Origin of the sequence: Microbacterium sp. MYb72 (assembly GCF_002979415.1) — a bacterium.
Taxonomy (GTDB): Bacteria; Actinomycetota; Actinomycetes; order Actinomycetales; family Microbacteriaceae; genus Microbacterium; species Microbacterium natoriense.
In genome coordinates this window covers 1-82,369 of the sequence record NZ_PCOT01000018.1, presented here as the reverse complement: position 1 = coordinate 82,369, position 82,369 = coordinate 1, and the positions used below count along the sequence as shown (strand labels likewise).

The 82,369-nt window shown below is 68.8% G+C and carries 93 protein-coding genes and 1 tRNA gene; 54 read left to right on the top strand and 40 right to left on the bottom strand.

Annotated elements, in window-relative coordinates:
* Nucleotides 1-103: 103 nt before the first annotated feature.
* Nucleotides 104-1,108, bottom strand: a complete 1,005-nt coding sequence (gene trpS / locus CQ047_RS11625; protein ID WP_105675383.1) for a tryptophan--tRNA ligase — start codon at nt 1,106-1,108, stop codon at nt 104-106.
* 60 nt (nt 1,109-1,168) lie between these two features.
* On the opposite strand from trpS, the gene CQ047_RS11620 reads away from it, so the two are divergent.
* From CQ047_RS11620 to CQ047_RS11610, 3 genes are read left to right on the top strand one after another with little or no spacing between them, the layout of a single operon-like run.
* Entirely contained in the window at nt 1,169-1,804 is a 636-nt protein-coding gene (locus tag CQ047_RS11620; protein ID WP_105675381.1) for an SRPBCC family protein, read from the top strand.
* Nucleotides 1,801-2,484 carry a DUF4166 domain-containing protein gene (locus tag CQ047_RS11615; protein WP_105675379.1) on the top strand — a complete coding sequence of 228 codons (684 nt, stop codon included), beginning with the start codon at nt 1,801-1,803 and terminating at the stop codon, nt 2,482-2,484. The genes CQ047_RS11620 and CQ047_RS11615 overlap by 4 nt, the downstream gene beginning before the upstream one ends.
* A gap of 2 nt (nt 2,485-2,486) precedes the next feature.
* Nucleotides 2,487-3,161: a DUF4166 domain-containing protein gene (locus CQ047_RS11610; RefSeq protein ID WP_146114335.1), complete on the top strand. Its 675-nt coding sequence runs from the start codon at nt 2,487-2,489 to the stop codon at nt 3,159-3,161.
* Here the strand turns inward: CQ047_RS11610 and CQ047_RS11605 are convergent.
* Genes CQ047_RS11605 through sdhC form a run of 6 tightly spaced genes read right to left on the bottom strand, consistent with a single transcriptional unit; the run spans nt 3,155 to nt 8,763 of the window.
* Complete coding sequence (locus CQ047_RS11605; protein ID WP_181155919.1) at nt 3,155-3,994, bottom strand: exodeoxyribonuclease III; 840 nt, start codon at nt 3,992-3,994, stop codon at nt 3,155-3,157. The two genes, CQ047_RS11610 and CQ047_RS11605, sit on opposite strands and share 7 nt — an antisense overlap.
* Before the next feature lie 10 nt (nt 3,995-4,004).
* Nucleotides 4,005-5,219 carry a YihY/virulence factor BrkB family protein gene (locus CQ047_RS11600; protein ID WP_105675373.1) on the bottom strand — a complete coding sequence of 405 codons (1,215 nt, stop codon included), beginning with the start codon at nt 5,217-5,219 and terminating at the stop codon, nt 4,005-4,007.
* A gap of 49 nt (nt 5,220-5,268) precedes the next feature.
* Nucleotides 5,269-6,036: a succinate dehydrogenase iron-sulfur subunit gene (locus CQ047_RS11595; RefSeq protein ID WP_105675371.1), complete on the bottom strand. Its 768-nt coding sequence runs from the start codon at nt 6,034-6,036 to the stop codon at nt 5,269-5,271.
* A gap of 2 nt (nt 6,037-6,038) precedes the next feature.
* Complete coding sequence (gene sdhA / locus CQ047_RS11590; protein ID WP_105675369.1) at nt 6,039-7,865, bottom strand: succinate dehydrogenase flavoprotein subunit; 1,827 nt, start codon at nt 7,863-7,865, stop codon at nt 6,039-6,041.
* Between the two features lie 20 nt (nt 7,866-7,885).
* Nucleotides 7,886-8,329, bottom strand: coding sequence for a succinate dehydrogenase hydrophobic membrane anchor subunit (locus CQ047_RS11585; protein WP_105675367.1), 444 nt, complete (start codon nt 8,327-8,329; stop codon nt 7,886-7,888).
* Complete coding sequence (gene sdhC / locus CQ047_RS11580) at nt 8,329-8,763, bottom strand: succinate dehydrogenase, cytochrome b556 subunit (RefSeq protein WP_105675364.1); 435 nt, start codon at nt 8,761-8,763, stop codon at nt 8,329-8,331. The genes CQ047_RS11585 and sdhC overlap by 1 nt, the downstream gene beginning before the upstream one ends.
* 215 nt (nt 8,764-8,978) lie before the next feature.
* Here sdhC and CQ047_RS11575 point away from each other — a divergent pair, with 215 nt between their 5' ends.
* A complete protein-coding gene (locus CQ047_RS11575; RefSeq protein ID WP_105675399.1) occupies nt 8,979-10,094 on the top strand; it encodes a mannose-1-phosphate guanylyltransferase in 1,116 nt (371 codons plus the stop codon).
* A gap of 277 nt (nt 10,095-10,371) precedes the next feature.
* Here the strand turns inward: CQ047_RS11575 and CQ047_RS18720 are convergent, their stop codons facing one another.
* Nucleotides 10,372-10,629, bottom strand: a complete 258-nt coding sequence (locus CQ047_RS18720; RefSeq protein ID WP_146114334.1) for a hypothetical protein — start codon at nt 10,627-10,629, stop codon at nt 10,372-10,374.
* Nucleotides 10,630-10,860: 231 nt separating this feature from the next.
* Between CQ047_RS18720 and CQ047_RS11570 the strand changes: the two genes are divergently transcribed.
* The 9 genes from CQ047_RS11570 to CQ047_RS11530 all read left to right on the top strand — a co-directional run bounded on the left by CQ047_RS11570 (nt 10,861) and on the right by CQ047_RS11530 (nt 21,064).
* Nucleotides 10,861-11,982 carry a BMP family protein gene (locus CQ047_RS11570; RefSeq protein ID WP_105675362.1) on the top strand — a complete coding sequence of 374 codons (1,122 nt, stop codon included), beginning with the start codon at nt 10,861-10,863 and terminating at the stop codon, nt 11,980-11,982.
* Nucleotides 11,983-12,090: 108 nt separating this feature from the next.
* The gene (locus CQ047_RS11565) at nt 12,091-13,605 is read left to right on the top strand and encodes an ABC transporter ATP-binding protein (RefSeq protein WP_105675360.1); all 1,515 of its coding nucleotides are present in this window, start codon (nt 12,091-12,093) and stop codon (nt 13,603-13,605) included.
* Nucleotides 13,602-14,921, top strand: coding sequence for an ABC transporter permease (locus CQ047_RS11560; RefSeq protein ID WP_105675358.1), 1,320 nt, complete (start codon nt 13,602-13,604; stop codon nt 14,919-14,921). The genes CQ047_RS11565 and CQ047_RS11560 overlap by 4 nt, the downstream gene beginning before the upstream one ends.
* On the top strand, nt 14,921-16,204 hold the full coding sequence (locus tag CQ047_RS11555) for an ABC transporter permease (RefSeq protein ID WP_374197886.1): 1,284 nt from the start codon (nt 14,921-14,923) through the stop codon (nt 16,202-16,204). Before CQ047_RS11560 ends, CQ047_RS11555 begins: the two co-directional genes overlap by 1 nt.
* Before the next feature lie 7 nt (nt 16,205-16,211).
* On the top strand, nt 16,212-16,610 hold the full coding sequence (locus CQ047_RS11550) for a cytidine deaminase (RefSeq protein ID WP_105675354.1): 399 nt from the start codon (nt 16,212-16,214) through the stop codon (nt 16,608-16,610).
* Nucleotides 16,610-17,902, top strand: coding sequence for a thymidine phosphorylase (locus CQ047_RS11545; RefSeq protein WP_181155918.1), 1,293 nt, complete (start codon nt 16,610-16,612; stop codon nt 17,900-17,902). The genes CQ047_RS11550 and CQ047_RS11545 overlap by 1 nt, the downstream gene beginning before the upstream one ends.
* Before the next feature lie 51 nt (nt 17,903-17,953).
* Complete coding sequence (locus CQ047_RS11540; RefSeq protein ID WP_105675350.1) at nt 17,954-19,069, top strand: adenosine deaminase; 1,116 nt, start codon at nt 17,954-17,956, stop codon at nt 19,067-19,069.
* Nucleotides 19,070-19,075: 6 nt separating this feature from the next.
* A complete protein-coding gene (locus tag CQ047_RS11535; protein ID WP_105675348.1) occupies nt 19,076-20,179 on the top strand; it encodes a polysaccharide deacetylase family protein in 1,104 nt (367 codons plus the stop codon).
* Nucleotides 20,180-20,206: 27 nt separating this feature from the next.
* Nucleotides 20,207-21,064: a carbohydrate kinase family protein gene (locus CQ047_RS11530; protein WP_105675346.1), complete on the top strand. Its 858-nt coding sequence runs from the start codon at nt 20,207-20,209 to the stop codon at nt 21,062-21,064.
* Nucleotides 21,065-21,072: 8 nt separating this feature from the next.
* Here CQ047_RS11530 and CQ047_RS11525 read toward each other — a convergent pair whose 3' ends face one another.
* The 9 genes from CQ047_RS11525 to CQ047_RS11485 all read right to left on the bottom strand — a co-directional run bounded on the left by CQ047_RS11525 (nt 21,073) and on the right by CQ047_RS11485 (nt 29,872).
* Nucleotides 21,073-22,023 carry an SDR family oxidoreductase gene (locus CQ047_RS11525; protein ID WP_105675344.1) on the bottom strand — a complete coding sequence of 317 codons (951 nt, stop codon included), beginning with the start codon at nt 22,021-22,023 and terminating at the stop codon, nt 21,073-21,075.
* Nucleotides 22,020-22,961: a bile acid:sodium symporter family protein gene (locus CQ047_RS11520; RefSeq protein WP_105675342.1), complete on the bottom strand. Its 942-nt coding sequence runs from the start codon at nt 22,959-22,961 to the stop codon at nt 22,020-22,022. Before CQ047_RS11520 ends, CQ047_RS11525 begins: the two co-directional genes overlap by 4 nt.
* Complete coding sequence (locus CQ047_RS11515; protein ID WP_105675340.1) at nt 22,958-24,250, bottom strand: NAD(P)/FAD-dependent oxidoreductase; 1,293 nt, start codon at nt 24,248-24,250, stop codon at nt 22,958-22,960. Before CQ047_RS11515 ends, CQ047_RS11520 begins: the two co-directional genes overlap by 4 nt.
* A 93-nt stretch (nt 24,251-24,343) precedes the next feature.
* On the bottom strand, nt 24,344-25,501 hold the full coding sequence (locus tag CQ047_RS11510; protein ID WP_105675338.1) for a mannitol-1-phosphate 5-dehydrogenase: 1,158 nt from the start codon (nt 25,499-25,501) through the stop codon (nt 24,344-24,346).
* Nucleotides 25,501-25,932, bottom strand: coding sequence for a PTS sugar transporter subunit IIA (locus CQ047_RS11505; RefSeq protein WP_105675336.1), 432 nt, complete (start codon nt 25,930-25,932; stop codon nt 25,501-25,503). Before CQ047_RS11505 ends, CQ047_RS11510 begins: the two co-directional genes overlap by 1 nt.
* 61 nt (nt 25,933-25,993) lie before the next feature.
* On the bottom strand, nt 25,994-27,601 hold the full coding sequence (locus CQ047_RS11500; RefSeq protein WP_105675334.1) for a PTS mannitol transporter subunit IICB: 1,608 nt from the start codon (nt 27,599-27,601) through the stop codon (nt 25,994-25,996).
* An 11-nt stretch (nt 27,602-27,612) separates the two neighbouring features.
* Nucleotides 27,613-29,280, bottom strand: coding sequence for a phosphoenolpyruvate--protein phosphotransferase (ptsP, locus tag CQ047_RS11495; RefSeq protein WP_105675332.1), 1,668 nt, complete (start codon nt 29,278-29,280; stop codon nt 27,613-27,615).
* Nucleotides 29,277-29,558, bottom strand: a complete 282-nt coding sequence (locus CQ047_RS11490) for an HPr family phosphocarrier protein (protein ID WP_105675330.1) — start codon at nt 29,556-29,558, stop codon at nt 29,277-29,279. The genes ptsP and CQ047_RS11490 overlap by 4 nt, the downstream gene beginning before the upstream one ends.
* Nucleotides 29,555-29,872 (bottom strand): PTS sugar transporter subunit IIB, encoded by a 318-nt coding sequence (locus CQ047_RS11485; RefSeq protein WP_105675328.1) that lies wholly within the window; start codon nt 29,870-29,872, stop codon nt 29,555-29,557. The genes CQ047_RS11490 and CQ047_RS11485 overlap by 4 nt, the downstream gene beginning before the upstream one ends.
* A gap of 165 nt (nt 29,873-30,037) precedes the next feature.
* Here CQ047_RS11485 and CQ047_RS11480 point away from each other — a divergent pair, with 165 nt between their 5' ends.
* On the top strand, nt 30,038-31,960 hold the full coding sequence (locus CQ047_RS11480) for a transcription antiterminator (protein WP_105675326.1): 1,923 nt from the start codon (nt 30,038-30,040) through the stop codon (nt 31,958-31,960).
* A gap of 3 nt (nt 31,961-31,963) precedes the next feature.
* Here CQ047_RS11480 and CQ047_RS11475 read toward each other — a convergent pair whose 3' ends face one another.
* Genes CQ047_RS11475 through CQ047_RS11465 form a run of 3 tightly spaced genes read right to left on the bottom strand, consistent with a single transcriptional unit; the run spans nt 31,964 to nt 34,750 of the window.
* Nucleotides 31,964-32,230: an HPr family phosphocarrier protein gene (locus CQ047_RS11475; RefSeq protein ID WP_146114333.1), complete on the bottom strand. Its 267-nt coding sequence runs from the start codon at nt 32,228-32,230 to the stop codon at nt 31,964-31,966.
* A 19-nt stretch (nt 32,231-32,249) separates the two neighbouring features.
* Entirely contained in the window at nt 32,250-33,920 is a 1,671-nt protein-coding gene (locus tag CQ047_RS11470) for a phospho-sugar mutase (protein WP_105675322.1), read from the bottom strand.
* On the bottom strand, nt 33,917-34,750 hold the full coding sequence (locus CQ047_RS11465; protein ID WP_105675320.1) for a purine-nucleoside phosphorylase: 834 nt from the start codon (nt 34,748-34,750) through the stop codon (nt 33,917-33,919). The genes CQ047_RS11470 and CQ047_RS11465 overlap by 4 nt, the downstream gene beginning before the upstream one ends.
* Nucleotides 34,751-34,798: 48 nt before the next feature.
* Here CQ047_RS11465 and CQ047_RS11460 point away from each other — a divergent pair, with 48 nt between their 5' ends.
* Nucleotides 34,799-36,253: an NAD(P)H-quinone dehydrogenase gene (locus CQ047_RS11460; RefSeq protein ID WP_181155917.1), complete on the top strand. Its 1,455-nt coding sequence runs from the start codon at nt 34,799-34,801 to the stop codon at nt 36,251-36,253.
* Nucleotides 36,254-36,318: 65 nt separating this feature from the next.
* Here the strand turns inward: CQ047_RS11460 and CQ047_RS11455 are convergent, their stop codons facing one another.
* Together CQ047_RS11455 and CQ047_RS11450 are read right to left on the bottom strand one after the other, a co-directional pair.
* Nucleotides 36,319-38,085, bottom strand: coding sequence for a biotin carboxylase N-terminal domain-containing protein (locus CQ047_RS11455; RefSeq protein WP_105675316.1), 1,767 nt, complete (start codon nt 38,083-38,085; stop codon nt 36,319-36,321).
* A 77-nt stretch (nt 38,086-38,162) separates the two neighbouring features.
* Nucleotides 38,163-38,801 carry a nucleoside triphosphate pyrophosphatase gene (locus CQ047_RS11450; RefSeq protein WP_105675397.1) on the bottom strand — a complete coding sequence of 213 codons (639 nt, stop codon included), beginning with the start codon at nt 38,799-38,801 and terminating at the stop codon, nt 38,163-38,165.
* Nucleotides 38,802-38,824: 23 nt separating this feature from the next.
* Between CQ047_RS11450 and CQ047_RS11445 the strand changes: the two genes are divergently transcribed.
* From CQ047_RS11445 to CQ047_RS11425, 5 genes are all read left to right on the top strand, one after another.
* Entirely contained in the window at nt 38,825-40,051 is a 1,227-nt protein-coding gene (locus CQ047_RS11445; protein ID WP_105675314.1) for a class I SAM-dependent RNA methyltransferase, read from the top strand.
* A 44-nt stretch (nt 40,052-40,095) separates the two neighbouring features.
* Complete coding sequence (locus CQ047_RS11440) at nt 40,096-40,758, top strand: response regulator transcription factor (RefSeq protein ID WP_105675312.1); 663 nt, start codon at nt 40,096-40,098, stop codon at nt 40,756-40,758.
* Complete coding sequence (locus tag CQ047_RS11435) at nt 40,748-41,983, top strand: sensor histidine kinase (protein ID WP_105675309.1); 1,236 nt, start codon at nt 40,748-40,750, stop codon at nt 41,981-41,983. Before CQ047_RS11440 ends, CQ047_RS11435 begins: the two co-directional genes overlap by 11 nt.
* Nucleotides 41,980-42,990 (top strand): hypothetical protein, encoded by a 1,011-nt coding sequence (locus CQ047_RS11430; RefSeq protein WP_105675307.1) that lies wholly within the window; start codon nt 41,980-41,982, stop codon nt 42,988-42,990. The genes CQ047_RS11435 and CQ047_RS11430 overlap by 4 nt, the downstream gene beginning before the upstream one ends.
* A gap of 302 nt (nt 42,991-43,292) precedes the next feature.
* On the top strand, nt 43,293-44,492 hold the full coding sequence (locus tag CQ047_RS11425; protein WP_105675305.1) for an ROK family transcriptional regulator: 1,200 nt from the start codon (nt 43,293-43,295) through the stop codon (nt 44,490-44,492).
* Nucleotides 44,493-44,701: 209 nt separating this feature from the next.
* Here the strand turns inward: CQ047_RS11425 and CQ047_RS11420 are convergent, their stop codons facing one another.
* From CQ047_RS11420 to CQ047_RS11395, 6 genes are all read right to left on the bottom strand, one after another.
* The gene (locus tag CQ047_RS11420) at nt 44,702-44,923 is read right to left on the bottom strand and encodes an acyl-CoA carboxylase subunit epsilon (RefSeq protein ID WP_105675303.1); all 222 of its coding nucleotides are present in this window, start codon (nt 44,921-44,923) and stop codon (nt 44,702-44,704) included.
* Nucleotides 44,923-46,512: an acyl-CoA carboxylase subunit beta gene (locus CQ047_RS11415; protein ID WP_181155916.1), complete on the bottom strand. Its 1,590-nt coding sequence runs from the start codon at nt 46,510-46,512 to the stop codon at nt 44,923-44,925. Before CQ047_RS11415 ends, CQ047_RS11420 begins: the two co-directional genes overlap by 1 nt.
* A 94-nt stretch (nt 46,513-46,606) precedes the next feature.
* Nucleotides 46,607-47,995, bottom strand: coding sequence for a sugar porter family MFS transporter (locus tag CQ047_RS11410; RefSeq protein ID WP_105675299.1), 1,389 nt, complete (start codon nt 47,993-47,995; stop codon nt 46,607-46,609).
* Nucleotides 47,996-48,114: 119 nt separating this feature from the next.
* Nucleotides 48,115-48,417: a hypothetical protein gene (locus tag CQ047_RS11405; protein ID WP_105675297.1), complete on the bottom strand. Its 303-nt coding sequence runs from the start codon at nt 48,415-48,417 to the stop codon at nt 48,115-48,117.
* A 77-nt stretch (nt 48,418-48,494) separates the two neighbouring features.
* Nucleotides 48,495-49,484 carry a hypothetical protein gene (locus CQ047_RS11400; protein ID WP_258132608.1) on the bottom strand — a complete coding sequence of 330 codons (990 nt, stop codon included), beginning with the start codon at nt 49,482-49,484 and terminating at the stop codon, nt 48,495-48,497.
* An 84-nt stretch (nt 49,485-49,568) separates the two neighbouring features.
* Nucleotides 49,569-50,261 carry an NTP transferase domain-containing protein gene (locus CQ047_RS11395; protein WP_105675295.1) on the bottom strand — a complete coding sequence of 231 codons (693 nt, stop codon included), beginning with the start codon at nt 50,259-50,261 and terminating at the stop codon, nt 49,569-49,571.
* Between the two features lie 251 nt (nt 50,262-50,512).
* Here CQ047_RS11395 and CQ047_RS19115 point away from each other — a divergent pair, with 251 nt between their 5' ends.
* The 3 genes from CQ047_RS19115 to CQ047_RS11380 are packed head-to-tail and all read left to right on the top strand — an operon-like array spanning nt 50,513 to nt 53,959.
* Complete coding sequence (locus tag CQ047_RS19115) at nt 50,513-52,111, top strand: ABC transporter ATP-binding protein (RefSeq protein WP_258132607.1); 1,599 nt, start codon at nt 50,513-50,515, stop codon at nt 52,109-52,111.
* Complete coding sequence (locus CQ047_RS11385; RefSeq protein ID WP_105675293.1) at nt 52,087-53,652, top strand: hypothetical protein; 1,566 nt, start codon at nt 52,087-52,089, stop codon at nt 53,650-53,652. Before CQ047_RS19115 ends, CQ047_RS11385 begins: the two co-directional genes overlap by 25 nt.
* A gap of 40 nt (nt 53,653-53,692) precedes the next feature.
* Nucleotides 53,693-53,959: a DUF3039 domain-containing protein gene (locus CQ047_RS11380; RefSeq protein WP_028503536.1), complete on the top strand. Its 267-nt coding sequence runs from the start codon at nt 53,693-53,695 to the stop codon at nt 53,957-53,959.
* Between the two features lie 6 nt (nt 53,960-53,965).
* Here the strand turns inward: CQ047_RS11380 and CQ047_RS11375 are convergent, their stop codons facing one another.
* Nucleotides 53,966-55,291 (bottom strand): nicotinate phosphoribosyltransferase, encoded by a 1,326-nt coding sequence (locus tag CQ047_RS11375; RefSeq protein ID WP_105675291.1) that lies wholly within the window; start codon nt 55,289-55,291, stop codon nt 53,966-53,968.
* Nucleotides 55,292-55,354: 63 nt separating this feature from the next.
* Here CQ047_RS11375 and murI point away from each other — a divergent pair, with 63 nt between their 5' ends.
* From murI to CQ047_RS11355, 4 genes are all read left to right on the top strand, one after another.
* Nucleotides 55,355-56,191 carry a glutamate racemase gene (murI, locus tag CQ047_RS11370; RefSeq protein WP_105675289.1) on the top strand — a complete coding sequence of 279 codons (837 nt, stop codon included), beginning with the start codon at nt 55,355-55,357 and terminating at the stop codon, nt 56,189-56,191.
* Nucleotides 56,192-56,221: 30 nt separating this feature from the next.
* On the top strand, nt 56,222-56,956 hold the full coding sequence (gene rph, locus CQ047_RS11365; protein ID WP_105675287.1) for a ribonuclease PH: 735 nt from the start codon (nt 56,222-56,224) through the stop codon (nt 56,954-56,956).
* Nucleotides 56,956-57,549: an RdgB/HAM1 family non-canonical purine NTP pyrophosphatase gene (rdgB, locus tag CQ047_RS11360; protein ID WP_105675285.1), complete on the top strand. Its 594-nt coding sequence runs from the start codon at nt 56,956-56,958 to the stop codon at nt 57,547-57,549. The genes rph and rdgB overlap by 1 nt, the downstream gene beginning before the upstream one ends.
* Before the next feature lie 88 nt (nt 57,550-57,637).
* Entirely contained in the window at nt 57,638-58,558 is a 921-nt protein-coding gene (locus tag CQ047_RS11355; RefSeq protein WP_105675283.1) for a cation diffusion facilitator family transporter, read from the top strand.
* Here CQ047_RS11355 and CQ047_RS11350 read toward each other — a convergent pair.
* The gene (locus tag CQ047_RS11350; protein ID WP_105675281.1) at nt 58,555-58,911 is read right to left on the bottom strand and encodes a DUF805 domain-containing protein; all 357 of its coding nucleotides are present in this window, start codon (nt 58,909-58,911) and stop codon (nt 58,555-58,557) included. The genes CQ047_RS11355 and CQ047_RS11350 overlap by 4 nt on opposite strands.
* A gap of 60 nt (nt 58,912-58,971) precedes the next feature.
* A complete protein-coding gene (gene ligD, locus CQ047_RS11345) occupies nt 58,972-60,921 on the bottom strand; it encodes a non-homologous end-joining DNA ligase (protein ID WP_105675279.1) in 1,950 nt (649 codons plus the stop codon).
* A 58-nt stretch (nt 60,922-60,979) separates the two neighbouring features.
* Here ligD and CQ047_RS11340 point away from each other — a divergent pair, with 58 nt between their 5' ends.
* Complete coding sequence (locus CQ047_RS11340; protein WP_105675393.1) at nt 60,980-61,789, top strand: Ku protein; 810 nt, start codon at nt 60,980-60,982, stop codon at nt 61,787-61,789.
* Between the two features lie 6 nt (nt 61,790-61,795).
* Here the strand turns inward: CQ047_RS11340 and CQ047_RS11335 are convergent, their stop codons facing one another.
* Both CQ047_RS11335 and CQ047_RS11330 read right to left on the bottom strand, forming a co-directional pair.
* Nucleotides 61,796-62,542 carry a DedA family protein gene (locus tag CQ047_RS11335; protein WP_105675277.1) on the bottom strand — a complete coding sequence of 249 codons (747 nt, stop codon included), beginning with the start codon at nt 62,540-62,542 and terminating at the stop codon, nt 61,796-61,798.
* Nucleotides 62,543-62,608: 66 nt separating this feature from the next.
* Nucleotides 62,609-62,690: transfer RNA gene (locus tag CQ047_RS11330), tRNA-Leu, on the bottom strand.
* Nucleotides 62,691-62,800: 110 nt separating this feature from the next.
* On the opposite strand from CQ047_RS11330, the gene CQ047_RS11325 reads away from it, so the two are divergent.
* From CQ047_RS11325 to CQ047_RS11315, 3 genes are read left to right on the top strand one after another with little or no spacing between them, the layout of a single operon-like run.
* Entirely contained in the window at nt 62,801-63,994 is a 1,194-nt protein-coding gene (locus CQ047_RS11325; RefSeq protein ID WP_374197868.1) for a CpaF family protein, read from the top strand.
* Nucleotides 63,991-64,848: a type II secretion system F family protein gene (locus tag CQ047_RS11320; protein ID WP_105675275.1), complete on the top strand. Its 858-nt coding sequence runs from the start codon at nt 63,991-63,993 to the stop codon at nt 64,846-64,848. The genes CQ047_RS11325 and CQ047_RS11320 overlap by 4 nt, the downstream gene beginning before the upstream one ends.
* A complete protein-coding gene (locus CQ047_RS11315) occupies nt 64,845-65,783 on the top strand; it encodes a type II secretion system F family protein (protein ID WP_105675273.1) in 939 nt (312 codons plus the stop codon). The genes CQ047_RS11320 and CQ047_RS11315 overlap by 4 nt, the downstream gene beginning before the upstream one ends.
* Before the next feature lie 153 nt (nt 65,784-65,936).
* Here CQ047_RS11315 and CQ047_RS11310 read toward each other — a convergent pair whose 3' ends face one another.
* Genes CQ047_RS11310 through CQ047_RS11300 form a run of 3 tightly spaced genes read right to left on the bottom strand, consistent with a single transcriptional unit; the run spans nt 65,937 to nt 68,172 of the window.
* Complete coding sequence (locus tag CQ047_RS11310; protein ID WP_258132603.1) at nt 65,937-67,325, bottom strand: recombinase family protein; 1,389 nt, start codon at nt 67,323-67,325, stop codon at nt 65,937-65,939.
* A gap of 60 nt (nt 67,326-67,385) precedes the next feature.
* Nucleotides 67,386-67,823 carry an ImmA/IrrE family metallo-endopeptidase gene (locus CQ047_RS11305; protein ID WP_105675269.1) on the bottom strand — a complete coding sequence of 146 codons (438 nt, stop codon included), beginning with the start codon at nt 67,821-67,823 and terminating at the stop codon, nt 67,386-67,388.
* Between the two features lie 25 nt (nt 67,824-67,848).
* Nucleotides 67,849-68,172 (bottom strand): helix-turn-helix domain-containing protein, encoded by a 324-nt coding sequence (locus CQ047_RS11300; RefSeq protein ID WP_146114332.1) that lies wholly within the window; start codon nt 68,170-68,172, stop codon nt 67,849-67,851.
* A 120-nt stretch (nt 68,173-68,292) separates the two neighbouring features.
* On the opposite strand from CQ047_RS11300, the gene CQ047_RS11295 reads away from it, so the two are divergent.
* From CQ047_RS11295 to CQ047_RS11265, 7 genes are all read left to right on the top strand, one after another.
* Nucleotides 68,293-68,517, top strand: a complete 225-nt coding sequence (locus CQ047_RS11295) for a helix-turn-helix transcriptional regulator (protein ID WP_105675265.1) — start codon at nt 68,293-68,295, stop codon at nt 68,515-68,517.
* A gap of 264 nt (nt 68,518-68,781) precedes the next feature.
* Nucleotides 68,782-69,570: a BRO family protein gene (locus CQ047_RS11290; protein ID WP_105675263.1), complete on the top strand. Its 789-nt coding sequence runs from the start codon at nt 68,782-68,784 to the stop codon at nt 69,568-69,570.
* Between the two features lie 62 nt (nt 69,571-69,632).
* A complete protein-coding gene (locus tag CQ047_RS11285) occupies nt 69,633-69,917 on the top strand; it encodes a hypothetical protein (RefSeq protein ID WP_146114330.1) in 285 nt (94 codons plus the stop codon).
* Nucleotides 69,918-69,919: 2 nt separating this feature from the next.
* The gene (locus tag CQ047_RS11280; RefSeq protein WP_105675261.1) at nt 69,920-70,885 is read left to right on the top strand and encodes a YqaJ viral recombinase family protein; all 966 of its coding nucleotides are present in this window, start codon (nt 69,920-69,922) and stop codon (nt 70,883-70,885) included.
* Entirely contained in the window at nt 70,882-71,238 is a 357-nt protein-coding gene (locus CQ047_RS11275) for a DUF6085 family protein (RefSeq protein ID WP_105675259.1), read from the top strand. The genes CQ047_RS11280 and CQ047_RS11275 overlap by 4 nt, the downstream gene beginning before the upstream one ends.
* A complete protein-coding gene (locus CQ047_RS11270; protein WP_105675257.1) occupies nt 71,235-71,906 on the top strand; it encodes a hypothetical protein in 672 nt (223 codons plus the stop codon). The genes CQ047_RS11275 and CQ047_RS11270 overlap by 4 nt, the downstream gene beginning before the upstream one ends.
* Nucleotides 71,903-72,355: a hypothetical protein gene (locus CQ047_RS11265; protein ID WP_105675255.1), complete on the top strand. Its 453-nt coding sequence runs from the start codon at nt 71,903-71,905 to the stop codon at nt 72,353-72,355. The genes CQ047_RS11270 and CQ047_RS11265 overlap by 4 nt, the downstream gene beginning before the upstream one ends.
* Nucleotides 72,356-72,368: 13 nt before the next feature.
* Here CQ047_RS11265 and CQ047_RS11260 read toward each other — a convergent pair whose 3' ends face one another.
* Complete coding sequence (locus tag CQ047_RS11260) at nt 72,369-72,938, bottom strand: hypothetical protein (RefSeq protein ID WP_105675254.1); 570 nt, start codon at nt 72,936-72,938, stop codon at nt 72,369-72,371.
* A gap of 27 nt (nt 72,939-72,965) precedes the next feature.
* Here CQ047_RS11260 and CQ047_RS11255 point away from each other — a divergent pair, with 27 nt between their 5' ends.
* A complete protein-coding gene (locus CQ047_RS11255) occupies nt 72,966-73,298 on the top strand; it encodes a hypothetical protein (RefSeq protein ID WP_105675252.1) in 333 nt (110 codons plus the stop codon).
* Between the two features lie 10 nt (nt 73,299-73,308).
* On the opposite strand, the gene CQ047_RS11250 is transcribed toward CQ047_RS11255, so the two are convergent.
* Nucleotides 73,309-73,773, bottom strand: a complete 465-nt coding sequence (locus tag CQ047_RS11250) for a hypothetical protein (RefSeq protein WP_146114329.1) — start codon at nt 73,771-73,773, stop codon at nt 73,309-73,311.
* Nucleotides 73,774-73,911: 138 nt separating this feature from the next.
* Between CQ047_RS11250 and CQ047_RS11245 the strand changes: the two genes are divergently transcribed.
* The 14 genes from CQ047_RS11245 to CQ047_RS11185 all read left to right on the top strand — a co-directional run bounded on the left by CQ047_RS11245 (nt 73,912) and on the right by CQ047_RS11185 (nt 80,796).
* Entirely contained in the window at nt 73,912-74,202 is a 291-nt protein-coding gene (locus tag CQ047_RS11245) for a hypothetical protein (protein ID WP_105675248.1), read from the top strand.
* Nucleotides 74,203-74,249: 47 nt separating this feature from the next.
* Entirely contained in the window at nt 74,250-74,411 is a 162-nt protein-coding gene (locus CQ047_RS18875; protein WP_181155914.1) for a hypothetical protein, read from the top strand.
* Nucleotides 74,408-74,713: a hypothetical protein gene (locus CQ047_RS11240; protein ID WP_105675246.1), complete on the top strand. Its 306-nt coding sequence runs from the start codon at nt 74,408-74,410 to the stop codon at nt 74,711-74,713. The genes CQ047_RS18875 and CQ047_RS11240 overlap by 4 nt, the downstream gene beginning before the upstream one ends.
* Nucleotides 74,710-75,327, top strand: coding sequence for a hypothetical protein (locus CQ047_RS11235; protein WP_105675244.1), 618 nt, complete (start codon nt 74,710-74,712; stop codon nt 75,325-75,327). The genes CQ047_RS11240 and CQ047_RS11235 overlap by 4 nt, the downstream gene beginning before the upstream one ends.
* Nucleotides 75,324-75,593: a hypothetical protein gene (locus CQ047_RS11230; RefSeq protein WP_219844615.1), complete on the top strand. Its 270-nt coding sequence runs from the start codon at nt 75,324-75,326 to the stop codon at nt 75,591-75,593. The genes CQ047_RS11235 and CQ047_RS11230 overlap by 4 nt, the downstream gene beginning before the upstream one ends.
* Nucleotides 75,590-75,997, top strand: a complete 408-nt coding sequence (locus tag CQ047_RS11225; protein ID WP_105675241.1) for a hypothetical protein — start codon at nt 75,590-75,592, stop codon at nt 75,995-75,997. Before CQ047_RS11230 ends, CQ047_RS11225 begins: the two co-directional genes overlap by 4 nt.
* 351 nt (nt 75,998-76,348) lie before the next feature.
* Nucleotides 76,349-77,005 (top strand): hypothetical protein, encoded by a 657-nt coding sequence (locus tag CQ047_RS11220; protein ID WP_219844614.1) that lies wholly within the window; start codon nt 76,349-76,351, stop codon nt 77,003-77,005.
* A 10-nt stretch (nt 77,006-77,015) separates the two neighbouring features.
* Nucleotides 77,016-77,315 (top strand): hypothetical protein, encoded by a 300-nt coding sequence (locus CQ047_RS11215; RefSeq protein ID WP_105675239.1) that lies wholly within the window; start codon nt 77,016-77,018, stop codon nt 77,313-77,315.
* Nucleotides 77,312-77,512: a hypothetical protein gene (locus tag CQ047_RS11210; RefSeq protein WP_105675237.1), complete on the top strand. Its 201-nt coding sequence runs from the start codon at nt 77,312-77,314 to the stop codon at nt 77,510-77,512. Before CQ047_RS11215 ends, CQ047_RS11210 begins: the two co-directional genes overlap by 4 nt.
* Nucleotides 77,512-77,982: a single-stranded DNA-binding protein gene (locus CQ047_RS11205; protein ID WP_105675235.1), complete on the top strand. Its 471-nt coding sequence runs from the start codon at nt 77,512-77,514 to the stop codon at nt 77,980-77,982. The genes CQ047_RS11210 and CQ047_RS11205 overlap by 1 nt, the downstream gene beginning before the upstream one ends.
* Nucleotides 77,983-78,028: 46 nt before the next feature.
* A complete protein-coding gene (locus CQ047_RS11200; RefSeq protein ID WP_219844613.1) occupies nt 78,029-78,715 on the top strand; it encodes an XF1762 family protein in 687 nt (228 codons plus the stop codon).
* A 7-nt stretch (nt 78,716-78,722) separates the two neighbouring features.
* Nucleotides 78,723-79,055, top strand: a complete 333-nt coding sequence (locus CQ047_RS11195) for a hypothetical protein (RefSeq protein WP_105675233.1) — start codon at nt 78,723-78,725, stop codon at nt 79,053-79,055.
* Between the two features lie 145 nt (nt 79,056-79,200).
* A complete protein-coding gene (locus CQ047_RS11190; RefSeq protein ID WP_105675231.1) occupies nt 79,201-79,845 on the top strand; it encodes a hypothetical protein in 645 nt (214 codons plus the stop codon).
* A gap of 192 nt (nt 79,846-80,037) precedes the next feature.
* Nucleotides 80,038-80,796, top strand: coding sequence for a hypothetical protein (locus CQ047_RS11185; protein ID WP_146114327.1), 759 nt, complete (start codon nt 80,038-80,040; stop codon nt 80,794-80,796).
* Nucleotides 80,797-80,871: 75 nt separating this feature from the next.
* On the opposite strand, the gene CQ047_RS11180 is transcribed toward CQ047_RS11185, so the two are convergent.
* Together CQ047_RS11180 and CQ047_RS18870 are read right to left on the bottom strand one after the other, a co-directional pair.
* Nucleotides 80,872-81,261, bottom strand: coding sequence for a hypothetical protein (locus CQ047_RS11180; protein ID WP_105675227.1), 390 nt, complete (start codon nt 81,259-81,261; stop codon nt 80,872-80,874).
* Between the two features lie 281 nt (nt 81,262-81,542).
* On the bottom strand, nt 81,543-81,695 hold the full coding sequence (locus CQ047_RS18870) for a hypothetical protein (protein WP_181155913.1): 153 nt from the start codon (nt 81,693-81,695) through the stop codon (nt 81,543-81,545).
* Between the two features lie 243 nt (nt 81,696-81,938).
* On the opposite strand from CQ047_RS18870, the gene CQ047_RS11170 reads away from it, so the two are divergent.
* Nucleotides 81,939-82,328 (top strand): hypothetical protein, encoded by a 390-nt coding sequence (locus CQ047_RS11170; RefSeq protein WP_219844612.1) that lies wholly within the window; start codon nt 81,939-81,941, stop codon nt 82,326-82,328.
* The last annotated feature ends 41 nt before the right edge of the window (nt 82,329-82,369 follow it).

The following is an 82,369-nucleotide window of genomic DNA, read 5'->3' as shown; positions in this document are numbered from 1 at the left end:
CGGCGCAGCCTCCGGCATATCCGGCGCAGCCGCCGGCTTTCACGGCGCCGGAGGGCGGGGGCAGCTGCGGATCAGTCACGCCCCCATCCTAGGGCCGCCGCGATCAGATGCGCCGCAGCAGCCCGACGCGATCGTAGACGTCGCCCAGGGTGGCGTCGGCGACGGCATCCGCGCGCTGCGCATTGGCCGCGAGGATCCTGTCGAGCTCGGCGGGATCGTCCAGCAGCTCGAGCGCGCGGGTGCGGACGGGCTCGAACTCGTTCACGACGACCTCGGCCAGACCCTTCTTGAAGTCGCCGTAGCCACGGCCCGCGTACTCGTCTTCGATCGAGGCGACCTGACGGCCGGTGAGGGCCGCATAGATCGTCAGCAGGTTCGAGACCCCGGGCTTGGTCTCGCGGTCGAAGCGCACCGAGCCCTCGGTGTCGGTCACCGCGCGCATGATCTTCTTCGCCGACTTGGCGGGGTCGTCCAGCATCCACAGGACGCCGGCATCGCTCTCGGCCGACTTCGACATCTTCGATGTCGGGTTCTGCAGATCGTAGATGCGCGCCGTGTCCTTCTGGATCACGGGGCGCGGCACGACGAACGTCTCGCCGAAGCGCGAGTTGAAGCGCTCGGCGAGGTCACGGGTGAGCTCGACGTGCTGCTTCTGGTCGTCTCCCACCGGCACCACGTCGGTCTGATACAGCAGGATGTCCGCGGCCATCAGGACCGGATACGTGAACAGTCCCACGCTCGTCGCGTCGGCTCCGTAACGCGTCGACTTGTCCTTGAACTGCGTCATGCGCCCGGCCTCGCCGAAGCCCGTGATCGTGGAGAGGATCCAGGCGAGCTCGGCGTGCGCCCGCACGTGCGACTGCACGTAGAGAGTGGACTGCGAGGGCTCGATGCCGGCTGCGATGTACTGCGCCGCGGTGCGGCGCGTCTTCTCTCGGAGCTCCGCCGGGTCCTGCGCGACGGTGAGCGCGTGCAGATCGACGACGGAGAAGTACGCGTCGTAGGAGGTCTGCAGCTCTCGCCACTGCAGGAGCGCGCCGATGTAGTTGCCGATCTGGAGGGAGTCGGCGGAGGGCTGCATTCCGGAGTACAGGCGAGGTTTGTTCACCCGTCAATCCTATGCGCCGTGCGACGAGGCTCCGCGTTCCGCATCCTCTACCCTGTGGCTATGGGAGAACGACGCAGGAGGGAACGAGCGCTCTACGTCGAGATCCTCATCGACGCGCCGATCGAGCGCGTCTGGGAGTTGACGCAGACCCCGGAGCACCATGTGCGCTGGGATGGCCGGTTCACGACGATCCGGCCGACGCGTGTCCGTGACGACGGCGCGCAGGAGTTCGCGTACGAGCTGGACCTCGGCATCCACACCATCCGCGGTACCGGCGTCTCGCGAGGAGACAGGCGCGGTCGCGCGGGGGAGCGCACCTCCGCCCTCCTCTTCGACACCGCCGACCGGCTCTCGCCGCTCGGCGCCGGCCGCGGATACTGGCGGTACGTTCCCACCGACGACGGCGTCCGCTTCATCACCGGATACGACTACGCGCCGGGATGGGGACTGCTCGGACGCCTCCTCGATCCGCTCGTCACGCGCCCGTTCGTGTGGTGGCTCACCGCATGGAGCTTCGACAGGCTGCGGCTCTGGGCGGAGCAGGACGTGCCGCCGGAGGCCACCGGGTTCTGGCGTTCCGTCATGCCCGGTCGGCGACAGCGCGCCCACGCGAGGAGGTGCCTGTCACGTCCCGTCGCCGCAGGAGGCACGATCATGCAGCAGGCGCCGGATTCGCTGTCGGAGCTGCACGCATGAGCGCCGACGGGATCTTCGCCAGGGCGCTCGGCGCCGATTTCGCGCGCCTGCATCCGGAGATGCAGCGCCGCTTCGGCGTGGGGATCGCCGCAGGCTACGGCTGCGTCGGGCGAGGCGTGATGAACGAGGTGCGCCGAGGCCCGTGGTGGACACTGCCGTTCCTCGCCATCGGCACGCTGCGCAACATCCTGTTCCCCGACCGAGGGACCGATATCCCCTTCCAGATCGACAACCATGCGTACGTCGACAGCCTGGGGCGCGAGACCGTCACGTTCGTGCGGACCATGGAGATCCGGCCGGGTCTCCGACGCCGTTTCGATGCCACGATGATCTACAGCGACAGCAGGGGCCGGATCGTCGACTACCTGGGAACGCACCAGCACCTGGCAGTCGACCTCGACCTCGCCGTCACCGACGACGGCGGACTGCGGCTCACCTCGGGCTCCCAGCGTTTCTACGAGGGGCCGATCGCGTTCCGCTTCCCGATGCTGTTCAGCGGACGTGCTCACCTCACCGAGCGCTTCGATGACGAGCGGGGATGCTACGTCATCGATCTGGAGGTGCGCAACGACGTGCTGGGCTTCCTCTTCGGGTACCGGGGCACGTTCACCTGCGATTTCGTCGACGGACAGGACATGCCGGAGACCGTGAAGCCGTACCGCGAGGAACGGCGAGAGTGATCATGCCCGGCGATCGGGAGGGCGTTCCGGTCGGGAGCGGAGAGGCGTTCCTGCGGGCTTTGGGTGCCGACGCCGCGCTGCTGCACCCGGAGATCGCCGCCCAGATGCGCACACCAGCGTCGCGCGCCCGGGGCGAGGGCGTGTTCGCGCGCGCCGGGAGCCGGTACCGTCTGCTCAACGCCCTCGCGATGCCCTTGCTGGGGAGGGATGCCGTCGTGACGCGTATCGCCTCGGACGTGCCGTTCTCGGTGCTCACCGAGTCGGCCGTGACGACGGTGACGGTCGGAGACGCTGCGATCGAGAGGGTGACGCTCCGCACCACGCGGGAGTTCCGCTTCCCGAGCGGTGCGCAGCGCGTCTCCGATGTGATGACCACCAGCGTGCACCCCGGACTCGTGCGCACGCTGCTCGGCGAGCGCGGACGCGTCGAGCTCATCGAGGAGTGCGCGGTCGGAGACGGCGGGACCCTGCGCATGCGAACCCGCCGCGCGGCACTGCGTCTCGGCGGCCGCCGGATCGCCCTCCGCGGCATCCTCGCCGTGCACGTGGATGTCGAAGACGGATGGGACGACGACAACGCCCGACGCACGATCGCCGTCACCGTGCGGAATCCGCTCGCAGGAACCCTGCTCGAGTACCGGGGCTGGTATCGGTACTCGAGCGTCGAGGATCAGTAGCTGTAGTCGACGACCACCGGCGCGTGGTCGCTCCAGCGCTGGTCGTAGGCCGCGGCGCGTGCCACGTGATAGGCCGTGACGCGCTCGGCGAGGGCCGGAGTCGCGAGGTGGTAGTCGATCCGCCAGCCGGAGTCGTTGTCGAATGCCTGGCCGCGCATGGACCACCAGGTGTACGGGCCGTCGACCTCACCGTGGAACCGTCGCCCCACGTCGACCCAGCCGAGACCGGTGCCCACGGAGCCGTCGACCCCTTCGACATCCGCACCGGCTTCGCCGAGGAAACGGTCGAAGTAGGCGCGCTCACGGGGGAGGAAGCCCGCCTTCTTGCGGTTGCCGCGCCAGTTCTTGATGTCGAGCTCGCGGTGCCCGACGTTGAGGTCGCCGGTGACGAGCGCGAGCGCATCATCCTTCCCGAGCTCGGCGAGACGGGTCGAGAACGCGTCGAGGAACTTCCACTTCTCGTCCTGCTTCGGGGTGTCGGCCTCGCCCGTGTGGACGTACGCGCTCACCACGGTGAGCGGACGCCCGCCGATCTCGAAGTCGGCCTCGATCCAGCGACCCTTCGAGTCGAAGTCCTGGTCGCCGAAATCGGTGCGCGAGGCGATCGCGGGGGTGCGGCTGGCGATGGCGACCCCCGCGCGACCCTTGGCGCTCGCCTCGTCGTGCACGAAGGTCCAACCGGGGAGGGCCGCTTCCAGGTGCTCGTCCTGCCCGCGGACCTCCTGCAGCGTCAGGATGTCGACGTCTGCGGCGTCGAGCCATCCGCTCATCCCGTTGCGAGCCGCCGCGCGGATCCCGTTGACATTGACCGTGGCGATGCGCAGATGAGACATGGACACAAGCCTATGGGACGCCGCCGACATTCCGGGGCGACCGGGTCCGGTTCAGCTCGCTCAGGAGGCGCTGCGCGATCGGCGTGCTCGGCTCGGCGGGCGGGGGAGCGGCGGCCTCGAGAGCCTCGAGGTCGGCCTCGGCGGCGCGCAGGTCGCGCCCCGCCGCCCAGGCGCGGTGCCACGGAGCGGCGTCGAGCGCGGCCGTGGCCTCACGGACGCGGATTCGCGCCGCGGTCAGCAGCGCCTGGTACTCCGCCAGGCGCCTCTCCGCCTCGGACTGCTGCAGCAGCGGGACGTCGCGGTCGGACGCCGCCACCGCGATCCAGGAGGAGGCCACCAGCATCACCACGCCGTTGATGCGGAACCAGAGCAGGAGGCCGATGAAGATCGCGAACGTCGCCAGCAGCGGATTCGAGGGCGTGTAGCTCAGCAGGAAGCCGGCCCCGAACTGGAGGATCGTCATCGCGCCGCCGCCGAGAAGAGCACCGGGCCAGATGATGCGCCAGTGCAACGACGTTCCGGTGAGGAAGCGGACCATGGCGGCCAGAGCCGATGACAGCAGCACGAACGAGATGAGGACGGTGCCGATGTGGATGCTGAGGTTCAGTCCGCCGGAGCCCGTGTCCCAGCCCAGCAGGTCGAGGAGCCAGCTCAGGATCCCCGCGCTCGCCGAGCTGAGCAGCGAGCCGACGATCAGTGCGACGCCGAAGATCAGCGCGGCCAGCAGGTCTCTCGCCTTCAGCAGCACGTAGCTGCGGCGGTCCGGCGGCAGGCCGAAGATGTCCCTCGTCGCGCGTCGGGAGAAGGTGACCCACCCGATCGCCGTCCAGATCACGGTGCCGAGGGCGATCAGACCGGTGACGCTGAGGACCCCTGTCGTGTTCGCGGCGATCTCCTGCACCTGATCGGGGGTGACGAGGCCTCCCTCGGGGACGATGAGGTTGGGGATGTAGCTGTTGATGACCCCGATCATCCCCTCGACCGCCTCCGCGCTCCCGCCCAGCCACAGGCCGGCGATCGCGAACGCGAGGTAGATCGCCGCGAAGATCGCGAACAGCGCCTGATAGCTCACGCCTGCGGCGAGGAGGAACCCGTTGTGCTGCAGGAAGTGGCGCCAGACGCGCACGGGGAAGAGGCCGAGCGTGCGCCGGGTCAGCGCCGTGGCGCGTTCGACGGCCACATCGAGGCGACCGGCTTCGGGCGCGGCGCCACCGGAATCAGACACGCCTCCACCCTATCCAAGGGCGGAGGCGTGTCGAACAGCGCGAGAGAGGTCAGGGACGACCGCGGAGAACCGCCTGCTTGACCTCGGCGATGGCCTTGGTCACCTCGATGCCGCGGGGGCACGCCTCGGAGCAGTTGAAGGTCGTGCGGCAGCGCCACACACCCTCCTTGTCGTTGAGGATGTCGAGGCGCACGGCGGCGTTGTCGTCGCGCGAGTCGAAGATGAAGCGGTGCGCGTTGACGATCGCGGCCGGGCCGAAGTACTGCCCGTCGGTCCAGAACACGGGGCACGACGAGGTGCACGCGGCGCACAGGATGCACTTGGTGGTGTCGTCGAAGATCTCGCGGTCGGCGATGGTCTGGATGCGCTCCTTGCCCTTCTCGGGCACGGAGCTCGCCACCAGGAACGGCTGCACCTCGCGGTAGGAGGCGAAGAACGGCTCCATGTCGACGACGAGGTCCTTCTCCAGCGGCAGACCCTTGATCGCCTCGACGTAGATCGGCTTCGAGATGTCGAGGTCCTTGATCAGCGTCTTGCAGGCGAGGCGGTTGCGGCCGTTGATGCGCATCGCATCGGAGCCGCAGATGCCGTGGGCGCACGAGCGGCGGAAGGTCAGCGAGCCGTCGACCTCCCACTTGATCTTGTGCAGCGCGTCGAGCACGCGGTCGGTGGAGTAGAGCTCCACGTCGTAGTCGACCCAGTGCGGTTCCGCGTCGACCTCGGGGTCGAAGCGGCGGATGTTGAAGGTGACGATGAAGGACTGGATGACCTCGGATGCCGAGTCTGCTGCCGGTGCTTCTGCGACTGCGTTCGCCATGCTCAGTACTTCCTCTCCATCGGCGGGTAGTTCAACTCGCCCTGCTCGTTCTTCGTGAACACGACGGGCTTCCAGTCCAGCCGGATGTGGTCGCTCGGGTCGGCGGAGTGCGCGTCGCCCGTGAGGTACGCCATCGTGTGCTGCATGTACTTCTCGTCGTCGCGCTTCGGGAAGTCGTCGCGCATGTGGCCGCCGCGGCTCTCCTCGCGGTTCTGCGCCGCGTAGACGACGACCTCGGCGATGTCGAGCAGGAAGCCCAGCTCGACGGCCTCGAGCAGGTCGGTGTTGAACCGGTGGCCCTTGTCGTCGACGTGGACGTTCTTGTACCGCTCGCGCAGGTCGGCGATGACGCCGAGCACGTGCTGCAGGGACTCGTGGGTGCGGAACACCTGGGCGCCCTTGTCCATCTCGTCCTGCAGCGTCTTGCGGAGCACGGCGATGCGCTCGGTGCCCTGGTTGTTCCGCAGGCCCTCGAGCATGTCGGAGACGAACGCCGCCGGGTTCTCGGGCAGCGGGACGAACTCCGCGGTCTTGACGTACTCGACCGCGTTGCGGCCGCTGCGCTTGCCGAACACGTTGATGTCCAGCAGCGAGTTGGTGCCGAGGCGGTTGGCTCCGTGCACCGAGACGCACGCGCACTCGCCGGCGGCGTAGAGACCGGGGACGACGGTGTCGTTGTCCGCCAGCACCTCTCCGTTGTTGTTCGTGGGGATGCCGCCCATCGCGTAGTGCGCGGTCGGCATCACGGGGACCGGCTCGACGACGGGGTCGACGCCCAGGTACGTGCGGGCGAACTCGGTGATGTCGGGGAGCTTGGTCTCCAGGACCTCCGCGCCGAGGTGCGTGCAGTCCAGCAGCACGTAGTCCTTGTGGGGCCCGGCGCCGCGGCCGTCGAGGACCTCCTGCACCATGCAGCGGGCGACGATGTCACGCGGAGCGAGGTCCTTGATGGTCGGGGCGTAGCGCTCCATGAAGCGCTCACCCGAGGCGTTGCGCAGGATCGCGCCCTCTCCGCGGGCGCCCTCGGTGAGGAGGATGCCGAGGCCGGCGAGGCCGGTGGGGTGGAACTGGAAGAACTCCAGGTCCTCGAGGGGGAGGCCCTTGCGCCACACGATGCCGACGCCGTCTCCCGTGAGGGTGTGCGCGTTCGAGGTGGTCTTGAAGATCTTGCCGAAGCCGCCGGTCGCGAAGATCACGGCCTTGGCCTGGAAGACGTGCAGCTCGCCCGTGGAGAGGTCGTAGGCGACGACGCCCGAGACCTGGGTCTTGCCGTCGGCATCCTTCACCGTCAGCAGGTCGAGCACGTAGAACTCGTTGAAGAAGTTGATGCCGAGCTTGACGCAGTTCTGGAACAGCGTCTGCAGGATCATGTGCCCCGTGCGGTCTGCGGCGTAGCAGGCGCGGCGGACCGGGGTCTTGCCGTGCTCGGCGGTGTGACCGCCGAAGCGGCGCTGGTCGATCTTGCCCTCGGGGGTGCGGTTGAAGGGCAGGCCCATGTTCTCGAGGTCGATGACCGCGTCGATCGCCTCCTTGGCGAGGATCTCCGCCGCGTCCTGGTCGACGAGGTAGTCGCCGCCCTTGACCGTGTCGAAGGTGTGCCACTCCCAGCTGTCCTCCTCGACGTTCGCGAGGGCGGCGGCCATGCCACCCTGCGCCGCTCCCGTGTGGGAGCGCGTCGGGTAGAGCTTGGAGATCACCGCGGTCCTGGCCCCGGGACCCGCCTCGATGGCGGCGCGCATGCCGGCGCCGCCGGCGCCCACGATGACGATGTCGAACTGGTGGTAGTGCACGCCGTCGCGGACGACGGACTCCTGCGCCTCAGTAGTCACTTTTTCGTATGCCTTCTCTATCAGTTAGCCACGGCCTGGCAGGTGTCCCACAGGGTGCTCGACTCGGTCACTCCGAGGCACGGGTCGAACGTGAAGACCACGAGCGTGCCGAGGAGGATGAGGAGGCCGGCTGCGAGGCCCAGTGCCCAGATGAGCACCTTGCGTGCCGTGTTGTTCGTGACGTAGTCGTTGACGATGGTGCGCATGCCGTTGGCGCCGTGGATGAGCGCGAGCCACAGCATCAGCACGTCCCACCACTGCCAGAACGGCGTGGCGAACTTGCCGGCGATGAATGCGAAGTCGAGGGCGTGGATGCCCTCGCCGACCATCAGGTTGATGAAGAGGTGGCCGAAGATCAGCACCACGAGCACGATGCCGGAGCCGCGCATGAAGAGCCAGCCCCACTTCTCGAGGTTGAATCCGCGCTGACGGCGGATCGGGGCGGCGACGGTCTGAGCGGTCATCAGTGTCCTCCTCCGAAGCCGGCGAACGCGAGCGCGAGGTGGCGCGGCACGAAGCCGGCCATCAGCACGGCCCAGACGCCGATGACGACCCAGAACAGCTGACGCTGGTACTTGGCGCCCTTCGACCAGAAGTCGACCGCGATGATGCGCAGGCCGTTCATCGCGTGGAACACGATGCCGGCGACCAGCACGACCTCGCCGAGCGCCATGATCGGGTTCTTGTAGGTGCCGATCACCGCGTTGTACGCCTCCGGCGACACCCTGATGAGTGCAGTGTCGAGCACATGCACCAACAGGAAGAAGAAGATGGCGACTCCGGTGATGCGATGAAGCACCCACGACCACATGCCTTCGCGGCCCCGGTAGAGGGTGCCGCGCGGGGTCTTGGACGTGGTTTCCGAAATCGACGGTGTCAAGCGAGCGCTTGTGGACACGGTCGTCCTCCCTGGATCGAAGTGACTCGGTCGCGTGCAGTGCGTGGTCCAAGTGTGAGCCTGTCATCACATCAGGCACGGCCGATCGGTGTCCATCCTATTCCTGTCAGATCGCTGAGAGCGACGAAGGGCAACCTAAGTGTCTCGATGTCGAGAGGATTTCCGCATGGTGTCGAGAGCCTGTGCGCATGATGGGCGGCGGGTACTCTGGCCAGGTGACCCAACCGATCAAGGACTTCTACGCGGTGATCCCAGCTGGCGGCATCGGCAGCAGGCTGTGGCCGCTGTCGCGGGCGGACGCCCCCAAGTTCCTGCATGACCTCACCGGCTCTGGTCATTCCCTGCTGCGTGACACGTGGGACAGGCTGGAGCCGCTCGCCGGGCACGACAGGATCGCCGTGGTCACCGGCCGCGCGCACCGCGCCGCGGTGGAGGAGCAGCTCCCCGACATCCCCGATCTCAACGTCTTCCTCGAGTCGGAGCCGCGCGAGTCGGCGGCGGCGATCGGCCTGGCCGCCGCGATCCTGCACCGCCGCGACCCCGACGTGATCATCGGCTCGTTCAGCGCCGACCACGTGATCCGCGGCACTCGCGTGTTCGAGTTCGCCGTGCGGGATGCCGTCGAGGTCGCGCGCGAGGGGTACATCTGCACGATCGGCATCACTCCGACCGAGCCCGCCATCGGCTTCGGCTACATCAAGCAGGGGGAGGAGCTCGTCGTCGACGGCGCCCGCGAGGCGTCTCTCGTGGAGAGCTTCGTCGAGAAGCCCGACCTGGAGACCGCGAAGGCGTACATCGCCGACCGCAGCTATCTCTGGAACGCGGGCATGTTCATCGCCAAGGCGAGCGTGCTGCTCGACGAGCTGGCGATCAACGAGCCGGAGCTGCACGCGGGGCTGATCGAGCTCGCCGAGGCATGGGACGACCGGGACCGTCGCGGCCCCGCCGTCGACCGCATCTGGCCCCGCCTGAAGAAGATCGCCATCGACTACGCCGTCGCGGAGCCCGCGGCCCAGCGCGGACGCCTCGCCGTGGTGCCCGGTCACTTCGACTGGGATGACGTGGGGGACTTCGCCTCTCTGACCAAGCTCATCACCAACGGCCGCAAGAACGACCTCGCCGTGCTCGGCCCCAAGGCCAGGGTGCTGTCGGATGCGGCGAGCGGCATCCTCGTGAGTCAGACGAGCCGCGTGATCAGCCTCGTCGGGGTGAAGGACATCGTGGTGGTCGACACCCCGGACGCCCTGTTGGTTACCACGGTCGAGCACGCGCAGCGTGTCAAGGGCGTCGTGGAGTCGCTGAAGCTGACGGGGCGCGGCGACGTGCTCTGATGAGCACGCTCAAGTGTCTCGAGACGCGGACCCGGACGTCCGCGCGACGTGCACCTACGTGACGACCCCCTGGACTGCACGGTACAGGCGGCTCAATGAGTGCCATGCTGCCTGCACGCTCTCAGAGTCGGCGCTCCGTCCAGCAAGGACTCAACGGGCCGCATCGATGCCATCTTCAAACAAACTCTTGCAGGCAGACAGCTCCTCCAGTCCACAGACGTCGCTGCCGCTGGTGAGCCCGCCCCGGAGGCGGTCCGGAGCGGGCCCCAGTCCTGAATCAGGGGGTTCTGTAGGACACCTTGCCGAACCAAATTCCGGAGGCTTCTTTCACGCAACCCAATCCGGTCGCCTGATAGCCCTTCAACCTGAGTTCCTGTGCCTTCCACAGCACAGCGTTCTGGCACGACTGTTTGAGTTCGTATCCCGTCGAGGTCCATGTTTCTGGATATCCGGCCGCCTGCGCAGGCGATGCGGCCAGCAGCGACGCTCCAATTGCGAGGGCGGTGAGCCCTCCGTAGATCTTCTTTTTAAGCACTTTCTCTACCTTCTCCGGTCGTTCGTTTGTCGGTACCGACAGTGTCAGATCGGATTCCTAGCGTCAATCCACCTCTGCTCTGATGAGCACTTATCGATGCTCATTCGTGGAAAAGGTTTCGGCTTTGTAAAGATTCGCCAACGTCGGGCTTGTGAATCTGTGTTCACGTCGAAACAGTAGGTAACTTTGAGCGATCCGCGATGGCCGCGGGTTCGCTGAGGGAGGCATGAGTTGACCATCTCCACCACCAAGAAGCTGCTGAGCGCAGCCGTCGCCGCGGGCGTCATCTTCGCCCTCGCCGGCTGTGGCCAGGCTCCGACCGACAAGCCGGGCGGCTCTGACAAGCCCGCTGCATCCGACTTCCTTCCTTGCCTGGTCTCCGACGCCGGCGGATGGAACGACAAGTCGTTCAACCAGTCCGCCAAGGAAGGCATGGACGCCGCGGCCAAGGAACTCGGCATCAAGCCGCTCGAGTTCGAATCCGCGAACGACAACGACTACGCACCCAACCTTGAGACCGCGGTCTCCGAGGGCTGCTCTCTGATCATCTCCGTCGGCTTCAAGCTCTCGGCGGCCACGGTGGAGTCTGCGCTCGCCAACCCGAAGCTCAACTACGCGATCATCGACGACTGGGCCGACAACGACTTCGACGGCAAGGTCGACGCTCCGAACATCAAGCCCCTCGTCTTCGACACGGCCCAGGCCGCGTACCTCGGTGGCTACGCCGCCGCGGCATGGTCCGCGCAGAGCGGTGTGAACAAGGTCGGCACGTTCGGCGGAATGCAGATCCCGTCCGTTGCGGTGTTCATGGACGGCTACCAGCTGGGCGTCGAGAAGTACAACGAGGACAAGTCGGCGTCGGTCGAGGTCTTCGGCTGGGACCAGGCTACGCAGAAGGGCTCCTTCACGGGTGGCTTCGACGCGAACGACACCGCCAAGCAGACCGCACAGGGTGTGCTCGATCAGGGTGTCGACGTCATCCTCCCGGTCGGCGGCCCCGTTTACCAGAGCGCGGCCGCGGCGATCGCCGACAGCGGCAAGGACACTCTGATGCTCGGTGTCGACAGCGACCTCGCCGTCGCCGACCCGAGCGTCGCAGGCATCACGCTCGTCTCGATCATGAAGGCGATCGACGTCGCCGTGAAGGACGCGACCCTGGCCGCGGCTAAGGGTGAGTTCGACGCGGCCCCGTATGTGGGAACGCTCGAGAACGAAGGCGTCAAGCTCTCCGGATTCGGCGACTTCGAGTCGAAGCTCCCGGCCGGTCTGACCGACGAGCTGAAGGCTCTGCAGGAGAAGATCATCTCGGGCGACATCAAGGTGGAGTCCCCGAACTCCCCGACCTCCAAGTAATTCCGTCGCAGTTCCCGCACGGGGCGAGTGGTGAGCAAGCTGCCACTCGCCCCGTGTCGTGGACAGACGATGATTCTCCTGGATGACTCTTCTGGATAAGGTGCAGATATGAAGCTCGAACTTCGCGGCATCACCAAGCGATTCGGCACCCTCGTTGCCAACGACCACATCGATCTGGTGGTCGAGCCCGGTGAGATCCACGCGCTGCTCGGTGAGAACGGTGCAGGCAAGTCCACCCTCATGAACGTTCTCTACGGCCTGTATCAGGCTGACGAGGGCGAGATCCTCCTCGATGACGAGGTGCAGCGCTTCCGTGGTCCCGGTGACGCGATGGCTGCGGGGATCGGCATGGTCCACCAGCACTTCATGCTCGTCCCGGTGTTCACCGTGGCCGAGAACGTGATGCTCGGACATGAGCAGACCAAGGCTCTCGGCAGGCTCGACATCGCGAAGGCGCGTGAGCACGTGCGGTCGGTGGCGGCACGCTTCGGTTTCGACATCGACCCCGACGCTCTCGTCGGCGACCTTCCCGTCGGCGTTCAGCAACGTGTCGAGATCATCAAGGCGCTGTCGCGCGACGCGAAGGTGCTCGTGTTCGACGAGCCCACGGCGGTGCTCACCCCGCAGGAGACCGACGAGCTGATGAGCATCATGCGTCAGCTGCGCGACGAGGGCACGGCGATCGTGTTCATCACGCACAAGCTCCGCGAGGTCCGCGAGGTCGCCGACAAGATCACCATCGTCCGTCTCGGCCGCGTCGTCGGCGAGGCGTCCCCGACCGCGACCAACGCGGAGCTCGCTTCGCTCATGGTCGGCCGGGCCGTCGAGCTCACTGTTCACAAGGAGCCGCCGCGCCTGGGCGAAGGCGGGTTCGAGGTCAAGGCGCTGCGCGTGCTGACGTCCACGGGCGCGATCGTTGTCGACGGCGTCGACTTCGCCGTCCGACCGGGAGAGGTGCTCGCGATCGCGGGCGTCCAGGGCAATGGGCAGACCGAGCTCGTGGAGGCCATCGTCGGTCTCGCCGCCCGTGTAGAGGGAACCATCGAGCTCGACGGCAACGAGCTCGTCGGCAAGAGCGTGCGCGCGATCCTCGACGCCGGTGTCGGGTTCGTGCCGGAGGACCGGACGGAAGACGGCCTGGTGGCCGGGTTCTCCGTCGCGGAGAACCTGATCCTCGACCGTTCGGACGACCCGGCGTTCAGCCGCGCCGGGACGCTGCGGCGTGGGGCGCTCGACGAGTTCGCCCGCGCCCGCATCACCGAGTACGACATCCGCACGCAGGGTCCGGAGACCCCCGCGGGCACGCTGTCCGGCGGAAACCAGCAGAAGGTCGTCATCGCCAGGGAGATGAGCCGCGATCTGCGCCTTCTCGTCGCGGCGCAGCCCACCCGCGGAGTGGACGTCGGCTCGATCGAGTTCATCCACAAGCGCATCATCGAAACGCGCGACGCGGGCGTGCCCGTGATCGTCGTCTCCACGGAGCTCGACGAGGTCGCAGCTCTCGCCGATCGGATCGCCGTCATGTACCGCGGCACGATCGTCGGCATCGTCCCCGGGGACACGCCTCGGGAGACGCTCGGACTCATGATGGCCGGAGCGGTCGAAGGAGAGGTCGACGCATGAGCGGAGCGACACCCGGCGCAGGAGATGTGACCAAGCGGATCCCGCCGCAGGAACTCGGCACGAGCACCGGAACGGTCCCGCGCGACCCGTCCGATGTGCCGCCGCCCCCGCGCGGCAATGTCATCCTCAAGGAGATCCTCCGCGGCAGTGCCGTGACGACGATCCTCGCGATCATCCTGGCGCTCATCGTGGGCGGCATCCTGATCGCGGTGACGAACGAGGACGTGCAGGCGGCATCGGTCTACTTCTTCGCCCAGCCCGGTGACACGTTCGTCGCCGCCTGGAACGCTGTGTACAACGGGTACGAGGCGCTGTTCCGCGGGGCGATCTTCAACGCCCGCGGCGCGGACTTCGCGGCGCAGATCCGCCCCCTGACGAACACCCTCGGCTTCGCCGCGCCGCTCATCGCAGCCGGCCTCGGCGTCGCGCTGGCGTTCCGCGTCGGCCTGTTCAACATCGGCGCCCGTGGGCAGATGCTCATCGGTGTCGCTGTCGCGGCTCTGCTGACGTTCTCGCTCGACCTGCCGATCTGGCTGCACATCCCGGTGACGCTGATTGTCGGTATCGCGGGCGGCGCGCTCTGGGGCGCCATCGCGGGCCTGATCAAGGCACGCACGGGTGCACACGAGGTGATCCTCACGATCATGCTCAACTACATCGCGTATTACCTGCTGCTCTGGATGATCCGCACCCCCGGCCTGCTCCAGAAGCCGGGCACGAATCAGGCGCTCGGTTCGGCCACGCCGGAGAGCGCGCAGTTCCCGACGCTGCTGGGACCGCAGTTCCCGTTGCTCGACTTCGGTTTCGTCATCGTGATCGTAGCGACCCTGTTCGTCTGGTGGCTCATCGAGCGCTCGTCGCTCGGCATGCGCATGCGCGCGGTGGGTGAGAACCCGCACGCCGCGCGCGCCGCTGGCATCAGCGTGCAGCGCATCTACGTCTACGCGATGCTCTTCGCCGGTGGTCTCGCGGGTCTCGCAGGTATGAACCAGGTCCAGGGCGCGGTCACCACGGGTGTCACCGAGACCATCGACGCCGGCATCGGCTTCGACGCGATCACCGTCGCCCTGCTCGGACGCAGTCGCGCGTGGGGCACGTTCGCCGCCGGCATCCTGTTCGGCGCGCTCAAGGCAGGATCCTTCTCCATGCAGGCGCAGGACATCCCGGTCGACATCGTGCTCGTCGTGCAGTCGCTCGTTGTGCTGTTCATCGCTGCGCCGCCGCTGCTGCGCACGGTGTTCTTCCTCCCGAAGACCGATATCGAGAAGGCGGCGAGGCTCAGAGCCAAGGCCGCGAAGAAGGCGGTGGCGGCATGATGTCCCTCGTGCAGACCCAGGCCTCCGACGGCACTGTGCAGCTGGCGACCGTGAAAGAGCGGCACCTCAAGGCGCCGATCGTGCTGGCCGGAGCCACCGTGCTCCTCGCACTCCTGTTCCTGCTCGTGCCGCGTGACGGCATCAGCACGTTCCGCCTCTCCGACCAGTCCTCTGCGCTCGCGCTGCCGGACGTGGCTCTCCCGACCGCGTCGACGTTCTGGGTCGTCTTCGGCGTCCTTGTGGTGCTGACGGTCGGGGCGTTCCTGGGGGCGTGGACGTACCGCGATCCCTCGCTCTGGCTGGTGATCGCGTTCAGCGTGCTCGCGGTCTTCGCGTTCCTCGTCTGGGCAGCCGCCGGTGGCCTCGTGCCTGTCACGAGCCTGCTGTTCGGAGCGGTGTCGCTGTCGGTGCCGCTGGTGTTCGGTGCGCTCGGCGGAGTGATCGGCGAGCGTGCCGGGGTCGTGAACGTGGCGATCGAGGGGCAGCTGCTCCTCGGCGCGTTCTCCGCCGCGTTGCTCTCCAGCATCACCGGGAACCCGTTCGTCGGTCTGGTCGGCGCGATGATCGGCGGCGTCCTGGTGGCCAGCGTGCTCGCCGCGTTCGCCATCAAGTACCTCGTCGAGCAGGTCATCGTCGGCGTCGTGCTCAACGTTTTGGTCACGGGCCTCACCGGATTCCTCTACGGCGCGCTGCTCGCACCCAACGAGGCGGCGCTGAACACCCCGGTGCGCTTCCCGCGCATCGAGATCCCGTTGCTGAGCGACATCCCGATCATCGGGCCGGTGCTCTTCAATCAGACGTTCATCGGGTATCTGATGTTCATCACCGTCGCCGTCGTCGCGTGGGGCCTGTACCGCACCAGGTGGGGTCTGCGGCTGCGCGCCGTGGGTGAGCACCCGCAGGCGGCCGACACCGTGGGCATCAAGGTGAATCCGACCCGGTTCTGGAACGTGCTGCTGGCGGGTGCGATCGCCGGCATGGGTGGCGCGTACTTCACGCTCGTCTCCGTGCCGCAGTTCGGCAAGGACATGACCGCTGGCCTCGGATTCATCGCCCTCGCCGCGGTGATCTTCGGTCGGTGGGACCCGATCCGCGCGACGCTCGCTGCCCTGCTGTTCGGTTTCGCGACGAACCTCCAGAACCTGCTCTCGATCCTGAAGACGCCGATCCCCGGCGAGTTCATGCTGATGCTGCCCTACGTGGTGACGTTGCTCGCGGTCGCCGGGTTCGCCGGACAGATCAAGGCCCCTGCCGCCGACGGCAAGCCGTACATCAAGTCCTAGGAGAGACATGACCGACATCGACTGGGACGACCTGAGACAGGTCGCGACGGATGCCATGGCGAAGGCGTACGCGCCGTACTCGCGCTACCGGGTCGGCGCCGCCGCACTGGTCAGCGACGGCAGGGTCGTCGCCGGATGCAACGTCGAGAACGCCTCCTACGGAGTGACTCTGTGCGCGGAGTGCGCGCTGGTCGGCGACCTGCACATGTCGGGCGGCGGCAAGCTCGTCGCCTTCGTGTGCGTCAACAACGACGGCGAGACGATCATGCCGTGCGGCCGCTGCCGCCAGCTGCTGTTCGAGCACGCCATGCCCGGGATGCTCCTGGAGACCGTCTCCGGCATCCGCACCATCGATGAAGTACTGCCGGATGCATTCGGCCCCCGAGACCTTGAGGACGTTCGCTGATGTCTGTTGAGCCCTTCGACGCCGTCGACGTGATCCGCGCGAAGCGCGACGGCGGGGTCGTCCCCGAGCCGGCGCTGCGCTGGATGGTCGACGCCTACACCCGCGGCTACGTGTCCGACGCGCAGATGGCGTCGTTCGCGATGGCCGTGTTCCAGCGCGGCATGGAGCGCGACGAGATCCGGGTGCTGACCGACGCGATGATCGCCACGGGGGAGCGCATGAGCTTCGCGAGCCTGGGCAAGAAGACCGTCGACAAGCACTCCACCGGCGGCGTCGGCGACAAGATCACCCTTCCGCTCGCCCCTCTCGTCGCCGTGTTCGGCGTCGCGGTGCCGCAGCTCTCCGGACGCGGTCTCGGCCACACGGGCGGCACGCTCGACAAGCTCGAGTCGATCCCCGGCTGGCGCGCGGCGCTCAGCAACGAGGAGATGTTCGCGCAGATGCAGAGCGACGTCGGCGCCGTGATCTGCGCGGCGGGCTCCGGCCTCGCCCCCGCCGACAAGAAGCTCTACGCCCTGCGCGACGTCACCGGCACCGTCGAGGCGATCCCGCTGATCGCGTCGAGCATCATGTCGAAGAAGATCGCCGAGGGCACCGATGCTCTGGTGCTGGACGTGAAGTTCGGTTCCGGCGCCTTCATGCAGGACATCGACCGCGCCCGCGAGCTGGCCCGCACGATGGTCGCGCTGGGCACCGACTCCGGCGTGGCGACCACGGCGCTGCTGACCGACATGAATGTGCCCCTCGGACTCGCGATCGGCAACGCCAGCGAGGTGCGCGAATCGGTCGAGGTGCTCGCCGGCGGCGGCCCCTCCGACGTGCGTGAGCTCACCATCGCCCTGGCCAAGGAGATGCTCGCCCTCGCCGGACAGCCGGATGCCGATGTGGAGAAGGCGCTCGACGACGGACGTGCGATGGACAGCTGGAAGGCGATGATCCGCGCCCAGGACGGCGACCCGGATGCCGCGCTGCCGACCGCTCGCGAGACGCACGTCGTCACGGCGGACGCCGACGGCGTCGTGTCGCGCATGGATGCGCTCCCGTTCGGGATCGCCGCGTGGCGTCTCGGCGCCGGCCGTGCCAGGGCCGAGGACCCCGTGGTCTTCGAGGCGGGCATCGATCTGCACGCCAAGCCCGGTGACCGTGTCGTGGCGGGGCAGCCGCTGTTCACGCTGTCCGCGGCCGACGAGGCGCGGTTCCCCCGCGCGCTCGAGGCTCTTGCGGGCTCGTGGGAGATCGGCGACGAGGCTCCGGCCTCCGGCCCGATCGTGCGCGAGCGCATCACGGCCTGAGCGCCGACCGCTAGCCTGTACAGAGCGAACCTGCGACCGAGAGGAACTTCCATGTCGATCGACGCGAACGGCGACGTCTCCATTCAGGGAGCGTCACTGCGCAGCCTGCCGAAGGTGTCGCTGCACGACCACCTCGACGGCGCTCTGCGCCCGGCCACCATCATCGAGCTCGCGGATGCCATCGGGCTCGAGGTGCCGGAGAGCAGCCCCGTCGAACTCGGGAAGTGGTTCGCGACGAAGAGCGACTCCGGGTCGCTCGTCGAGTACCTGAAGACCTTCGACCTCACGACCGCCGTCATGCAGACGCAGGAGGGCCTGACCAGGGTCGCCCGCGAGTTCGTGCAGGACCTGGCGGCCGACGGCGTCATCTACGGCGAGGTCCGCTGGGCGCCGGAGCAGCATCTCGCGCGCGGCCTCACGCTGGAGCAGACCGTCGAGGCCGTGCAGCAGGGCATCGAGGAGGGCGAGGACGCCGTCGACCGCGCGGGTCGCAGCATCCGCGTCGGCCAGCTGATCACCGCGATGCGGCACACCGACCGTGCGCGTGAGATCGCAGAGCTCGCGGTGGACTTCCGCGGTCGCGGGGCCGTGGGCTTCGACATCGCCGGTCCGGAGGACGGCTTCCCGCCGTCCAACCACCGTGCGGCCTTCGACTACCTCGCCGAGAACTTCTTCCCGGTCACCGTGCATGCCGGAGAGGCGGCCGGTCTCGCGTCGATCCGCTCTGCGCTGCTCGACGGCCGCGCGCTGCGCCTCGGTCACGGCGTGCGCATCGCCGAGGACCTCGAGGTGATCACGGAGGAGGGTGACGAGGTGCAGGTGCAGTTCGGCGACCTCGCCCGCTGGGTGCGCGATCGCGAGATCCCGCTCGAGCTCTCGCCCTCGTCGAACCTGCAGACCGGCGCGATCGAGAAGTGGGGCAGGACGCTCGCCGACCACCCCTTCGATCTGCTCTACCAGCTCGGCTTCGCCGTGACGGTGAACGTCGACAACCGCACCATGAGCGCCACCTCGCTCACCCGTGAGCTGGCCCTGCTCGTCGAGGCCTTCGAGTACGACCTCGACGACCTGGAGACCTTCCAGTTCAACGCCGCTGCTGCGGCCTTCCTCCCGGTCGAGGAGCGGGAAGAGCTCGTCGAGATGATCGCCGAAGGCTTCGACATCTAGATCACGATGGCCGGGGGGAAGCGCAAGCGCAAGGTCGTCGTATTCATCATCACCGCGGTGGTGCTCCTGGGAGGGGGAGCGGCCGGGGCCTACGCCTGGATCGCTGGTCGCGCTCCCGAGGAGCCCGTTCCGCGCGCGGAGGCAGGGGTGATCGAGCATCCGCTCACCCCTGCCCAGCAGCTGGTCGCCGATGCCGACGATCCGCAGGCGTGCGCGGTGACGTTCTCGGGAGAGGGCGCGCCGGCCGATCCCCTGCTGCAGTCGCAGGCAGCGCTGTATCAGAACCTCCCGATCCCGGCGATCGAGGGGAAGGTGTTCGCCGGCTGGTACCCCACGGCGGCAGCAGCGGCGGCGTTCGACCCGGCGGCCCGCGTGAACGGCGCCGATCCCGTGGTCTGTACCGACCAGCAGGTCGAGCTGTTCGCCTCGTGGAAGACGCCGGAGGAGAACGTCGCGGAGAACGCGAAGATCCCGATCCTCATGTACCACCAGTTCACGGCGAACCCCGAGGGGGAGAAGGGCTGGCTGCGCGGCAACTACGCGTACATCGGCGACTTCGACGCGCAGATGAACCACATCGCGACGACCGGCTTCTACCTCCCCACGTGGGATGAGCTCAGCGCCTTCATCGACGGGAAGCTCTATCTGCCTGCGCGCTCCGTGATCATCACCGACGATGACGCCGACCAGACCTGGTTCGATCTGGCCGTCCCGGTGATCGACAAGTACAAGCTGCTGTCGACGTCGTTCATGATCACGGCCTATCGCCAGGACCCCGCTCCGTCGATCTACGTGCAGCGGCGCTCGCACACCCACGACATGCATCAGGCCGGCGACAACGGCAAGGGTCGCATGGTCAACTGGACGGCGGATCAGATCGCCGCCGATCTCAACACCTCGGGGGACATCCTCGGCGTGCGTCAGGTGATCGCCTATCCGTACGGGCACTACAACGACACGGCGAAGCAGGGCGTGACGCAGGCGGGCTACGAGATGGCCCGCACCATCGAGCCGGGACTCGTGGGGATCGGCACCGACAAGCTCGCGCTGCCGGTGGTGCGGATCGACTACGGGATGACGGTGGACTCGCTGATCAAGCGCATCGGCTGAGTGCGCCCGCTGCGGCAGGATGGGGGCATGTCCTCCGCCTCCGTCGTGATCGCCGGTCCCGCATCCTGGAACTCGATCGTGGTGCTCGACAGGCTCCCCGAACCGGTGCCGCACATGCAGTTCGCCGAGGCGAGCTGGGACACCGTCGGCGGCACCAGCGCGGGGAAGGCGCTGAGTCTCACCGGGCTCGGTCGCTCCGTGCTGCTCTGCGCGCAGGCGGGGGCTGACGAGCACGGAGACCGTGTGCGCGCCGCGCTGAACGCTGCCGGAGTACCGGTGCGCTGGGGGATCGGTACGACCGAACGCCACATCAACCTGATGACCCGAGCGGGCGCGCGGGTCTCGCTGTATCTCTCGACCCCCGCCGCCACCGAGGGCGACCATGACGACGAGCTGCGCGCCGCGATGGCCGCAGCCGATGCGATCGTGCTCGATCTCGCCGCCGAGCCGCTGCGGATGCTGCCCCTCGCCCGAGAGAGCGGACGACCGCTCTGGGTCGACGTGCACGACTACGACGGCGAGGCGGAGTTCCACCGGCCCTTCCTGGAGGCGGCGGATGCCGTCTTCTGCAATGCCGACAGGCTCGCCGATCCTGTCGCCTTCCTGCGCTCGTGCATCGATCGCGGCGCTGGACTCGCAGTGTGCACCCTCGGCGCTGACGGTGCGGTCGGGGTGGATGCCGATGGCGTCGAGCACCGTGTGGCGGCGGAGCCCGTTGACGTGGTCGACACGAACGGCGCGGGCGACGCGTTCCTCGCGGGCGTCCTCGACGCGCGGCTGTCGGGCGCTGCGGTTCCGGAGGCGCTGGCAGCCGGGGCGCGGTCGGCGGCGACGGTGCTCGGCACGAGACACCTGCATCCGCTCCTCGATGCCGTGCTCGGCTGATCCGCTCGTCAGCGGCGAGCGACCCCCGGATGCGTCGCGAGGTACTCCTCGAAAGCCTCGGCCGACGTGCGTGAGGGAGCGAACCCGAAGACATCCTTCAGCCGTGCGTTGGCCAGCACCGGACGGTAGCGGAGGAACGGCACCTTCTCCGGGCCGTGCTCGGTGAGCCGCAGCGTCCTTCCGATCCGCAGGGCGGCCGACAACGCCCAGGCGGGCAGCACCAGCAGGGGTTTGCCGAGTCGTGCGGCGATCTCGGGCACCGTCATCCGTCCGTCTCCGGCGACGTTGAAGATCCCGGCAGGGCCGTCCGTCGCCGCGCGCACCATCGCTGCGGCCACGTCGTCGACCCAGACGAACACGAAAGGGGAGTCGGAGCCGGCGATGCGCAGGAGGCGCCGGCCGTCCCAGAGCGCGGTGATCTGGTTGCGCACGGTCGGACCGAGGATGGTGCCGATGCGGAACACCACCTGCTCCAGCTCAGGGTGCGCGTCTCGGTAGGAGGCGAGCATCTCCTCGACCAGGCGCTTGTGCCGCGAGTACGGGAAGGCATCGTTGCCCCGCAGCGGCTGGTCCTCGTCGATCCAGTCCGGGTTGTCAGGGTGGTAGCCGTAGGCCGCCCCGGAGCTGGACACGACGATCCGGCGCACACCGGTCTCGACGCAGGCCGCGAGCACCTGGGCGGAGCCGGTCACGTCGACGCGGTACTCGAGCTCGACGTCGCGTCCGGGGTTGACGATGGCGGCGAGGTGCACCACCGTGTCGATCCGGTGCGCCCGCAGCACGGGCGCGATCGCGTCGGCATCCGTGACGTCCAGCACTTCGTCGACGATGCCGTCGCGCGGAGTTCCGGCGCGGACATCGGCGGAGACGACGAGCTCGACGTCCTCGCGAGCGGCGAGAGCCGCGGCCACGTGCGACCCGAGGAACCCGCCGCCCCCGGTGACGAGCACCCGGCTCATGACGCCGCCTTCAGCGTCGCGTCTCCGGTGGCGGAGCCGGTTCGACGCTTCGTGTGCCGGGCCCAGAGACCGGCGACCACGAGGCCGGCGATGATGTCCCATATGCCCCACCAGCCCGCGACGATCGCCATGCCGCCGAGACCGTCGAAGAACAGGAAAACGAGTCCGAGACCGAGACCGGCGTTGCGGATGCCGACCTCGAAGGTCATGGCCTTGCGCTCCCGGGTGCCGAGTCCGCCGACCACGGCCGTGCCGTAGCCGAGTGCCAGCGCCACCGCGTCGTGCACAGTGACGACGAGCAGGATGATCCCGAGCACCTGCACGAAGACCGCCCAGTTGCCCACGAGCGCCACGAGGATGAAGCCGAGCAGGGCGAGCAGGCTGAACCACTTCACGAAGGGCTGCACCCGTCGGGTGAGTGCGGGGAGCTTCGCGCGGATCAGGAGCCCGGCCGCGAACGGCAGACCGACGATCAGCAGGATCTCGACGAGCATCCGCCACGGGTCGAGTTCGACGGAGCGGAGCAGCGTGCGGGCCGTCGGGTGCAGAGACCCCCAGAACGTGATGCTCAGGGGCATGGCGACGATGTAGACGAGGTTGCCCACCGCGGTGAGTGACACCGACAGCGCGACGTTGCCCCCGGAGCGGTGCGTGAGCACTTGGGAGATGTTGCCCGGTGGGCAGCAGGCCACGAGCAGCATCCCCAGCGCCATCGACGGCGCCACGGGAAGCACGAGGGTGAGCAGGAAGGTCGCGATGGGAAGCAGGAGCAGCTGCGCGAGGATCGCGATGACGAACGGCTTCGGATGCTTGGCGACCACCCGGAAGTCCTCGGGGGAGGTGTCCAGCGCGATGCCCAGCATGATGAGGCCCAGGACGATGTTGAGGATGGTGAGGGACCCGGGGGAGAACGTCAGCACGACGTCGTCGACGTTCATGCTCCCGCCTCCAGCGCGTCCTTCTCGCGGCGGACGGCTCCGCGGTAGGCGTCCTTGTTGACGTAGTACGCCATGCGGTCCAGGCCCAGGTAGTGGTACCCGCCGGTGAGGTCCGGCCACGGTGTGCCAGTCACGCGGTCGCGGAACCGCGCGGCGCGCGCGGGGTCGGTCTCGACGGCATCCAGGTAGGCGGCGAGCAGATCGGCCTGCTCGTAGCGCCCCTGCCAGCCGATGCCCGACGCCTCGATCATGCCCATCACGTAGAGTCCGTTGAACGAGGCGGGGAACAGGTTCAGGAACAGACGCGGCGAGGCGCCGCGCCAGTGCAGGTGCGTCTTGTCGACGAACGGGTAGTCGAGCGTGTAGCCGGTCGCCAGCATCAGCAGGTCGTACTCTCCGGTGCTCCCGTCGCGGAAGCGCACGACCGGGCCGTCGAACCTCTCGATGTCGGCACGGACACGCAGATCGCCCTGCCCCAGGTGGTTGAGGATCAGCGTGTTCACGATCGGGTGCGACTCGTAGATGCGGTAGTCGGGCTTCGGGAATCCGAACCGTACGGGGTCTCCCGTGAACGCCCTCAGCACGCGGGTGTCGACGGCCTGCTTGATGCGCGCGGGGAGGGGGCGCCCCTGGTTCAGTGTGTCGCTGGGCCTGCCGAAGAGGTAGCGCGGGACGAAGTAGTAGCCGCGGCGGACGCTCATGTCGACGGATGCCGCGTGGTGCACGGCATCCACGGCGATGTCGCAGCCGGAGTTGCCCGCCCCGATCAGCAGCACGCGCTTGCCGGCGAGCTGTGCCGCGCTCTTGTACGCGCTCGTGTGCAGGATCTCCCCGGTGAACTCGCCGGGGAAGGCTGGCACGTTCGGCTCGGCGAGGGTGCCGTTCGCGAGGACGACTCCCGCGTACCAGCGGGTGCTCGTCCCGTCGGGACCTGTGGCGGTGAGATCCCAGCCGCCGTCACGCGGCTCGAGACGCGTGACCCTGGTCTCGAAGCGGAAGAGACCGGTGAGCCCGAAGTGCTCGGCGTACTCGCGGAAGTACTCGAGCAGCACCCGGTGGCCCGGGTAGTCGACGTCCGAGCGCATCGGGAACTCGGCGAACTCGGTCGTCGTCCGGGAGGAGATGAGGTGCGCCGACTCGTACATGGTGCTGCGCGGGTTCGAGATGTCCCAGAGGCCGCCGACCCCGTGCGAGGCCTCGTAGCCGTCGACCGGGATTCCACGGCTGGTCAGGGCTCTGGCGGCGGCGAGTCCGGAGGGCCCCGCGCCGATGACGGCGTACGTGTTCATGAGTCTCCCTGCACATCGCTGTGCTCCGGTCGGGTCCGGTGAATCGATCGTAACCGTATCGCACCGCCCCGGCTGGAGCACAGGAGGAAGTCTCTAGACGACGCCGAGCTGCCCCTGGCGGGCGATCACGGCATCCCGGATCGAGCGGAACAGCGGATGCTCGGGATCGAGTCCGGTGACCTCGGCGGTCAGCGCCGTGGCGTCCTCGTCATGCAGCCTCTGCTGCAGCTCCACAGCCTGCGGATCGGCCGGTTCGACGAACTCGAGTGCAGCCGACACCGCGGCGACGAGCCCCGCCGTGGAGAGGCCGCGCTCGCTCGCCATCGCGGCGGGGCCGATGAAGCGCTCGTGGCGGGAGAGCTTGCGCAGGGGCTGACGACCGACGCGGTCGACGCTGTCCTCCAGCTCGGGGTTGCGGAAGCGCTCCAGGATCTTCGCCCGGTACGCGGCGAGATCGGCCGGGTCGAGCCCGTGCTCGGCCGTCAGGACGGCAGAGGTCTCCTCCAGGGCGGCTTCGACGCTTCTCGCCACATCGGGATCCGCCAGCGCCGCGGCGATCGAGGTGGCGCCGACGCGGGCGCCGAAGTAGGCCGTCGCCGCGTGGCCGGTGTTGACCGTGAAGAGCTTGCGCTCGATGTACGGAGCGAGATTGTCGACGAAGTGCGCCCCGGGGATCGACGGACGGGAGTCGCCGAAGGGCCCCGCCTCGATCGCCCACTCGACGTACGGCTCCACCGTGACGTCGACGCCCTGCCCCGGCGCCTGAGCGGGCACGATGCGGTCGACGGCGGTGTTCGCGAACACGGCCTTCGCCAGGAGCTCCGCGGCATCCGTCCCCGCGGCCTTCTCGACCTCCGCGCGCAGCTGGTCGGTGGCGCCGATCGCGTTCTCGCAGGCCATGATCTGCAGCGGAGGAGCGTCCGCGTTGCGGCGACGGAGCCCCGCGACGATCGACGGAGCCACGAATCGCAGAACCGTGGGGCCGACGGCGGTGGTCGCGACGTCCGCCGTGGAGAGCTCGTCGGCGACGGCATCCGGGTCCAGACGGCTGTTGACCGCCCGGAAGCCGGTGACGATGTGATCCACTCCGCCGGGGCCGGCCTCGTGCACGGTGTACTCCGAGGCCGCGTTGATCGCGTCGACGAGCTCGTCGGCGACGTCGGAGAACACGATCTCGTATCCGCCGTCGTGCAGCAGCAGTCCGACGAATCCGCGGCCGATGTTGCCCGCGCCGAAGTGGACCGCCTTCATCAGGCGTTCACCGCCGAGAGGAGGGCGTACAGCTCGTCGGCCGTCTGCGCCGCCGCGAGCTTCGCGACCTCGTCGTCATCGGAGAACAGGATCGCGATCTGGGAGAGGATCTCGAGGTGCTCGTCGCCCTTGCCGGCGATGCCCACCACGAAGTTGGCCTGCTCTCCCGCCCAGTCGACTCCGCCGTCGTAGCGCACGACGGACAGGGCGGAGGCGAGGATCTCGTCCTTCGTCTCGTTGGTGCCGTGCGGGATCGCCAGGCCGTTGCCCATGAACGTGGACACGGTCTCCTCGCGCTGACGCATCGCATCGACGTAGGCGGGCGTCACCGCGCCGACGGAGACGAGGATGTCGGTGGCCTCCTGGAGAGCCGCCTCCTGCGAGACGGACCCCGCGTGGATGCGGACCTGTCCGGGGGTGAGAACGCTCATGGTGATTCCTTTCTGAGTGTGGTGGCGGGGCGGGTGCCGCAGCATCCGCCCCGCCGGTCTGTCACGCGTCGGAAGCGCGCTGTTCCTGGACCATCTCGACGACCTCTTCGTACTTCGGAGAGTTCATGAAGTTGTCGACGGAGACGTGCAGCGAGTTCGGGGACTGCGCCTTCGCGCGGTCGGTCAGCTGCTGCTGGGTGATGACCACATCGGCCGTGCCGTCGAGGTTCGCGATCGCCTGGTTGATGATCGTGAGGTCCTCGATGCCCGCCTTCTTGAACTTGTTGCGCAGCACGCTCGCGCCCATGGCGGAGGACCCCATGCCGGCGTCGCACGCGAACACGATCTTCGAGATCGGAGCGGTGAGCGTTGCGGTCGTCGAGGACTCGGACGTCGCGGAGGCGGCGGCACCGCGCAATGCGTCCATCGCCGCCGAGGACTTGCCCTTGTTCGCCTCGGTCTGCGCGATGGCTGCGCCGAAGTTGTCCTCGGCCTCGAGATCCCGCTTACGAGAGGCCCGAAGGATGACTGCGGTGAGCAGGAAGGTCACCGCAGCGGCGAGCAGCACGGACAGCAGCACGATGAGCACGTTGCCGACGCCGCCGGCGGCGGGATTGGATGCCGCGAAGAACACGGCGATGATGCTGCCGGGAGCCGCAGGGAACGAGAGCCCGCCACCGAGGACCATGTTGGTGGTGACACCAGTGGCTCCGCCGGCGATCAGCGCCAGGATCGTCATCGGCTTGCTGAGCGCGTACGGGAAGTAGATCTCGTGGATTCCGCCGAAGAACTGGATGATCGCCGCGCCCGGAGCAGAAGCCCTCGCCTCCCCGATGCCGAAGAAGGTGAATGCGAGCAGCAGTCCGATACCGGGCCCGGGGTTCGCCTCGATGAGGAAGAGGATGGACTTGCCCGTCTCTTCGGCCTGCTGCAGGGCGAGCGGGGTGAAGACGCCGTGGTTGATCGCGTTGTTCAGGAACAGGACCTTCGCCGGCTCGACGATGATCGAGAGCAGAGGAAGCAGGCTGTGGCCGACGAGCCAGTCCACGATGCCGCCGAGGAAGGAGCTGATCGCGATCATGATCGGCCCGAAGGCGAAGAACCCGGCGATCGCGAGCAGCATTCCGAGGATTCCGGCAGAGAAGTTGTTCACCAGCATCTCGAAGCCGGCCTTGATCTTGCCTTCCCAGATCTTGTCCATCTTCTTGGTGAGCCACCCGGCGAGGGGCCCCATGATCATCGCGCCGAGGAACATCGGGATGTTCGTGCCGACGATCACGCCCATCGTGGCGATCGTCGCCACGACGCCGCCGCGCTCGCCGTAGACCATGCGGCCGGCGGTGTTGGCGATGAGGAGCGGAAGCAGGTAGGTGATCATCGGGCCGACCAACCCGACGTACTGCGGGAAGGTCGTGCCGTCCTCGGTCGTCGCCAGCGCCGTCATCGCCCCCTGCCAGCCGATGAGGTCGGCGTTTCCAAAACCGCCGAGGATGTCGGACACCGGGTGCCAGTTGCCCAACCACCCGACTGCGATGAAGAGCATGGTGATGAAGCCCCAGGCGATGAATGCCGCGATGTTCGGCATGATCATGCCCGAGAGGAACGTGCCGAAGCGCTGCACGCCCGTTCGGAGGCTGCGCGTTGTGGCAGCCGGTGACGTCGTCGTCATGATGGTCTCTTTCAGTGTTGAGGGAGGGTAGCCGCGAGGGTGGTCACGGCGGTTCGGGCGGATGCCGCATCGTCTGCGGCGAGGGCGGCCTCGGCGAGGCTGCGCGCCTCGTCGAGGGTGCGTGTGGCGAGGATGCGACGGACGTCGGCCAGGGCAGACGGAGCCATGGAGAGACTCGTCGCTCCCAGGCCGATGAGCACGACGGCGAGCAGCGGATCGGCCGCGGCCTCTCCGCAGATCCCGACGGGCTTGCCCAGCCGGGCGCCGGCGGCGCCCACCTCGCGCACGAGGCGCAGCACGGCGGGGTGCCAGGGGTCCTGGAAGCCCGCCACCGAACCGAGCAGGCGGTCGGCGGCCATCGTGTACTGCGTGAGGTCGTTCGTGCCGATCGAGGCGAAGTCCGCGTGCGCCAGGACCCGATCGGCGAGCAGCGCGCTCGACGGCACCTCGACCATCACTCCCGCCGTCTTCAGCCCGTACTCACGCGCGAGGGTCGTGAAGTACACGGTCTCCTCGACGGTGGCGACCATCGGCGCCATGACCCAGAGGTCGGCGTCGGTCTCGGCATCCGCCTCCGCGAGTGCCGTGAGCTGCTCACGCAGGATGTCCTCGCTGGCGCGCAGAGCACGCAGGCCGCGAAGCCCCAGTGCGGGGTTCTCCTCGTGCGAGTCGTTGAGGAACGCCAGCGGCTTGTCGGCGCCCGCGTCGAGCATCCGCACGACCACCTTCTTGCCGGGGAACGCCGCGAGCAGCTCGCGATAGGACTCGCGCTGCTGCGCGATCGTCGGAGCCTGCGCCGAGGAGAGGAACAGGAACTCCGTGCGGAAGAGCCCGACGCCCTCGGCCCCGCGCGCGACGGCATCGGCCGCGTCTGCAGGCTTTCCCAGATTCGCCAGCAGCGCGATGCGCGTGCCGTCGGCGAGGGCGCCGGGAGTCAGTGGTGCCGCATCCGCCGAGAGGCGTGCGGCGGCGCGCTCGGCGGCGCGGTTCTTCTCTTCGTCGCTCGGGTCGGCCGTGACGATCCCGGCTGCGGCGTCGACGATGACCGTCTGGCCGGTGGCGAGGTCTGCGGCCGCTGCGGCGCCGACGATCGCGACGATGCCCTTCTCCCTGGCCAGGATCGCCGTGTGCGACGTCGGCCCGCCGTCGAACGTGACGAGGGCGAGCACCTTCTCCAGGTCGAGCAGAGCGGTGTCAGCGGGAGCGAGGTCGCGGGCGACCAGGACGAACGGGTGACCGGGGTCGGGCACGCCGGGGGCATCGACCCCGCGCAGCCGCGCGAGCACCCGCTGGGCGATGTCGTCGAGGTCTGCGGCGCGCTCGCCGAGGTAGCCGCCGACGGCCTCCAGAGTCGCTCTGAAGCCCGCGAAGGCGTCGTGCACAGCCCACTCCGCGGTGCCGCCGGCGTTCAGCCGCTCGTCGATCTCGTCCTGGAGGGTCGGGTCCTCGGCGATCATCGCCTGGGCCTCGAGCACCTCCTGCGCCGATCCTCCTGCGGTCGCGCCTCGGGCGGTCAGCTCCTGCGCCACGGCGGCGACGGCCTCGCGGGCGCGCGTCCGCTCGGCGTCCGCGCCGAGGGTGCTCGCGGTGTTCTGCGGCGCGGGCATGGCTTCCGTCATGCGCACCACGGGGCCCTGGGCGACGCCCAGGCCGATCCCGACTCCTCTGAGCTCGGTCATCCGGCGCTCTCCTGGTCGTGGTCGGTGGTCAGCAGCTCCGTGAGCGTGTCGAGCACGCCCTCGGCGTTCTCGCCGTCGGCGGTGAGGGTCACGTAGTCGCCGAACTCGATCGCCAGGGCGATCACCCCGAGGATGCTGGCGGCGTTGACGGCCTTGCCCGAGTCCTTCGCGATCGTGACGGCGATGCCCGAGTCCTTCGCCGCCTGGGCGAACAGCTTCGCGGGGCGGGCGTGCAGGCCGTGGGATGAGCCGATCCGTACGGTGCGTGTGGCGGTCATGATCTTCCTTCCGAAGAGGTGCGGTTGTCAGCGAGGAGGGCGCGGACGAGCGCGAGCGTGCGGCGCCCGTCGCGGTCGGAGAAGACGTCGTCGGGGAGCACGGCGACCGGCATCGGCAGGACCTCCTGCAGATCGGCGGCGCGGTCCTTCAGGTGCGGTCCGACCAGGATCAGGTCGGCGCTGGACTCGGTGACCGCCTGAGCGGTGCCCGCAGAGGTCTCCCAGTCGAGTCCCGCAGCCTCGGCCGCGCGGCGAAGACGCTGCGCGACGAAGGTGCTCGACGCGCCCGCACCGCAAATCACGAGGATCTTCATTGATTCCGCCTTCCTGAGAACAGTCTGTGAGCCGATGGGGGTGCGCGGCCAACACGAACCTTTCCGCCCCCGCGGAACGTCGCCTTCCGCCCCCGGCTCCCCGGATGCTGACATCATGGGATGCGCGGGACAGGGCCGTCACCCGCGAGTGAGGATCGGAGGAACATGTCGCGCCAGCGTCAGGACCAGCTCCTCACCACCCTGCTCCGTCATGACACCTGGGTCACGGCGGCGAGTCTCGCCGATCAGGTCGGCGTCACCCCGCGCAGCATCCGCTCCTACGTGGCGGCTCTCAACGCGAGAGTCGCCGGCGCGGACGCCGTCGAGTCGGGTCCCGCCGGATACCGGGCAGGGGCATCCGCACGCGATGCTCTCCGCACCCGCACGGGCGCCGAGAGCACCCCGCGGCATCGCCTGCACGCCGTGGTGCGCATGCTCCTGGACGACGCGGGTGGAATCGACGTCTTCCAGGCCGCAGACCGGCTGCACGTCAGCGAGGCGACGCTCGAGGCCGATCTCACCAGGGTGCGCGGCCTTCTCGACGGTTCAGGGCTCTCCCTGGAGCGGGACCGCGAGCAGGTGAGGCTCCGCGGCTCGGAGGAGGCGCGGCGCCGCCTGATCAGCAGGCTCGCCCACGACGAGTCGGATGCCGCGTCCTTCCACCCCGAGGTCTTCCGCACCGCGCTCGTCGGCAACGCGGTCGACGCGAGCGCCGTCGGGCCGTTCAAGTCCGCGCTGGTCGACGAACTGGGAGCGCTGGGCTACTTCGTCAACGAGCTCGCGATATCCGACGTGCTGCTGCACATCGCCATCGCGGCCGACCGCGTCGCGGCGGGGCATGCGCTCGCCGCGGAGGCGGAAGGGGTCCGCGACGAGATCCCCCAGGTTGGGAGAGTCCTCGCCCGCCTCGCCGAGGAGCACTTCGGCGTGCCGCTCGGCGACGGCGACAGCGCCCACCTGGCCTCGCTCGTGCTCACGCGCGTCGTCGCCCCCGGCGACACGGCCACCAGAGACGTCGCACGCAGCGGCGTCGAGCCGCGCGTCGAGCGGGCCGTGCGCGAGGAGCTGCAGCGGGCGGCATCCGAGTACCAGCTCGACCTCGTCGATGACACCTTCGTGCTCCGGCTCGCGCTGCACATCCAGAATCTGCTCCGCCGCGCCGAGACGCAGGCGCTGTCGCGGAACCCGCTCACGCGATCGCTCAAGTCGACGTATCCGATGATCTTCGAGGTCGCGGTCTCGATCGCGAGCGGGCTGCACGACCGGGTGGGATCGCCCATCCACGACGACGAGATCGCCTACATCGCCATGCACGTCGGCGGGCGACTGGAACGAAGCCGTGCGGCGGCGTCGATCCTCACCGCGACCATCGTCTGCCCCGGCTACTACGAGCTGCACGAGCTGCTCCGCTCCAGCGTCGACCGATCGCTGGGGTCCTCGATCGAGGTGACCAGCGTCGTGACCAGCGTCGACCCCGACTGGGCGTCCTTCGGGACCGACCTGGTCCTCAGCACGATCGAGCCGGGGATCGCGGGGGAGCGGTTCGTCCGCATCCACCCGTTCTTCTCCGACACCGACGCCGAACGCGTGCAGCAGGCGGCGGCGCGGCTGAGGAGAGCGAGGCGTCTCAACAGGCTCCGCGAGGAGCTGTCGCGCTACTTCGACGCCGAGGCGTTCGTGCACCCACTCCCCGACGAGGGCGAGGAGCAGATCATCCGCCGCCTCGGCGATCGGCTCGTGCGCAGCGGACTGATTGGCGAGGACTACGTCGAGAACACGATCGTGCGCGAGCGCATGTCGTCCACGGCGTTCACCGACGCGCTCGCCGTCCCGCACGCGCTGCAGATGACCGCGATCCGCACCGCGATCGCGATCGGTGTCGCCGACGGATCGGTGGCGTGGGGCGACGGCCGTGTGCAGGTGGTCGCCCTCGCCGCGTTCAGCGAGAGCGACCGCGCTGCATTCCAGACCGTGTTCGAGCAGCTCGTCGAGGTCTTCAGCGAACGCGAGAGCGTGCAGAGGATCGTCCGCAGGGGCACGACGTTCGAGTCGTTCCTCGACGAGCTCGTCTCCGTCATCGACGGCTGACGATCACCGATCTCGAGGGTCGAGCACGGCCGCCATCGAGTCGAGGAGGGCGGCGGATGCCGGGGCATCCGCCGTCTCCAGCTCGACGACGTCGCCCTCGCCGAGGGCGAGGTCCATCACCGCGAGCACGCTGCTCAGGTCGGCCTCCGCGCCCGCAGCCGTGCGGACGATCACAGGGTGCGCGGACGACATCGCCAGCCGCGCCAGCTCGGCCACAGGGCGCGCATGGATGCCGTTGTGGGCGCTGATCGTGATCCGTCTGGTCTGCATCGTCACCACCGCCGGCAGCTCAGGAGCGGTCTCCGAGCAGCGCGCGGACTCCCGTTTCGAGGTCGGCGACGGCCTGTGCTGCCGCGTCGGCGGTGTCGCCCTTCGCGTCGATGTACACCTTGAGCTTCGGCTCGGTGCCGCTCGGGCGCACGATGACGCGTGACCCGTCGGCGAGCCGGTAGCGCAGCACGTCTCCGGAGGGCGCCCCCGGTGCGGCACGGAGCAGGTCCTCGGCGGAGGCGATCGCGTGCGAGCCGATCTGGGTCGGCGGCAGCGTCCTCAGCGAGAGCATGACGTTGCCGATGACGGAGAGGTCGTCGACTCGCACCGACACCTGGCCGCTGGCGAAGTGCCCGTAGGTCTCGCCCAGCTCGGTGAGGAGCGTCGCGATGGTCGCACCCCGATCGCGCGCCTCCGCAGCCAGGCCGAGGATCGCGATCGCCGCGGAGATGCCGTCCTTGTCGCGGACGGTCTCCGGGTTCACGAGGTAGCCCAGCGCCTCCTCGAATCCGAAGGCGATCCCCGGTGCGCGGGAGATCCACTTGAACCCCGTGAGCGTCTCGTGGAAGTCCAGTCCGTGATGCGCCGCGATGGCGCCGAGGCCGGGGGAGGACACCAGCGAGCACGCGAGGGACGCGCCGGGCGTTCCGGCCGCCGCGCGTGCCGCACGGGCGCCGAGCAGCAGCCCCACCTCGTTGCCGGTGAGGCGACGCCAGCCGCCCTCGGCGGTCTCATCGGGGATCGCGACGGCGAGGCGATCGGCATCCGGATCGTTCGCCAGGATGAAGTCCGCCTGCACGCGACGTGCACGCGCGAACGCCAGATCCATCGCGCCCGGCTCCTCCGGGTTCGGGAAGGACACCGTGTGGAAGGTCGCGTCGGGGTCGAGCTGCTCGCCGACCACCATGGGCTGCGGGTAGCCGGCGACGCGGAGGATGCGCGAGAGCGTCTCCCATCCGACGCCGTGCATCGCGGTGTAGACCCAGCGCAGGCCGGTCGCCGTCGAGGGCGCCGGAGCGACAGCCGCGGTGGCCTCGACGTACGCCGTCACGACGTCCTCGCCGGCCGTCTCGTACGCCGACGACCGCGGAAGGGCCTTCACATCGCCGGCATCCGCGATCCGCTGGATGTGCGCGGCGATCTCCGCGTCGGCGGGGGCGACGATCTGCGATCCCTGATTCTCGCCGCCCAGGTAGACCTTGTAGCCGTTGTCGTTCGGCGGGTTGTGGCTCGCCGTGACCATGACCCCGGCGTCGGCGCCGAGGTGGCGCACCGCGAAGGCGAGCACGGGCGTCGGCAGCAGACGGGGGAGCAGGATCGCGCGCAGGCCGGCCCCGGCGAAGATCTCGGCGGAATCCGTCGCGAACACCCGGGAGTTGCGGCGGCCGTCGTAGCCGATCACGACGGTCGGCGTGCGGCCATCGGACTTCTCGCGCAGGTACGCGGCGAATCCCGCGGCGGCCTGGGCGACGAGCACCCGGTTCATCCGGTTGCTGCCCGCTCCGAGCTCGCCGCGGAGCCCTGCGGTGCCGAAGGCGAGCCGGGCGCCGAAGCGGTCGGCCAGGTCGGCGGCTGCCGCCTCGTCGCCGCTCGCGGCGCGGGTGACGATGCCGGCGAGCTCGTCGCGCGTCTGCGCATCGGGGTCCTGACGCAGCCAGGCACGGGCCGTGGCGAGAAGCTCCTCGCTCATAGCGCCTCGATGACGTCGGCGAGCAGCTTGGTGATCACCGGCTCGGCGAGCTGACCGGCTTCGATGACCTCGGCGTGGCTGAGCGGCGTCTTCTGGATGCCGGCGGCCAGGTTGGTGATGAGGGAGAACCCGAGGATCTCCATGCCGGCCTGGCGGGCGGCGATCGCCTCGAGGGCGGTGGACATGCCGACGATGTGGCCGCCCATGTGCTTCGCCATCTGCACCTCGGCGGGGGTCTCGTAGTGCGGACCGGTGAACTGCGTGTAGACGCCCTCGTCGAGGGTGGGGTCGATGGTCCTGGCGATGTCGCGCAGACGCGTCGAGTACAGGTCGGTGAGGTCGACGAAGGTCGCACCCTCGAGGGGGGAGTCGGCGGTGAGGTTGATGTGATCGCTGATGAGCACGGGCTGGCCGGGCTTCCAGGTCTCGCGGATGCCGCCGGCGCCGTTGGTGAGGACCATGATCTTCGCCCCCGTGGCCGCGGCGGTGCGGACGGAGTGGACGACGCGGCGGACGCCGTGCTTCTCGTAGTAATGGGTGCGGGCGCCGATGACGAGGACGTTCTTGCCGTCGGGAGTGCGGATGCTGCGCAGGGTGCCGACGTGGCCCTCGAGGGCGGGCTTGGAGAAGCCGGTGACCTCGGTGGCCGGGATGGTCGCGACCGTCTCGCCGATGATGTCGGCGGCCTTGCCCCATCCGGAGCCGAGGGTGAGGGCGATGTCGTGCTTCTCGACGCCGCTCAGCCGCGCGATGTCGGCGGCGGCGGTCGCCGCCACCTCGAACGGGTTCGCGGTGGGGTCGTCGAGGGGGTTGCTGTGAATCTCGGGCATGGATCCACTCTAGGAAGGTGGAGGGCTCCCCGCCAGGATTGCGGAAGAATGGATTCCATGTCTTCCACCACTTTCGAGCGCACTCAGCGCGTCGCCGTTCTCGGCGGCGGTCCCGGCGGCTACGAGGCGGCTCTCGCCGCCGCCCAGCTCGGAGCCGAGGTGACACTGGTCGAGCGCGTCGGCGTCGGAGGATCCGCCGTCCTCACGGACGTGGTCCCCTCGAAGAGCCTGATCGCGACGGCCGACGCCGCCGTCGCGATCTCCGAGGCCAGCGACCTCGGCGTGCAGTTCTACGCGAAGGGCGAGCACGGCAAGCCGCTCAAGCCCGAGATCGCGATCAACCTCGCCGCCGTCAACAAACGGCTCATCGCCCTCGCGGGCCAGCAGTCCGAGGACATGCGCTCCACCCTGCTGGAGGCGGGTGTCCGCATCCTCTCCGGCCACGGCCGCATCGAGGGGGCGAACGCGATCGTCGTCTCCACCGGTCAGGGCGGAACCGACTTCGACCGCGTCGAGGCCGACACCATCGTGGTGGCGGTCGGCGCCTCTCCCCGCGAGCTGGACTCGGCGAAGCCCGACGGCAAGCGGATCCTCACGTGGACTCAGCTGTACGACATGAAGGCGCTCCCCGAGCACCTCATCGTGGTCGGCTCCGGTGTGACCGGGGCGGAGTTCGCCTCGGCATACATGAACCTCGGCGCGAAGGTGACGCTCGTCTCCAGCCGCGAGCAGGTGCTCCCCGGTGAGGACCAGGATGCGGCGCGCGTCCTGGAGAAGGTCTTCAAGCGCGGGGGGATGCAGGTGCTCTCCAAGGCGCGTGCCGACCGCGTCGAGGTCACGAAGGACGGCGTGACGGTCACGCTCTCCGACGGTCGCACGGTCGACGGCAGCCACTGCCTGATGGCGGTCGGCTCGATCCCCAACACCGCGGGCATCGGGCTGGAGGACGCGGGGGTCGAGCTCACCGAGTCCGGTCACGTCCGGGTCAACAAGGTGGCACGCACGTCCGTGCCCAACATCTACGCGGTCGGCGACTGCACGAACTTCTTCCCGTTGGCATCCGTCGCCTCCATGCAGGGCCGCACGGCGGTGTTCCACGCGCTCGGAGACATCGTCATCCCGCTCGAGCAGATCAAGATCACCTCGAACATCTTCACGGCGCCGGAGATCGCGACGGTCGGGTTCTCGGAGAAAGACGTGGAGGACGGCGTCGCGGACGGCCTCGTCTACAAGCTGCCGCTCGCCGCGAACCCGCGCGCGAAGATGATGGGCATCAAGGACGGCTTCGTCAAGCTGATCGCGCGCAAGGGATCCGGCACCGTCATCGGCGGCGTGATCGTCGCGCCGAAGGCCTCGGAGCTGATCTACCCGATCGCTGTCGCCGTCGAGCGTCGCCTGACGGTCGACCAGGTCTCGCGCGTCTTCGCGGCCTACCCCTCGCTGTCCAGCAGCATCACCGACGCGAGCCGCGCGATGCACCTGGTCAACGCGAACATCACCTGAGCGGACCGACGCCGGTACGGAAAAGGCGCCCCGCCGGAGCGGGGCGCCTTTTCCGTACCGGTGGCTCAGCTGATCGTGAGCAGCTGGTGCCCTGCGGAGACCGTGGCGCCGGCATCCGCGTTGATGTTGCCGACGACGCCGTCCTTGTGGGCCTGCAGGGGCTGCTCCATCTTCATCGCCTCGAGGACGACGACGAGATCGCCCTTGACGACCTGCTGCCCCTCCTCGACCGCGATCTTGACCACTGTGGCCTGCATCGGGGACTTCACCGCGTCGCCGGAGGCGCCCGCGTTGACGGTCGTGGAGTGGCTGCGGCGCGACGGCGGAACAGCCGCGGGGCGCCCTGCCGTGCCCACGGCGGCGGCGACGCGGTCGGGGAGGCTGACTTCGAGGCGCTTGCCCCCGACCTCGACGACGACCGTGTGGCGCCCGCTGGTCTCGGCCAGCGGCTCCAGCTCGCCGTCCCAGGCGGGGATGTCGTTCACGAACTCGGTCTCGATCCAGCGCGTGTACACGCCGAAGACGCCGTCCTCCGCGGTGAAGGCCGGGTCGTTCACGACCTTGCGGTGGAACGGGAGGACCGTGGGAAGGCCAGCGACCTCGAACTCGTCGAGAGCACGGCGCGAGCGCTCGAGCGCCTCGGCGCGGTCCTTGCCGGTGACGATGATCTTCGCGAGGAGCGAGTCGAAGGCGCCGGAGACCGAGTCTCCGGCGGTGACGCCGGAGTCGAGGCGGATGCCGGGGCCGCCGAACGTCTTGAAGACGTGGATCGGGCCCGGCTGGGGCAGGAACCCGCGACCGGGGTCCTCGCCGTTGATGCGGAACTCGATCGAGTGGCCCTGGGGCTCGGGGTCGTCGTAGTCGATGGTGCCGCCGGCGGCGATGCGGAACTGCTCGCGCACCAGGTCGATGCCGGTGACCTCCTCGGACACGGGGTGCTCGACCTGCAGGCGCGTGTTCACCTCGAGGAACGACACGGTGCCGTCGGCGCCGATGAGGAACTCGCACGTGCCGGCGCCGACGTAGCCGACCTCCTTGAGGATCGCCTTCGACGACGCGTACAGCTGGCGGTTCTGCTCCTCGGTGAGGAACGGGGCCGGCGCCTCCTCGACGAGCTTCTGGTGGCGGCGCTGCAGCGAGCAGTCGCGAGTCGAGATGACCACGACGTTGCCCTCGGCATCCGCGAGGCACTGGGTCTCGACGTGACGCGGCTTGTCGAGGTACTTCTCGACGAAGCACTCGCCGCGGCCGAAGGCGGTGACCGCCTCGCGCGTCGCGGACTCGAAGAGCTCGGCGACCTCGTCGAGCTCACGGGCGACCTTGAGGCCGCGTCCGCCGCCTCCGTAGGCCGCCTTGATGGCGATGGGAAGACCGAACTCCTGCGCGAACGCGATGACCTCGTCGGCGCCGGACACCGGACCGGGCGTGCCGGGGGCGAGCGGCGCGCCCACCTTCTCGGCGACGTGACGTGCGGTGACCTTGTCGCCGAGCGCCTCGATGGCCTCGGGGGACGGGCCGATCCAGGTCATACCAGCGCCGATGACGGCGCGCGCGAACTCGGCGTTCTCGGCGAGGAAGCCGTAGCCGGGGTGCACGGCATCCGCTCCGGCACGGCGCGCGATCGACAGGATCTTCTCGATCTGCAGGTACGTCTCGGCGCTGGTGGCTCCGCCGAGGGCATAGGCCTCGTCGGCGAGCCGCGTGTGCAGAGCATCCCGATCCTGGTCGGCGTAGACGGCGACCGAGGCGATACCGGAGTCGCGTGCGGCGCGGATGATGCGTACGGCGATCTCGCCGCGGTTGGCGATGAGAACCTTGGCGATATCAGGCATGCTTGCCAGCCTAGCGAGAAGCCCGCCGATCTATTTGACGACTCTCCACAAGAAAAGACGAGAAACGTGTCGGGGTGCTACGACCACAGCGAGGTCCACGGCACGCCCAGCTCGGCGGCGAGGCGTCGCACCGTCGACAGCGACATGCCGACCACGGTCGACGGGTCGCCGTCGACGCGGGTGATGAACGCACCGCCCAGGCTGTCGACGGTGAACGCGCCGGCGACGTGGAGGGGCTCTCCCGTCGTCACATAGTCCGCGATCTCGGCATCGCTGATGTCGTCGGCGAAGGTCACGGACGCCTCGGCGACCGCCGTCGCCTCCGTCGGCGCCACGCCGGGAGAGACCCGGTACACGGAGTGACCGGAGTGCAGGATGCCGGTGGCGCCGCGCATCTCCCGCCAGCGCCTGGTCGCCTCCTCCGCCGTGTAGGGCTTGCCGTAGACGCGCCCCCCGAGCGCGAACATCGAGTCCCCGCCGATCACGAGCCCGTCGAACCCGCCCTCAGCGGTGAGCCGGTGCGCGACGTCCGCGGCCTTCGCCCTGGCGAGGAGGAGCACGAGCTCGGCCGGAGGCAGCTCCGCACCGCGCTCGGCGGCTGCCGCTGCCGCGACCGCGTCCTCGTCCACGTCGGGAGACAGGGTGAGCGGCTCGATACCCGCCTGACGCAGCAGCATGAGGCGGGCGGGGGAGGTGGAAGCGAGGCAGACGCGCATGTCCACCACCGTATCCTCGAAGAATGACTTCTTCCGCAGGACCGCTGCTCGATCTCGACATCACGGGGATCGCTCACGGCGGCACCTTCATCGCCCGCCACGAGGGCCGCGTCGTGTTCGTCTCCGATGCGATCCCCGGCGAGCGGGTGCGGGCGCGGCTCGACCCCTCGTCGACCGATGAGTCGCGCAGCTTCTGGCGCGCGGAGACGGTCGAGGTTCTGGAGCCGTCGGAGCATCGCCGACCGCACGTGTGGGCGGAGGCCGACGTCTCGCGCGACCCCGACGACCGTGCAGGCGGCGCGGACCTCGGCCACATCGCCCTGCCGCACCAGCGGACCCTGAAGAAGCAGGTTCTCGCCGAGGCGCTCGACCGGTTCGCGGGCGGTGGCATCGAGGCGCCCGAGATCGAGGCCGTCGACTCCGGCGACGGCACCGGATGGCGCACGCGGGTGAGCCTGCACGTCGACGACGACGGCATCGTCGGCCCCTACGCCGCGCGCAGTCACCGTGTGATCCCCGTGTCATCCCACCCCCTCGCGCGGCCGGCGGTCGCCCAGGCCGCTCTCGCGCTCCAGGGTGGCAAGCCCGGCCGCATCGATCTCGTCGAGCCCGGCGACGGGCGGGTGCGGATCATCCGGCACGAGGACTCGGGGCGGATGCCGCAGCGCGGCCGCCGCCGCGACCCGGAGGTCGTCTACGAGACGGTCGGCGACCGTCGCTTCCAGGTCGACGCAGGCGGCTTCTGGCAGGTGCATCCGCGTGCCGCATCCGTGCTCGACGCTGCCGTCTACGGAGTGCTCGACGGACACGTCGACGAGGCATCCACGCACTACGACCTCTACGGGGGCGTCGGGCTGTTCGGGGCGACGCTGGGCGATCTCGGCGCCACCGACGTCGTCACCGTCGAATCGAGCAAGAGGGCCACCGCCCATGCCAGCGAGAACCTCTCGAGCATCGACGCCACCGCCGTCACCGCCCGTGTCGACCGCTACCTGGCGTCGCTCCCCTCCAACGCGAACGCGGGCGCCGTCGTGCTCGACCCGCCGCGCGCTGGTGCGGGCAGGGCGGTCGTCGACGCGCTGCACGCGCTGGCGCCCGACGCCATCGCCTACGTCGCATGCGATCCGGTCGCCCTCTCGCGGGATCTCGGCACGTTCCGGGGTCACGGATGGACCGTCTCCACGCTGCGGGCCTTCGATCTCTTCCCCCATTCCCACCACTTCGAGGTGGTCGCTCTTCTCACTCGGTGACACGAGACCGTAAAGCATCTGGACGAACTCAGTAGGCTGGACGGATGAGCAGGGTCGCACTCATCGATGATCACGAGTCCGTCCGCCTCGGACTCGAGGCGGCGTGCGCGCGTGACGGCGAGCAGACGGTGGTCTTCTCCGGCAGCACGGTCGCCTCGTACCTCGACTGGCGTGCGGCCTCAGGAGAGGCGCCGGCGGATGTCGTCGTGCTCGATCTCACCCTCGGAGACGGCACGACCGTGACCGAGAACGTCATGGCTGTGGTCAACGACGGCGCGAGCGTGGTCATCCACAGCGTCGCCGATCGGCCCGCGGCTGTGCGGGAAGCGCTCTCCGCCGGAGCTGCGGGAGTGGTGAGCAAGTCCTCCGCGCTCGACGACGTCCTCGACGCGATCCGCACGGTGGCGCAGGGCGAAGCGCTCAACAACGTCGAGTGGGCGAGTGCGGTCGACGGGGACAGGGACTTCGCCGACGCGCAGCTCTCCTCCAGAGAGCGCGAGGTGCTGCGCCTGTACGCCACCGGTCTGCCGCTCAAGGCGGTCGCCGAACGGCTGGGGGTCGCGTACTCCACCGCGAAGGAGAACATCTCGCGCATCCGCGTGAAGTACGTCAGCGTCGGGCGCCCGGCTTCGACGAAGGTCGATCTGCTCCGGCGCGCGATGGAGGACGGAATCGTGGCCGCCGGCGGTGCGCCGAGTGCCGGCTGACACGCTCAGCATCCGCGAAGCCTGGAGCAAGATCCCTTCTCCCGGCGGGGCCGAGACCGGCTTCGAGAGGTTCACGGGCAAGCGCATGGAGCGCATCCTCGCGACCGTGGCCGCGATCGGCTCCGCCGCATTGGGCGTACAGGCATTGATCGCCGCGGTCGCATCGCTGTCCCTTCCGGACGCTCCGCAGGTGGCGATGCTGCTGGTGGTCTTCGTGCCGCTCATCGCGATGCTGATCGCCTGTCTGATCGGACGCGGGGTCCGCACGACATCGGGCATCTTCGCGGTCGCCTACGTGCTCGCGCTCGCCGTCTGGCCCGTGGTCGTCGATCAGCGGATCAAGGTCGCCGCGGAGCAGCCGTGGATCTTCTTCCTCGTCAACGTCGGAGTGGTGGCGGCGATGCTCGCGTTCCCGCTCTGGCTCCAGTTCACCTGGGCCGCGGGGATGCCGTTCGTCTACGGCTACGTGCGCCTCGTGCAGGGCGAGTTCTCGCGGGAGTTCTGGGTGACCACCGCGTTCGACGTGTCGTTCACGCTGATCCTCGGCATCGTGATCATCTCCCTCGGCTGGATGTTCCGCTCGGTGGCCTCCGGCGTCGACGACGTCCGGGGGCGGGCGGTGTCGGCCTATGCCGCAGCCGCCGCGGCAGCCGCGGCGGAGGAGGAGCGCGTGGCGATGTCCGCGCTCATGCACGACAGCGTGCTGGCCGCACTGATCGCCGCTGAGCGTGCGGAGGGGGAGCGCGCCAAGGATCTCGCCGTCGCCATGGCGCGGGAGGCGCTCACGAGGCTCGCCAACACCGAGGCGGCCGTCGCCCAGGAGGGCAGTGACGAACCGGTCGCCGTCGCGCAGATCGTCGCGGAGCTGCGCAGAGCCCTCTCCGAGCTCGGCGCCGATGCGATCGTCGAGGAGCGCGGCGGCATCGGGCTCCTTCCAGGGCGCGTCGCACGGGCGCTCGTCCTCGCCGCGAGGCAGGCGCTCGGCAACTCCGTCACGCACGCGGGCGGCAGGGGGCTGCACATCATCGCCGAGGGGCGCGGGGACGAGGGGATCCGGGTCACGATCAGCGACAGCGGCCCGGGGTTCGACATCGAGGCGATCGGGGCCGACAGGCTCGGCATCCGCGCGTCGATCCTCGCGCGCATGGCCGGCGTCGCCGGAACCGCGTCGATCGACTCCGGCGAGGCCGGCACGGTCGTCACTCTCGGCTGGGAACGCTCATGAACCGCACCGTGCGCAGTGTGGCGACACTGCTCGCCGTCGGCTTCGCGATGTACTTCGCTGCCAGGGGAGTGTGGTGGATCGAACAGCCCAGCGCGCCCCTGCTGATGGTCGCCGCGATCGCGGTGTACCTCGTCGTCGTGAACATCGCGATCCTCTGGGGTTCGGCCACGACCGTGCGGATGCCGCTCTGGGCGGGTGTCTCCGCGGCGGTGTCGAGCTTCCTGATCCCGAGCCTCGCCACCCATTCGCTGGACGCCGCCTACCGCACGGCCCCGTTCGCGACGTGGTACATCGGCGGCATCGGGCTGCTCGGCGTCGTCTGCATCGTCCGTCGACGCTTCCTCATCGGATGGATCACGCTGCTGGGGCTCGTCGTGGTCTCGTCGATCCATCTGGGTCTGCTCGTCTCGCTCTCCCTGGGGCTCGTCGGGTCGATCATGTGGGTCGTCGTGGCGCGGCTCCTCGTGCTGTTCTGGGATCGGGCGATCCGCGACACCGAGAGACTGGCCGACATCCAGCAGGCCGTTTCCGCATGGCATGCGACCCAGCAGGTCCGTCAGCGCGAACGGCGGCTTCGCACCCAGTTCGCTCTGGCCGTCGCCGGTCCCGTGCTCAGCCGCACGGTGGCCGCGCACGGCGACCTCACGGAGGAGGAACGCCTCGAGGCGAGGCTGGCCGAAGGGCGGCTCAGGGATGAGCTCCGCGGGGCGGATCTGCTGAACGACGCGGTGCGCGACGCGATCGCCGACGCTCGGCGCCGGGGCGTCGCGGTGACGGTGTTCGACGAGGGCGGTCTCGACGAGATCGGGGAGGAGCGTCGCGCCGAGATCCGCGATGAGCTCGCCAGGGTGCTCGCGGATGCTCATGCCGATCGCGTCATCGTCCGCGCCGCACACGACGAGAGAGTCGCGGTGACGGTCGTGGGCCGTGCCAGCGCCGGCTCGTCGAGCGACGACGACTCCGTAGATCTCTGGCACGAGATTCCGCGAGACCCGGCGGCGCGATAACGGCGCCCCCATCTCGGCTCTGATCGGGGGAGGGGGTCAGAGCCGAGAGAGAAGAGAGTGGGCGAGGGGCGGCGAAGCCGCCCGCCCCTCGCCGTTGCGGCCCAGTTACCCGAAAACTGTCCGCTGGTGGCCGATCATCGTCTGTCTACCCTGGGACAGAGAGACCAGCCGAACGCGAAGCGTCCCCCTAAGTCTCTCCCTTCGGGGAAACGTTGTCTGTAGGTATTTTGGGGGACACGAATCGGCGGCGGATGCGGAAGGATAGGACGATGGGCATACGCCGAGGTACGAATCTCCCCCGCATGGGTGACTTCAATCAGTCCGTGATCCTGGAGGCGATTCGTCGTTCCGGTGAGGGGCTCAGCAGGATCGAGCTCGCCGACGCCACGGGCCTGTCGGCGCAGACGGTGACGAACATCACGCGGCGACTGCTCGAGGATGGTCTGATCACCGAGGCAGGGCGCACGATCAACGGGCCAGGAAAGCCCCGGATCACCCTGCGACTGGTCGCGGACAGCCGCTTCTCGATCGGCATCCACCTGGATCCGGCCGTGATCACCTTCGTGCTCCTCGATCTCACCGGATCGGTCGTGCGCCGCCGGGTCGTCCGGACGCCCGCGAAGGATCCGCGACGGATCGTCGATGTCATGGCGCAGGCCGTGGACATTCTGATCGCGGATGCCGGTGTGGCTCGCGATGATGTCGCAGGAATCGGCGTGGCGGCGCCTGGGCCGCTGAATGCCGCCAAGGGCACCGTCATCGATCCTCCGAAACTGCACGGATGGCACCGGGTCCCGCTGCGAGCCGTCCTGGCGGAGGCGACCGGATTCGACGTGACTCTGGAAAAGGACACGACGGCGGCCGCGGTGGGGGAGCTGTGGACCGGCCACGGGCCCGCTGACGACTCGTTCCTCTTCGTGTACCTCGGAACGGGGATCGGAGCGGCCCTGGTGCGCGACGGGGACCCCGCGCGCGGCTCGACACGGAACTTCGGCGAGATCGGACACATCATCGTCGACCCCGACGGACCGTCCTGCCTGTGCGGGATGCGCGGGTGCGTCGAGGTGGTGTGCACCCCGCAGGCGATCGTCGAGCAGGCCGAGCGCGCCGGAGTCTTCGTCGACGACCGGGAGGGCAGCGATGTCGAGGCCGTCGAGGCGCGCTTCACGCTGCTGTGCGAGCGGGCTGCCTCCGGTGACGAGCCCGCTCTGCAGGTGCTGCGTCGTGCAGCCGAGCATCTGACGGTGCTGATCGCGGCCCTGACCAATGTCCTCGACGTCGACAGGGTCGTGCTGGGAGGCCCGTTCTGGTCTCGCCTGGCCGAGGTGTACCTGGCCGAGATCCCGACGCTCCTGGACAGGCTCAGCGCCACGAAGGCCGTGCACACGCTCCCCGTGGACGGCACGGTGGTCGGCGATGACGTCGGCGCGGTCGGTGCGGCATGCGTCGTGCTCGACTCGGTGCTCACCCCGCGGGCATCCGACCTCTACCTGGAGGAGTGACCTCCGGCGCGGGGATTTCGGCGCGCCCTCTTGACATCAATAACTCTAATCGATGTATTATTGCGTGTGCGCCGATCTGGGGAGACCGCGGTATCTGATTCCGCTGTCGATTCGGCGAAAGTGTGTCTGCGCGATCCGTGGGCTGGGGGGCCCGCGGATCCGCAGACTCTCTCACGCGGCCGCGGTGTACCGCGCACGGAATCGCGGGATCACCCCGAGAAGCGCCCCCACGGGATGTCGCGGCGCAACGGCGTGCGCAGCGATCGCTGGGTGCGCGCCCAGGCGGAGACGCGGGTCTCCGCCGCGACCGCGGCTTCCTCTTCGCGTGCGTAGGCGTCGCTGACGACCGCGATCAGGGCGGCGAGCTCTTCCTCGGTCGCCGTGCCGTGTGTGATCTCGACGGTCGGCGGCAGGGACTCTGACGGGTCCATCACAGCGGGATGTTCCCGTGCTTCTTCGGGGGTAGCTCCGCACGCTTGCCCCGAAGCGCTCGCAGGGCCTTAGCGATCGAGACGCGCGTGTTCGCGGGCTCGATGATGCCGTCGATCTCTCCGCGTTCCGCGGCGAGGAACGGACTCGTGACGCTGTACGTGTACTCGTTGGCGAGGCGCGTGCGCACGGCTGCGACGTCTTCGCCGGCCTCTTCGGCCTTCTTGATCTCGCCGCGGTACAGGATGTTCACGGCGCCCTGTCCGCCCATGACCGCGATCTCGGCCGTCGGCCAGGCGAGGTTCACATCGGCGCCGAGCTGCTTCGAGCCCATCACGATGTACGCGCCACCGTAGGCCTTGCGCAGGATCACGGTGACCAGCGGCACCGTCGCCTCGGCGTAGGCGTAGATGAGCTTGGCACCGCGGCGGATGACGCCCGTCCACTCCTGATCGGTGCCCGGCAGGTAGCCGGGCACGTCGACGAGCGTCACGATCGGGATCGAGAACGCATCGCAGAAGCGGACGAACCGGCTGGCCTTCTCGCCAGCCTCGATGTTCAGCGTTCCGGCCATCTGCGACGGCTGGTTGGCGATGATGCCGACGGAGCGGCCCTCCACGCGGCCGAAGCCGATCACGATGTTCGGGGCGAACAGCGGCTGGACCTCGATGAAGTCGCCGTTGTCGACGACGTGCTCGATGACGGTGTGGATGTCGTAGGGCTGGTTCGCGGAGTCGGGGATGATCGTGTTCAGCGTGCGGTCGGCATCCGTGGTCTCCCACTCGAAGCCGCTCTCATATCCCGGGATCTCCGCCATGTTGTTGTCGGGAAGGAAGCCGAGCAGCGTGCGCGCGTAGTCGATCGCGTCGTCTTCGTCCTCTGCGAGGTAGTGCGCGACGCCGGAGCGGGTGTTGTGCGTCAGTGCACCACCGAGCTCCTCCATGCCCACGTCCTCGCCGGTGACGGTCTTGATGACGTCGGGGCCGGTCACGAACATCTGGCTGGTCTTGTCGACCATGATGACGAAGTCGGTGAGCGCGGGTCCGTACACCGCGCCGCCGGCCGCCGGCCCCATGATGATCGAGATCTGCGGGATGACACCGGAGGAGCGGGTGTTCAGGCGGAAGATCTCGCCGTACTTGCTGAGGGCGAGCACGCCCTCCTGGATGCGCGCGCCGCCGGAGTCGAGGATGCCGATGATGGGCATGCCTCCGGTGAGGGCGAACTCCATGATCTTGATGATCTTGTCGCCGGAGACCTCGCCGAGCGATCCGCCGAAGGTCGTGAAGTCCTGCGAGTAGACCGCGACGGTGCGTCCGTGGATCGTGCCGACGCCGGTGACGACGGAATCGCCGTACGGGCGGTTGCGGTCCATGCCGAACGCGGTCGTGCGGTGGCGCACGTACTCATCGAATTCGACGAAGCTGCCGGGGTCGACGAGGAGCTCGATGCGCTCGCGGGCGGTCATCTTGCCCTTCGCGTGCTGCTTCTCCTGCGCGACCTTCTCGGCGTCGACAACGGCTTCGTTGTAGCGCGCGCGGAGGTCTGCGATGCGGCCGGCGGTGGTCAAGAGTTCGGGCTTTTCCGTCACGATTTCCACCCTAGCGTCGGGGCGGGCATGACCGTTGGATGCTCGCCACAACGGGGCGCCGGATCCTTTGGCGACTCTCGTCGAAGGATCCGGCTCATCCCTTCGCCGTCCAGGACCCGCCGTTCTCCCAGAACCGGCCGATGTCCTCCAGCGGGCGTCCCTTGGTCTCCGGTGCCAGCCAGGTGACGAAACCGAAGGCGAGCACCGCGATCACGCCGAAGATCGCGAAGGTGCCCGCGCCGCCCGCCGACTGGAGGAGAGAGGGGAAGACGAGCCCCACGATGACGTTCGCGACGAGGTCGGCCGTGAGCATGACGGTCGCGCCGAGAGCACGCAGATGCGCGGGCATGGCCTCTCCGGCGTACACCCACACGAGGGATCCGAAGCCGAAGGTGAAACCGGCGGTGAAGAGGATCAGCCCGATGAAGCCCAGCACGGTGAGCGCTCCGTCGAACGCCCCGCCGCCGACGAGGAACACGCCGACGAGGAGGGCGTTCGCCGCGATCATCGTTCCGATGCCGATGAGGAGCACGGGGCGGCGCCCCATGCGGTCGATCACGAGCAGAGCGATGAAGACCGCGATGAGACCGGCGACCTGGACGAGGGCACTGAACCCGAGCTGGGTCACGTGGTCGGTGTAGCCCATCGACTTGAAGATGCTCGGGCTGTAATAGACGATCGCGTTGATGCCGGTCGCCTGAACGAAGAACCCGAGTCCGACCACGAAGAGCGTGGCGCGAAGGAAGGGCGGTCGCAGCAGGTCGAGCCAGCCGGAGGTGTGGGCGGTCGCGAATCCCGCGGTGATGGTCTCGATCTCGGCATCGATGTCGATGGCGTCGCCCTCGATCTGGGTGAGGGCCTTTCTCGCCTCGGCCGTGCGCCCCTTCATGATGTACCAGCGCGCCGTGTCGGGGAGGCGCAGGAGCAGCACGGTGATGATGATTCCCGGAACGGCGGCGAGCCCCAGCATCCATCGCCAGCTCCCGGTCGGCGCGAGCGCCATGGCGATGAGGTAGCCGAGGACGATGCCCGACACCGTCGCCACCTGATACAGCACGAGGAAGGCGCCTCGTGAGCGGGTCGGTGCGGACTCCGCAACGAACACCGGGACGACGACGACCGAGACCCCGATCGTGAGTCCGAGGAGGAAGCGAGCCGCGATCAGGAACTCCAGGCTCGGAGCGATGCCGCTCAGCAGCGAGAAGAGGGTGAAGGTCGATGCGACGAGGACCATCGTCGGCTTCCGGCCGATGCGGTTCGCCAGTGCGCCGCCGAAGAGCGCGCCTGCGATCTCTCCCACGACCACCGTGGTGGCCAGAAGGCCCTGTCCTGCGGCGTCGAGTCTGAACTCCTCGGTGAGATAGATGAGCGCTCCGCCGATGTTCGACGAGTCGTAGCCGTAGATGATCCCGACGGTTGCGGCCGCGACGCCGATCATGATCGCGAGACGCGTCAACCTCGGCGTCTCCGTGAGTGCGTGCATCTCGCTGCCTTCCTTCGGCCGATGCACCAGATGCGGCCTGTGTGGTGAGAACGGCCCTCGCGACGGTTTCGTGTCAACTCGGACCGATGCCGACGGATCGGATGCGTGGTCGATCGTCGTCATGCGACGAACCTCCACACGTACTCCAACCCGTCTGCCTGACGGAACCAGGCTACGGTCACGATCACCTCGTCGAGGTCAGCCGCGCACAGGCACACCTCGATCTGCTCGGCGGGGAGGACCTGCCCCCACAGTTGCGTGCGATCCCGACCGCCGTCATCCCGGAACACTCGCACGAAGTCGGCGGGTTCTGCCGCGTGGTTGATCACGAGGGGGTGGGCGGGATCCGCACGCGAGACGTGCCAGGGAACGCGGTACGCGGAGGGGAACGGAACGAAGGAAGGGACAGCGGGTCTCGGCATGCGGGTCACGCTAGGAGCGGCCGCCGACCTTCTGTCCCCGCGTCGGACTCGAGCCCGAAGGATCTGTGGAGAACGGATCAGCGATCGGTCGCTGTGGACGATGAATCGGCTCCGAGGTCATCGGGCAGGGCGTGTGAACCGAGGCTCTCCACCTCCGCCGTGTCCGACTTCGGGCGTCGACCGACGGAGAGCGCCTTGCGGCCAGCCCAGGTCACTCCGCGTGCGGCCGTGCCGGCCGCGCTCGCCACAGCGCCGCCGACGAACTGCGCGCCGTGCAGCATCCGCAGCTCGAGCTTCTCCGCGCCGTCCACCGGTTCCAACTCGAGCGGCAGTCCGACAGGAGCGGCGCCGAAAGCGCGGTGCGAAGTGGTCAGCACCCTCCTGCCGAGAATGTGGTTGCCGGTGCCGCCGATGACCGCACCGACACCGAACGGCAGTGCCTTTCCGATGAACGACGCCCCGCCCTTCGCTGCGAACTGCTTCACGAACATGCTCTTGAGCTGATCGACCATGGGCCCGACGGCGGCGCGGGGGAGCGATTTCGTCACGAGCTCGCCCCAATAGGCCGTTCTGGTGCCTCCGCGCCCGGCTGCCTGTCCGGCGAGCTGGCCGACCAGCGCGACGCCCTCCTTGCCGAGCATCAGAGTCATGACCAGAGCTCGCGCACGATCGGGATTCGAGACGGCGATGCCGTGCACCTCCGCGACGGACTGAGCGAAGAGTGCGGTCGACTCGACGAAGCCCAACGTCTCGACCCCGGAGAGCGCGAGCGTGACGCCTGTTCCGATGCCGGGGATCACCGCCGTCGCCCCCACGGCGGCGCCGCCGGTCGTCACGGCGGCGAGGTATCGCATCTCGAGGATGCGGATGATCTCCGCCGGCGTCGCGTGCGGGTGCCGAAGACGGATGCTCCGGATGTGCGCGAGCACGAGAGGCCGCTGGATCGACAGCACGCGATCGAGACCGCGGATCGCGAACGGATGCTCGTCCGAACCGGTCGGCGGTACTCCCTTGTCCCACGGCGAGCCGTCAGGGAGGGAATGGATCTTCTGCACCTTCGTCCCCATGACTCAGATACTAGGGAGCGCACCCGCGAAAACGCCGAATGCCCGCCCCCGGAGGGGCGGGCATTCGGACGAAGCAGCAGCGGATCAGACGAAGAGGTTCGCCCGCTCGAGGTCTTCTGCGAAGTCGACCTCGACCGCGTACAGGTCGGAGACGTCCATCGGCTCGAGCAGGATGCCGTCTTCGGCGATCGCGAGTTCGAGGCCGCGCTCGAAGTAGTCCTGGTCCTCGACACGCTGCAGCTGGCGCATGAAGGCCTTCTTGTGAGCGGAGGAGATGTAGTTGATGCCGACGGCCTCGCCGAGACCGCCCTTGACGGTCTTGGACAGCTCCTTGATGAAGCCCTCGGCGGTGACCGTGTACTTCACCTCTTCGTCGCTGACCTTGGAGGTGTTGACCGTGACGAACGACTGGTCGCGCTCGATGTACGCGGCGGCGCGGCCGAGGATCATCGGGTCGAAGACGACGTCGCCGTTCATCCACAGCACGCCGGACTTGCCCGTCGCTCCGAGCGCGCGCAGCAGGCTCTTCGACGTGTTGGTCTCGTCGTAGCGCTCGTTGTGGACGTAGTTGACGTGGGGGAACGCCTCGATGACGGTCTCGGCGCGATAGCCCACCACCGTGGTGATGCGAGCGTCGGAACCGAAGGCTGCACGGATGTTGTCGTGCTGCTGGCGCATGATCGTGCGGCCGTCGCTCAGTTCGGTGAGCGGCTTCGGCAGTGCACGGCCGAGGCGTGAGCCCATGCCTGCGGCGAGGATGACGGTCTGAAGAGTCACGAGTGCTCCTAAAGGAAAGTGTGTTCACGGTCGGTTCACCGACCAGACACTTCTTCGTGCCGAGTTCATGGTAGCGATTCGGGCTGGGAAGCCCCGGGGCTTTGGGGCCCCGTTGCCATTTCGTGATCGAGTACACACGGAACACTCAGATTCGAGCGACATCCGTCAGGACTCAGGATATACGGCTGATTCGGAGGGCGAAATGTTGCGTCGGACCGGATATGGCGGGACCCCGTTGATACCCTCGAACAGTGACTGCTTCCCCCGACGACCGCACCGAAGAGGTGGGCGACGCCGCGAGCACGCCTGCGAAGAAGACACCGGCGCGAAAGGAGCCGGCGAAGAAGCCTCCGGTGAAGCGCGCTCCCGCGAAGTCAGCGGCCTCGAAGGCCGCCACCACCGTCGAGGCGATCGCCGAGCCGGCTCGCACGGAGGACGCGGAGACGCCGCGCACGCCGAAGAGGACGACGGCTGCCGCGGCGCGCACCGCTGCCGCGAAGAATTCGGCCGCGCGAGCGACCGCTCCGCGTGGCACCTCGTCGACGGCTCGAGCCGCGGCCGCGAAGGCCGGAACCGCCGCGGCGAAGAGCCCGGCTCCCCGGACCACGCCCGCGAAGACCGCCGCGGCGAAGGCCGCAGCCGAACGCACGGCGGCGGCGAAGACCTCCGCGCGCACGGCCACGGCGAAGACCAACTCCGCCAGGACCGCAGCTGCGAAGACCGCAGCTGCGAAGCGCGCCGAGGCGAAGGCCGCCGAGGAGGCGAAGGCGGCTGAGGCGAAGGCTGCCGAGGAAGCGAAGGCCGCTGAGGCTCCCGTCGCGGTGGAGTCGACGTCGGACCTGATCGAGGAGATCGTCGTCGAAGAGCACGAACCTGTCGAGCACGCATCGGCGCCGGGGGAGTCTCCGACGCAGGAGGACCTCCCTGTGGCCGAGCACGTTCCGGCCGACGAGGTCGTGATCGAGGAGGTGGACAGCCCCGAGACGGACAGCCCCGAGGTGGACAGCGTCGAGGAGATCACTCCCGGTGCGGCGGCATCCGATCCTGCCGAGACCTCCGAGCCTGCGCGCGACGTGCCCGCGGATTCCGGGACCGAGGCGATCCGCATCCGCGGCCTCGTGAAGAGCTTCGGCGACCACACCGCGGTCAACGGCATCGACCTCACCGTCCCGGCCGGATCCTTCTACGGCATCGTCGGACCGAACGGCGCGGGCAAGACGACCACGCTGTCGATCGTCGCCGGGCTGCTCCGGTCCGATGCCGGCAGCGTGGTGATCTGCGGCATCGACCAGGCCGCCCAGCCCCTCGCCGCCAAGCGGGTGATGGGCGTGCTTCCCGACCGGCTCCGCACGTTCGACCGGCTCACCGGTCGTCAGCTCCTCTTCTACTACGGGCTGCTCCGGGGGCTTGCCTCCGACGTCATCGAGAAGCGCGTCGGAGACCTGGCCAGAGCGTTCGATCTCGGCGACGCACTCAGCCGTGTCGTCTCCGACTACTCCGCGGGCATGACGAAGAAGATCATGCTCGCCGGCGCGATGATCCACTCGCCGCGCGTCCTCGTCCTCGACGAGCCGTTCGAGGCCGTCGACCCTGTCTCGTCCGCTGTCATCCTCGACATCCTGCGGGCCTACGTGTCGCACGGCGGAACCGTCATCCTTTCCAGCCACGGCATGGACCTCGTGGAGCGCGTCTGCTCGCGGGTCGCGATCATCGTCGGCGGCGACGTGCTCGCCGAGGGGACGATCGAGGACGTGCGCGCCGGACAGACGCTGGAAGCGCGGTTCGTCGAGCTCTCCGGCGGTATCGGCGAAGTGGAGGGGCTCGAGTGGCTGCACACGTTCTCCGACTGAGGGCTGCGCTCCTGATCGGGGCGCTGCGCGGCGAACGACGGGGACGCACCCTCGTCATGCTCGTCGTCGTCGTGGCGATCACGGCGGTCGTCTGCGCCGCGGTCCTGAGCCTCGACGACGTGCCTGTCGCCGTCGCGCGCACCGTGATCGTGCTCGGCAGCGCCGCGATCCTCCTGGGCTTCCTGGTCGGTCCGATCCTCGTCGGAGCCGTCGACCAGCTCGATCCCCGTCGGTTCGCCGTGTTCGGCGTCGATGAGAAGCAGATGCCGTGGATACTGGTGCTGGCCGCCTTCGTCAGCGTGCCGAGTGTCGCTCTCCTCGCGGTGAACGTCTGCGTGTGCGTCGTCGCGGTGCAGCTCGGCGCCCCCTGGCCCGCCGCCGTCCTGATGACCCTGCTCGGGGTGCTGACCACGCTGCTGGCCTCGCGCATCGGCATGGCCGTGAACGCGCTGGTGCTCCCGGAGCGGCGCTCCCGCGAGCTCACGGCGCTGTTCGCCCTCGCCCTCGTCGTCATCGCGTTCCCCGTCGCCGTCTTCCTCGCCTCCCTTCGCTGGGACGGGCATGTGCCGGGCGCCGTGGCGTCGATCACCGACACCGTCGGCCTCACACCGCTCGCAGCGAGCCCCGGCTTCCTCTTCGCCGTGGCCGTCGACGACACGGCAGGATCCTGGGTCGCCGGCATCATCGCCGTGCTCACGGCCGCGGTGCTCTGGGTCGTCTGGAGTTGGCTGGTCAGACGGCTGCTCACCACGACCGAACGGCCGGTGACCTCTCGGGAGCGCACCGGACTCGGCTGGTTCGGTCTCCTGCCCTCCAACGCGTTCGGCGCGATCGCGGCCCGCAGCCTGGTCTACTGGCTCCGCGATCGCCGCTACATCATGAACCTCATCGTGGTGCCCGTCGCCGGCGTCCTCACGGTGTTCCCGCTGCTGGTCGCGGGCGTCCCGCTCGAGATCGCCGCGCTCGTCCCCGTGCCGGTGATGGCCCTGTTCTTCGGCTGGCTCCCGCACAACGACGTCGCCTACGACTCGACCGCCCTGTGGACGCACATCGCGAGCGGGGTTCGCGGCATCCCGGATCGGCTGGGGCGCCTTGTGCCCGTCGTGCTCGTCGCCGTGCCCGTGCTCGCGATCGCGGTGCCGCTGACGCTGCTCTGGATCTCCGACTGGCGGCTGCTCCTGCCCCTGACGGGCCTCGCCGCGAGCCTGCTCTTCTCGGCGCTCGGCATCTCCAGCATCGTCTCCGTCGTCGCGCCCTACGCGGTGTCGCGCCCCGGCGACAGCCCGTTCCAGCAGCCGCAGCGGCCGACCTCGCGCGGAGCGTTCGGTCCGGCGGCCGCGTTCCTCGGCGCCATCGTCCTGAGCATCCCGACGATCTGGCTGTTCGTGCTCACGATCGTCGAGGGCTCGGAGTTCGCCCCCGCCACGCTGTGGGCAGGGATCGCGACAGGCGCCGGTGCGCTGGTGATCGGGGTCGCCGTCGGCGGTCGCGTGTTCGAGCGCGGAGGCGAACGTCTCATGGAGTTCGTCGAGACCGCGTGAGACCCGCCCGCTGAGCTCCTCGCGCGACTAGACTCGCGGGATGAGTACTCCGCTGGACAGCCCCGATCAGGGCGGCGTGGCAACGCTTGATCGCGAACTGGAAGAGCTCCTCCGAGAGGAGAACCTCGAACCGGGCGACCACGAGCGTTTCTCGCATTACGTGAAGAAGGACAAGATCCTCGAGTCCGCGATCACCGGCAAGCCGGTGCGCGCGCTGTGCGGCAAGAAGTGGACGCCGGGTCGCGACCCGGAGAAGTTCCCGATCTGCCCCACCTGCAAGGAGATCTACGAGTCGATGGTCGGCTGACCGACGTCAGTCGGCGTCGACGAACACCGTCGGGATCGCCGGGTCGGACTTGCTGAGCGCGAGGGCGCGAACGGGCAGTTCCTCGCGCACTCGAAGATGGTGCGCGCGAGCGGATGCCGTGCCTTCGACGCCCTCGTAAGAGGTGTCGATGTCTCCCGCTTCGACGAATGTCACCTGCAGCGGGCGGCCCTGCGGATGCTCCGACGGGGTGTCGAGCTTCTCGAAACCGTCGGAGACGACCACGGTCTCCTCCGACGCCACGCCGTCGGTCAGCGTGCGGAACGCCGCCTTCCTGCCTCCGTGTGACGCCTTGTCGGCCGAGGCCTTGGCGACGCCGATCCAGGCGCCGTCGGAGTCCTGCCGGGCGACGAGCTTGTAGACCATGCTCGCCGTCGGGTAGCCGGAGCCGGTGACGACGGAGGTTCCCACGCCGTAGGCATCGACGGGTGAGGCGGCGAGTGCCGCGATCGCGTACTCGTCGAGGTCGCTGGTGACGGTGATCCTGGTGCCCGTGGCTCCGAGCTCGTCGAGCTGCGCCCTGACCTCCGCCGCGACGATCGGCAGGTCGCCGGAGTCGATGCGCACTCCGCCGAGTCCGGTGCCGGCGACGCGGATCGCGGTCTCGACGCCGGTGCGGATGTCGTAGGTGTCGACGAGCAGCGTGGTGCCGGTGCCGAGGCTGTCGATCTGCGCGCGGAAGGCGTCCTCCTCGCTGTCGTGCAGAAGCGTCCAGGAGTGGGCGGCCGTGCCCATGGTGGGCAGGCCCCATCGGCGACCGGCCTCGAGGTTGCTCGTGGCGCCGAAGCCGGCGATGTACGCGGCACGGGCGGCGGCCACGGCGGAGTGCTCGGCGGCCCGTCGCGATCCCATCTCCGCCAGCGGGCGCTCGCCCGCGGCGATGCTCATGCGCGATGCCGCGGTCGCGACGGCGGAGTCGTGGTTGAGGACGCTGAGGGCCAGAGTCTCAAGCACGACGGCGTCCGCGAAGGTCCCCTCCACGGTGAGGATGGGGGAGCCGGGGAAGTACAGCTCGCCCTCGCGGTAGCCGCGGATCGATCCGGTGAAGCGGTAGTTCTCGAGGTAGGTCAGCGAGTCGGCATTGACCACGTCGTTGTCGCGCAGGAATCGCAGCTCGTCGTCGCCGAAGCGGAAGTCCCGCAGGAGGGTCAGCAGGCGCCCTGTACCGGCGACCACGCCGAACCGGCGTCCACCCGACAGGCGGCGGGAGAACAGCTCGAACACGCTCGGGCGCGACGCGGTGCCGTCGCGGAGCGCGGCGGCGAGCATGGTCAGTTCGTAGCGGTCGGTCAGAAGCGCCGTCGACGTCGTCATGGGCTTCAGCTTAGTGAGCGCGGCGGAGAGCGCGTCGTGTGCGCGCGGGTAGGCTGGGGAGTCATGAATGACGCCCCGATCGGAATCTTCGACTCCGGTGTCGGCGGGCTCACGGTGGCGAGGGCCATCAGGGCCCAGCTGCCCCGTGAATCGTTCGTGTATATCGGCGACACGGCGCACTCGCCGTACGGTCCCAAGCCGATCGCAGACGTGCGACGCTACTCGCTCGAGGTCCTCGACACCCTGGTCGACCAGGGCGTGAAGATGCTGGTGATCGCCTGCAACACCGCCTCTGCCGCGATGCTCCGCGACGCCAGAGAGCGCTACGACGTCCCCGTGGTCGAGGTGATCGGTCCGGCCGTGCGCCGCGCCGTCTCGACCACGCGCAACGGACGCGTCGGCGTGATCGGCACGGTCGGAACGATCGGCTCCCGCGCCTACCAGGACATGCTCGAGGTGAACGAGACGCTCGAGGTCTTCACGGCCGCGTGCCCGCGATTCGTCGAGTTCGTGGAGGCCGGCATCACCGGCACCCCCGAGGTCCTCGCGGTGGCGGAGGAGTACCTGGCTCCGCTGAGGGATGCCGGCGTCGACACGCTCGTCCTCGGCTGCACCCACTACCCCTTCCTGCGCGGAGCGATCAGCTACGTGATGGGGGAGGGCGTGACGCTCGTGTCGAGCGATGACGAGACCGCCGGAGACGTCTACCGCCAGCTCGTGCGCGGTGACCTGCTCGCACCGCCGGACGCCACGGCGACCTACGTCTACGAGGCCACCGGGGACTCGACGGTCGAGTTCACCGCACTCGCGAACCGGTTGATGGGTCGCGAGGTCCGCGACGTCCAGCTCGTGCAGACCGGGGTCATCGACCTTCCGGCGTCCGTCATCGAATCGCTCTGAACCACCGAATCCCCTGACCGAAGGAAGTCCATGTCATCCATCGTCCGCGCCGACGGCCGCTCCACCGACCAGCTCCGCGAGATCACCATCGAACGGGGTTGGAGCGCTCAGGCCGAGGGCTCTGCCCTGATCAGCTTCGGCGGGACCAAGGTGCTGTGCACCGCATCCTTCACGAACGGCGTGCCCCGCTGGCTCACCGGCAAGGGCAAGGGCTGGGTCACCGCCGAGTACGCCATGCTCCCGCGGGCGACGAACAGCCGCAACGACCGCGAGAGCGTGAAGGGTCGCATCGGCGGCCGCACCCACGAGATCTCCCGTCTGATCGGCCGGGCGCTGCGCGCCGTCGTCGACACCAAGGCCCTGGGCGAGAACACGATCGTGATCGACTGCGACGTGCTGCAGGCTGACGGCGGCACCCGCACCGCCGCGATCACCGGCGCCTACGTCGCGCTGGCCGATGCGATCGAGTGGGGCCGGGAGAAGAAGTTCATCGGCCGGAACTCCACGCCGCTGCTCGACTCCGTCGCCGCGGTGTCCGTCGGCATCATCGACGGAGAGCCCATGCTCGATCTGGCATACGTCGAGGACGTGCGCGCCGAGACCGACATGAACATCGTCGTCACCGGTCGGGGCCTGTTCGTCGAGGTGCAGGGCACCGCCGAGGGCGCGCCCTTCGACAAGCGCGAGCTCGACGCCCTCCTCGACCTCGGCGTCGCCGGCTGCGCAGACCTCAAGGAGCTCCAGTTGAAGGCGCTCGCGGGCTGATGCAGATCGTCCTCGCCACGCACAATCCGCACAAGGTGGCGGAGTTCCAGCAGATCACGGCGTCGACCCGCCCCGACCTGGAGATCATCGGCTACGACGGCCCTGAGCCGGTCGAGGACGGCGTGACGTTCGCCGAGAACGCGCTGCTGAAGGCGCGTGCTGCTGCTGCTCACACGGGGCTCGTGGCGCTGGCCGACGACTCCGGCATCTGCGTCGACGTGCTCGGCGGATCGCCCGGCGTGTTCTCGGCGTACTGGGCGGGGCAGAAGAAGGATGCCGTGGCGAACCTCGAGCTGCTGCTCGACCAGCTGCGCGACATCGCCGACCCGCACCGCGCGGCGCACTTCACCTCCGCGATCGCGCTGGTGACCCCGGAGGGCGCCGAGCACGTCGTAGTGGGGGAGTGGCCGGGGCGGCTCGCGCACACGGCGACCGGCGGGGGCGGCTTCGGCTACGACCCGATCTTCATCCCGGACGGTCAGCCGGCGGGCGAGGAGCGCACGGTGGGCGACTTCACCGCGGAGGAGAAGCAGGCGCAGTCGCACCGCGCCCGCGCCTTCATGGAGCTCGGACCGCTGCTCGCGCAGCTGTGACGGACGACCGGGCGAACTGAGAATCATCACCATTCCCGACTAGCCGGAACCACGTCCTCGGGGCGTGGGCCCGGTCTAGCCTGGTCGTATGCACGATCACGCACCCGCAGCAGGCGGCATCCGCTCGGCAGGCCATCGACGTCTGCTGACGATCTCGCTGTGCCTCACGGCGACGATCATGGTCGTGCAGGTCATCGGCGCCATCCTCACGGGTTCTCTCGCGCTCCTCGCCGATGCGGCCCACATGTTCACGGATGCCTCGGCGCTCCTGATCGCCCTCATCGCCGCGGCCGTCGCCGCGCGGCCCGCCGATGACAGGCGCACCTTCGGATATCAGCGCGCCGAGGTCTTCGGCGCCCTGATCAACGCGGTCATCCTCATCGCGCTGGCCGGATGGGTCGGCGTCGAGGCGATCGGACGACTGATCGACCCAGGGGAGGTCGAGGTCGCCGGCGGCCTGATGCTCGTCGTCGCGGCCGTCGGACTCATCGCCAACGCGATCTCGATGTGGCTCCTCAGCCGGGCGCAGCGCACCAGCATCAACGTGCGCGGGGCATACCTCGAGGTCATGGGCGACCTGATCGGATCGGCCATGGTCATCGTCGCCGCGATCGTGATCGTCACCACCGGATGGATGCCGGCCGACGCGATCGCCTCGATGTTCATCGCCGTGATGATCATCCCGCGCGCGATCTCCCTGCTGCGAGAGGTCTTCTCCGTGCTGGCCGAGTCAGCACCCAAGGGCACGGCGGTGAGCGAGATCCGCACGCACCTGCTCGGCTACGAGGGCGTCGTCGGCGTGCACGACGTGCACGTGTGGCAGCTCACGCGAGGTGCACCGGTCTTCACCGCGCACGTCACCGTCGCTCCGGAGATGTTCGCGGACGGCCGTTCAGCGGCACTGCTGAACGAGATGCAGGCGTGCCTCGCCGAGCACTTCGACGTCGAGCACTCGACGTTCCAGATCGAGCCGGCCGAGCAGTCCGACTGCGAACCGCACCACGCCTAGGCGGTCACGGCGCCCGTGTCGGGGATGCCCGGCCGGGACAGCATGATCGCGAGCACGATGATCCCCGCGATCGGCACGAGCAGCCAGAACGCGTGGCCCCAGCCCTGGCCCGTGTCGCGCAGGCGGCGCACGAGCACGGCCAGCGTCGGCAGCAGCACCGCGATGCCCCACAGGCTCGACAGGATGGCGCCGAGGCTCGAGCCGTCGCCGACCGGCAGCACCTCGAAGACGCCGAGAGCGGCGGCGACGAGGGCGGAGAAGAGGATCCACCACCAGAACTCGGGGCGGGCGGCTCTGCCGGTGAAGTCCGCGTACTTGCGCAGCACGGTCGTGATCGCTTCGCCGAATGACATGGGCGTCCTCCTCCTGGTGGTCGCGCCCATCCTAGAGCGCGCCGCCGCTCGCGTGGAGGATCACGCGTCGACGACGACCTCGGCGGGCGTCTTGTCCGGGCGCAGGCCGCGCCACCGCGCATGGCGGAGGATGCCGTCGGGCGTCCAGTTCGCGAACTCCACCTCGCCCACGAGCTCCGGACGCACCCAGAGCGCGTCCGAGGCGTCGAGGGCTGGCACGCCGTCCAGAGGCGCAGCAGCGACGCGCAGCGGGGTGAGCTGCGAGAGCAGATCTCGCAGCATCCGCTCGGTGAATCCGGTGCCGACCCGGCCGACGTAGCGCAGCGCGATCGGATCGGGCACGGCGAGCAGCAGCGAGCCGATCGTGCCCTCCCTGTCGCCCTTGCCGGGGCGGATGCCGACGATCACCGCCTCCTGCATCCGCGTGTGCTTGAGCTTGAGCCACGACGGCGACCGTTGCCCCGGACGGTAGCGGGAGGAGGGATCCTTCACGACGACGCCCTCCAGCCCGAACTCGCGACTGGCGGCGAGGGCCGCGTCGATGTCGTCGAAGACCGGAGGGGCCTGCACCGGGGCGTCGAGATCGGCGACGACGTCCTCCAGGAGCGTGCGTCGCTGGGCGAGCGGCATCGAGGTGAGGTCGTGCCCGTCGAGGCGCAGGAGGTCGAACGCGAGGTAGAGCACCGGCGTCCGCACCACCTCCCGCTCGATCTCCCGCGGCCTGGTCAGGTGCATCCGATTCTGCAGCAGGGAGAAGCTGGGGCGCCCTGTGCCGTCGAAGGCGACGATCTCGCCGTCGAGCACGGCGTCGGCGACGGGCAGGAAGGGGGCGCCGTCGGCGGTGAGCTCGGGGTAGCGGGCCGTGATGTCGGTGCCGCTGCGGGCGTGCAGCAGCATCCGTCCGCCGGACCACGTGCCCAGGGCGCGGATGCCGTCCCACTTCACCTCCACCCACGGCTGCGGGCTCAGCCCCCTCGCGATGGCGGGGGTGCCGTTCTCGGCCAGCATGGGGGCGACGGGCGCCGGAGTGCCCGGCTCTGCGGGGCGCGGGATGCGCGCGTGCGCGCGGCGTGAGGCGGGGGCGGGCATCGGAGCCGAGACCACACCCGCGGGGCCCGCACCCGCGGGGCGGAACCCGGAGAACGGATCGAGGCCGTCTGCCGCGCGCTCCAGGACCTGGTGGAGGTCGAGCTGGGCGAGAGCCGGATCGTCGAGCTCGTCCCAGGTGCGGGGCGCCGCGACCCACGGCTGCGCCCGGCCGCGCAGCGAGTAGGGGGAGATCGTCGTCTTCTTGCCGTTGTTCTGACTCCAGTCGAGGAACACCTTGCCGCCGCGGGCGGCCTTCGCCATGACGCTCGTCGCCAGCTCGGGGTGCTCGTTCTCGATCATCCTGGCCAGCTCCTTCACGACCTCGGAGATCTCCGCGCTCGTCTGCGCTCCGGGGAGTGCCGCATAGAGGTGGAGGCCCTTGCTGCCGCTCGTGACGGGGACGGTGTCGAGGCCCATGTCCGACAGGATGCCGCGCGCGATCCGGGCGACCTCGGCGCACTGCGCGAGCTCGACGCCGGGACCGGGGTCGAGGTCGAGGACGAGACGGTCGGGGCGACCGGGGAGTCCGTCGGGAGTGAAGCGCCACTGCGGGACGTGCAGCTCGATTGCGGCCACCTGCGCGAGCCACACGAGAGTCGCCACCTCATCCACGAGCGGGTACTCCTTGGGGCCGTCCGAGTGACGGATCTCCTGCCGGGGGATCCACGACGGCGCTCCCCGCTCCAGCTGTTTGGTGAAGAAGGCGTCGGCGGGCTGTGCGGCGGTGCCCACGCCCTCGACCCAGCGCTTGCGGGTGACAGGACGGCCCGCGAGCTGGGGGAGCAGGAGCGGTGCGATCCGCGTGTAGTAGGCGATGACCTCGCCCTTGGTGGTGCCCGTCTCGGGGTAGACGACCTTGTCGAGGTTGGTGACGCGCAGGCGGCGGCCGTCGACCTGCACCATCTGAGCATCCGCGACCATGACGCCAGCGTAGTCAAGGGACTGGTCGTGACGGGTGTGACTGGTGTCTACTGGTGTGATGAGGACGATCTGGAAGGGCGCACTGACCTTCGGTCTCGTGAACGTGCCGGTCAAGGTGTACTCCGCGACCGAGGACCACGATGTGCCGCTGCATCAGGTGCATGAGAAGGACGGCGGACGCATCCGCTACCAGCGGACGTGCGAGGTGTGCGGTGAGACCGTCGCGTACGCCGACATCGATCGGGCGTACGTCGACGAGGGGCAGACCGTCGTGCTCACGAAGGACGACCTCGCCGCGCTCCCCGCCGAGAAGAGCAGGGAGATCGACGTCGTCGAGTTCGTCCCCTCCGACCAGGTCGACCTGCTCACCCTCGACAAGCCGTACTACCTCGAGCCCGACTCGAAGTCGCCGAAGGCGTACGTGCTGCTGCGCAAGACGCTCGAGCAGACCGATCGCACCGCGATCGTGCGGTTCACGCTGCGGCAGAAGACCCGGCTGGCGGCGCTGCGCGTGCGCGGGAAGGTGCTGGTGCTGCAGACGCTGCTGTGGGCGGACGAGGTCAGAGAGGCCGAGTTCCCGGTCCTCGACGAGGACGTGACGATCTCGAAGAAGGAGCTGGAGCTCTCGTCGTCCCTCGTGGAGAGCTACTCGGCCGACTTCGACCCCGAGGCGTTCGTCGACGAGTACCAGAAGGAGCTGCGCACCCTCATCGACGCCAAGATCGAGGCGGGCGACACGTTCGACGCAGCGGTGACGTTCGGAGAATCGGATGCTGAGGCGGCAGGCGGCGAGGTCATCGACCTGATGGAGGCGCTGCGCGCCAGCGTCGCGCGGTCGAAGGAGCAGAAGGCGAAGAACGCCGGCTGAGCCGGGTCAGTTCTTGTCGTCGCCGTCCAGGTCGAGCGCGAGCGCCTCGGCCTCAGCGGCATCCGTCACGACGTCCTCACCGGCGGCCGCGGCCTTCTTCGCCTTGTAGCGCTCGGAGAGGTAGTGCCAGAGCGTGACCAGCGCGGTGCCGCCGACAGCGGCGAGCAGGATCAGGTCGATGTAGCTCTCCACGAAGTGGGCGACCGGCGGGATGAACCCGATCAGGTAGCCGAACATCGTCAGGCCGAAGCCCCAGAGGATCGCGCCGATGAGGTTGTAGAGCGTGTACCGGCGCCACGGCATGTGCCCCACGCCCGCGGCGACAGGCGCGAACGTGCGCACGATCGGCACGAACCGGGCGAGGATGACGGTGATGCCGCCGAAGCGCTCGAAGAACGCGTTCGTGCGCTCGACGTTCTTCTTGCTGAACAGGCCCGATTCCTTGCGTTCGAAGACCGCGGGGCCACCCTTGTGTCCGATGAGGTATCCGACCTCGCCGCCGACGAAGGCGGAGAGCCCGATCAGGAGCGCGACGATCCACACGTTGATGCCGAACACGCCGTGCGGCAGCGCCGCGGAGGTGTGCGACAGGAGTCCCGAGATCACGAGGAGGGTGTCGCCGGGCAGGAGGAATCCGATGAGGAGCCCCGTCTCGGCGAACACGATGAAGCACACCACGAGGAGAGCCCAGGGGCCGGCGTTGCCGATGATGGTGGCGGGGTCGAGCCAGGGAATGAGAGCGGCGTGATGCATGGGGGTCCCGTCGGAGAAAGATGTGCGGCGGTCGAGTGTCTGATCGCACAGAGTGCGATCGAACAGTGCGGAAGGTGGGACTTGAACCCACACGCCCTAGGGCACAGGAACCTAAATCCTGCGTGTCTGCCAATTTCACCACTCCCGCGCGGTGGAATCAGTCTACTGACCGGTGAAACCGGAAATCTGGGGATCAGCCCGGACCCGGGCTGTGGATAACTTCCGCGGTCGTTCCGTGAATCTTGCGAGGATGCTCGGGTGCTCCCACCCTCTGTCCTCGTCGCCGAGCGCCTTCGCATGCGGCTGCGCGCCGAGGGCACCGATCCGTCGATCGATCCCGATGCGGCTCGTCGCGTGGCACTCGCGGAGGTCCGCCGCTTCAACGATGCCGCGCTGTCACGCGGCGAGGCGATGATCGACGACGAGCCGGGGTGCGTGCGCGAGGTGCTCGCCGCCGTCAGCGGCTTCGGGGCTCTGCAGCCGTTGCTCGACGACCCCGAGATCGAGGAGATCTGGTGCAACGGCCCCGAACGGATCCACGTCGCACGCGGCGGCGTCGCCGAGCGCGTCGATCTGCGCTTGACGGAGACGGCGCTGCGCGATCTCGTGGAGCGGATGCTGCAGTCGACGGGGCGCCGGGTCGACATCGGCCAGCCGTTCGTCGACGCCTCCCTCCCCGACGGCTCGCGGCTGCACGTCGCGATCGCCGACGTGGTGCGCGGATCATGGGCACTTAACATCCGCAAGTTCCTCCCCGGTCACCGCACGCTGGAGTCGCTGACCGCGCAGGGAGCGCTTCCGGAAGGGCTCGCGACGACGCTGAGGCGGGCGATGCGCGAGGGACGCAGCGTCATCGTGTCCGGGGCGACCCACGCGGGCAAGACGACTCTCCTCGCGGCCCTGCTCGCCTCCTGCGCAGACCGGCAGCGCATCATCACCGTGGAGGAGACCTTCGAGCTCGCGGTGGACGGCCCCGATCTCGTCGCGCTGCAGGGGCGTCAGGCCAGTCTCGAAGGAACGGGCGAGATCACCCTGAGGCGACTGGTGAAGGAGGCGCTGCGGATGCGCCCCGATCGGCTCGTCGTGGGCGAAGTGCGCGACGCCGAAGCGCTCGATCTCGTCCTCGCCCTCAACACCGGCGTGCCCGGAGCGGCCACCGTGCACGCGAACTCGGCCGCCGACGCTCTCGACAAGCTGACCCTGCTGCCGCTGCTCGCCGGACGCAACATCGATCGGTCGTTCATCGCGCCGGCGCTGGCGATGGCCGTCGATCTCGTGGTCCACTGCGGTCGTGACCTCGATGGCACACGAAGGGTGCGGGAGGTGATCGCGCCGACGGGGGAGATCGTCGACGGTCGGATCGTTTCGAGGACCCTGTACGAGCATGGTGCGGACGCGACCCGGCATACCCGCACCCGCGGGGAGCTGCGACGCGTGGAGGTCGGTGCATGACCGTGCTGTTCGGGGCCGTCCTGGCCGCCGGGGTGCTGCTCTGCGCCTCGCCGTGGTTGTGGCCTCGCCGCACAGAGGCGCCCCGACCGGAAGGACGGGGGAGGCTCGCTCGCCTCGCGGGCGAAGCGGGGTTCGCGTCGCTGGGCACGCGGGCGATCGTCGCGGCGACGGTGGCCACGGCATTGACGGCGGCGTCGGTCGCCTGGCTGCTCACCGGGCTCTCCGCGCTCTCCGCTCTCGCCGGCGCGGCCGGTGCGGGAGTCCCGGTCGCGTTCCTGCGTTCGCGACGTCTTCGCCTGCGCAAAGCTCGACGGCTGCTCTGGCCCGATGTCTGTGACCTGCTGATCGGTTCGATCAGGGTGGGGCTGTCGCTGCCTGACGCCGTGGCGAACCTCGCCGAGTCGGCGCCGTCCATGCTGCGTCCGGCCTTCATCGTGTTCGAGAGGGATCTTCGCGCGACCGGGCGTTTCGAGAGCAGCCTCGACCGGCTGAAGGACTCGCTCGCCGATCCGATCGCCGACCGCATCGTCGAGACGCTGCGGATGGCGAGGCAGGTCGGAGGAACGGAGCTCACCGGCGTGCTGCGAGCTCTCTCCTCATCCGTGCGGGCGGACGCGGCCCTCCGTGGCGAGGTGGAGGCTCGTCAGTCGTGGATCCGTGGAGCCGCCGTCCTCGGCTCCGTCGCTCCGTGGATCATCCTCGGGCTTCTCGTGATGAGGCCGGAGGGCGCATCGGCGTACGGCACCCCGGAGGGCATGCTGGTGATCTGCGTCGGAGCCGCGGTGTCGGTGGCCGCCTACCGCATCATGGTCCGAATCGGACGGCTGCCGGAGCCGGGGCGGTGGTTCGGATGAGCGGGTTCTCCGCGATCGCGGTCGCGATCCTCGCCGGCGGCGGCTTCGCGATCGGAGCGCTCTGCATCCTCGCGACCCTTCCGAGATGGCGCGCGGCCTCCTTGACGGTGCGGATCGCGCCCTACGTGAGAGACGTCGTCGTCGATGACGCCCTGCCCTCCGCGGTCCTTCCGCGGGTCGGCGTGCTGCCCGCGACGCGACGCACGGCCTGGCAGTGGATGCTGGTGGCGTTCGAACGGGTTCTCGGAGGCGGGGAGTCGCTGCGCCAGCGCATCGCCCAGGCGGGCCTGAGCACGGATCCGGCGGCCTTCCGCGGTCGGCAACTGGGCTGGATGCTGGCGGGGATCGGCGCGGGTGCGATGGCGTTGATCGCGCTGGTCCTCCTCGGGCGGATGACCGTGCCCGTGGCGATGCTGCCTCTGCTCGGCGGCGGTGCTGCCGCTCTCGGATACGACATGCAGCTGACCGCGCGGGCGAAGGCCAGACGAGTGCGGCTCGCCGACGAGCTGCCGACCACGTTGGAGTTCCTCGCACTGTGCCTCTCCGCGGGGGAGGGACTGCTCGACTCGCTCCGTCGCGTCGCAGCGATCGGCTCCGGTGAGCTGACCGCCGAACTGCGACAGGTCGTACTGGTCGTGGGGACGGGTTCGCCTCTGGCCGATGCGCTCGGCGAGATGGCGTCCCGGCTCCAGCTGCCCGGGCTCACGAGAGCCGTCGACCAGGTCGTGTCCGCGTTGGAGCACGGCGCGCCCCTCACCGCGGTGCTGCACGCCCAGGCCGGCGATGCGCGCGAAGACGCGAAGCGCACGCTCATCGAGCAGGCGGGGCGCAAGGAGATCCTGATGCTCCTCCCACTGGTGTTCCTCATCCTCCCGCTGAGCGTTCTCTTCGCGATCTACCCCGGCCTCTTCATCCTCCGCCTCGGCATCGGCTGAGCGCTCCACGAAAGGACGACAATGACGACTCTTCGACGATGGTGGCGACGCCCTGGTGAGTGGGCGAACGAGGTCGCAGCTGACGAGACCGGCGACGTGCCCGGCTGGGTGCTCGTGACGCTCGTGACTGTGGTCTGATCCCGGCGCGGGAATTCAGGCGTCGTGAGGGATGATCTCGATCCGTGCGTGGGGTCGGCCTGGGACGACTTCGATGCGGGCGATGAGCGCGCGGAGGTACTCCCGGCGCTCTTCGACTGTGAGGTCGTCCCACCGTTCGAGGAGGACAGGGAGCACGCGCAGCGGTGCGGATTGCTGAACCTCGGTCGTGCGGAGCTCCTGCTCAAGGGCGGTGGCCTGCGCAGCGTAGCGGTCCCGCAAGGTCTCGTAGGCGGCCTGTGGCATGCCCATGCTGAGGCGTTGCTCGACGAGCATCACCTGCCGGTTGGCGAGGTCGGAGAGCTGGCGCTTCAGGTCGGCCGTGGGGTCCGTTGAGATGCGTCGTGGGCGACGGTCGATGCCCGCTTCGACCTCTGCGCGGACGCGTCCTTCATGCTCTTGCAGCCACTCGCGTACCGCGTCGTCGATGAGCGTCTGAGCGACGTAACCGCCGTCGTGAGTGCCTTTCTCCTTGCCGTCTTTGCATCGGTAAGACCTGGCGCGATCAGAGCCGTGGGCACCGCCGTGCATCTTGGATCCGCACGCGCACCAGACCATGCCCGAGTAGGCGTAGGTGGAGCGCTCAGATCGGCGGTAGACGCGGCGTCGGCCGCGAGCCTCAAGATACGCGTCCCACTCTTCGTCGGTGATGAGGGGTTGGTGGATGCCGCGCTTCTGGTCGCCCTGGTAGGTGATGAGTCCGGCGGCGAATCCGGAGTCGAGCACGCGGCGGAGGGTGCGTTCCGACCAGAGCCCGTCGCCTTTGCCGCCGTAGCCGCCGACGGGTCGTGTGGGGCCGTCGTTCAGCCATCGCACGAGTGCGTAGACGCTTTCGCCGGCGATGTATCGACGGTAGGTGTCCGCAAGCACGGCGCCGGAGACCGGGTCGGGGGTGAAGCCGTCCGCGGGGGAGTAGGCGTAACCGAATCGGGGCTTGCCGTTGATCGGCTTGCCCTCGCGGAATCGTCGCGCGTGCGCTTCGCGCCATGTGTCGCCGATGAGATCCGCCTGATAGGCGTTGAACTCGCCGACCATGCCGCGAGCGAGGCGCCCATGGGAGGTGCGGTCGTCGATGGGTTCGGTGGCGGAGAGCAGGCCGCCGCCGAGCGAGTCGACTCGGTCGAGGGCGACCGCCCAGCGGAGGCGGTGCCGCGCAGTGCGCGAGAACTTCCAGACAACGATGACTTCGAACTCGCCAGCCTCGAGGCGTTCGATCGACTGGTCGAGTCGGGGCCACCATGCTGAGCGTGCGCGCGACCCTGTCTCATCGATGCCTTCGACCCAGTCGATGATGTCGATTCCGTTCGAGGCTGCGTAGGACTCGATCGCGTGGCGTTGCACCTCGGGGGAGGTCATGCCGTCGCGCTCGCGCGAGACTCGGATCATGCCGAGCGCGCGCCGCCTGGTTAGCGCTGCTGCTACTAGATGCCTGCGTGCGTTCGCCATCTACCCGACCTCGATGCGGTGGGCGAACTGTCCGGTGCCCATCCGTGGGTCGACGTACACGGCGTTGTCGGTACGGAGGAGCGTGCCGCGGTAGATGATGACGAGCTCGTCGGGCACGTTGAGGTCGATCGCCATGGAGGTGATGTGACCGTTGCGGTGGTGCTCGGCGTCGGCGTACGCCTGCGGGGTGATGAGCGTCTGCGCGGCCCAGACGTTGGCGGCCTGCTCTTGGCGCTTGCGGATGAGTCCGAAATCGGTGGGGCGGTGGCCGAGGACGTGGTGTCCGATCTCGTGGCACATCACGCCTCGAAGGACGCGGCCTCGCATGCCGGGCGTGAGGTCGATGTGGTCGGCGCCGGGCGCGTAGCCGCTGCGGTGTGTGCCGCGGCGTTCTCGGACCGTGAGGCCGAGGTCGTCGGCGAGCTTCCAGACATCCATGCGGTACCCCCTCGGTAGTGCGCGCTCAGGCGTGGTCGTAGTCGGCATCGTCCCCGTCGGGGAACTCGTTGATCGTCTCGTTGGAGACCAGGTCGTAATCATCTCGGCGGGGTGCGACATTCTCGGCGGCGAGGATGATCTCGCTCGCTGTGGCGCCGAAACATCCGGCGATGAGGCCAACCTCGCCGACGGTCGCGGGGGGTGGCTCCTTCCGGAGGATGATCCCGAGTCGATTGATTGACATCCCAGTCGCGGACGCAATCTGTCGATAGGTCAACCCGGCGGCTCTGACTCCTTCGATCAGTTGATCGGCGATCAGAGCGTCAATAGGGAGTAGGTGCTTGGCCACATCCGAGAGTGTACCCATTTCGGTTCACTTTCCACAAGGCGTTTGACTTTGAACCGAACTCGGTTCAATATGACTCCCATGGACATGAACCGAACTGGGTACACAGCTCTCGATGAAGCTGTGGCTGAGGAGGTGCGCGCGCTCATCGCTCGCACCAAGGGCGTGAGCGTCAAGAGCATCGCGGAAGACCTCGACATCCGTCGCGCGACGCTGTCGTCCCGCGTGAATGGGCCGGCGGCGTTCTCGCCGTCGCTGCTTTCCGCTGTCGCTGCCCGGCTGGGCACGACGGCGTCCGACCTCGTCGCGCGCGCCGAGCGAGCTCTCGGATTGGCGGCGGCATCGTGAGCGGAGCTCAGGTTGTGCCCCGTGCGGAGCCGTCGGACGCTGCATGGCGACGCTCTGGCGATATCGCTGCTCGCATCCTCGAGAACCTCGCGCAGCGGGATGCGCGCGCGGTGGCTGTGTCGGCGACGAATGAGCGTCTGGCGGTGGCGTCATGATCCGTCGGGCATGGCGTCGCATCATCGCCGCGCTGTTCGCCGAGGTGGGCGACGACAGCCCGGCCGGAATCTCCCGCCTGGATCGTCTTGACGGTGTCGGGAGCGGGCGATGAGCGCGCTCGAGGTGTTCGGCTTCGACGGCGCCAACGTGCGGGTCGTCGTGATCGATGGCATGCCGCGGTTCGTAGCTCGCGACGTCGCCACCGCGCTCGGCTACGCGGACACGACGAACGCGATCAAGCAGCACTGTCGTGGGGTGGCGGTTCACCACCCCATCGAAGACAGCATGGGGCGCGCGCAGCTGGCCCGTGTCATCGGCGAGCCGGATCTGCTGCGCATGATCGCGGGCAGTCGTCTCCCGTCGGCGGAGCGGTTCGAGCGGTGGGCGTTCGAGGAGGTGCTCCCGCAGGTGGTCCGCACGGGCTCGTACGCGCCGGCGCTGACCGAGGACGAGATCGTGCATCAGGCGCTCGCGATCACCGCACGCCGCGTCGAGGTGCTCGAGACACGCGTCGCCGAGCTCGAGCCCGTCGCCGCGCACGCCGAGACGTTCCGCCAGGCTGACGGCCTCCGCACGATCGCCGACGTCGCGAACGACTTCAAGGCGCACTGCGCCGAGCGCTTCCCCGGCGTGAAGGTGCGGCACGCGGACGTGTACGACCACGCCGGACGCCTCGGGATCATCATCCGCGGCGCGTCGGTGCGGCACAACCAGCCGACCGCGCAGGCGATCGAGGCGGGATGGGCGCGCGCCCACCGCACGACCTTCGGCACGAACACTCGCGGCACGCAGACCGCCGTGTCGACACGACTCACGCCGAAGGGTGAGGCGCGCCTCTGGGACGGGCTCGCCGCCTGGCTCGGCGCGCACGGTGACCTCACCATCCCGAAGCACTGACCACACAACGAGAAGAGGGGCGCCCGTTGCACCGGACGCCCCATCAAGAGAAAGGCACTGACTTGCCTACTGCACAGGATACCGACGACACCGCCGTCATGGTGGGCGACTTCGCGCCCCGCCCGGCGACGACTCATCTCAACGCGACCAGCGACATCCCCGTCGTCCCCGAGCGACGCAGCCTCCTGCCGCTCGCGCCGTGGCGCTGGGTGCTGCTGCTCACCGGCCTCGCCCTGGCCGCGACCTGCGGCATCCCCGCCGCCGCCCCCGTCTGGAACGGCGCTGACCTCGGCGTCCTCATCAGCCTGGCGATCTTCGTCGCCGCGTTCACCCCCGGGAGGGACTGACCATGACCACCGTCACCACGCAGCTGCTGCGCATCATCGCGGAGGACTCCCTCGGCACCGTCGAGGGGCGTGCCGCGCGCGACGCCGGCGTCACCGCCTCCGAGGCCCACACGATCGCGCACGCCGGACGCGGCGCGCAGCTGCGGATCCTCACGGACAAGCTGAACGGCTCGTCCTTCACGGGGAACCAGCACACGCGCCGCGGTCACGAGCGCGAAGACTTCCTCATCGACTGGGCCTCCGAGAACGTCGCCCCGTGCGCCACGAACATCGCCCTTCTCGGGCACTGGGAGATCCCGTGGCTGCTCGCCACGCCGGACGGGCTCGGCTTCGACAAGGAGCACGGTGAGTTCGGCGTCGAGGTGAAGTCCCACGATCACAAGTGGGGGGACCGCGACGACATCCCGGCCGAGCACTACGACCAGATGCAGGTCGGCATGGCGGTCACCGGGTACCGCTCGTGGCTGTACGTGTGGGAGGTCATGGGGGAGGACGGAACTCCGACCCTCGACGACCCGAGGTACGTCTGGGTGCCCCGCGACGACGACCGGATCGCAGTCCTCATCGCCGAGCTGCAGAAGTTCATGGACTGGCGCGACGCCGGAGCCCCCGCCACCGACGACCTCCCCGCCGACATCGACGACGCGCTCGCCGACTTCGCCCGCGCCCGCGCGATGAAGAACGCCGCCGCGGCCGCCGAGAGCGCCGCCGACAAGATCATCCGCGCGTACGCGCTCGCTGAGGCCGACGACACCGGCGCGAAGGGAGCAGGCACGCGCGCCACCTTCGCCCTCTCGAAGTCGACCGAACTCGACGAAGCCGCCTGGGCGGATGCCGAACCGGAGTCCTACGCCGAGATGGTGCAGCTGCGCACCCGCGTCAAGGCTGGCGAGGCCGCCGCCGCTGTGCTCTACAACAAGCCGAAGGTGCGCCTCACGATCACCCCGACGAAGGCCAAGGCGTCGTGAGCAAGCTCGACGTCATCGAGGCGCTGCTCGCCGAGGGCATGCGGAAGAACCTCACCGCGAACCGGAAGTACATCTCCACCGCCGAGCGCACCGCGATCGCGAAGGACTCCGCCGCCATCGCGATCGCCGTGCTCATCGACCTCACCGACGGCCACGACCACATCGTCCGCGCCGAGGGCGACACGTTCACCCTGCAGCACCCGCTGATCGAACGCCTCAACGGCGACGACCTCTTCTCCTGCGACGTGCACGCGCACCTCGCCTCCGGTGAACCGCTCGAGCGCGGCCGCTACCGCGTCGTCGCCACCGACTCCCACGACTTCGAACTCATCCCCGTGAAGGACCAGCCATGACCAACATCGACGACGTCGCACAGACTCTCGCCGAGTACGAACGCCTCGCGATCACGTCCGGCGCGCGGGTGCAGATCGACCCGCCCGAGTTCTCTGCCGACGGCACGAACTGGGTGCCGGTCTGGCTCGCGCCCGAGCCCCCTCTCGCTGGCCGCGCCACCGTCCACCGCGACGGCATCCCCACGACCGTCTACGCCACTTGGGGCGAGTCGCTGCCCGTGGACACCTCGCTCACCGAGGACGGCCGCCGCTGGTGCGACATCTGGGACGCGAAGCCGATGCAGCGCTTCGGGTCGTTCCTCGTCCGCTCCGCCCTGCGCCGCGCGTTCCGCGAGGTCATCGGCGACCGCGTCGAGCCCGACGAGGACGCGCCGCGCGCCACCGCCGACGCCGCGCCTGGGCAGGACTGGGACAAGGCGATCGCCGACGCACGAACCGTCGAGGCGGTTCACACGCTCCACCAGGAGATGAAGACGGCCCGTGCGGTGACGGTGCCGCGCGAGCGTGCGCTGCGCGCCAAGATCAACGAACTCACCGCGGACTGGACACCGCTCGACGAGCACGCCGCGGACGCCGCATCCGAGCGCCCGGCCGTGCAGGACCACCTGCCGCCGGCGAACCGTGCTGCGCGCCGCAAGGCCGCCCGCAAGAAGGGTGCCCGCCGATGACCGTCGACACGCAGTCGGAGGTCGACGAGGTCGCCGAGCGCATGGAGCTCGTGCCGCTGGAACTGGCCGGTCTCGACGAGGCCGACCTGCTCGCGATGTTCCCGACGCCGGTGCAGGCTGCCGGAGCTCTGGTCTGGGCGCGCGCGACGAACGCGAACGCCCCGAGGGCGCTGAACGAGTACCGCAAGAAGCTGCGGAAGGCGCAGCGCGACAAGAAGATCGCTGTCGGCCGAGCGGTGAAGGAGCTCCGCGCCGAGCTGCCCCGCGCCACCCTCACCGAACTCCGAGAGCTCGCCTACGGCGCCGACGACCGCGTGATCGCCGCACTCGACGCCGAGGATGACGCCTGGTTGGCGTACGAGTACGCGAAGGACTACGCCGCCGCGATCAAGGAGGACATCGAGATCCTCCGTTCCATCAATGCCAACTTCCGAGGAGAGCACCGATGAGCGCACTCACGGGTCATGCGTCGTCGCGTAGGCGCTCGTCTTCGTTTCTGATCCAGTCTTCGATCGGCCACCGCTGTACTTCACCGTCGTCAACCCACCGCTCGGCGTACAGCTGCAGCATCGCCGTCGTATGCATCGCCACGTCGATGCGACGTTCGACAGCGACAGCGTCGACTGCCGCGCGGGCGCGCTTGGCGGCTTGCATCAGTTCGACGGCTCCCTCCGAGTCGATGACTCGTGCGCGTGCGTTGAGGCCGTGTCCGGCCTCAACCCATTCGCGATCATGTAGGGCTGCGTCAGAGCCCAGAACCATCAACGCGGTGCTTCGTTCGAACCAAACGATCAGATCCCTTGCCAACTCGCTTCGACGGAGTCGCTTCTCCGCGTCCGCTGCACGAGTCGACGCGGCCTCCAAGCCCTCGACAGCGGTCGCTGTGCGCGTAGATTCTTCCAGCGCCTTGGCCGCGTCCTCCGCAGCTGCCGTCCTTGACTTTCGCGCGTCGACGCCAGCGAGAACCGAGACGAGGGTGGCTAGTGCCGTCACAACAAACAGGCCGAAGTTGATGGCATTCGCATCGCTCATGCCCCGCACTCTATCGGGGGCGACCCGATGAGCGGCGTTCAGGCGTACCGTCGCCGCGCTGCCGAGACAGAGCGCTCGGTCGACGCCGCGGTCGCCGCGGTGAAGGCAGAGCGCGCCGCAGAGTTCGAGAAGTCGAAGCGTGAGCACGCCGCGAGGGAAGCCGCCCGCCGGATCTACACCCGCGAGGACATCGTCGGCGCCGGGTTCGTCCACGACGGCCACTCGTGGCGGAAGGTCGTGCGCGTGAACAAGGAGACCGTGTCGGTCGAGACGGGCTACTCGTGGGTCGACCGCATCCCGTTCGCGAAGGTCCGCGGTGTTCAGCAGCCCATCGAGGGAACGACAGGAGAGCACCGATGAATTTGTCGCATCATTCCGGTGCAGGGCTCGTGATCGCAGCGCGGCTGTCGCAGTATCTCGCCCACACATCCGGGCCGGAGAAGATGCCGCTGTGCCATCCGGTGAGGAGGAGCGGCACAGTGCTTCGGGCGAGTGCTCTGAGGCGCTCGTCGTCGCCGGTGGCATCACGTGACGCCTGGTCAAGCATGACGCCGACAGGCTGCGATCGGCCGCCAAGCAGGAGTTCGAACTCGGTGAGCGTGTCTTGGAGCCCGACCTCGATCTTTGCGCGGTCGGGTGTCGACAGTGGGCGTTCGAAGGACGCTGTGGTCACCGTATGGATGACCCTTCGGATACTCGCCTCGAGGGCGCTCTTCCTAGCGATCCGATCGGCCCGTCTTGCTGCGACAGCGTCGCGAATCCAGGGCAGCACGGCGCTGCTGACGAGAGCGATGATCGCGCCGAGTATGACGGCCCAGCCACTGTCCATTTCCACGTCTCGCACTCTATCGGGGGTGGCGTGATGGCTGCGCCGTCGAAGGAGACCCGGGAGACGGTGTACGCCCGTGACGGGCACCGGTGTGTTGCGTGCGGGTCGTACCTGCTGACGTTTCAGCATCGCCGTGCTGTGGGGATGGGCGGGTCGAAGAACCTGCCCGCCCCGGTCGACGGTCTGGCCCTGTGCGCGATCTGCAACGCCGGATGCGAAGGGGGCATGCAGGCGCAGGCGCTCCGCTACGGGTGGAAGGTCCGCGCCTGGGTGACGAACCCCGAGCGCGTGCCCGTGTTCTACCCGCGCGAGATGCGCTGGTGCCGCCTCGAGGGCACCTACCGAGTGCCGATCACGTACTCCGTCGCGATGGAGATGGGTTGCAGCGTCTACGGCCGCGAGTGGCTCGACTGGCATGAGGCGGTGATCGTATGAGCCGCCGCGAACTCTTGCCCCCGCGGCCGGGTGACTCCCGACTGGGGATGACGAGGGTCGGCTCGCTGCGCGACGAGTACAACGCGGTCGTCGAAGGTCGCCCCACGCGCTGGGTGAAGACCCTCCTCGGCTACGCGCCGAACCCGGCGTACCTCGAGTGGGCGGCGCGCGCTGACGCCTGGGCAGTGAGACAGGAGGGGATCGCATGAGCATCGTCAGCGACGCCTTCAATGCCTGGCGGGAGTGTCGCGCCGCGTACGACGACACCCTGTACCAGCAGTACATGGCCGCCGAGGAGGCCACCAACGGGGCGATGCTGAACGCCCGCGGCCGGGAGAAGGGCATCGAGCCGTTCTCCCTGTTCATGGGTAACCAGGCCCGGGCGTTCGCGTATGCCTCGGAGGAGCTCGTCGAGCACTGGGGCACGCATCCGCGGATCACGTACGCGATGTTCGAGCAGCAGTGGCAGCGCGACCGCGATGACGAGCTCGCCGCGGGGGTGGCAGCATGAGGCTCGCGATCGCGGACCCGCCCTACCCGCCGCTGTTTCGTGAGCGGTTCGATCTCGCCGGCGGCGGATCACGGGTGACGGCTCGCTCCCGCGCGACGCGCTGGTACGGCGAGGGACCGCGGTCGAAGACGGACGCCCCGCGGGCGGACGTGCACCCGGAGGCCGCGAAGTGGGACGACCTGTCCGCGCACCGTGAACTGCTTCTGCACCTGGTGGAGAACTTCGACGGGTGGGCGATCGCCACCACACCAGACGGACTCGGCGCCTATCACCCCCTTCCGATGAACGCGCAGATCATGGCCTGGGAGCGCCCCACCGCGATGCCTGGGGGAGGCCGGCTGATTGAGCGGTGGGAGCCGGTGATTGTCTACATCCCCGTGGAGCGGCGCACCCGCGCCGGAATGCGGGTGTCGAACGTGCTCGTCGCCAACGCGCCGTCCGCGCGCGGCGGCCGCCGCAGCTTCGTCGGCGCGAAGCCGGCCGAGTGGACACGCTGGGTGCTGGACGCCCTCGGCTATGACCCGGCGACCGATGAGCTCGTCGACCTGTTCCCGGGATCGGGTGCCGTGTCCGCGGCCGCGGACGGGATGCTGTCGCTGGGCGGTGCCGAATGAGCGCCGCGACGATGCATGACGGCGGATGGTCGACCACCGACAAGGGGTGGGTGCTGCACCCCTCGCAGGTCGAACGCAACCGCCGGGAGGTCGCCGAGGCGCTCGCCGTCATCGACATGAAGCAGGAGCGCGCGAAGACGTGCGCGCTCTGCGGTCAGCGCACCTGGGCGCTGGACCGGTTCGGGCTCTGCTCGAAAGGCACCGAGGCACACAAGACCTGGCGGGCCGAATCGCTCGCCGATATCAAGAACGGAGTGAGGGCATGAAGGCCAATGGAGCACACGCCGACGTCATCCTCGAATGCGTCCGCCAGGATCTCAGATGGGGCGAGCAGAACCACCCTGACGGCACCGGGCCCGACACGATGCCGCTGTTCGCGGACACCGCGACCGGCATCGCCGACGACGACGAGGCGTCGCTCATCCGCTACATGATGCAGGGTCGCACATCGTGGCGATTCACCGACCCCGAGACGCGCGACCGCCCCGGCACCTGGGCCGACATCCTGCTCGAAGAGGTCTTCGAGGCGATGGCCGAAGACGACCCCGAGCGGCTGCATGCCGAGCTCGTTCAGACCGCGGCAGTTGCGATCCAGTGGGCAAACGCGATTGCACGCCGTGCAGGCGTACCGCTGCACCGTACGCATGAGCGAGGCGGTCAGGAGTCATGAGCGCCATGCCGAAGTTCGCGATGACGTACGTCGTCGTCTGGGCGGATGAGCGCGGCGAGGGTCGTCACGTGCTGAAGGTCGGCCGCGCCTGGCGGTTCTCCCGGGTGCAGGAGATGACCATCTCGGGCGGTCAGGTGGTCGTGCTCGCTCGGGGCACGGATGCGTCGTGGGAGACGGAGGCGTTGCGGATTCTGCGGCGCTGGTTCCCGCTGGCGTTCCGCTCCGAGCTTGAGGCCCGCCGGTTGCTGTTTCAGGGCCGTGGGTGGACGGAGTGTTTCGAGGTCGACGACGAGCACCTGCGGCTCGCGATCGATCTGGTGTTCGAGGGATTCGCGAAGGGAAGCGATCAGGGTGTCAACGAGGAGCGTGCAGCGGCGGATCAGCGCGGAGGACATGCGGTGGCCGGGGTACCTGCGCGCCCCGCACGAGTCGAAACCGACCGCGATCGGGTTGTGGACGACGGCGACGGACCCGCTGGGCCGGTGCGAGCTCGTGCCGGAGCTCATCGCGGCGGCGATCTACCCGGGGCAGGCGGCGACGGATCTAGTGATCGATCACCTGCTGATGCTCGCCGACTCCGGGTTCCTGACGATCTACGAGGAGCAGGGCTCGGAGTGGATCGCGCTACGGCGCCCGCTCCGCGTCGACGCGCGGCTCGCGTCGTCGGATGCTCCGGAGCCACCGCGCGAACCTTCGCGAACGTTCGCGGCTGTGGGGGGAGCGGGCGCGCGGGCGCGGGAGAGGGTGCAGGTCGAGAGCGCCGAGCGGGAGAGCGAGTGGGCGCGCTGGCGGGCCGAGCAGGAGCGCGGCCCCCGGCGTCCGAAACGGCCGTTGCTGCTGGATGCTCCGCCCATCGGATGCCCCGATCACCCGCACGGTCGCTTCGAGGACTGCGGACCCTGCGGGACTGCGCGCCGCCAGCACGACAAGTTCATCGCGCAGGAGCGCTACACGCAGCAGATGACCGAGTACGAGCAGGGCGCCGAGTGGCCCGACGAGACGTTCTGAGGAGAACGAGATGAAGGTCGAACTGAACATCCCGGATGCCGACTGGGCGCGGCTCGTCGGCGTCGCCGAGCAGCAGGGTGTGCGCATTCCGCAGCTGATCCTCGCGGCGACGCTCGAGCTCATGCCGTGGAAGGACACCGCGACATCACGCGTCGAGCACCTCGTGCGCGCCGGCTTGCAAGACGCCGTCATCGCTGAGCGTCTCGGCATGCCGAACTGGCGCATCGCCGCCATCCGCCGAGAGCTCGGGCTCCCGGCGAACCCGTTCCATCGCGGCGAGGGCCGCCACGTCGAGAGGACAGCATCATGAGCAGGAAGACGGTGTATCTGCACCTGAGGAAGAGCGGGTATGACCGGTTCGCGGTCGTGAAGCTCGCCAGGACCCGGGACGCGGTGACCCGAGACGGTGACGTGGTCATGCCGCTCGAGATCGAGTTGCCGACCGACTTCTTCGAGCGTGCCGCGATCCGCGTTCACGTCGAGCCGATGGCGGGGGAGGAGCGCTGATGGCCGGCGAGACCGTGATCACCGTCGTCGGCAACCTGACCGCTGACCCCGAGCTCCGCTACACGCAGAACGGTCTCCCGGTGGCGAACTTCACGATCGCGAGCACGCCTCGCACGCTGAAGGACGGCGAGTGGAAGGACGGCGAAGCGCTGTTCCTCCGCGCGTCCGTGTGGCGTGAGTTCGCCGAGCACGTCGCCGGGTCGCTCATGAAGGGCATGCGGGTCATCGCGACCGGCCGACTTCGTCAGCGTGCCTACCAGGACCGTGAGGGCGTCCAGCGCACGGCGATCGAGCTGGAGGTCGACGAGATCGGCCCCTCTCTGCGCTACGTAACAGCTCAGGTGACGCGCGCGGCGTCGACCGGTGGTCCACAGCGGCCGACGGCATCCGCCCCGGTCGAGGAGCAGTGGGCGACGTCTGAGCCGCCTGCAGGGGAGTGGGGGAGCTTCGGTGATGACACGCCTTTCTGAGCCGCGCCCGAACTGTGTGCACTGCAAGGGGTCAGGGATCATCTCGGTGTCGAAGGATCCCGACGAGGTCGACGACTGCGTGTGCGTGGGGCCGGTACCGATCCAGGTGCACGTCGTGGGCCATGACATCGAGGCGGGCACAACCGCGGTGCAGGTGGAGTTCCTGCCCCGGCCGCTCGCGTCCTGGCGTACAGATGATGTCGCGGCAGCGCTCGAGGCACCGCTCTTGCCGTGGCAGAGGGAGGTCATGGACCGCTTGGCGACTGACCGGCCCGCCCTGAAGGTGGGGCCGATCGGCCTGAAGGAGGCGAACGCGTTCGTCATCGATCATCACCGACACCACAAGGCGAGTCGCGGGCACAAGTTCAGCGTCTCGGTCGTCGACGAGGCGCAGCGCATCCGCGGCGTCGGCATCGCGGGGCGGCCGGTCTCGCGTGTGCTCGACCGTGAGGGATACCTCGAGGTCGTGCGCGTGTGCACTGATGGGACGCGCAACGCGTGCTCGATGATCTACGGCGCACTGCGCCGCGCGGGCATCGCCCTCGGATACGAGCCGCACAAGATCATCACGTACACGCTGGCGACTGAGTCGGGTGCATCACTGCGCGCGGCCGGCTGGCACGAGGACGGCCTCGCGGGTGGCGGCAGCTGGGACACCCCGAGCCGACGGCGCGAGGACCAGGCACCGACCGAGCAGAAGCGTCGGTGGCGGGCGGGGGTGTGCGATGTGTGAGGCGTGCATGCAGGGCCGATGCTCCGCCCACGGTCGCCGCGCGCTCGACGGCGTCCCGATCATCGAGTCCCAGTTCATCAAGCGTGGTGTGTTCGTGACGTCGAAGGCCGGAGCGTTCCTTGACGCACCCTGGCTTGGCGCGATCATCATGCACCCGGTCACCGCATGTCAGGTGTACGCCTCGATCGACCTGGGGCGACCGCTCAGCGACGTCGACGTGCAGTTCGAAGGTCTCCGCCGTTACTTGGATCGGAAGATCCGCAACTCGGCGGCAGCCGCCCTGCGCCGCCTCGACCGGATGTACCCCAGGTGGGAGCAGGAAGGGGAGAGCGATGTCTGAGCGCACCTGCATCCGTGGATGCACGCAGCGGGGAGTGCACTATGCGTCGTGCGACGGCACCGCGCCGGACGGTGGCGCGTGCTGGGGTTGTGCTGAGCGTGAGTGCCGTGAGGGGTCTCTGATCTGTGATCGGTGCTTCGGGCGGATGCGGGCGCTGCTCGCCGATGGCCCGGACCTGCTGGGCCGGATCTGCTCGCTGGCGGATCCGATGAAGGCGACGCCGACGGATAAGGCGCCGGGCGGCCGGTCGTCGTCGGTGGAGGCGCCGGCGCCGGTCGATGCGGACCTTCTGGACGCGATCGCCGCGCTCGAGCAGCTGTCCCCGTGGTGGCATGTGACCCTGTCGGACTACTCGAACGACCTCACGGTCATCACGTGGCTGGGTGAGGTCGTGCTCGACGTCCACCCCGAGGTCGCGGGGGAGCGGCCGGCGTGGTCTGTCGCAGATGCGATGGCGAAGTGGGGCGTCGAGCGACGCACGAAGGGCGAACCCGCATGGTCGCCGGCCGAGGAGATCGATCCCGCTCGCGACGCCGCGGTGCCGATCCCTGAGTGGGGCGACCCGATCGTCGGGTGGGCGGATGCCGTCAGGATCGCGGGCAGCGACTCGACGCTCCGGCGATGGATCAAGCGGGAGGAAATCGACGTCGCGGGAACGTTCGTGATCGCGGGTATCCCGGTGCGGCAGTTCCGGCGTGAAGAGCTCATCGCTACGCGCGAGCGGCTGAGCGAGAAGAAGGCAGCAGGGCTGGTCCAGAACCAGACCACAGAACACGATGCGCACGGATGACGCACGTCAACCCGCAGTGGCCGGAGGAGGGCTGGGACGAGTCGGATGCGTACTCGCTCGAATGCGGGTGCGACAGCGATCAGCAAGACCACACGTGCGGCACGTCCGCCGACGAGTGGAATCACGAGGATGGGAGGGAGCGGCGATGATTCCGAGACACGCGCCGAGCGGCCCGTCCGACATACTGGCCTGATGGATCCTGTCGTCGTGACCACCATCGTCGAGTTGCTCGGCAAAGGAGCGCTGCTGCTCCTCGAGTACTTGAAGGTCGTGGCGTGGCCGCTCGTCGTCATTGTGCTCGCGTTCGCGTACAAGCGGACGATCGTGGACGTTCTCTCTCGGATCCGCGAGGCATCGGGTTTCGGAGGCAAGGTCGTGCTGACACAGCGACTAGAACACGATGCTCGCGAACTCAACGAGAAGCCCGTACCCGAGTTGGAGCAAGACGCGGCGGATCCGAGCGCACAGGGAGAAGACGACCCCGGGACAGTTCGTGACGACAGCGACGACATCCCAGCGGCGAGCAACGTGCCCGCATCGGCGACTGCGCCGTCGCGAAAGCTGAGGATCTATCACGTGAATGCGTCGGGTGATGCGTCCGGCTCCGCGGCTGGTGAAGCGGTGAACTACTGGAACATGATGAACGCATGGAGCCGGCTTGAGCGGACAGCTGCGCGTTTGGGGCAACGCCTCGGATTCAGCCCTGGGCCGGCTCAGAATCTCGGGTTCCTTGGGGGCCAGCTACTTGAGCGTGGGCTGATCAGCTCCGAGGCATTCGAGCTTGGGGTGCGGTTGCAGGAGCTCCGGAATCGCATGGTGCATGACTTGGATCGGTTCGTGCTCACGGACTGGTTGGCGCAGGATTTCGCAGACACGGCCGGCAAGCTGATTCGGATCTATGAAGACGTCATCGACACCCTGGAACCCGATGCCGTCATTGGCCCCGTGTGACGATCGGAACGTGTTAAGCTGTGCTTGCACTTGAATTGTGACCGAAGCCCTGCCGATCCGGCGGGGCTTTCGTCGTTAGCCAGCCGAGGTCGCGACGTCGATTGCGACGAGAATCACGCCGGCGGTAGATGTGACGAGCAGAACCCACTGGCGCCGGAGGTCAACTGAGCGCGGCGGTTGAGGTTTCCCGGACGCGTTGAGCGCCTTGCGTGTGCCCATGTACGGATCAAGACCGTTCTTCCGCATGAGGTTGCGTCGGGTTTCGCCGAGTGCCGTCGTCTGTCGTTCGTATTCGGCGGCGCCGAGCTCCTCCATGCTGATTGCCGCGCGATCTGTGTTGTACCGCTGCTCGATGCGTTCGAACACGCGCGCGGTATGAGCGGCCCGCGTGTACTCGATCAGCATCGACCAGGCAACATAGAGTCCGCCGACCGTGGGAACTGCGGCGGCGATGAATGAGAGCATGTCGAGAGCGTAGCGGGGTGGTCGAATCGGCGATCGTCGAGGAGCTCTCGACTACATGGATCCGGACATGCTCGCGGCCTTCGGCGATGCGGCCCGACGGGGCTTCCGACCTGCGCCTGCACCGCGTCCGGGGCGTGCTGCATGCCAGGCGTCGATGGTCCTGGGGAGCCATCCTCGGACGTCGCCGATCATCGCGTCGGGCTCGGGGAGCTTGTACCGTCCGAGCGATGACGGGTTCACGCCGATGCGTTCGGCGACTTGGGTGCGTGACAGGTACGTGATCACTCCGGCTGTCCCTTCAGCAGTAGGGCTGTGATGGTGGCGACGCCGGCGGCCACGGCGAGGATGCCGGCGAACGTCGCCCCCGCGGTGAATGCGAAGACGGCGGCGGCGAATGCGAGCGCTGAGCCCGCGTAGGTGAGTGGTCGGTTCATGGTGGTTTGGATGGATACTGGAAGGCGGGGATCGGAGCTACTTGTTCTAGCTCCGATCCCCTTTCCTCACTTCCTGCGTTTCCGCTTCTTCCGGGGCTTGAGTGCTTCGATCAGTCCGGCCGTTGCGGCGACCAGGGCGGCGATCGAGGCGATCAGCTCGGGAAGCCTGTCCATCCTTCCTCCTCTCTGTTGTTGTACCTTAATCATACATCGTGACGATGCATGAATGCAAGAGGGGGCGGAATGACCACGCCTGCCGTCAACGCGAACGGTGCACGGCGTCGCTCGCTGGTGAAGCGGGTGAAGGCCGACGAGCACGACTGCGCACTGTGCGACAACCCGGTCGACAAGACGCTCACCTTCATCCTCGGAGAGCATGGAAAGCGATGCCCGCACCGTGACTGCATAGGCTGCATCCCGCACCCGATGCGCGGTGAAGTGGACGAGGACATCCCTCGCTCCCGAGGCGGCTCACCTTACGAGCGATCCAACTGCCACCTCATGCACCGCAAGTGCAACCAGTTCAAGAGCGACATGACGCTCGCCGAGGCGCGCGCCAAGCTCCGCGGACAGTCCGCGACCGAGGCTCCCGCCGACACAGACCGCACGGTCGTCGCCTCACCCATCTGGTAGTCGATCCTCACACTGCGCGCGCACGCCATCAGTCGGCACCT

Excerpts from the sequence above, each read along its gene's own strand:
- CQ047_RS11420 (WP_105675303.1), bottom strand. The coding sequence starts at position 44,923 with ATGGACCCGTCAGAGTCCCTGCCGCCGACCGTCGAGATCACACACGGC.
- CQ047_RS11180 (WP_105675227.1), bottom strand. The coding sequence starts at position 81,261 with ATGCTCTCATTCATCGCCGCCGCAGTTCCCACGGTCGGCGGACTCTAT.
- CQ047_RS11255 (WP_105675252.1), top strand. The coding sequence starts at position 72,966 with ATGAGCGGCGTTCAGGCGTACCGTCGCCGCGCTGCCGAGACAGAGCGC.
- CQ047_RS11410 (WP_105675299.1), bottom strand. The coding sequence starts at position 47,995 with ATGCACGCACTCACGGAGACGCCGAGGTTGACGCGTCTCGCGATCATG.
- CQ047_RS11240 (WP_105675246.1), top strand. The coding sequence starts at position 74,408 with ATGAGCATCGTCAGCGACGCCTTCAATGCCTGGCGGGAGTGTCGCGCC.
- CQ047_RS11585 (WP_105675367.1), bottom strand. The coding sequence starts at position 8,329 with ATGACCGCTCAGACCGTCGCCGCCCCGATCCGCCGTCAGCGCGGATTC.
- CQ047_RS11375 (WP_105675291.1), bottom strand. The coding sequence starts at position 55,291 with ATGACGACGTCGACGGCGCTTCTGACCGACCGCTACGAACTGACCATG.
- ptsP (WP_105675332.1), bottom strand. The coding sequence starts at position 29,280 with ATGACCGAGCTCAGAGGAGTCGGGATCGGCCTGGGCGTCGCCCAGGGC.
- CQ047_RS11335 (WP_105675277.1), bottom strand. The coding sequence starts at position 62,542 with ATGCATCACGCCGCTCTCATTCCCTGGCTCGACCCCGCCACCATCATC.
- CQ047_RS11620 (WP_105675381.1), top strand. The coding sequence starts at position 1,169 with ATGGGAGAACGACGCAGGAGGGAACGAGCGCTCTACGTCGAGATCCTC.
- CQ047_RS11225 (WP_105675241.1), top strand. The coding sequence starts at position 75,590 with ATGAAGGCCAATGGAGCACACGCCGACGTCATCCTCGAATGCGTCCGC.
- CQ047_RS11350 (WP_105675281.1), bottom strand. The coding sequence starts at position 58,911 with ATGTCATTCGGCGAAGCGATCACGACCGTGCTGCGCAAGTACGCGGAC.
- CQ047_RS11400 (WP_258132608.1), bottom strand. The coding sequence starts at position 49,484 with ATGGGGACGAAGGTGCAGAAGATCCATTCCCTCCCTGACGGCTCGCCG.
- CQ047_RS11215 (WP_105675239.1), top strand. The coding sequence starts at position 77,016 with ATGAAGGTCGAACTGAACATCCCGGATGCCGACTGGGCGCGGCTCGTC.
- CQ047_RS11305 (WP_105675269.1), bottom strand. The coding sequence starts at position 67,823 with ATGGATGTCTGGAAGCTCGCCGACGACCTCGGCCTCACGGTCCGAGAA.
- CQ047_RS11265 (WP_105675255.1), top strand. The coding sequence starts at position 71,903 with ATGACCGTCGACACGCAGTCGGAGGTCGACGAGGTCGCCGAGCGCATG.
- CQ047_RS18870 (WP_181155913.1), bottom strand. The coding sequence starts at position 81,695 with ATGAACCGACCACTCACCTACGCGGGCTCAGCGCTCGCATTCGCCGCC.
- CQ047_RS18875 (WP_181155914.1), top strand. The coding sequence starts at position 74,250 with ATGACGAGGGTCGGCTCGCTGCGCGACGAGTACAACGCGGTCGTCGAA.
- CQ047_RS11380 (WP_028503536.1), top strand. The coding sequence starts at position 53,693 with ATGAGTACTCCGCTGGACAGCCCCGATCAGGGCGGCGTGGCAACGCTT.
- CQ047_RS11195 (WP_105675233.1), top strand. The coding sequence starts at position 78,723 with ATGCAGGGCCGATGCTCCGCCCACGGTCGCCGCGCGCTCGACGGCGTC.
- CQ047_RS11465 (WP_105675320.1), bottom strand. The coding sequence starts at position 34,750 with ATGCCCGAGATTCACAGCAACCCCCTCGACGACCCCACCGCGAACCCG.
- CQ047_RS11565 (WP_105675360.1), top strand. The coding sequence starts at position 12,091 with ATGAAGCTCGAACTTCGCGGCATCACCAAGCGATTCGGCACCCTCGTT.
- CQ047_RS11430 (WP_105675307.1), top strand. The coding sequence starts at position 41,980 with ATGAACCGCACCGTGCGCAGTGTGGCGACACTGCTCGCCGTCGGCTTC.
- CQ047_RS11450 (WP_105675397.1), bottom strand. The coding sequence starts at position 38,801 with ATGCGCGTCTGCCTCGCTTCCACCTCCCCCGCCCGCCTCATGCTGCTG.
- CQ047_RS11310 (WP_258132603.1), bottom strand. The coding sequence starts at position 67,325 with ATGATCCGAGTCTCGCGCGAGCGCGACGGCATGACCTCCCCCGAGGTG.
- CQ047_RS11505 (WP_105675336.1), bottom strand. The coding sequence starts at position 25,932 with ATGAGCGTTCTCACCCCCGGACAGGTCCGCATCCACGCGGGGTCCGTC.
- CQ047_RS11440 (WP_105675312.1), top strand. The coding sequence starts at position 40,096 with ATGAGCAGGGTCGCACTCATCGATGATCACGAGTCCGTCCGCCTCGGA.
- CQ047_RS11480 (WP_105675326.1), top strand. The coding sequence starts at position 30,038 with ATGTCGCGCCAGCGTCAGGACCAGCTCCTCACCACCCTGCTCCGTCAT.
- CQ047_RS11230 (WP_219844615.1), top strand. The coding sequence starts at position 75,324 with ATGAGCGCCGCGACGATGCATGACGGCGGATGGTCGACCACCGACAAG.
- CQ047_RS11525 (WP_105675344.1), bottom strand. The coding sequence starts at position 22,023 with ATGAGCCGGGTGCTCGTCACCGGGGGCGGCGGGTTCCTCGGGTCGCAC.
- CQ047_RS11605 (WP_181155919.1), bottom strand. The coding sequence starts at position 3,994 with ATGTCTCATCTGCGCATCGCCACGGTCAATGTCAACGGGATCCGCGCG.
- CQ047_RS11455 (WP_105675316.1), bottom strand. The coding sequence starts at position 38,085 with ATGCCTGATATCGCCAAGGTTCTCATCGCCAACCGCGGCGAGATCGCC.
- CQ047_RS11320 (WP_105675275.1), top strand. The coding sequence starts at position 63,991 with ATGACCGTGCTGTTCGGGGCCGTCCTGGCCGCCGGGGTGCTGCTCTGC.
- CQ047_RS11520 (WP_105675342.1), bottom strand. The coding sequence starts at position 22,961 with ATGAACGTCGACGACGTCGTGCTGACGTTCTCCCCCGGGTCCCTCACC.
- ligD (WP_105675279.1), bottom strand. The coding sequence starts at position 60,921 with ATGGTCGCGGATGCTCAGATGGTGCAGGTCGACGGCCGCCGCCTGCGC.
- CQ047_RS11535 (WP_105675348.1), top strand. The coding sequence starts at position 19,076 with ATGGCCGGGGGGAAGCGCAAGCGCAAGGTCGTCGTATTCATCATCACC.
- CQ047_RS11595 (WP_105675371.1), bottom strand. The coding sequence starts at position 6,036 with ATGGCGAACGCAGTCGCAGAAGCACCGGCAGCAGACTCGGCATCCGAG.
- CQ047_RS11290 (WP_105675263.1), top strand. The coding sequence starts at position 68,782 with ATGAGCGCGCTCGAGGTGTTCGGCTTCGACGGCGCCAACGTGCGGGTC.
- CQ047_RS11235 (WP_105675244.1), top strand. The coding sequence starts at position 74,710 with ATGAGGCTCGCGATCGCGGACCCGCCCTACCCGCCGCTGTTTCGTGAG.
- CQ047_RS11560 (WP_105675358.1), top strand. The coding sequence starts at position 13,602 with ATGAGCGGAGCGACACCCGGCGCAGGAGATGTGACCAAGCGGATCCCG.
- CQ047_RS11425 (WP_105675305.1), top strand. The coding sequence starts at position 43,293 with ATGGGTGACTTCAATCAGTCCGTGATCCTGGAGGCGATTCGTCGTTCC.
- CQ047_RS11355 (WP_105675283.1), top strand. The coding sequence starts at position 57,638 with ATGCACGATCACGCACCCGCAGCAGGCGGCATCCGCTCGGCAGGCCAT.
- CQ047_RS11460 (WP_181155917.1), top strand. The coding sequence starts at position 34,799 with ATGGATTCCATGTCTTCCACCACTTTCGAGCGCACTCAGCGCGTCGCC.
- CQ047_RS11445 (WP_105675314.1), top strand. The coding sequence starts at position 38,825 with ATGACTTCTTCCGCAGGACCGCTGCTCGATCTCGACATCACGGGGATC.
- CQ047_RS11540 (WP_105675350.1), top strand. The coding sequence starts at position 17,954 with ATGTCGATCGACGCGAACGGCGACGTCTCCATTCAGGGAGCGTCACTG.
- CQ047_RS11510 (WP_105675338.1), bottom strand. The coding sequence starts at position 25,501 with ATGAAGGCGGTCCACTTCGGCGCGGGCAACATCGGCCGCGGATTCGTC.
- CQ047_RS11210 (WP_105675237.1), top strand. The coding sequence starts at position 77,312 with ATGAGCAGGAAGACGGTGTATCTGCACCTGAGGAAGAGCGGGTATGAC.
- CQ047_RS11260 (WP_105675254.1), bottom strand. The coding sequence starts at position 72,938 with ATGAGCGATGCGAATGCCATCAACTTCGGCCTGTTTGTTGTGACGGCA.
- CQ047_RS11555 (WP_374197886.1), top strand. The coding sequence starts at position 14,921 with ATGTCCCTCGTGCAGACCCAGGCCTCCGACGGCACTGTGCAGCTGGCG.
- murI (WP_105675289.1), top strand. The coding sequence starts at position 55,355 with ATGAATGACGCCCCGATCGGAATCTTCGACTCCGGTGTCGGCGGGCTC.
- CQ047_RS11185 (WP_146114327.1), top strand. The coding sequence starts at position 80,038 with ATGGATCCTGTCGTCGTGACCACCATCGTCGAGTTGCTCGGCAAAGGA.
- CQ047_RS11170 (WP_219844612.1), top strand. The coding sequence starts at position 81,939 with ATGACCACGCCTGCCGTCAACGCGAACGGTGCACGGCGTCGCTCGCTG.
- CQ047_RS11515 (WP_105675340.1), bottom strand. The coding sequence starts at position 24,250 with ATGAACACGTACGCCGTCATCGGCGCGGGGCCCTCCGGACTCGCCGCC.
- CQ047_RS11340 (WP_105675393.1), top strand. The coding sequence starts at position 60,980 with ATGAGGACGATCTGGAAGGGCGCACTGACCTTCGGTCTCGTGAACGTG.
- CQ047_RS11500 (WP_105675334.1), bottom strand. The coding sequence starts at position 27,601 with ATGACGACGACGTCACCGGCTGCCACAACGCGCAGCCTCCGAACGGGC.
- CQ047_RS11205 (WP_105675235.1), top strand. The coding sequence starts at position 77,512 with ATGGCCGGCGAGACCGTGATCACCGTCGTCGGCAACCTGACCGCTGAC.
- CQ047_RS11545 (WP_181155918.1), top strand. The coding sequence starts at position 16,610 with ATGTCTGTTGAGCCCTTCGACGCCGTCGACGTGATCCGCGCGAAGCGC.
- rdgB (WP_105675285.1), top strand. The coding sequence starts at position 56,956 with ATGCAGATCGTCCTCGCCACGCACAATCCGCACAAGGTGGCGGAGTTC.
- rph (WP_105675287.1), top strand. The coding sequence starts at position 56,222 with ATGTCATCCATCGTCCGCGCCGACGGCCGCTCCACCGACCAGCTCCGC.
- CQ047_RS11530 (WP_105675346.1), top strand. The coding sequence starts at position 20,207 with ATGTCCTCCGCCTCCGTCGTGATCGCCGGTCCCGCATCCTGGAACTCG.
- CQ047_RS11245 (WP_105675248.1), top strand. The coding sequence starts at position 73,912 with ATGGGCGGGTCGAAGAACCTGCCCGCCCCGGTCGACGGTCTGGCCCTG.
- CQ047_RS11270 (WP_105675257.1), top strand. The coding sequence starts at position 71,235 with ATGACCAACATCGACGACGTCGCACAGACTCTCGCCGAGTACGAACGC.
- CQ047_RS11405 (WP_105675297.1), bottom strand. The coding sequence starts at position 48,417 with ATGCCGAGACCCGCTGTCCCTTCCTTCGTTCCGTTCCCCTCCGCGTAC.
- CQ047_RS11315 (WP_105675273.1), top strand. The coding sequence starts at position 64,845 with ATGAGCGGGTTCTCCGCGATCGCGGTCGCGATCCTCGCCGGCGGCGGC.
- CQ047_RS11610 (WP_146114335.1), top strand. The coding sequence starts at position 2,487 with ATGCCCGGCGATCGGGAGGGCGTTCCGGTCGGGAGCGGAGAGGCGTTC.
- CQ047_RS11550 (WP_105675354.1), top strand. The coding sequence starts at position 16,212 with ATGACCGACATCGACTGGGACGACCTGAGACAGGTCGCGACGGATGCC.
- CQ047_RS11485 (WP_105675328.1), bottom strand. The coding sequence starts at position 29,872 with ATGAAGATCCTCGTGATTTGCGGTGCGGGCGCGTCGAGCACCTTCGTC.
- CQ047_RS11490 (WP_105675330.1), bottom strand. The coding sequence starts at position 29,558 with ATGACCGCCACACGCACCGTACGGATCGGCTCATCCCACGGCCTGCAC.
- CQ047_RS11615 (WP_105675379.1), top strand. The coding sequence starts at position 1,801 with ATGAGCGCCGACGGGATCTTCGCCAGGGCGCTCGGCGCCGATTTCGCG.
- CQ047_RS11190 (WP_105675231.1), top strand. The coding sequence starts at position 79,201 with ATGCGGGCGCTGCTCGCCGATGGCCCGGACCTGCTGGGCCGGATCTGC.
- CQ047_RS11475 (WP_146114333.1), bottom strand. The coding sequence starts at position 32,230 with ATGCAGACCAGACGGATCACGATCAGCGCCCACAACGGCATCCATGCG.
- CQ047_RS11280 (WP_105675261.1), top strand. The coding sequence starts at position 69,920 with ATGACCACCGTCACCACGCAGCTGCTGCGCATCATCGCGGAGGACTCC.
- CQ047_RS11470 (WP_105675322.1), bottom strand. The coding sequence starts at position 33,920 with ATGAGCGAGGAGCTTCTCGCCACGGCCCGTGCCTGGCTGCGTCAGGAC.